This window comes from Pseudomonas sp. S2_F07 (assembly GCF_054668325.1).
Map to the genome: position 1 here is coordinate 1,886,166 of NZ_CP162758.1, position 115,343 is coordinate 2,001,508.

Here is a 115,343-nt window from a genome sequence, read left to right on the forward strand (position 1 = left end):
GGCTTGTCCGTATAGCGCGTAGTCACAAATGGAACTGAAGGCACACTTGCTACAAGCGATTGCCACTGAGCTGTTATTTCTGCATGTTTTTCATTTTTACTATCATCATTTAATAAATTTAAACTAGCGGAAGGATTGCTCATCGGAGTTTTCTGCCGAAAACGTATAGTTGCGCCTGCTGAAATAACAATATTCAGAGTTTTTCTATCGTGATTAACCCCTTTATCCAGACCCGAGTTCATCATCCACACAGGACGCTCAAGACTATAAAACTGATGTATAACCGACAAAACTTCTTGATTGTGCATTTGCTTTACCCACTCAATTAAAAATTTAATTCAGGTAAAACGTTACGCGCAAACACAAACCGTAAGAACTGGTATAAATGACAGTTTTTTAGTCTTTAAAATAATATAAAACCGAAAATTATGAATTTTCTGCATAAGCAGTAATTAATGATTCAGCATTTTTTTCACCAACTCACGTAGTTTTGACCACCCGGCATAGGAGTAAAAAGTCGCCGTGACCTACCCGCGATTGCGCAACCACTGCAAAAAGCCCTTCTTCACCTGCGCCACCGGCAGGTCCTGAGTCAGGGTTTTCGCCTTGTGCAGCCGGTAATCGAGCAAGGTTTTCATTGCATCGTTGATGTCTTGACGGGCATCCAGGCATGGCTTGAGGTAGGACTTTTCGATGCGGTACAGGCCACAGAAGGTCTTGGCGGTAAACCGTGCAGGCACCGAGCTGTCCTCCAGGATCCCGGCCTCGCCTATCACTTCCCCCGGCCCCATGCGCCCGGACTCGAAAGGTACGCCGTGCCGGGTCAGCGTCACCGTCACCACCCCGGACTCGATGATGAACAGGTGATCACTGACCTCCCCCGCCTCCAGGATCGTTTCCCCGGCGCGGAACGATTGCAAGGTCATGTTCTGGCTGAAGGTGTCTTTCTCTTCCTGGCGCAGGGTAGAGAAAATCGGCGAGCTGTCGAGCAATGCCCGGGGTCGCGACAGGTTGCCCGGCGGATTGGGCTCCACGCTCGATAGCAGGTTGACGCCGGACGCCTGCAAGTGCCGGTAGGCCAGGTCGAACAGTTGATTGCGCACCGAACGCTTCTGGTCCATCTGCGCGACAAACCCGCTGATTTCATAGACCACGCCGGTGTTACCGGCAGTTTTCATGCCGACACTCGGCGACGGTGTCTCCAGCAGAAAGCGGCAACCCTGCATGGCCCGTTCCAGGGCTTCGATCACCGTGTTCGGCCGCGCGTGGGGGCTCACTTCCAGCGAAACGGAGATGCCGAACATATCGCTCGGCCGACTGAAATTGATGATCTTGGCCTTGGCGGCCAGGGAGTTGGGTATCACCGCCATGCAACCCTGGGCGGTCTGCAGGCGCGTGGCGCGCCAGTCGATGTCGGTGACCCGGCCTTCCATGCCATCGATGGAGATGTAGTCATCCAGTTGATAGGGCTTGGTGGTGTTCAGGACGATCCCGGAAAACACGTCGCTGAGGGTACTTTGCAAGGCCAGGCCGACGATGATCGCCAACGCACCGGACGTCGCCAGCACGCCCTTGACCGGCAGATCCAGCACATAGGCCAGGGCGGCAATCACCGCGATCAGGAAAATCACCGCACCGAGCAGATCCTGAAGTAATCGCCCGGTATGCCCGACCCGCTGCATCATCACCGCGCCGATCAGCACGGTCAGGGTTCGCGCACCGAACAACCACCAGCCGATCTGCAAGCCGGTGGCCGCCAGATGCAAGGGTACGTTGTCAGGCCAGGGCGGCGGCTCCATCGGGTTCAGGCCTTCGTTGAACAGCAAGAGGCTGAACAACGAGAAAATCACCACCCGCACCAACAGCCGCCAGGCGCTGCCAAAGGCACTGAGCAAGTACCACAACCCAAGATCGATCAGGATCAGCGCCATCGCGCAAATCAGCGGGTGTTCGGTGAGCAATGACAGCATCTAACAACTCCAGCCAGGGCCAATAACGCGAAGATCGCATGGATTGGCGTCAGTGTAGGTGGAATTGATTTGGCTGGTTGAACACGTCTGGCTGGACACCCAAAAAACCTGTGGGAGCGAGCTTGCTCGCGATGGCGGACTGACAGTCACTACATCAGTGCCTGTTCTACCGTCATCGCGAGCAGGCTCGCTCCCACAGGGGAAAGCGTGTTGGCTGGATTACTTGCTGTTTGCCAGCGCGCTGTAACTGGTCATCAGGTTGCGGTAATCCGGAATATGGTTGGAGAACAATGTGCCCAACCCTTCGACATCGTTGCGCCAGTCGCGGTGCAGTTCACAGGCCAGGCCGAACCAGGTCATCAGTTGCGCGCCCTGAGCGGTCATACGGTTCCACGCCGATTCGCGGGTCAGTTCGTTGAAGGTGCCGGACGCGTCGGTGACCACGAACACCTCAAAGCCTTCGGCCAGGGCCGAAAGCGCCGGGAAGGCCACGCACACTTCTGTCACCACACCGGCGATGATCAGTTGCTTCTTGCCGGTGGCCTTGATCGCCTTGACGAAATCTTCGTTGTCCCAGGCGTTGATCTGGCCCGGGCGAGCGATGTATGGCGCGTCCGGAAAAAGGGCCTTGAGTTCGGGCACCAGCGGTCCGTTAGGGCCCGTTTCGAAACTGGTGGTGAGGATGGTCGGCAGCTTGAAGTACTTGGCCAGGTCGGCCAGGGCCAGCACGTTGTTCTTGAATCGATCCGGGTCGATGTCGCGCACCAGTGACAGCAGGCCCGCCTGATGATCAACCATCAGAACCGCGGCGTTGTCCTTGTCCAGACGCTTGTAGGAAGTGGTCATTGCAGTAGTCCTCGCGTGTTATCGATGCCGAGTGGAAATCGGCGTGGGGTCACCGGTCAGCGCTGGGAGTCCAGCGCCTCGTGTTCGTTCGCCACTTGCTGGGCCTTGAGGTAACTCTCGATCAGCAATTGATAATGCGGCATGGCCTGGGCGTAGACAGCGGCCCACTGCTCGGCATCCGGACGGTTCCACGAGCCTTGCAGCTCAGAGAGCGTCGCCATGATGTCGATCGGCACCACCCCGGCCTGGGCCAGGCGGGCAACGGTCAGATCAGTGGCCAGTTTCGAGTGGTTGCCGGAGGCGTCGACCACGGCAAACACCTTGTAGCCTTCATGCACGGCGGCGATGGATGGAAACGCCAGGCACACGCTGGTCAGGGTGCCGGCGATCACCAGGGTTTTCCTGCCGGTGGCTTTGACCGCCGCGTGAAACTCCGGGTTGTCCCAGGCGTTGATTTCACCTTTGCGCGCCACGTATTGCGCATGGGGTGCGGCCTCGTGGATTTCCGGGATCAACGGCCCGTTCGGCCCCTGGGGAACGGAAGCGGTGGTGATCACCGGCATCTTCAGCAGGGTCGCGGCCTTGGCCAGGGCAATGGCATTGGCGCGTAGTTGGGGCACGTCCATGTCCTTGACGATCTGGAACAGTCCGCTCTGGTGATCGATCAACAGCATCGCGCTGTCGTTGGGGTCGATGGTCGGCTTCTGGCCGTTGAAGTTGGCCGCGTAGACAGTGTTCATGTGCGTTTCCTCTTTCTTTTGGGCAACAGCCATCCCTGGCCTGAAAACCGGCCTACTCATCCTGTGTAGAGTCGGGTGTAAAAGCGCTGCGAATTAAGCGTGCATCCGGCCGAACTGGCCGGACTGGAAGTCGGCAAAGGCCTGGTGGATTTCTTGCTCGGTGTTCATCACGAACGGCCCATGACCGACGATCGGCTCGTCGATCGGCTCGCCGCTGAGCAACAGCACCACCGCGTCTTCGCTGGCTTCGAGGGTCATCCGGTCGCCCTTGCGGTCGAACAGCGCCAGTTGCCCCTGGCGCACCGATTCCTGGCCGTTTACCTGAACCGTGCCGCGCAGCACCACCAGTGCGGTGTTGCGCCCTTCGTGCAGGTCAAGGGTGAGCAATTTGCCAGCATTCAAACGAATGTCCCACACGTCGACCGGGGTGAAGGTGCGCGCCGCGCCCTTGTGGCCGTCGAACGCACCGGCGATCAGGCGCAGGCTGCCGGCGTTGTCCTTCAAGGCGATGGCCGGGATGTCACGGTCGAGAATCGTCTGGTAGCCGGGGTCGGCCATTTTGTCCCTGGCCGGCAGGTTGACCCACAGTTGCACCATCTCCAGGGTGCCACCGCTTTTGGCGAAACCTTCGGAGTGAAACTCTTCATGCAGGATCCCCGAGGCCGCGGTCATCCATTGCACATCGCCGGGGCCGATCTTGCCGCCACTGCCGGTGGAGTCCCGGTGCTCCAGTTCGCCCTTGTAAACGATAGTCACGGTTTCGAAGCCACGGTGAGGATGCTGACCAACGCCACGTCGCTCGCTGGTCGGGGTGAATTCAGCGGGGCCGGCGTGATCCAGCAGCAGGAACGGGCTGATGTGTTTGCCCAGGTTGTCGTAGGAAAACAGCGTGCGAACCGGAAAACCGTCGCCCACCCAATGGGTCCGTGGACTGGTGTAGATACCGATGATGTTTTTCATGGTGTCTCCTGATGAGGTGAGTGAAGCCATGGACAAAGCTTAAAACCATGACCTTTGCTGCGCTAGACTGCAAAAATCAGCTTTAGCGTTCTATTTGGAGAACGATGGTGGAAGACCTCAACACCCTCTACTACTTCACCCAGGTGGTGGAGCATCACGGTTTTGCCGCGGCCGGCCGGGCACTGGACATGCCCAAGTCCAAGCTCAGTCGACGTATCGCCGAGCTTGAAGAACGCCTCGGCGTGCGCCTGCTGCACCGCACCAGCCGGCATTGCTCGTTGACGGAAATCGGCCAGGCCTATTACCAGCGCTGCCTGGCCATGCGGGTGGAGGCGGAAAGCGCTGCCGAACTGATCGAGCGCAATCGCTCAGAGCCCCAGGGCCTGGTGCGTGTCAGTTGCCCGACGGCGCTGCTCAATTCCTGGGTCGGGCCGATGCTGACCCGCTATATGCTCAAGTACCCCTTGGTGGAATTGTTCATCGAGAGCACCAATCGCCGCGTCGACCTGATTCACGAAGGCTTCGACATTGCCCTGCGGGTACGCTTTCCGCCGCTGGAGAACACCGACATGGTGATGAAGGTGCTGGGTAACAGCACCCAGAGCGTGGTCGGCAGCCCGGCCTTTTTATCGCACCTGTCGACACCGGCCTCCCCGGCCGACCTCAGCGGCTTGCCGAGCCTGCACTGGGGCGCGGCGCAGCGCGAATATCAGTGGGAACTGTTCGGGGCCGACGGCAGTACCGCGATGATCCGGCATGCCCCGCGCATGGTCACCGATGACCTGTTGGCCTTGCGCCACGCGGCACTCGCCGGGATCGGCATCGTGCACCTGCCCAGTGTGGTGGTGCGCGATGAAATCGCCGCCGGGCAACTGGTGGAACTGGTGCCGGGCTGGGCACCGAAGAGCGGTGTCATCCATGCGATCTTCCCCTCGCGCCGGGGCTTGCTGCCCTCGGTACGCACGTTGATCGATTTTCTCGGGGAGGAGTTCAGTCGTAGTGATATTGCTTAGGGTCGGGGGTAAGGCTTTGGACCGAGTGATGGCTATCGCGAGCAAGCTCGCTCCCACAGGGGATTTGTGGTGCAAATAGATCCAATGTGGGAGCGAGCTTGCTCGCGATGGCGTCGGACCAGACACCATCAACACATCTTCCTGCCCCCAATTCATGACTTGCGGTAAACATTGCTTTGCCGCTCCAGCGGTTTTTCTCACGGATGCAGGCGCGGATACTGCCGCCCATTCCCACTGCAACCCCTGGAGTCATCAATGTCCATTCCCGCCTTCGGCCTGGGTACCTTTCGCTTGCAAGGCCAGGTGGTCATCGATTCGGTGAGCACCGCCCTGGCGCTCGGCTACCGGGTGATCGATACCGCACAAATCTACGAGAACGAAGCTGAAGTCGGCGAGGCTATCGCCGCCAGCGCTATCGCCCGGGAAGAGCTGTTCATCACCAGCAAGATCTGGGTCGCCAACCTGGCCGGTGATCGCCTGATCGACAGCCTGAAAGAAAGCCTGCGCAAACTGCAGACCGACTACCTGGACCTGACCCTGATCCACTGGCCGTCGCCGGACGATCAGGTGCCGGTCGCAGAATTCATGGGCGCCCTGCTCGAGGCCAAACGCCTGGGCCTGACCCGGCAGATCGGTGTGTCCAACTTCACCATCGACCTGATGAAACAGGCAGTCGCGGCCATCGGTGCCGAGCACATCGCCACCCACCAGATCGAACTGCACCCCTACCTGCAAAACCTTGCGGTCGTCGAGTTCGCACGCAGCCAGGGCATCGGCATCACCTCGTACATGACCCTGGCTTACGGTGAAGTCCTCAAGAACCCGCTCATCCAGCAGATCGCCGAACGCCTGCACGCGACTCCGGCGCAGGTCACCCTGGCCTGGGCCATGCAATCGGGTTACGCGGTAATCCCGTCGTCCACGCGCCGGGCCAACCTTGAAAGCAACTTGAAGGCTCGCGAACTGACCTTGAGCGAGGCCGACATGGCCCTGATCGCATCGCTAGATCGCGGCCACCGCTTGACCAGCCCGAAAGGCATCGCACCGAACTGGGATTGAGCCTCAATCCTGCTCCAGACGCCGGTCCAGGCGGGCCATGGCCTGCTGCAACCGGTCGACGGCGTCGTCGATCATTGCCGCGCGGCCGTCGTTGCACGCCTGCTCCAGTTGTTCGCAACACTCGACCAGGGCGTGGGCTCGCACCATCAGCGCTCCACCCTTGATCCGGTGTGCCAGTTCCTGCAAGCCCGGGCGATTGCCGCCGGTGTGCAAGGCGAGCAAATGCACGCGGTCCTCGCGGTTGGATAGCGCCAGGTCGTGCAACAGTTGATCGATCAGCTCACGGTCCGCATCCGCATAGCGTTCCAGCCCGCTCAAGTCAAACTCGCAGACGCCATGGTCGTCGGTAGCCGTTGAGGGTACGCTGGAAAACCGCTGGGCCAGCCACGCCTGCAAATCCACCAGGCGAATGGGCTTGAACAGGCAATCGTCCATGCCCGCCGCCTGGCATCGGGCCTTCTCCTCGGCCTGTGCATTGGCGGTAAAGCCCAGAATCAATGTTGATGACAGCCCCTGCACCCGCTCTTGCTCACGTATCGCACCCGCCAATTCGTAACCACTGAGCCGCGGCATGTTGCAGTCGGTGATGACCAGATCGAACCCTTGCCCGCGCCACTGTTCAAGCCCCTGCGCCCCGTCTTCGGCCAGCACTACGCGATGGCCGAGATAGCTCAGCTGCCGCGAGAGCAACAGGCGATTGGCCGGATAATCGTCGACCACCAGAATCGACAACGGCCGGGTCGTCAGCTGCGCCGAATCCAGGGGCTTGCCCCCCGCGGGTAACGCTTGCAGGACAGGCAGCACCAGGCTGATGTCCACCCGAGTCCCGCGCCCGAGCTCACTGTCGAGTTGCAACCGGCCGCCCATCATTTCGCACAGAGTCCGACTGATCACCAGCCCCAGGCCGGAACCTTGCCGGGCGCTCTGCTGGTTGTTGTCTGCCTGCACGAACGGGCTGAACAGACGTTGCTGGTCGAAAGCGCTGATGCCGATGCCGCTGTCTTCGATGCGTACGCTGACGGCGAGGTGCGCCGGGGCTTGAGGTCGCACTCGCAGCGTCAGGCTTACCTGGCCCTCCCGGGTGAACTTGATCGCGTTGCTCAGCAGGTTGGACAACACCTGTTTGAAGCGCGTGGGGTCGAGCATCACGTCACGGTCACTGTGTTCGTCGAGCTCGACCCGCCACTGCAGACTCTTCTGCACCGCCAGCCCTTCGAAAACCCGGCAGACCGAAGTCACCAGCAACTGCAGATTGACCCGCTCCGGCGCCAGCGACAAATGCCCGGATTCGATCCGGGCAACGTCCAGAATGTCACCGATCAAATCCAGTAATTGTTGCCCGGCGTTGGACGCCACCTCAATGGCGGCGCGGTCGGTCTCCCCTTCATCGGCCCGCTTCAGCGCCAGTTCGAGCATGCCGATCAGCGCGTTCATCGGCGTGCGGATTTCATGGCTCATGGTGGCCAGGAACGTGGTCTTGGCCCGGTTGGCGTCGTCCGCCGCGTCCTTGGCTTCCTGCAATTGCCCGAGCAATTGCTGACGCTGGCGAATCTGCCGACGCTGCCAGACAATCCCCGCCAACGCGAGCAACAGCAAGACACCCGCCACCGCAAATGCCTGCACGATCGCCTGCCGGTGTCGCAGCCAGTAACTCTGCTCGACCATCGCGTCATAGCGCCAGGGCTGGGTCAGCTCGTCAATTTCTTCGGGAGGGATGCTCAACAGCGCCTTGTCCAGGATCGAATGCAGCTCGGTGGCCCCGCGACTGGTCGCCAGGGTGCTTCGTGCAGGGTCGGTGCCCACGGTGCTGGTCACTTGCAGGCGATCGCGATACTGCCGGGAAATCAGGTAACGGGCGCTGATCAAGGAGTTGATGCCGCCCTGGGACTTGCCTTGGTCGACCATTTCCATGGCGTCCGTCGACAGGGGCGCATCCACCAGCTGGATCAACGGGTAATGCTGGCGAAGGTACTCGCCAACAATGTTGCCCTGGGTCAGTGCCAGGGGTCGCCCTGCCATATCATCCAGCGTCCTGGGGCTTTCCGTGTCAACGCGGGTCACCAGCACCGAAGGGCTGCTCAGGAACGCGCGGGTGAACAGCAACTCATCTTCACGCTGGGAACTGAGGCCGATACCGGCCAGCACATCGATTTGCCCGCTCTTGATGGCGGTCATCATCTGGGCCACCGACTTCATGCCCTGGATGTCAAATTGCAAGCCGGTGCGCAAACTGATTTTCGCCAGCACATCGATGCCAATCCCGCGAAACCTGCCTTCGCTGTCGATAAATGAAATGGGCGGGATATTTTCGTTGATCGCGACCTTCACCCGCGGGTGGCGCTCAAGCCAGCGCTGTTCGGCCACGCTCAATTGCAAGGACTGGGTGCCGGGGATAGACACCTCGTTTGCCCCCCAACGGCGCAGGATGTTCATTTGCTCATTGGTGCTGATGGCCGCAAGCGCCTTGTTGACGATGCGCAACAGCGAATCGTTGTCGCGGTCCATCGCAAAGGCAAAACGCCCGGACTCCATGGGCGAGAAGTCCGTCAGTCGCACATTATCCAGATAATTCTTGCTGATCAGGTAATGGGCATTGATCGCATCCCCCAGGTAGACATCGGCCTGACCGTACGCCACGGCGCCCATTGCCGCCAGTGTCGAGGGAAACAACTGGACCTGCGCCCTGGAATAGAACTGTTGCACGCTGTATTCGGGCAGGTAGTGATACAGCATCACCAGCCGCTTGCCGGCCAGTGTCGGGTCGAGCACCGGAGGGAAATCGGTGCGGGTGACCAGCACCGGTTGATCGACCGCATAGGCACTGGACATCTGCAGCTGTGGATCTTCGGCTTCAAACCGATTGGCCGTTCCCAACAGGTCTGCCCGCCCCTCCTTGATCGCCTGCACCGCGTCGGCGCGCGACGGATAACGCCGGACCTCGATGACAACGTTCAACAATTGTTCGAGCAACCCGGCGTAATCGGCGGTCACGCCTTCGAACACCTTGCCCGCCGTGTTGAACTCGAAGGGGGGATAGTCCGGCGCCGAGACGGCCAGCACCAATCGGCCCTTTTGCTGCAGCCAGCGCAACTCGGTTTGCGACAATCTGACGCTCAGGCCCTCGACACTCGAGCGCCCCAACAGGGTCAACGACTGTTGCGCACAGGCCGTCGATGCCCAAAGAAGAAGGCCAATCAACACCCCACCTGCCAGTCGTCGGAGTGCGTTCATTCAGATCAGATGATTGCGCAGGGCGAAATCCCTCAAGTGCACCGACGAGTTCATATTGAGCTTGAGGGTGAGTCGGGTCTTGTAGGTACTGACGGTCTTGTAGCTCAGGTGCATGATCTCGGCGATTTCCAGGTTTTTTGAACCCCGGGCCAGGTACTGCAAAATGGTCAACTCACGATTGGAGAGCTTTTCGATCAACTGCTTTTCGCTGCGTTGCAACTCCCCCATCGACACGGAGCTCGAGGGGATCTGGGCGAAATAGGTGTAGCCGGCCATCACGGAATTCACCGCTGCCTTCAAGTCATCCAGGTCCTTGCTCTTGGAAACATAGGCAACAGCCCCGGCACGCATGCAGCGGTCCTGATAGAACTGGGCCTCCAGTGAAGTGAACACCACCACGCGACATCGCGTGTTTTCGGCCTTGATTCGGTCCATCACCTCAAGCCCCGCCACACCAGGAAGGCCCAGATCAAGCAGCACGACATCCGGCTGATGCTCCCGGACCAACGCCAGGACCTCATCGCCACGGGAGGCTTCATATACTTGCTTGAACCCTTCCCCCTTGAGTACGAGTTTGATCATGGAGCGAACCACCGGATGATCTTCCACAATCAGTGCTGACTTCATGACAACTCCCGTGCAAAACAACACGATCGGGCAAAAAATGCCCTCCAGGCGCCGCAGCGGTTGGGCACAACGCTGCGCATAGACTTTTGCATGGAAGGCTGGAAAGAACTACCTGACAGAAATGACAGTTCCGACGAACGGTAGCCGACGATTGACGACGCTCATCAACTGCGTAATGCACGCCAGGTCAGGCAGGGCGGCCTGGCTGACCTGGACGTTGCCCACGCCTGACGGCAACGACGCCTGCCGTTCATTGAAGATAAACGCGTGATTTACCTGCGGGTTGTCGAGAAAGAAATTCAACAAGTCCAGCCCTTCACTGGCCATCGCTCCATTGATGAGCACCAGGTCCAGAGGTTCGCAACCGTACTCCACCAGAGGAAGGAGCTCTTCGAGACTCTGCACCGGTGCCACGCGAAAGTAGCCGAGCTGATTGAGCAGCCGCTCGATCCGCAGACGGTTGAAGTGCTGCGCATCGGCGATCAGGATGCGCAAGGATTTGTTCGGCATGGTGACCTCCAAAAGGATGTCGGTTTCAAGAGGTCGCAAAGCCTACGGAAGACCTTCCTAGGTTTATGTAGGAATTTTCCTAAATAAGTTCCGGTTAATCTGACTCTGCCAGAGAAACGCAATCGCACCTCCTGACCTTTACTCCGTGGTACTCGGACTCCAGAACGCCTGCACCACCAGGGACGAGGCCGAAATCCGTGCCACCAGCTCATCCAGTTCATCACCATCGACCGAGGTGGTCGCCAGGGTGGCTTCGATTTCAATTTCATCCGTACCGAAGGCATGCACGTCGACATCGCTGGCCGGATAGTTGCAGCGCGCAAGCTCGGCTTCGAGCAAGGCCAGCACGGTTTTCTGCTGCGTACGCCGGGCAATGACATAGACGATGTTGGTGACTTCCGCCGAAATCACATCCAGCGGCTGACGGTTGATGTTGTTGACGATCGGCCGCAGCAGCGTGTTTGCCGCCAGCACGAACAATGTGCCAAGCAGCGCCTCGGCCAGCAGGTCGGCGCCGGCGCAGGCACCGACCGCCGCCGAGGTCCAGAGCGTGGCGGCGGTATTGAGGCCGCGCACATTGCCCTCTTCGCGCATGATCACCCCGGCACCGAGAAAGCCGATGCCGGAAACCACGTAGGCTACGACCCGCACGGCGCCTTCGGCACCGCCTAGCCGGGTGGCCATGTCGACGAAAATTGCCGCGCCCACCGCCACCAGCACATTGGTGCGCAGGCCGGCGGTGCGCTGCCGGTACTGGCGTTCGAAACCGATCAGGCCGCCGAGGATGAAGGCCGCGCCGAGGCTGACCAGGGTGTCGAGCAGGGAGCTCAGGTTGAGGTTGTTAAGTGCTTGCATGATGAATCCCTTGAAAAACACACGATCCCCTGTGGGAGCGAGCTTGCTCGCGATAGCGGTGTATCAGTTGACATGGATATCGACTGACACTCAGTCATCGCGAGCAAGCTCGCTCCCACAGGGGTTGCGTTGACGGGCCAGCCTCGCGGCCTTATTGCCAGCCAAACCGGCGGATGTAGAACCCCTTCACCGCCTGGGTCAGCGCCATGTACGCCAGCAGGATCACCGGCAGGAACACGAAGTACAGCGACGGCAACGCCTGCAATTTGAAGTAATGGGCCAGCGGTCCCATCGGCAGGAAAATCCCCACGGCCATGATCAATCCGGTCATCACCAGCAAGGGCATGGCCGCGCGGCTTTGCAGGAACGGGATCTTCGGCGTGCGGATCATGTGCACGATCAGGGTCTGGGTCAGCAGCCCGACCACGAACCAGCCGGACTGGAACAGGGTCTGGTGATCCGGGGTGTTGGCATCGAACACGTACCACATCAAGGCGAAGGTGGAGATGTCGAAGATCGAACTGATCGGCCCGAAAAACAGCATGAAGCGCCCGACATCCGCCGGTTGCCAGCGCTGCGGCTGCTTGAGCATTTCGTCATCGACGTTATCGAACGGGATGGCGATCTGCGAAATGTCATAGAGCAGGTTCTGCACCAGCAGGTGCATCGGCAGCATCGGCAGGAACGGGATGAACGCACTGGCCACCAGCACCGAGAACACGTTGCCGAAGTTCGAACTGGCGGTCATCTTGATGTACTTGAGCATGTTGGCGAAGGTCCGGCGCCCTTCCAGCACGCCCTCCTCCAGCACCATCAGGCTTTTTTCCAGCAGGATGATGTCGGCCGCTTCCTTGGCGATGTCCACCGCGCTGTCCACCGAAATACCGATGTCGGCGGTGCGCAGGGCCGGGGCGTCATTGATGCCGTCGCCCATGAAACCGACCACATGGCCGTTGCCCTTGAGTAGCCGGACGATGCGCTCCTTGTGGGACGGCGTCAGCCTGGCGAAGACGTTGGTGGTCTCCACCGCCTTCGCCAGCTCGGCATCGCTCATGCGTTCGATGTCGTTGCCCATCAGCAGGCCTTGCTGTTCCAGGCCGACTTCGCGGCAGATCTTCGCCGTCACCAGTTCGTTGTCGCCGGTCAGCACTTTCACCGCCACGCCATGGGCGGCCAGAGCCTTGAGGGCGGGCGCGGTGCTTTCTTTCGGCGGATCGAGAAACGCCACGTAACCGATCAGCGTCAGTGCCTGTTCATCGGCCAGGCTGTAGGTGTCGCGCCTTTCGACCATTGGCCGTGCCGCCACCGCCACCACCCGCAAGCCTTCGGCGTTGAAGGTGGCCGTGACCTGACGGATTCGCGCCAGCAGTTCTTCGGTCAAGGCTTCATCGACTTCGCCATGGCGCACACGCGAGCACACCGCCAGCACCTCTTCCACAGCCCCCTTGCAGATCAGCAAGTGCGGCTGATCGCGCTCGGCGACCACCACCGACATGCGCCGGCGGGTGAAGTCGAACGGGATCTCGTCGACCTTGCGAAACGCCGTGCCGACTTTCAGCTCACGGTGGATCTCGACGTGTTCGAGCACCGCCACATCCAGCAGGTTTTTCAGGCCGGTCTGGTAGTAACTGTTGAGGTAGGCCATTTCCAGCACGTCATCGCAGGCGTTGCCCCAGACGTCGACGTTGTGCGCCAGGAAGATCTTGTCCTGGGTCAGGGTGCCGGTCTTGTCGGTGCACAGCACGTCCATGGCGCCAAAGTTCTGAATGGCGTCGAGGCGTTTGACGATGACTTTCTTGCGCGACAGGAACACCGCGCCCTTGGCCAGGGTCGAGGTGACGATCATCGGCAGCATTTCCGGGGTCAGGCCCACGGCAATCGACAGCGCGAACAGCAGCGCTTCGGTCCAGTCGCCCTTGGTGAAACCGTTGATGAACAACACCAGCGGCGCCATCACGAACATGAAGCGGATCAGCAGCCAGCTGACTTTGTTGACCCCGGTCTGGAACGAAGTCGGCGCCCTGTCAGTGGCGCCGACGCGCTGGGCCAAGGCACCGAAATAGGTGCTGTTGCCCGTGGTGAGTATCACCGCCATGGCCGTGCCGGACACCACGTTGGTGCCCATGAACAGGATGTTGTCCAGGTCCAGCGGATTGCGCGTGTCGCGATCCTGCTGGCGGGAAAATTTTTCCACCGGCATCGATTCACCGGTCATGGCCGCCTGGCTGACGAACAGGTCCTTGGCGCTGAGCACCCGGCAATCGGCGGGAATCATGTCACCGGCCGACAGCACGATCAGGTCGCCCGGCACCAGTTGCCTGATCGGCAATTCGATGCGCTGCGCGCCACGGTCCTCAAGGTCCCGGCGCATCACCGTGGCGGTGTTGCTGACCATGGCCTTGAGGGCATCGGCAGCCTGGTTGGATTTGGTTTCCTGCCAGAAACGCAGCAAGGTCGAGAGCACCACCATGGAGAAAATCACGACGGCGGCTTTCAGGTCTTCGGTCAGCCAGGAGATGACCGCCAGCAAGGTCAGCAGCAGGTTGAACGGATTCTTGTAGCAGTGCCACAGGTGCGTCCACCACGGCAGCGGTTGTTCGTGCTCGACTTCATTGAGGCCGAATTGCTCGCGCAGGACATCGGCTTCGAGTTCGCTCAAGCCGTCGGTGTGACTGCCCAGGGTGTTGAGCAATTGACCGGTGTCGCTACCGGCAGCGGCCACCAGGGTTTGCGCCAGGGTGGGTGGGACTTCACGGCTGACCGTGGTGTCGGTGAAGGTTTCCAGCAACGCCAGGCGACGGAAGTGCCGGGCGATGTGGCGGGTACGCAGGAAACCTGCGAAGAATTCCTTGAGGGTAAGTTTCATGGCTGGAGCCCCTTTGGTCAGCCGGGAAACCGTCGAGCAGGCAAGTCCACGCCGCTGCCGCCGGAACAACCGGCAAAGCAAGGCCTGGCACGCCGGTCACGAATGACAGGCGTGTCGATAGAGCGGCGGCCACGACAAAAAAGTCGAAACCACGCACTGTTCAGCGTCGATGAGAGGGACGTCGGGACACGGCCGGGACTGGCCATGATCGGGATGCCGCTGCTCGCTTGTCGGCGAGACAACGGCACAGGAGACTGCGCGTTATCTTGCCGAGAAAATGCCGGTTACCGAGACCGGCCGACAACTGTCACTCGAACAAGTACCCACTGTGGGTCTCCGTAATGGATGAAAACGCGCGAAGCTTACGCCCCGATGTTTGGGGAGTAAACCCGTTACAAAGTCTTGGCCGGGGGTATCGCGGGGTTCTTCAGGAAGGGTTCAGGATTGAGTGATTTTGGTGATTTCAATGGCCCCATCGCGAGCAAGCTCGCTCCCACAGTAGTCCTGTGAACACAGGTCCATTGTGGGAGCGAGCTTGCTCGCGATGGCGGCCTGTCAGTCGCCGTAGAACTCAGCTGGCCGTCGCCAACAACAAATCCACCACCGCCCGCCCATGCCCGCGATGCTTGCCATGCTCATACAACGAGCCGGCAATTTCATCGGCACGAATCGGCAGGATCGACAGCAAGGTGTCGCTCAACCCATGGCTGGCCTGGCAAAACCCCTGCATGTAGAGGCCGGCCTTGCAGCGTTCATCGGTGATCAGCTTGTAGTTGCGATCGACCTCGAAATCCCCCAGGTACTCTTGCAGCGGTGCCAGCAGCTTGCGGTGCATCTGCCGCTCGTAACCGGTGGCCAGCACCACGGCGTCGTAGTGACGCACCGAGACTTCGCCGGTGGCGTTGTTGCGCAACACCAGTTCAATGCCCCGCTCGTTGGCGGTGGCCTTTTCGATAGTGGTCAGGGTGTGGAACGCATGACGGGCGATGCCCGAGACTTTCTGCCGATAGAAGATGCCGTAGATGCGCTCGATCAGGTCGATGTCCACTACCGAGTAGTTGGTGTTGTGGTACTCGTTGACCAGTCGTTCGCGCTCGCTGTCGGGCTGCTGGAACACCAGGTCGGTGAACTCCGGTGAGAACACTTCATTGACGAAGGGGCTGTCGTCAGCCGGCTTGAGTGCCGAGCCGCGCAGGATCATGTCCACTTGCACCGACGGGAAGCTGTCGTTCAAATCGATGAAGGCCTCTGCCGCGCTTTGCCCGCCACCGATGATCGCGATGCTCATCGGCCGGTTGTCCACGCACGGCTGCCTGGCCATCTGCGCCAGATACTGGGAGTGATGGAACACCCGGCCGTCATCCTTGAGTGCCTTGAACACCTCGGGAATGCGTGGCGTGCCACCGGTGCTGACCACCACCGAACGGGTGGTGCGCACCTGTTGATGCCCGCTCGCATCGCGGGAAATCACCCGCAACGCCTCGACCTGATGGTTGTGCAGCACCGGCTCGATGGTCAGCACTTCTTCGCCGTAGCGGCTTTGCGCGATGAACTGCCCGGCAACCCAGCGCAGGTAGTCGTTGTACTCCATGCGGCACGGATAGAAGGTGCCCAGGTTGATGAAGTCCACCAGGCGCCCGTGGGCCTTGAGGTAATTGACGAACGAGTAAGGGCTGGTCGGATTGCGCAGGGTCACCAGGTCCTTGAGAAAGGAAATCTGCAACTCGCTCTGGGTCACCAGGGTGTTGCCGTGCCAACGGTAGTCGGCCTGCTTGTCGAGGAACAGCACATCCAGGTTGCCCTGGCTCGCCCCGCGCTCTTGCAGCGCGATGGCCAGTGCCAGGTTCGACGGGCCGAAACCGACGCCGATCAGGTCGTGAACGAGGGGCGAAGCAATTGCCTGTGTCATGTCCAGTGTCCTCTGGATGTTCCCCTCAAAGACGGGGCATTGAACCTAAGTGACCTGACCCGCCAAGGGCCGCACAACAGGTCGTCTGTTGAGTAGGAACGAGGACCGTGAAAAAAAATTTAACCGCGCGGGATCACTGGGCGTCCCACTGTCGCATCCGTATACGGCAATGCTTCATGGCGTTGACGATGTGCTTCTCGACCATTGCCCGGGAAATGCCCAGTTGCTCGGCAATCTGCGGATGGGACAGGCCTTCGATCTTGCGCAGCAGGAAACTCTCGCGGCACAACCTCGGCAACTCCGCCAGGGCACTCTGGAGCATTTCCAGGCGCTGGCCATGATCGAGCACGTTTAGCGGCGAAGGGGTGAAATAGCGCTCTTCGTTGTCGAGTACGTCCAGGGGTTCGGCCTGTCGCAGGGTGTTGCGTCGATGGTCGTCGATGACCAGGTTCAGGGCGGTGCGATAAAGGAATGCCCGGGGCTGCTCGATCGGCGTATCACTGGAACGCTCCAGGACCCGCAGATAAGCGTCATGCACCACATCTTCGGCCACCTGACGGTTGCCCAGCCTGGCGTTCAGGAAACACACCAGTTCGCGATAGTAGTTTTCCAACATGACTCCCGTCCGCACGGGGGTGCGGTTTCTGTCCTTGAGCCCTTTCGGCGACTGCTGAATCACACAGTGGCACGATAGTGGCAGTTCGAGTCGCGTAATTTATAGTAATTCTCATATAGATTTAAAGTACTGCTTCGACTTGCCCGATAAATAGTCATGGTCTAGCGGCTGTGCACCGCTCTGAGGGTAGGAGCTGCCGCAGGCTGCGATCTTTAGCGTTTTCAGCTACGTCGAAAATCAAAAGATCGCAGCCTTCGGCAGCTCCTACAGGTGTTACACCTTGTGTCGCCGGTTAAATTTCCCGTCGGGTTCATCGTTTACAGGACAGCTCCCCGTCCCTGTCCGGCCCTGCCGGCAGCGTTCAGCTATCGTCCCGCGGCTGAACGACGGGCCGATTTTCCCAGGCCGGAACCCCGCATGAAACGTCCCCGACAGACCCGACGCGCCCTGCTTGCAGCACTTTGTCTGATCCCCGTGGCTGCCGTCGCCGCCTGGCAGTTCATCCCCCCGGGCCGCGACGGGCTGGTCACCGTCCAGGTCAGCCGCGCCGACATTGAAAGCAGCGTAACGGCACTGGGCACCCTGCAACCGCGGCGCTATGTCGACGTCGGCGCCCAGGCATCCGGGCAGATCCAGAAGATCCATGTGGAAGTCGGCGATGTGGTCAAGGAAGGCCAGTTGCTGGTGGAAATCGACCCCTCCACGCAACAGGCCAAACTCGATGCCGGGCGCTTCTCCGTCGAAAACCTCAAGGCGCAGCTGCAGGAACAGCGGGCGCAACACGACCTGGCCCGGCAGAAATACCAGCGTCAACAGAACCTCGCCGCCGGCGGCGCCACCCGTGAAGAAGACGTGCAGACCGCCCAGGCCGAACTGCGCGCCACCCAGGCACGGGTCGACATGTTCCAGGCGCAGATCCGCCAGGCCGAAGCCAGCCTGCGCAGCGACCAGGCGGAGCTCGGCTACACGCGGATTTATGCGCCAATGGCCGGTACCGTAGTGGCGCTGGATGCCCGGGAAGGCCAGACCCTCAACGCCCAGCAACAAACGCCGCTGATCCTGCGCATCGCCAAGCTGTCGCCGATGACCGTGTGGGCCGAGGTCTCGGAGGCCGACATCGGCCACGTCAAACCCGGCATGCACGCCTGGTTCACCACCCTGAGCGGCGGCGCCCGGCGCTGGACCAGCACCGTGCGGCAAATCCTGCCCGTCCCGCCCAAGCCCCTGGACCAGACCAGCCAGGGCGGCGGCAGCCCCGCCAGCACCAGCAAAAGCGGGAGTGCCCGCGTGGTGCTGTACACCGTGTTGCTGGACGTCGACAACGCCGACAACGCCTTGATGGCGGAAATGACCACCCAGGTATTTTTCGTCGCCAATCAGGCGCAGAACGTACTCACCGCCCCCATCACAGCCCTGCAGGCAGGCTCGCAATCAGACCGGCAGACCGCGCAAGTAGTCGCCAGCAATGGCAGCATCGAACAGCGCAACGTGCGCACCGGCATCAGCGACCGCCTGCGGGTACAGATCCTCGACGGCCTGCAGGAGGGCGATCACCTGCTGATCGGTCCCGTCGACGGGAGTGGCGGCTGAATGCACACGCCCCTGATCGACCTTTCGGACATCCGCAAAGCCTACGGCGGTGGCGACGCGCCTGAAGTTCACGTATTGCGTGGCATCGACCTGTCGATCCATGCCGGGGAGTTCGTGGCGATTGTCGGTGCATCCGGCTCCGGCAAGTCGACGCTGATGAACATCCTCGGCTGCCTCGACCGACCGACCTCGGGCGAATACCGCTTCGCCGGGGAAAACGTCGCGGCCCTGGACAGTGACGAACTGGCCTGGCTGCGGCGTGAAGCCTTTGGTTTTGTGTTCCAGGGCTACCACCTGATTCCGTCCGGTTCAGCCCAGGAAAACGTCGAGATGCCGGCGATCTACGCAGGCTTGCCCGCCGCCGAACGCCACGCCCGAGCCGCCGCCCTGCTCGAGCGCCTCGGCCTGGCTTCGCGCACCGGCAACCGCCCGCACCAGCTCTCCGGCGGGCAGCAGCAACGGGTGTCGATTGCCCGCGCGCTGATGAATGGCGGCCACATCATCCTGGCCGACGAACCCACCGGCGCCCTCGACAGCCACAGCGGCGCCGAAGTCATGGCCCTGCTCGACGAACTGGCGAGCCAGGGCCATGTGGTGATCCTCATCACCCACGACCGGGAAGTGGCGGCCCGGGCCAAACGCATCATCGAAATTCGCGACGGCGAGATCATCAGCGACAGCGCCCGGGACAATCCCGCCGCGCAAAACCCGGCCAACCCCGGCGCCCTGCAAGCCGTCGATTTGCGCAGACGCCTGAGCGAAGGCGCCGAAGCCACCGGCGCCTGGAAAGGCGAATTGGTCGATGCCGTGCACGCGGCGTGGCGAGTGATGTGGATCAACAAGTTCCGCACCGCCCTGACCCTGCTCGGGATCATCATCGGTGTGGCCTCGGTGGTGGTGATGCTGGCCGTGGGCGAAGGCAGCAAGCGCCAGGTGATGGCGCAGATGGGCGCGTTCGGTTCCAACATCATTTATCTCAGCGGCTCGGCGCCCAACCCGCGCACGCCCATGGGCATCGTCACCCTCGATGAGGTCGCCGCGATTGCCAGCCTGCCCCAGGTGATGCGGATCATGCCGGTCAACGGCCAAGAGGCCGGGGTGCGTTTTGGTAACCTCGACCACTTGAGCTACGTCGGCGGCAACGACACCAACTTCCCGGCGATTTTCAACTGGCCGGTGGTCGAAGGCAGCTACTTCACCCACGCCGATGAACAGAACGCCGCGGCGGTCGCGGTGATCGGGCACAAGGTGCGGAGCAAATTGCTCAAGGACGTGACCAACCCGATCGGTCAGTACATCCTCATCGAAAACGTCCCCTTCCAGGTGGTCGGCGTGCTCGCGGAAAAAGGTGCCAGCTCCGGTGACACCGACAGCGACGACCGCATCGCCATCCCCTACTCCGCCGCCAGCGTGCGCCTGTTCGGCACCCACAATCCCGAGTACATCGCCATCGCCGCCGCCGATGCGCGCAAGGTCAAGGAGACCGAAAAAGCCATCGAGCAACTGATGCTGCGCCTGCACGACGGCAAGCACGACTTCGAACTGACCAACAACGCGGCGATGATCCAGGCCGAGGCGCGCACGCAAAACACCCTGTCGATGATGCTTGGTTCGATTGCGGCGATCTCGCTGCTGGTGGGCGGGATCGGCGTGATGAACATCATGCTCATGACCGTGCGCGAACGGACTCGCGAGATCGGTATCCGCATGGCCACCGGTGCCCGCCAGCGCGACATCCTGCGCCAGTTCCTCACCGAAGCGGTGATGCTCTCGGTGGTGGGCGGCCTCACCGGGATTGCCCTGGCGCTGATCGTCGGTGGCGTGCTGATTTTCAGCGAAGTCGCTGTCGCGTTCTCCCTGATAGCGGTGCTGGGCGCCTTCGGCTGCGCCCTGGTCACCGGTGTCGTTTTCGGCTATATGCCGGCCCGCAAGGCTGCCCGACTCGACCCGGTCACGGCCCTTACCAGTGAATGATCGATTGATGAAGCCGCCACTCAGTGTGATAACCCTGTGCCTGTTGCTCAGTGCCTGCGGCACCCCGCCCCAGCGCCCTGACAGCGGCATCCAGCCGCCAGCCGCCTGGCAATCGCCACACACCGCAGGCGCTGTCCATGACAACCAGCAATGGTGGAACCGCTTCGGCAGCCCGCAACTGGGACGCCTGATCGAACAGGCGCGGCTCGGCAGCTACGACCTGGCCGCGGCCATCGCCAGAGTACGCCAGGCCCAGGCCGACACGGTGATTGCCGGCGGCTCGCAACTGCCCGAGCTCAAGGCCGGGGTCAACGCCAATCGCCAGAAACTGCTGCGCGGCAGCGGCTACAGTCAGCTTGATGCCGACAGCGATAACGACGCCGTCGACTATTTCACGGCGAACCTGACTGCCAGCTACGAAATCGATTTCTGGGGGGGCCAGCGTGCCACTCGCGACAGTGCGCAATTCAGTCTGCAAGCCAGCGAGTTCGATCAGGCCACGGTGGAACTGACGTTGCTCAGCGGTGTGGCCAACGGCTACGCGCAAGCCTTGTCGCTGCAGGAGCAGCACCGCATCGCCGAATTGAACCTGGCCAATGCCCAAAGCGTGTTGAAACTGGTGCAGACTCGTTTCGATTCGGGTTCGGCCACGGCCCTGGAACTGGCGCAGCAAAAAAGCCTGGTGGCGGCGCAACAACGCCAGCTGCCGCTGGTGCGGCAACAGGCCGAAGAGGCGCGGATCAGCCTCGCCGCCCTGCTCGGCCGCCCGGTTCAGGCGCTGTCGTTGGGTCAGGAACGCTTCGATCAACTGACCTGGCCGGCGATTGACGCCGGGGTACCCAGCCAGTTGCTCAGTCGCCGCCCGGACATTGCCCGGGCCGAGGCGCAACTGGCCGCCGCCCAGGCCGACGTCACCGTCGCCCGGGCCGCGATGCTGCCGACCGTGACCCTCACCGCCGAAATCGGCTCCGGTGCCGACCGGGCCGACGATATCCTGCGCAGTCCCTTCTACAACCTCACCGCCGGGCTGCTCGCGCCGGTGTTCAACAACGGCCGCCTCGGCGCCCAACGCGACAAGGCCACGGCGCGCCAGGAAGAACTGCTGGAGACCTATCGCGGGGCGATCATCAACGGCTTCGCCGACGTCGAAAAAGCCCTCAACAGCATCCGCGGGCTGGATCAACAGCGCGGGTGGCAGAGTGAAGAACTGAGCCAGGCGCAGACCGCCTTCAACATCGCGCAAAGCCGTTATCAGGCCGGGGCCGAGGACTTGCTGACGGTGCTGGAGACCCAGCGCACGCTGTATGCGGCGCAGGATTTGAATGTGCAACTGCGGTTGTCGCGGATGCAGGCGAGTATTGCGCTATACAAGGCGTTGGGTGGGGGGTGGACAATATGAGAATCAAAAGATCGCAGCCTGCGGCAGCTCCTACAGGTACGCCGCATAAGCTGTAGGAGCTGCCGCAGGCTGCGATCTTTGGCTTTATGCCTTGGCCTTCAAATTGCGCGCATACCACGGTCGCTGCGGCACTTTGCGGAACAGCCCCTTCAGTTTCTTCTCGTCCTCGCCAAAGGTGATGCGCAGCGCCAGCTTCATGGTTTCCGGGTCCATTTCCACTGACTTACCCACCTGCAACCCCGGCGTGGTGCTGCAGCCATGGGTGGTTGGCCCGAGCCAGGGGTCATCGATCTCGACCCAGCGTCCCGGCGCAAACCATTGCACACCGTTAACCAGCAACCGACTGACCTGCCCCGGATGAAAACGCTCGTGGGCGCGGAACCAGTCTTCCAGGCGGTCGTCGATCCAGCCGTGGAAATACCAGAACACCGGGCTCACATGGGAAGAAAACGGGTCGCCGAGAAAATCGTTTTCCGCTGCAAACCAGCGTGCGGAAAAGTCCGAAGGATCCCGGGCGAACGGCACCGGCTGACCGTTCGACGGATCACGGGGCACCGAAGCCCAGCGCATGTGCAGCCAGTCGTGCAGGCCCAGTTCGACCTCCGAGCCGAACTGGCCGAGGGTCAGCGTCGACAGGTAACGCGGGTCGCGGTAGCGGGATTCCCAGACCTGGAAATTGCTGTGGTACGTCTCGCCAGTCTTGATGTCGCTGACCCATTGCGTGTACTCGTCATCGTCCTCGGCCAGCCAGGTCGGCGGCAGCGCAGTGCCGTCGTGGTTGTCGAAGTAACGCGCAAAGCCAGGCCGGTCCCGCGCCAGTTCCGGCTGCGGCAACGGGAAATGCGTCCAGGACGGCAGGTCCTGCATCGACCGCGCCGTGCCGAGCATGTGCCGGTGCATGAAGAAAAAGTCCACGCCCGAACCGTTGCGATCCTTGCGCTCGCCACGGGCATCGCGCTCCTGGTCCCGAGGGCCGGGCTGCCAGCCGAGCCCGCGCAAGGCGCCGCGCTGGTCTTCGGACAGCTTGTGCCACTTGTCCCGGGAGGCATGCCAGAGTTGGTGGAACAGCCGATGCTCCGGTGATACCAGCCAGGCCAGCAGTGCCTTGTTGAGGCCGGCACGCTCGCGGGCTTCAGGGAATACCCGTTTGACGGCAATGAATCGATTGTCCTGGGCCGTCAGCATCAGCGGCCGCTTCAGGTCCAGCACCCGCCCACTGAGGCTGCCGCTGCCGGCGTTGCCGAAACCGGCCCAGACCTCGTCCAGGGTCATCTCGAATTCGTATTCGCAACAGCCACTGGCGCCCAGCAGACGCCAGGCCAGCTGCTTCGGGTTGGCCCCGGACAGATCGCCCAACACTCGGTAACGGGGCTCTTCGCTGGAGCGCAAACGCTCGGCGGTGTCGAGATAACCACTGAAACCGCGACCCTTGTGCCCGATGTCGAGGAACACCTCCAGGCCTTCGAGGGGCAAGCCTTCGATACCGGCGTCACGACCTTCGAAACGAATCTGCCAGACCCCGCGCAAGGTATCCGCCAAGCGTTGGCCGGGGACATCCGCCACATCGAACGAGGCTTCGCCGGGAGTGATGCTCGGGTCCGGCCTGGTCAGTTCGCGATGCCCGTAATACGCCGCAGGCACGGCGGCACCGGTCAGCGCCAGGCCCGCGAGGAACCATCGTCGAGAAATCGTCATTGCCCTACCTGTGTCAGCCATGGAGCAGGCTTTATCCAAGCTAGAACGTTTGTTGCACCGACAAATTTACGGTGCTTTGAAAGATCGCAGCCTTCGGCAGCTCCTACAGGTTTATGCCGATCCAATGTAGGAGCTGCCGCAGGCTGCGATCTTTTGGGATCAACCTAAATTCCATGGCCAGCCACTCGTTCCCCCCAGATAGCAAAGGCCCCTGCGCCTGCACCGGGGCGGCGAATCTGACTGAGACGGCAATGACCAAACCACGTTCGAAAAAGGCTCTTTTCATCGGCCTGCCGCTGGCCCTGGCGATCAGCGCGGGGGCAGGTTTCGCGGCTTGGGACTACGGGTTCAGGGACAACCCCGGCTACCCGGTCAAGGTGATGAAACAGGCCGATCAGTTGCAGGAACGCATCCTCTCGTTCGACAGCCACATCACCGTGCCCATGGACTTCGGCACCGCCGGCAACGAAGTCGACAAGGACGGCGAAGGCCAGTTCGACCTGGTCAAGACCGGGCGCGGGCGTCTGTCCGGGGCGGCGCTGACGATCTTCGGCTGGCCGGAAATCTGGAACGGCCCCAACGCCCCCCATCGCCCTACCGCCGGCTTCGTCGACGAGGCCCGACACGAGCAGGAAACCCGCTACAAGATCATCAGCGCCATGGTGCGCGACTTCCCCAACCAGGTGGCCATCGCCTACACCCCCGACGACTTCCGTCGCCTGCACGGCGAAGGCAAGTTCGCGGTGTTCATCAGCATGCTCAATGCCTACCCGCTGGGCAACGACCTCAACGCCCTGGACAAGTGGGCAGCGCGCGGCATGCGCATGTTCGGCTTCAGCTACGTAGGCAACAACGCCTGGGCCGACTCGTCGCGGCCGCTGCCGTTCTTCAACGATTCGCGGGATGCCCTGGGCGGGCTGTCGGACATCGGCAAGCAAGCGGTGCATCGCCTCAACGACCTGGGCGTGATCATCGATGTGTCGCAGATGTCGACCAAGGCCCTGGAGCAAGTGGCGCAACTGAGCCGCACGCCGATGGTCGCCTCCCACTCGGCGCCGCGTGCCCTGGTGGACATCCCGCGCAACCTCAGCGACCCGGAAATGCAGCTGATCAAGAACAGCGGCGGCGTGGTGCAGATTGTCGGCTTCCCGACCTACATCCGCCCGCTGAGCCAGGCCACCCAGGACAAGCTCAACGCCCTGCGCGCCCGCTTCGACCTGCAACCGCTGCAAGGCCTGGAGATGGCCCTGATGCCCGGCGACCCGGTGATCACCGTCTGGCCCGAGCAGCGCTTCGGCGAGTACGCCAGCCAGCTCTATTCAATCCTCGACGAAGAACCCAAGGCCACCCTCAAGGACTACGGCGATGCGATCGACTACACAGTGAAAAAAATCGGCATCGACCACGTCGGCATCAGTTCCGACTTCAACGACGGCGGCGGCCTCGATGGCTGGAAAGACGTCAGCGAGGCCCGCAACGTGACCGCCGAACTGATCAGCCGCGGCTACAGCGAAGCCGACATCGCCAAGCTTTGGGGCGGCAACTTCCTGCGGGTCTGGGACCAGGTGCAGAAGTCCTCCCAGCCTGTGGTCCAGAACTGATTTTCATCTATTGCCAAAGCGAACCGAATCCATGACCAACCGTCGTTCATTCTTAAAGCAGGCCGGCATCCTCGCGGCCGGCCTTCCCTTGGCCTGCGCTGTGAGCCTGCCGGCACGGGCCGCCAGCTCCGCGCCACTGCCCAAGGACAAATGGGACCAGTTGCGCCAACTCTTCACCCAAGACCCGAATTACCTGCACTTCGCCAACTTCCTGGTGACCTCGCATCCGCTGCCTGTGCGTGAAGCCATCGAGATGCACCGCGCCAACCTCGATCGCAACCCGGGCCTGGCCATGGATTGGCATCGCGGCGAAACCGAACGCCGCGAAGAAGAGGTGCGCGTGTGGGCCGGCCGTTACCTGAAGGCCAAGCCGTCACAGATCGCCCTGACCGGCAGCACCACCGAAGGCCTGGCGATGATCTATGCCGGCATCCACGTGCGCCCGGACCAGGAGATCCTCACCAGCGAACACGAGCACTACGCCGCCAACAGCGTGTTCGAATACCGCACCCGGAAGGACGGCACCCAGGTTCGCAAGATCAAGTTGTTCGAAGACCCGTACAAGGTCTCGACCGCCGAAGTGCTGGCCGCGATTGAACGCAACATCCGCCCCGAAACCCGCGTCCTGGGCATGACCTGGGTGCATTCCGGCAGCGGCGTGAAATTGCCCATCGGCGAGATCGGCAAACTGGTTGAAGAGAAAAACCGTGGCCGCGCCGACAAGGACCGCATCCTCTACGTGATCGATGGCGTCCACGGCTTCGGCGTAGAGAACGTCGATTTCCCGGACATGCACTGCGATTTCTTCATTGCCGGCACCCACAAATGGATGTTCGGCCCACGGGGCACCGGGATCATCTGCGCCCGCTCCGACGAGCTCAAGGACGTGACCCCGACCATCCCGACCTTCTCCGAAGCCACCCAGTTCTCCACGGTGATGACCTACGGCGGCTACCACTCGTTCGAACACCGCTGGGCGCTGACCGAGGCCTTCAAATTGCACCTGGAACTGGGCAAGGCCGAGGTCGCGACGCGCATTCATGCCATCAACAGCTACCTGAAAAAACGCTTGCAGGCACACCCGTCGGTGGAGCTGGTCACGCCACTGTCGCCGGAGTATTCCGCCGGTTTCACCTTCTTCCGCATCAAGAACCGGGACTGCGAAGCAGTTGCCAATTACCTGATGGATCAGCGTGTGGTGTGCGATGCCGTGGACCGTGATGTCGGGCCGATCATTCGTGTGTCACCGGGGCTACTCAATACCCAAGCGCACATCGACCGCCTGATGGAACTGCTGGCCAACCAGGTCTGACTGAGCGAGAGCCATTATGAAAAGCACCCTGAAAAAACTCGGCACCCTGACGCTGTTGGCCGTGCTCGGCAGCGCCTTGCCCGGCCTCGCCCAGGCCTACACCGCGCCCTTGCCCGGCAAGGTCTTCAAGGATTGCCGTAACTGCCCGGAAATGGTGGTGTTGCCCGCCGGCACCTTCACCATGGGCACCCCGGACGACGAAGTCGGCCGCGAACCTGATGAAGGCCCGATGCATGAGGTGACGTTCGACAAATCCTTTGCCATGAGCCGCTACCAGATCACCGCCGGCGAATGGGCCCAATACATGAAGGAAACCGGAATCACCCTGCCCGATGGCGACACCCGCCCCGGTCGGGCATGTACCAATGGCAAACCGAGTTACCCCCAGGACCCACGCCAGCCGGCGGTGTGCATGAACTTCGCCGAGGTCAGTGCCTACGTCGCCTGGCTGTCAATGAAGACCGGCCAGCACTACCACATCGTCAGCGAGGCCCAGCGCGAGTACGCCGCCCGTGCCGGGTCAAAGGGAGCGTTCCCCTTCCCGTTCGACCCCGGCACCGAGTACAGCATCGCCACACACGCCAACACCTACGGCCCCACCGATGGCTACAGCTATTCCTCACCCGTGGGCAGCTATCCGGCGAATGCCTTCGGCCTGTACGACATGCACGGCAATGTCTACGAGTGGATAGCCGATTGCTATCACCCGGACTATGTCGGTGCGCCCACCGATGGCAGCGCCTGGACCGAACCGAACTGCGACACCCTGCGCATCCGTGGCAACGACTGGGGCGAGGCGCCTGTGTTTTCCCGCTCGGGCAACCGCAATGACATCGACCCGCAAACCCGTGGCGACTGGATCGGTTTCCGTGTAGTACGCACGCTCTAATCCCTCCCCCAACCCTTGTGGGAGCGGCGGTGCGGCGATCCGACTCGCTCGCGAAGGCGTCGTGTCAGTCAACATCAAGTTTTCTGATCCACCGCTTTCGCGAGCAAGCTCGCTCCCACAGGTTTTGCATCGTCCACCCTTTAAATTAAGCCCTCCATCAGACGTTCTACTGGGTATCTGCCTCAAGACCCAAGGAACCCTCTGCTCATGACCCAGCCAACGCGCGGTGCAATTCATGAATTGTTCACCCTCCTCAAACCGTTCCGGCTCGTCGTCAGTCTGTCGATCCTCCTGGGCATGGTGGGTGGCCTGAGCGTGACGGTGTTGCTGGCCACCATCAACAACGCGCTGCATTCGACCGAAGGCCTGACCCAAGGCGTGGTCGCGCTGTTCGGCGGCCTGTGCCTGCTGGCCCTGGGCAGCTCGATCTGTTCGGACATCGGCACCAACTACGTCGGCCAGCACATCATTGCCCGGCTGCGCAAAGAACTTGGGGAAAAGGTGCTTTCAGCGCCCATCGAGCAGATCGAGCGCTACCGCAGCCACCGCTTGATCCCGGTGCTGACCCACGACGTCGACACCATCAGCGATTTCGCCTTCGCCTTCGCGCCGCTGGCGATTTCCCTGACCGTGACCCTTGGCTGCATGGGTTACCTGGCGATGCTGTCGTGGCCGATGTTCCTGATGATGGTGCTGGCGATTGCCATCGGCACCGGCATCCAGTTCTTCGCCCAGGGCAAGGGCATCCAGGGTTTCATGGCCGCCCGCGACGCCGAGGACGATCTGCAAAAGCACTACAACGCCATTGCCGGCGGCGCCAAGGAGTTGCGCATCCACCGCCCGCGCCGTCAGCGCATGTTCGTCAAGGGCATCCAGGGCACCGCCGATTTCATCTGTAACACCCAGGTGCGTTCGATCAACACCTTCGTGATCGCCAAGACCCTGGGCTCGATGCTGTTCTTCGTGGTGATCGGCCTGGCACTGGCCCTGCAATCGTTCTGGCCCAGCGCCGACAAGGCAGTGATGAGCGGCTTCGTGCTGGTGCTGCTGTACATGAAAGGCCCGATCGAGCATCTGGTCAGCACCTTGCCGATCGTCAGCCGGGCACGCATTGCCTTTCGCCGCATTGCCGAACTGTCGAGCCAGTTTTCCTCCCCCGAACCGCACCTGCTGCTCAACGACAAAGGCACCCCGCCGACCGTGGTCAACCGCCTGCAACTGGACCACGTCAGCTACGCCTTCCCCGCCGCACCGGGCAGTGACGCGTTTCGCCTGGGCCCGGTGAACCTGACCATCGAGCAAGGCGAGATCATTTTCATCGTCGGTGAAAACGGCTGCGGCAAGACCACCCTGATCAAGTTGCTGCTGGGCCTCTACGCGCCGCAACAGGGTTCGATCCTGCTCAACGGCCAAGGCATCGACGCGCACAATCGCGACGACTACCGCCAATTGTTCACCACGATCTTTGCCGATTACTACCTGTTCGATGACGTGGTCCAGGGCGACCAGCACATCCCCGAAGATGCCAACCAATACCTGCAACGGCTGGAGATCGCGCACAAGGTCAGCGTCAGGGACGGCAGCTTCACCACCACCGACCTGTCCACCGGCCAGCGCAAGCGCCTGGCGCTGGTCAATGCCTGGCTGGAAGAACGCCCGGTGCTGGTGTTCGACGAATGGGCCGCCGACCAGGACCCGACCTTCCGCCGCATCTTCTACACCGAGCTGCTGCCGGACCTCAAACGCCTGGGCAAGACCATCATCGTGATCTCCCACGACGACCGCTATTTCGACATGGCCGATCAACTGGTGCGCATGGAATCGGGGCGGGTCGTCACCGAGCGCGCAACCGCCTGAGTGCCGTTGCCGCACGCAAATCATTGTTTTTTAGAGTTTGTTTTCCGGTTTAGGCAACGTGGTCCGTCTAATAATAATTATCATTAACTAAAAAACTGCACACACCCTTCTGGAGCGATTCGAGCAATGCAAAGCCTTACTCTGTCCCGCGCACCCTTGGCGTTAGCCATCGAACGGCAAAAGAAATTCCGAACGGTCGTGCCGGGCGCGCTGCTGACCCTGTTGTTGTTGGGGACGTCCCAGGTCGAGGCAGCCCCGGTGAACGTCAATGTACCGGCTCAGTCGCTGGCCAGCGCATTGCGCCAACTGGGCCAGCAGACCAACCTGCAGATTCTCTACAGCCAGGACATGGTCAACGGCATCAAGTCCACGGCGGTGTCCGGCAACATGGAACCGGAACAGGCACTGAAAACCTTGCTGCTGGGGAGCGGCATCAATTTTCAGTTGAATGGCAACACCGTATCGCTGGTGCCATCGGCCGGTGACTCCAGTGCACTGCAACTGGGTGCGACGTCCATCACCGGCGTGGCGCTGGGGCCGACCACCGAAGGCTCGCACTCCTACACCAGCGATGAAGTGACCATCGGCAAAGGCAACATCAAGCTCAAGGACATCCCGCAGTCGGTGTCCGTCGTCACGCGCCAGCGCATGGACGACCAGAACCTCAATAGCCTGCAGGACGCCATGCGCCAGGTCACCGGCGTGACCATCAAGACCTACAACTCCGGCTCCAGCCTCAACGACGTCTATATGCGGGGCTTCCTCGTCGACCAGGTGCAGGTCGACGGAGTCTCGCAGCCCACCGGCCAGGGCGACATGGCCACCAGCTTCGACCTGGCGATGTACGACCGCATCGAAGTGCTGCGCGGCCCGTCGGGCCTGTACCAGGGCGCGGGCGAACCCGGCGGTACGATCAACGTGGTGCGCAAGCGCGCCCTGAGCAAATTCGCCCTCGGTGGCGAACTGGCCGCCGGCTCCTACGATCGCTACCGTTCTTCGGTGGACGTCACCGGCCCGTTGAACGAACAGGGCACCGTGCGCGGTCGTTTCATCACCGCCTACGAGAACAACCAGTCCTTCGTCGACTACGCGCAGAACGAACGCCCGATGGTCTACGGTCGCCTGGAATTCGACCTCGACCCGGCCACCACCCTGTCGGTCGGTGGCGCTTACCAGAAGAACAACTCTACCCCGGCCTTCGGCCTGCCGGCCTACGCCGACGGCTCATTGCTCGACGTGCCGCGCTCGACCTTCGTCGATGCCAAGTGGAACACCCTCAACGAAAAAGTCTGGGAGTCCTTCGCCGAACTCGACCACGAACTGGACAACGGCGGTCAGTTCAAGACCACCCTGACCTACCGCGACGCCGAAACCCCGGAGCGTAACTTCACCTGGGCCGACGGCGCGGTCGACCCGGCCACCGGTGACAGCTGGGCCGTCGCCTACGACTACTACACCCACATCAAGACCGTCGGCGTCGACAGCTTCGTCACCACGCCGTTCGAGTTCGCCGATCGCCGCCACGAGTTCACCGTGGGCGCCGAATACCAGCACCTGGACAAGGACTTCACCTACGGCGGCGGCGAGTACTTCCCGATCAACGTGTTCAATCCGGACAGCATCGACATTCCCCGCAACGACTATGCCCACGTCAACGGCAACTGGTCCAAGTCCGATCAGTACGGCGTCTACACCCGCGCCAAGATCAACGTCACCGACTGGCTCGATGTCATCGGCGGCAGCCGCGTCACCTGGTACGAAAGCGATGCGAAGAACGCCAACGCCTTCTTCAACAACTTCGGCGAAGCCCACACCAGCATCAACCGCAAGGTCGTGCCGTACGGCGCCATCATCGGCAAGATCACCCCTGAACTGTCGACCTACTTCAGCTACACCGGCGTGTTCAAACCGCAGAGCGAAATCGGCACAAACGGCGAGCCGGTCGGCCCGCGCGAAGGCAAGCAGTACGAAATCGGCCTCAAGCGCGAGTTCTACGACGGTCGCCTGAACGCCAGCATCGCCGCCTTTCGCATCTACGATGAAAACCGCGCCGAATACGACAACAACTCCGGTGCCTACATGACCGAAGGCAAGGCCCGCAGCCAGGGCTGGGAAACCGAGTTGAGCGGCAACCTGACCGACAACTGGAGCATCGTCACCGGTTACGCCTTCACCTCCACCAAGTTCCTGGACGGCGATCAGGCCAACAAAGGCAAGACCTTCAGCACCATCACACCCAAGCACAACTACAACCTGTGGACCAAGTACGAGTTCACCGACGGTGCGCTCAAGGACTTCAGCGTCGCCGGCGGCGTGCGTGTGGTCAGCGACACCTACTACCAGCGTGACGTGAAGTTCAAACAAGGCGGCTATGCCGTGACCTCGGCCCAGGTCGGCTACAAGTTCAACGAACACCTGTCGTCGACACTGACCGCCAACAACCTGTTCGACCGCAAGTACTACGACCGCGTCGATGCCTCCTGGGGCACCAACTTCTACGGCGACCCGCGCACCCTGACCCTGAGCTTGCGCGCGCAGTATTGATTGCCGGCAGCGTCAACAGCCACACCCCACCGGGCCGCTTGCGGCCCGGTGCTGATTCGCTGACGAACCGCAAAGGTAATGCGTGTTTGTTGCGCCGGCTTCAGGAGTCGACCTTGCGCTCGTGCGCGGCGGTCCTGAGTTGCTCGGTATCGACGCGGACAAACGTGGAGTCCCCGACAGCGGTCAGGACATCCCCGGCGAAGATCTCGCAGATGACCCGGCTTTTGCGCCCGACCTCCCCCTCGACTCTGGCACGCAGTGTCAGGGGAACACCCATCGGGGTGGGCTTGATGTACTTGATGCCCAGGTTACCGGTGACGCAAGTGATGTGGGGCAAGCTGCCCACCTCGCGTTGCTCTGCCCGGTAGTGATAAGCCATCGCCGCCCAGTTGGAGTGGCAATCGACCAGCATCGCGATCAAACCGCCGTAAACCAGCCCCGGCCAACCGCAGTACTTTTCATCCGGCATATGCTGCGCCATGACATGCACCCCGTCTTCATGCCAGAAGCTCTTGATGTGCAGCCCGTGCGGGTTCTGGCTGCCGCAGCCATAACAAACGCCTTCAGGCGCGGCGATGTCTTGAAGCGAAGTGTCCTGCGTGGTCATAGCGTGTTCATCCTTATTACCGGGTGGTTGAAAGCGGACCGGGTCACCCCGGCCCGCAGCGCCTGATCAATATTGGCAGAAGCGAATCCGGTTGCCGAACGGATCGTAGACTTGCAGCTCTTTGCCCCAGCCCTGCTGGACAATATCAGGGCGTCCATACCCGTAGCGCTTGCCCTGCAACTCGTCCCTGAGCAGTTCGATGTTTTGCATGGGCACGAACACCGTCGAGCCCGGGCTGGCATCACCGTGATGCTCGGAAAGGTGCAGTTGCAGGCCGTCGCGACTGATGCCCAGGTACAGCGGCAGATCAGCCTCGAAACGATGCTCGAACTCGACGCTGAACCCGAGGAAATCCAGATAGAACTCGCGCGCCTTGGCTTCGTCGAAACTGCGCAGAATTGGAATGGGTTTGTCGAAAGTCACAGCAGGCGTGGACGGCGTACTTGCCTGGGAAAGCATCGCCGACGCGGTGTTCCAGTCCTTGTAGCCCAGTTGTTGCGCGACCAGTTCCAGCGCGGTGGAATGGGTCACCGCCTGATTGCGCTCCTCCAGCGAGGCGCGCAACTGTTTGGCCATTTGCTTGGCTTGCTCGATTGAAAACATGACTGCTCCTGTAGCCGAGATGCCTTGGTGCTCGCATTGCCAAACCTCGACCGTCAAGAGAGGCGACAGGGTTCGTACAAGAAGGAGATGCTTTCACCTTTCCCAACGGGAGCGAGCGGCGGGCAGCATCGGGCCGAGGCCGATCATACATAGCCACTGCCGAGTTATGAAGTGGGCTTCACATGTGTCGCATAATCATCCTGGATCGGCTGGAACCCGCAGCGCAGGTAAAAGGCAGCGCCCTCGGGGGTGTCCGTGGACAGTCGCACACTGCGAAAATGCCCGGACGCCAAATCCAGAAGCTGCTGCACCAGCGCTTTACCCACGTTCTGGCCCCTTGATGCACGGGCGACGTACACCCGCCGTAATCTCCCTACGCCGGGTTCGGAAAATGGATCGGATGAAAGACCTCCAACGGCTATCAGCCGCCCGTTGTAAAACACCCCCAACAGGCACTCACCCTGCTCATCGAATCGATTGGCGCCGCTTTCCCATTCCGCAATCAATCGGGTGAGGAACCTGAAGCCTTCTGCAACGGCCTGCGCTTCCAGCTCGCGGATTTGCGGTGCGAGCCCAGAGATTTTACATATCACCCATTCGTCCATTGACATTGCGTTTTGACTCGATGAGGGCTCGCATAATGACCTCCAGAGCCGCTGCCGTCATTGGCAATGATGAATGTGGGTTAGCCGACCATTGCGTCGCGTCAGATCGTAAGGGCTGTACTTCCGAGGGCCAACCGCAAACTCTCGTAGGATTCTTCCTGCCGACTCCGAGGATTCCAACGCTCTCTGACAAGGCATGACAGCAGGTTAAAAACCACTCGATAGCGCCTGTTTAAGCGGCCTACAGGTTACTTCGTGAAAGCCACAACGCCTTGCGTCGTTGCCTACAGGTACGCCAGAATCCGCCGGCTTGTGCGCCTTGGGGGTCGTCGGTAACTTGAGCCCGTCACTGATTGTCAGTGATCGGGTTTAGTAGCCCGTGGTTACTCAAGGCGCATAGCCCATCAAACAGTCAGGTATCCCATCCCTGCACTTTATGGTGGCTGTGTGCAGGGCGCCCTCGGGCGCGCCGGCTCCTTGGGTCCCCGGTCTACTAACCTGCGCACAGCTACCACCCTTCTTATTAGTAGAGAAGCGGTGGTAGCTCATACTTACAGGACCCAAATCATGTTCAAAGTTACTCCGAATCCGCCGGACTCCGAGCCGGGCGCCAACATCATGGCCACCCCGCGCACACCCAGCACCATGTTCATCGTCAACCCCGAACTCAGTACCGAAACCCTGCTGGTGCATGCCTGCGAATCGCTGGCGTCGGCCAATGTCATGGTCAATGATCTGGTGGATCATCTGGAGGGGACAAGCCGCAATGCGCTGCTGGGGATTGCGCAGGTGATCATGCTGGGGGAACTGGCGGTGAATCGGGCGCTGGATCGGCTTGATCCGCCCTGACCACAATTTCCAGATCACCGATGGCCTGTGGGAGCGAGCTTGCTCGCGATGGCGGCGGCAAATTCAACATTGATGTGTTAGATACACCGCTATCGCGAGCAAGCTCGCTCCCACAGGGATTGCATTTAACTGATCGGCATCCGTACTCCCCTCACAGTGAATCAGGCCAGGCTCTCGCTGATCTGCGCCGCCAGTTGCGCCAGCATCCCCGGCACTTCCTGGACCATCTCGCCCATGCGCGCAAAGTCGTGGGTCATGCCGGACTTTACCTCCAGCACCAAAGGTTGCCCCGCCGTGCGCAGTTTCTCGGCCCAGGCCAGGCCTTCATCGAGCAACGGATCGTACTCGGCCAGCCACAGCGCCGTCGGTGTCAGCCGTTGCAGGTGCTCAGCGTGCAGCGGCGAAAAACGCCAGTCGACACGGTCGGCCTCACTGCGTTGGTATTGCTGGTAGAACCACTCCAGCGTGGTGGCCTCCAGCAGGTAGCCTTCGGCGAACCGCGTAAGAGACGGGCGCTTTTTTACCGCGTCGATCACCGGGTACAGCAACACTTGCAGGCGCGGCACCAGCGGCCAGCCCAATGGGTCCCGGGCAATGGCGATACACAGCGACGCCACCAGGCTGCCGCCAACGCTGTCCCCCGCCAGCGCAATGCGCCTCGCGTCCAGCCCCAACGCCTTGGCTCCGGTGATGGCCAGCCAACGGGTGATGTCTTCGGCATCGTTGTAAGCGGTGGGAAAACGGTGTTCCGGCGCCAGGCGATAGTCCGCCGACAACACGACAAACTCCCCCGCCAGCGCCAGGCGCCGGCACAGGGTGTCGTGGGAATCGAGGCTGCCCACCACGTAGCCGCCGCCATGGAAGTACAACAACACCGGGCGCGACTCACTACCCGGTTGTGGTTTGGCGTACAGCCGCGCGTTGAGCAAATGCCCGTCCCGCGCCGCTATGCTGACCGCCGTCACCGTCAACGTGCCCGTCGGGGCCGCATCGAGCAATTGCGAAGTCTGTTCGAACTGCTGCCGCGCTTCTCCGGGGCTCAGCTCATGCATGGGTTGGCTTTTGCCGCTGAGGCGGCCGAACTCGGCCAGCTCTAGAAATCCCTCGATGTCCGGGTGCAGTGCCATGGGCGGTAGTCTCCAAAAATAAAAAGCTCGCCCAATAAACGAACCGTGAGGACCGTTCATTAGGGCGAGCCTGTTTTTGTCGCGGGCAAGCCCTAGAACTGCGGTACCACCTCCCGACTCAGCGCCGCCACCACGGTGTCCAGGCACTCATCCTGCTGCAGGATATCAAAGTGACCGGCCGTTACCCTTTGCACCTTGCGCAGCCGTGGTTGCTGACGTTCCAGGGTCGCGCGTTCGGCCGTCGGATTGCCATCGGCCCACCAGCAATGCAGTTCGGCCTGCGTAATCGGCAGGGTTTCGACCTGCCGCGACAACGCCTTCAAGCGCGTGCTGACCATGAACGTCTGGGCCAGTTCGTCTGCGCCAAGCAGCGCATAACCGCTGGCCTGATCGCTTTCGCTGTCGATCACCGCGCGAATGATCCGCGCCACGGCGTCGTGGTCCCCCGCTCTCTCGACACTCAGTGCCCGGGCGATCACCTCGCCATCCATGCCCAAGGTTGCACCGAGGAACTCGGCCAGATCCGTGCGCCACTCATCCGGGCTGGCGACGGTATTGGCCTGGGTCGGTACAAAGCTGTCCACCAGACCGATGAACGCCACACGCTGGTCCTGTTGTTCGAACAGGTCACTCACCATCAACGCCAGCGCCCCGCCCAGCGACCAGCCCAGCACGTGGTACGGGCCCCGGGGTTGCCGGGCGCGGATCGCCTCGACGTAGTCGGCGGCCATCTGCGATAGCGAGGTGTCGTGCCACTGCCGGTCCAGCAGCATCCGGCATTGCACGCCGTACACCGTGCGCTCGCCCTCCAGGCGCCGGGCCAGTGGCTCGTAGTCGAACACCGTGCCGAAACCGGCGTGCAGGCAGAACAGCGGCGGCTGATCGCCTACCACCTGGTTGAGCAGCAACAGCGGTTGCGGACGCTGTCGCAGCGGCTGTTCATCGACACCGGACAACCCGGCAATCGTCGGCTTGGCCATCATGTCCCGTAGCTTGAGCTGGAAGCCAGGCTCATTCAGGGCGCGGACTTTCGAGATCACCTTGAGGGTGCGCAGCGAATCGCCGCCCAGTTCGAAGAAGTTGTCGGTGATGCCGACCTTCTCGATGCCCAGCACCTGCTGCCAGATGTCCGCCAGCGCCCATTCCAGCGGCGTGCGTGGCGCCACGTAGTCGCGACCGCTGAAGGCCGGGTCCGGCAAGGCCTTGCGGTCGAGCTTGCCGTTGGGGGTCAGCGGGAAGCGCGGCAGCACCACGACCTGCGTCGGCACCATGTAGTCGGGCAGGCTCTCGCGCAATGCCGCCTGGCAACGCGGGCCGAGGCCATCGTCTTGCGCCGCCACCACATAACCCACCAATTGCGGCCCCTGGCTGTTGTCCCGCACCACCACCAGCGCATCGTTGACCCCGGCCTGCTCGCGCAATCGGGCTTCGATTTCGCCCAGTTCGATGCGGAAGCCGCGCACCTTGACCTGATGGTCGATGCGCCCGACGTAATCGAACACGCCATCCTCGCGACGGCGCACCAGGTCGCCGGTGCGGTACAGGCGCCCGCCCTCGGTGCTGAACGGGTCGGCGACGAAGCGCTCGGCAGACTGCCACGGGTGACGATGGTAGCCGCGCGCGACGCCCCGTCCGCCGATGTATAGTTCGCCGACCATGCCCACCGGCAGCGGGTTGAGGTCCATGTCCAGCACGTGCAGGCTGCGGGCGCCGACGCGTTGGCCAATCGGCGCATACATCGCCTGGCAGTGGCCGTCGGCGGCGATTTTCCACAGCAGCGGCGTGACCACGGTCTCCGTCGGGCCGTAGCCGTTGACCAGGAATTGCGGCCTGAGTGTGTGCTTGACCCGTTCAAATGTGGCGTCCGGCACCGCATCGCCACCGAAGCAATAGATGCGCACCGGCGGTGGATCGCCACCCTGCAATTCGGCATGTTCGGCCAGTTGCAGCAGGTACGCCGGCGGGAAGCAGGCGACGCTGATGCGTTGGCGGTGCAGCACCGCCAGGGTCTGTTCGGCGGTCCACAAGGTGTTGTCGCGGATCACCAGGGTCGAGCCGCTGATCAGCGCGGTGATCCAGCGTTCATGGGCACCGTCGAAGGCGAACGACATGAAATGCAGTTCGCGATTGTCCGGGTCCATCTCGTACAGCTCGGCGATGGCTTGCACGTGCATGCTCAGCGGCCCGTGGGCCACAGCGACACTTTTCGGCTTGCCGGTGGAGCCCGAGGTGTAGATCAGGTAGGCCAGTTGCTCGGCATGCACCGCGCGTTGCGGTGCCGGCACCTCGACGTCGAGGTTCAGGCGATCCACGGCGACCATTGCCGTGCCCGGATTGAGTTGCGCGCTATCACGCAGCCGCTCCTGGGTCAGCAACAGGCGCATGTCGCTGTCGGCCATCATGTAGCGCAGGCGTTCCTGCGGGTATTGCGGGTCCAGCGGCACATAAGCGGCGCCGCACTTCATCACCGCCAGCAGCGACACCACCAGCTCCAGCGAGCGCTCCATGAACACGCCGATCACGTCTTCGGCCTGCACGCCTTGTTCCAGCAGATACACCGCCAGGGCATCGGAGCGACGGTCCAGTTCGGCGTAGCTCAAGTGCTCGGCGTCGCGCTCGGCATAACTGAGCACCAGCGCCGTGTGCTCCGGTTGCAGTCGCGCACGCTGGCGGATCAGTTCGTGCACCGGCGTCTCGTCCCCCTCGGCCACCACCGGCAGTTCGCCGTCCAGCACCCGGCCTTCGTCCAGGGTCAGCAGGCCCAGTTCACCGACCGCGCGCCCGGCGTCGTCGCACAGGCGCTGCATCAGGCTTTCCATGTGGCTGCGCAGGACTTCGACGGTGGCCAGGTCGAACTGATCGCGCTGGTGCATGTACTCGATGCGCAGCCCTTCGTCGAGGCTGACCATCAGGTCCATGGCGAAGCTGGTCAGGCCGAAATCGGAGACGTCGTCGAAGCGCAGGGCATCGCCGTTCCACTCGCGCAGGGTGCGGTCCACCGGCTGGTTTTCGAACACGATGATGCTGTCGAACAACGACTGCCCACCCTGCCCGGCCCAGCGCTGGATATCGCTGAGCGGGGTTTGCTGGTAGTCGCGGATGTCGAGGTTGTAGGCCTGGAGTTCGCGCAGCCAGTCGCCGACGCGGGCTTCGGTCGGCACCGTGTTGACCACCGGCAAGGTGTTGATGAACAGCCCGAGCATGTTCTCCGAGCCGTTGAGGGTTTCCGGGCGGCCGGACACGGTGGCGCCGAAGGTCACCGTGCGCTGGCCGGTGTAGCGCTGCAACAGCAGCAGCCACGCGGCTTGCACCAGGGTGTTGAGGGTCACTTGCTGTTGCTGGGCAAAGGCCTGAAAACGTGCGGTCTGCCCGGCGCTCAGGTGCGTATAGATCGCGTGGTAACCGGCTTGCGGCGCTTTGACCGGCAAGGCGCGGGCCAGGTGGGTGGCGCCTTCGAGATTACTGAGTTTGTCTTTCCAGAACGCTTCGCTGGCCTCGGCGACTTGCTGGCCGAGCCAGTCGATGTAGTCGCGATAGGCCGCCACCGGCTCGTGCTCCTCACCGCTGTAATGACGCAGCACTTCACCGATCAGGCGCGACACGCTCCAGCCATCCATGAGGATGTGGTGGTAGGTCCAGATCAGGCGATAGCGGTCGTCTTCCAGACGCACCAGCAACAGGCGCAACAACGGCGCACGGTTCAGCGAGAAGCCGCGTTCGCGTTCCTCAAGCGCCAGTTGGCGCACACGCCCGGGCTGATTGTCCAGCCCGCGCCAGTCCAATTCAGTGAGCAATGACGGCGCGTCACGCCGCACCACTTGCAGCGGTTCCTTGTCGCCTTCCCAGAGGAATGCGGTACGTAGAATCCCGTGACGCCGGGCGGCATCGGCCCATGCTGCATGGAAGCGCGCGCCATCAACCCCGCGCACGCCCACTTCGATCTGGTTGACGTACAGCCCCGAGTCGCCGTCCTGCACCGAGTGGAACAGCATGCCCTGCTGCATCGGCGACAGCGGATAGACGTCCTCGACTTCGTCCGCCGTCAGTTCCAGCGCCTGATATTGCGCTTCACTCAGTTCGACTTTTGCTGCCGGTGCAACCTGCGTCGGCACGGCCTGATTCGCCGTGAGCGGTTGAGCGACCATGGCCAGTTCGGCGATGGTCGGATGGCTGAACACGTCCTTGGGGGAAATGCTCAACCCGGCCTTGCGTGCGCGGCTGACGGCCTGGATCGAGACGATGGAATCGCCGCCCAGTTCGAAGAAGTTGTCCTGCATACCGATCTGCGGTACTTCGAACAACGCCTGCCACACTGTTTGCAGCGTTGTTTCCACGGCATTGCGCGGCGCGATGTATTCACGCACTTGCTGGTCCGGCTGCGGCAATGCGCGGCGATCCAGCTTGCCGTTGGGTGTTACCGGCAACTGATCGAGCAGCAGCACGTGGCTCGGCTGCATGTGTTCGGGCAGCGCGTTGCGCAGGTGTTGCTTGAGTGGATCGACAGCGGCATCACCCACGACGTAAGCCACCAGTTGTTTGGATTTGCCGACGTCGAGGGCGATCACCACCGCTTCGCGCACCGATGGATGCTCCAGCAGGCAGGCTTCGATTTCCCCCAGCTCAATGCGCAAGCCACGGATCTTCACTTGATGGTCGATGCGCCCGACGTATTCGATCACGCCGCCTTCGCGATAACGCGCCAGGTCGCCGGTGCGGTACAGGCGCTCGCCCTGCTCACCGAACGGGCTGGCGACAAAGCGCTCGGCGGTCAGGTCGGGACGGTTGTGGTAACCACGGGCCAGGCCGATACCGCCCAGGTACAGCTCACCCACGCAACCCTGGACTTGCGGTTGCAGGCTGTCGTCGAGGATGTAGGTCACCAGGTTGGCGATCGGATAACCGATCGGCACGCTGAAGCCGCCGTCATCGACACAGGTCCAGTGGGTCACGTCGATGGCCGCTTCGGTCGGGCCGTAGAGGTTGTACAGGCCGACGTTGGGCAGCACGCGGAACAGGTTGTGCTGCAAGTCCGCCGACAAGGCTTCGCCGCTGCACAGGATCTGCCGCAGGCTGGCGCAACGCTCGAAGCCTTCGCCCTGGACAAACGCCTGCAACATCGACGGCACGAAATGCAGGGTGCTGACCTGGTACTGCTCGATCAGGTCGACCAGTTGCGCCGGATCGCGATGGGCGCCCGGTTCGGCCATGGCCAGGCGTGCACCGGTCATCAATGGCCAGAAGAACTCCCAGACCGATACGTCAAAACTGAACGGGGTTTTCTGCAATACGGTGTCGCGCCCATCCAGTGGGTACGCGCCCTGCATCCACGCCAGGCGGTTGTACAAGGCATCGTGACGGTTGGCCGCGCCCTTGGGTTTGCCCGTGGAGCCGGAGGTGTAGATCATGTAGGCCAGCGATTGCAGCTCGACCACGCAGGGCAGGTTTTCGTCGCTCAGGCCGTCCAGCAAACCGGCCATGTCATCGAGACAAATCGCCGTGGTGGCGGGCGGAATCGGCAACTGCTGCAGCAGATGCCGCTGGGTCAACAGCAGGTGTACGCCGCTGTCGTTGAACATGTGTTCCAGGCGTTCGCGCGGGTAGTCCGGGTCCAGCGGCACGTAGGCGCCACCGGCCTTCATGATCGCCAGCAGGCCGATCACCAGTTCCAGCGAACGCTCGGCGGCAATGCCCACCAACACTTCGGCGCCAACGCCCTGGCTGCGCAGGTAGTGCGCCAGCCGGTTGGCCTGTTGGTTGAGTTCGCGATAGCTGAGGGTCTGGCCGGCAAACACCAGGGCCGGGGCCTCGGGGGTTTGCAGTACCTGGGCTTCGAAGCACTGGTAGACCGGGCGCACATCCGGCCAGGCCTGCGCGGTGCGGTTGAAACCTTCGACCTGCTGCGCCGTTTGTGCGGCATCGAGCAGGCTCAGGCGCCCCAAGGGCTGCTGCGGCGTACTCACCATGGCATCGAGCAACGCCAGCAGACGTGCGCTCAAGCCTTCGATGGCTTCGGCGCTGAACAGTGCCGTGTCGTAGTTGAAACGCAAATCCAGGCATTTACCCAGCTCGGCGGCGATGGTCAGGGGGAAGCTGGTCTGGTCGTGGTTACTGATACCGGAGAACTTCAACGTGCTGGCGTTACCCTCTTCCAGCGCTTGCGCCACCGGGTAGTTTTCGAACACCAGCAGCGTGTCGAACAACGCTTCGCCAGAGTGCCCGGCCCAACGCTGCACATCCGCCAGCGGCGTGTATTCGACCTCGCGCAACCTGAGGTTGAGCGCCTGGACTTCATCGATCCATTGGCTGACCGTGCGTTCGGGGTGCGGCGTGGCGATCACCGGCAAGGTGTTGATGAACAGACCGATCTGCTGCTCGATCCCCTGCAACTCACTCGGACGCCCCGACACCGTGGCGCCGAACGCCACGGTCTGCTGCCCGGTGTAGCGCTGCAACAGCAACAGCCACGCCGCTTGCAGCAGGGTGTTGGGCGTGACGCGAGCCTGACGGGCAAAGCTGCTCAGGCGCTCGGTGGCCGCGCGGTCCAGGCTCAGGTGCAGGGTGCGATGAGCACCGCCCTGCGCCGCAACCGGCCCCGGCAAGGCACCGGCCAGTCGCGTCGGCTCGGTGAACGACTGCAACTGCTCCAGCCAGAACGCTTCGCACGCAGCCCGATCACGGCTGCCCAGCCAGGTCATGTAATCGCGATAACGACCGACGCTTGGCGCGGGCATGATCCCGCAATACCGCTGGAGCACTTCGCCGAACAACTGCGAAGTGCTCCAGCCGTCCAGCAGGATGTGGTGGTGGGTGAAGATCAGGTGATGAATATCGCTGGCAGTCTGCACCAGGGTCAGGCGCAGCAACGGCGCCAACGTCAGGTCGAAACCGCGCAAACGGTCGACCTCGGCCAGGCGATCCAGCGCTTCGGTCACCGTGGTTTGATCGCGCCAATCGAGCACAGTCAGCGGCAGCGTGGCGTCGGCCAGGATCACTTGCAGCGGCCGCGAGCCGTTGCTTTCGCTGAAGAACGCGGCGCGCAGCACTTCATGGCGCTGCAGTGTCTGTTGCCAGGCATCGCCGAACGCCTCGACGTCGAGGCCCTGCACATCCACGCGCATCTGCGGCACGTAGGCCCCGGCATCCGGGGCGAACAGGCTGTGGAACAACATGCCTTGCTGCATCGGCGACAGCGGCAGGATGTCTTCGATCCGGCTGGCCGCCAGCGACAAGGCATCCAGTTGCGCCTGATCGACGCGCACCAGCGGCACGTCGCTCGGGGTCAACCCGCCGGTACCGCTCAGGCAATGTTCGATCAGCTGTTGCAGTTCCAAGGCGTAGGCATCGGCCAGACTCTGCACGGTCTGTGGTTTGAACACTTCACCGCTGAAGGTCCAGCTCAGGCGCAGTTGCCCGGCGTAGACCTGACCGTTGATGCTCAGGCCCCGGTCCAGTTCGGCCGATGCGCCCTGCTCGGCGCCACCGCTTTCCCGGGCCGGGCGCCATGGTGCCTGTTGGTCGAAGCTGGCGTCGAACTGGCCCATGTAGTTGAAGGTAACCTGTGGCGAAGGCAGATCCTCAAGGCCGGCGTCGGCCAGATAGCGCAGGATGCCGAAGCCGATGCCTTTGTCGGGCACGGCGCGCAGTTGTTCCTTGACCGCTTTGATGCTGCCGGCCAGATCAGTGGCCGGGGTGAGTTTCACCGGGAAAATCGAGGTAAACCAGCCCAGGGTGCGGGTCAGGTCGATGTCGTCGAACAGGTCTTCACGACCGTGACCTTCCAGCTTCACCAGGGTCGAAGTTTGACCGGTCCATTGACCCAGCACCCGCGCCAGCGCCGTCAGCAACAGGTCGTTGACCTGGGTGCGGTAAGCCGCCGGGGCGTCCTGCAGCAGTTGGCGGGTCAAGGTGCTGTCGAGCACGGTTTCCACGCTGACGGCATGCAGGCTGGCCAGGCTGCCTAGGGGGTTGTCGGCGGGCAGTTCAACTTGCACGTCGTGGAACTGGTCTTGCCAGTAACTGGCCTGGCTGGCCAACCCGGCACTTTGCGCATGGGATTGCAGGCGCGCGGCCCAGGCCTGATAGGCGCTGGTTTTCGTGGGCAGACGCACGGGTTGAGCTTGCTGCGCTTGTTGATACGCGGTTTGCAAATCTTCCAGCAGCAATCGCCAGGACACGCCGTCCACCGCCAGGTGATGCACCACCAGCAACAGGCGCTGCCCCGCCGCGCCCATGTCCACCAGCAAGGCGCGCAACAGCGGGCCGTCCTGCAGGTTCAGGCTGGCTTGCGCGGCGTTGCACAGTTCCAACAACTCATCGGCATCGGCTGCCTGGCGCTGCCATAGCACCTCGGCGCTGTTCCACTGCTCGGCCTGGGCCTGTTGCCAGGTGCCGTCGACATTACGCAAACGCAGGCGCAATGCATCGTGATGCTCTACCAGTGCGGCCAAAGCCTGTTGCAGGCTGACGCTGTCCAGAGGCTCGCGCAGTTCCAGCAGCAGCGACTGGTTCCAGTGATGACGGGCCTCGATGTCCTGCTCGAAGAACCAATGCTGGATCGGCGTCAGCAGCACCTCGCCATGCACCGGCCCCTGATCGATGAGCAACCCGGCGCTGCGTACCGCGACCTTCGCCAGGCTCTGCACGGTCTGGTGCTGGAACAGGTCCCGGGGGGTGATGCGAATCCCGGCCTGACGCGCGCGGCTGACCACCTGGATCGAGATGATCGAGTCGCCGCCCAGTTCGAAGAAGTTGTCGTCGATGCCTACGCGCTCGAGTTTGAGCACGTCTTGCCAAATTGCTGCCAATGCAGCCTGCATCTCGTCCAGCGGTGCCGTGTAGGCCTGTTGCGCCAGCGCGGCGTCGGGCTTGGGTAGCGCGTTGCGATCAAGCTTGCCGTTGCTGGTCAGCGGCCACTGATCGAGTTTGATCAGGTGCGCCGGCACCATGTAATCCGGCAAGCCGGCCTGCAAATGTTCGCGCAGGGACTGGCGCAAATCGCTGTCGTCGCCGATCGTGGTGAACCACGCCACCAGTTGCGGGCTGCCATTGACCTCGGGCGCCAGCACCAGCGCCTGTTCGATGGCCGGATGGCTTTGCAGGCGATCCTGGATTTCCCCCAGTTCGATGCGGAAGCCACGGATCTTCACTTGGTGGTCGATACGCCCGGCGTACTCGATGCTGCCATCGGCGCAGTACCGCGCCAGATCGCCGGTGCGGTACAGGCGCGCGCCCGATTCGGTGGCGAACAGATCCGGGACAAACCGCGTGGCGGTCAGGTCGGCACGCTGGTGATAGCCGCGAGCAAGGCCGGCACCGCCGACGTACAACTCTCCGACGCAACCCTTGGCCACCGGGTTCAGGCGCGGGTCGAGCACGTACCAGCGCAGATCGCCGATCGGCTCGCCCAGCGGCGAGTTGTTGGCGCCATCGAGGTCGGCGCGGGACAGCGGCCGGTAGCTCACGTGCACCGTGGTTTCGGTGATGCCGTACATATTGATCAGCAACGGCTGCCGGTCGTCGAAGGCGTCGTACCACGGACGCAGGCTGGCCACGTCCAGCGCCTCGCCGCCGAACACCACATACCGCAGGGCCATGGCTTGTGAATTGGCGCAGGCGAACGGCAGCAACTGCCGGAATGCCGAAGGCGTCTGGTTGAGCACGGTGACGCGCTCGTCACGCAGTAAGCGGGCGAAGTCCTCCGGGGAGCGGCTGACCGCATGGGGCACCACCACCAGCTTGCCGCCGTAGAACAGCGCGCCAAATATTTCCCACACGGAAAAGTCGAACGCATAGGAGTGGAACAGGCTCCACACATCCTGCCCATTGAAACCGAACCATTGTTCCGTGGCGCTGAACAGCCGCGTCAGATTGCTGTGGGGCAACAGCGTGCCCTTCGGTTTGCCGGTGGAACCGGAGGTGTAGATGACGTAGGCCAGGTTTTCTGGAGCAGTCAGGTTCGGCAGGTTGTCGGCACTGGCCTCGGACAGCCAGTCGCTGGCGTGATCGAGGCAGATCACTTCAATGTCTTCGTTCAATGGCAGGCGCGGCATCAGCGCCGAATCGGTCAGCAACAGGCGCGTGCCGCTGTCGGCGAGCAGGTAGGCCAGGCGATCCTGCGGGTACTCCGGGTCCAGCGGCACGTAGGCGCCACCGGCCTTGAGGATCGCCAGCAGGCTGACGATCATCTCCAGCGAACGCTCCAGGGCGATGCCCACCAACACGTCCGGGCCGACGCCGCGCTCGCGCAGGCGATGGGCGATGCGGTTGGCGCGGCGGTTCAGTTCGGCGTATGTGAGGGTGACGCCGTCGCAGGTCACGGCGATGTTGTTCGGGTGCGCGGCGGCCTGGGCTTCGATCAGTTGATGGGCGCACAACAGGTTCGCCTGATCGCCGTTCAACACCGAACTGCGATTCCAGTCGAGCAAGGTGGCCTGCTGCTCGGCGGCGTCGAGCATTCGCAGGTCCGCCAGGGCAACCGTGCTGTCAGTGCAAATCGCCTGCAACAGGTTCAGCCAGTGCCGGCCGAGACGCTCGATGGTCGAGGCGTCGAACAGTTCGGTGGCGTAGACGAACGACGCGTGGATACCCTCGTCGCCCTCGACGGTGTCGAGCATCAGGTCGAACTTGGTGGTCTCTTCATCCCAGATCAGCGGTTCGACCCTCAGCCCCGGTAGAACCCAGCGTTGCGGGCCACCACTGTCGCGCTGGTGGTTGAACATCACCTGGAACAGCGGCGTATGGCTCAAGCTGCGCTCCACCCCCAGGCCATCGACCAATTGCTCGAACGGCAGGTCCTGATGGGCCTGGGCGCCGAGGGCCGCAGCCTTGATCTCCGCCAGCAATTGCCCAAACGGCTGGTCGGCCCGTGGCTGGCTGCGCAGTACCTGGGTGTTGACGAAGAAGCCCAGCAGGTTTTCCACGTCCTGGCGGGTGCGGTTGGCAATCGGCACGCCGACACGGATGTCCTGCTCGCCGTTGTAGCGATGCAACAACGTCTGCAATGCCGCCATCAGCACCATGAACAAGGTGCAGCCTTCGCGGCGCGCAAGATCCCGCAACTGCTCAGTCAATGCGGCAGAAACTTCCAGTTCGACGCTCGCACCCTGCTGGTTCGGGATCGCCGGGCGACGACGGTCGGTCGGCAGGTTCAGTGGCGGATGTTCACGGCCCAACTGCCCACGCCAGTAATCGAGCTGGCGCTCGGCCTCGCCGGCCTCCAGCCACAGGCGCTGCCAGCGGGCGAAGTCGGCGTACTGGATGCCCAACTCCGGCAGCTGCGCAGGCTGCCCGGCACTCAGTTGCACATAAAGTTGGGTGAACTCCTGCAACAGGATCGGCAGCGAGCCGCCGTCGGTGACGATGTGGTGGAAGGTCAGCACCAGCACATGTTGCTGCGCATCGAGGCGGATCAAGCGGCAGCGCATCAACGGGCCGTGCTGCAGGTCGAACGGCTGCTCGGCATTGAGGGCGATCTGCCGTTGCAGTTCGACCTCGTCGCCAGCGCTGACTTCAACCAGCGGCGCATCCATCCGTGGGTGAATCTTTTGCAGCACTTGCTGATCATCGAAGACGAAGGTGGTGCGCAGCACTTCGTGACGCTGTACCAGCGCGCTCAGGGTCTGTGCCAGCGCCTCAGGGTTGAGCTCGCCGCTCAGGCGGAAGGCACCGGTCAGGTTGTAGGCCGTGGCCTGGGGCTGCATCTGCCAGAGGAACCACAAGCGCTGCTGCGCGTAGGACGCCGGCAACATGTCGACGCCGCGGTCCCGTGGCGGGATCGGCAACAGTTCCAGGGTCAGCCCCTGGGCGTGCATCTTCTGTTGCAACGCACGCCGGGCGTCCGCGCTCAAGCCGCAGAAACGCTGGGCCAGGGTCATCATTCTGTCCGGTGCAGCACTCATCGCGCGTGTTCCTCATCCACTTCGTCGAACAACGCTTCAAGGGCGTCTACATCGTTTTCTTTATGTTCACTGTGCTCACGGAACTGCTCGATCTGCGTCGCCAGTCGTTCCAGGGTGTCACCGTCGAAAAACAGCTTGAGCGGGATCGCCAGGTTCAGCTCTTCTTGAATCCGCGCACGAATGCGCGTGGCCAGCAGCGAGTGCCCGCCGAGCTCGAAGAAGTTGTCGTGCACGCCGACGCGCTCGACGTGCAACGCTTCGGCCCAGATCGCCGCCAGGGTTATTTCGAGGTCGTTGCGCGGCGCGACGAAGACGCTGCGGCGCACATCGAGATCGAGCAAGGCCTGGCGATTGAGTTTGCCGTTGGGCATCAGCGGGAAACGCTCCAGCACCTGCAAGCGCGCCGGTTGCAGGTGCCCGGGCAGCACTTCGGCCAGATGGCTGCGCAATTCGTTGAGGCGAATGTCGGCGGTGTCGGCCGGGGACACCACGAAGCCCAGCAGTTGCGGGCCGGTCGGGGTTTCCCGGGCAATCACGGCGGCGTCTTCGATGCCCGGCGCGTTGCGCATGGCCGACTCGATTTCCCCCAGTTCTATGCGGAAGCCGCGGATTTTCACTTGGTGATCGGCTCGGCCCAGATACTCCAGCACGCCATCGGCGCGATAGCGCACCAGGTCGCCGGTGCGATACAGGCGCTGGCCCGCCGCCTTCGTGAACAGGTCGGGGACAAAACGCTCGGCCGTCAGCGTGGCCCGTTGCAGATAACCCCGGGCAATGCCGGCCCCGCCGACATACAACTCGCCTTCGACGCCCACGGCCACCGGTTGCAGGTCCGGGCCGAGCACGTGGATGCGCATGCCGGCAATCGGCTGGCCGATGGGGATGCTGTCATTGTCCTGGTCAAGGGGCAGTTCCCAGGCCGAACACCACACGGTACCTTCGGTCGGGCCGTATTCGTTGACCAGCGCCACCCCCGGCAATGCCTCGCGATGTCGCTGCACCAGTGCGTTGCCGCAGGTTTCGCCGGCGACGATCACACAGGCCAGCGCCTGACGGTCGAGGTGCTCGAGAATTTGCGCGTGGTAGGACGGCAGGGTCAGGTAGTGGGAAATCTCTTCGCGCTGGATCAACTCGGCCAATTGCGCCGGATCCTTGTAGCTGTCTTCGTCCGGCAGGCACAGGGTCGCACCCTGCCCCAACGCCCAGAAAACCCCGGCCACCGAGCTGTCGAAGGAGAACGACGAGAGCATCAGGAATGCCCGCAGCGGCTGGCGGTAGAAAGCGTTGCGCGCCAGGGTCGAGGCCACGGCGTTGGCATGGCTGATCATCACGCCCTTGGGTTTGCCGGTGGAACCGGAGGTGTAGATGACGTAGGCCAGGTTGGCGCTGTCGCCCTGTGGCTCAGGCCGGGTTGACGCAACGGACCAGACTTCGGCCCCCGGCATCAGGGAGATTGTCCGCTCGCTGCGCAACGCTTCGGGCAATGGCTGGCAGGCCAGCACCTGGCGCGCGCCGGTATCGGCGAGCATGAACGCCAGCCGCTCGATCGGGTAGTTCGGGTCCAGCGGCAAGTACGCAGCGCCGGCCTTGAGCGTGCCCAACAGGGCGATGACCATTTCCAGCGAACGTTGGCCGTAGACCGCCACGATCTGGTCCGGCGCCACGCCTTGGGTGCGCAGGGTATTGGCCACCTGGTTGGAGCGCGTATCCAGCTCGGCATAGCTCAGGCGCTCACCGTTGACGCTCACCGCAATGCGCTGCGGATGCAGGCGCGCCTGTTCGCTGAACAGTTCTTGCAGGAAGCGGCACGGCAATGCCTGTTCGGTGGCGTTCGGGTTGAAGCCTTCGATCAGGCGGCTCAGTTGTGCGCCGTTGACCAGGCTTGCCTGAGCCAGGGTCAGCTCGGGCGATGCCAGCAATTGGTGGCTGAACTCGACAAACTGCTCCAGCCATTCGACCAGCATCGATTCGGGCAGCGCACCGTCAAGACACGACAACTGCAATTGATCGCCCTGCACACGCAGGCGCAGGACTTCAGGGTTACCGTCATCCACCTCGATAGCGCTCTCAATGGCAGCCTGATAGACGAAGCCGTAACGCAGCGGCGCGGAACCTTCGACGCTCAGTTCGAATTCATTGAGGCAATCGAGCCACGACAGCGACTGTTCGACGCTGGCGGCAAACGCCACCAGCGCTTGCGCCAGGGTCTGCTGGCTGCGGTGCTCGAAGGCCACCGGCAAGCGCCGGGCGAAGCGCCCGAGGGTGGCGATGGTTTGTTCGTTGCGACCCTCCACCTGCCAGCCCATCAGCAGCTTTTCCTGTTGGCCGATGCGCGCAACGAAGGCGGTCCACAGCAACAGTGCCAATTGCTCTGCCTCAACGCCCGTTTCGACAGCGGCTCGTTGCACGCCAGCCAACCATGGGCCGTCAATCAACGTTGCCTGATGACGAACCAGGGTGACTTCAACGGCTTTTTCGAACGGCAAGCGATGGGCCACGGCGACCTGCTGCTGCAGGTTGCGCCAGAACGCCGCGCCCTGGTGACCGATGTCTTCCTCGCGCAGTTCTTCCTGCCATGCGCTGTAGTCCAGGTATTGCAGCGCGTCCTCGTCGTCGCCCAGGGTTTCACCGCGCAACAGGCTGCCAAGCTCACTCGCCAGCACCCGCAGCGATGCCTCGTCGAAGCTGCATGCCGGGGCCAGCAGAGTGATGAACAGCTGCCCTGCTCCGTCTTCAACCTGCGCCACCACCAGCGCCTGCTTCGAATCTTCAACCATGACTTCACGGCTGCGGCTCAAGGCCTCGGCCACCGAAGGCTGGTTGCGCAGAACTGTGAGCGGCAAGCCAGCGCACAGGCTTTGCACCGGCCACTTCATGCCCGGCAGGCGGCGGTACAGCGTGCGCAGGATTTCATGGCGCTGGCCGAGAGTTTCCAGCGCCCCGCGCAACGCTTGGGCGTCCACTGGCCTGGTGACCGGCAGCGTCAAGGTGGCGAACAGCGGCCGTGCGCCCAGCTCCTGAGCCCGCAAATAAAAGGCCTGCTGGGCCGAAGCCTGGAATACGTCTACCGAAGGTTCGAGGGCGGTGGTGTTCATGTCGGGTGTCCTTATTCCTGATCCAGGTCGGCGCTTTTCTGCGCGATGGCCATGGCCGTGAGGATTTTTCTGTAGCCGGTGAATTCGTTGCGCGCATGTACGCTGAGGATGTTGTCGAGCAGCACCACGTCGCCCTTCTCCCAGGCGAACTCGACCATCACCTCGCGGTAGATGCCTTGCAGGTGGCGAATCACATCGTCGGGAATCGGCGAGCCGTCGCCGAAGAAGGTGTTTTGCGGCAGGTCCTGCGGGCCGAATTCACGCAGCAGGTTGTCGCGGATGCTGTCCGGCAGTGTCAGTGCGTTGAAGAAGGTGCCGTGGTTGAACCAGATGCGCTCGCCGCTCAGTGGATGGCGCACGATGGCCGGGCCGTTCTGCCGGGTGCGCAGGCGGTTGCCCGGTTTCCACTCGGCCTGGATGCCGATTTTCGCGCAGTAGGCCTCGACTTCGCCGCGATCCTCGCTCTGGAACACGGTTTGCCATGGCAGGCCCATGCCATCGCCGTAGTTGCGCACGTACATGATGCGTTTACGGGCAAATTCTTCGCGCACCGCCGGGTCGATCCGCGCGAGGATCCGGCGGGTATCGCCAAAGGGGGTTTCACCGCCGGTGGTCGACGGCGTGTCGCAGTAGAAATACAGGTGACGCGGGAACACCGGCGAGTACGAGTGTTCGTTGTGCGGGAAGATTTTTTCCGGCGCCGGGTAGTCGGTGGAGCTGTAGATCTTGAACTGGCCGCTGATCTGGGTCCGTGGCGAAGCGCGGAACAGGTACTCCAGGGCACCGCCGGAAATCCCGTCGACGCAGCGGTTGAACTCGCCGATATCGGCCACCTGGAAGCCACGGAACAGGATCACCGCGTGTTCCAGCAGCTTGCTTTCGATCAGCGCGCGATTCTGGGTCGCCCATTCCACCAGGCTCACGCCGGACACGGCCGGACGGCACACCAGCGGCATGCTCAGGCCTTCGAACAGCGGCGCAAAACTCACCAGCCGCGTCGGATCGGTGGACAGGCTTTTACGGGCACCACGGCCCATCCTGGGCATGGACTTGGTCGTTGAAACGGTCATAAACCCCTCCAGAAAATGTTGACGGCGGCGCTCAAGGGCGCCGCCGACTGAATCAGTCCGCCGCTGTTTTCGCTGCCGCTGCGCCGCGGTTCGCCGAGCGACGCTTGATCGCCATGGCGCCGCCGAGCAAGGCCTTGCGTTGCTCGTTCAAGCGCGCATCGGCACGGCGTTGCACGTCGGTCGCCAGGTCCAGCAACTCACCGACCTGCACTCCGTCAGCGCGTATCAGCGCTTCGAGTACCGCCCGGATCTGCTCGAACAAGGACTCCAGCGTGCTCGGCAGGTACTGGCCCACCGGCGTTTCGAAACTCAGGTGAATGTGTTCGGCATCGTTGTAGAACGCGGCGACCATGCCGATCTCGGCGGCCTGGCGCCCGGACGGGAAGTCCTCGATCTGCAGGCCTTCCATCGACGGCAGGCGAGCAACGCCTTCCTGGTAGATCAGCTTGATGTCGAACAGCGGCGAACGGCCGGCCCGGCGCGGCAGGCGCATGGCTTCCACCAGGCGCTCGAACGGCAAGTCCTGATGGTCCGAAGCCTCCAGCACCGCCCGACGACAGGCCTCCAGCAACTGCGCCGCCGACTGCTCGGCATCGACCTCCACTTGCAGTACTAATTGGTTAACGAAGAAGCCGACCATTTCTTCAAGCTCGGCTTGATTTCGGTTGGCGATATCGGTGCCGATGCGCACCCGACCGACCTCGGTACGCTGGCGCAGGACCAGGGTGAAACCGGCCAGCAGCAGCATGAACAGCGACAGATCGCGCTGTTGGGCAAAGTCGCGCAGCTGCTGGCTGAGTTCGCCGCTGAAGGTGAAATGGGCGCTGGCACCTTCTTGTGTCCTGCGCCGGTCGCCATCGGCAGGCAACTCCAGCACCGCCTGGGGCTCGGCAAGGCGCTGCTGCCAGTAGTCGAGTTGGCGCTGCAACTCGCCGCCCTGCTCCAGCCACTGGCGCTGCCATTTGGCGAAGTCGGCGTACTGCACGCTGTGCGCTGGCAGTTGCGGGGTCTGGCCACGGTTGAGGGTTGGATAGAGCGTGACGAATTCATTGATCAGCACGCGGAACGACCAGTCATCGGCGACGATGTGATGCACCGTCAGCAACAGCACATGCTCGTCATCCGCGACCCGCAGCACCCGCACCCGCAGCAACGGACCGTGGCGCAGGTCGAATGGCCGGGAGACTTCCTCGCGGGCCAGTTGCTGCGCTTCGACGTCCGGCGCCGGCCGATGCCGCAGGTCGCTGTCGACAAAACTCAACGGCAGTTGCGCATGCACCCGTTGCCAGGTCTGGCCGTCTTCTTCATAGAACGTGGTGCGCAACACGCCGTGACGCTGCACCAGGGTTTCGAAGGTCTGGCGCAGGGCGTCAAGGTTCAACTCGCCCCGCAGGCGCAAGGCACCGGGCATGTTGTACATCGAACTGTCCGGCTCCAGGTTCCAGAGGAACCACAGGCGCTGCTGGGCAAAGGACAACGGCCGGCGTTCGCCGCTGGTGTCCGCCACCAGCGCCGGGCGTTCACAGCTGTGTTGCAGCGCCTGCACCTGAGCGGCGAAGCCCTCGAGGCGCGGATGCTCGAACAGGCTGCGCAAGCTCACCGACAAGCCCAGGCGCTGGCGGATCTGCGAGACGATCTGCGTCGCCAGCAACGAGTGCCCGCCCAGTTCGAAGAAGCTGTTTTCCCGGTCGACACGACTGACCTGCAACACCTGCCGCCAGATCTGTGCCAGTTCGATTTCCAGCTCGCCTTGCGGCGCACTACCGACTTCGGCCTCCCAGACCTGCGGGGCCGGCAACGCGGCGCGATCGAGTTTGCCGTTGCGGTTGAGCGGCAATGCAGCCAGCAACACCAGTTGCGCCGGCAGCATGTAGTCCGGCAGGCGCTCGCCCAAGGCGCGGCGTACGGTGTCGGTGAGCTGACGCGCATCCGCCGCCAGCAGCCCGGCATCGGCCGGCACCACGTAGCCGATCAATTGCTTGCCGCCGACGCCTTCATGCACCAACACCGCGGCTTCGCTGATCATCGGCAGGCCTTGCAGATGCGCTTCCAGCTCACCCAGTTCGACCCGGAAACCACGGATTTTCACCTGATGATCGATGCGCCCCAGGTACTCCAGCGCACCATCCTCGCGATAGCGCGCCAGGTCGCCGCTGCGATACAGCCGCGCCCCCGGCGTGGTGGAAAACGGATCGGCAATGAAACGTTCGGCGCTCAAGCCCGGTCGCTGGTGATAGCGCTGGGCAAGGCCGTCGTCGCCGCCGATGCACAATTCGCCGACGCAACCGGTCGGCAGCAGGTGGCCTTCGCTGTCCAGCACATACAGTGCGCGACCCGGCAGGGCCTTGCCGATGGGCACGCCAATCAGATTGCGGGTATCGACCAGCGTGCACTCATGGGTGCTGGACACCACCGTGGCTTCGGTCGGCCCGTAGGTGTTGAGCAGGCGCACATCGCCCAAACCGGCGGCGTGCCACAGCTTCAGGCCTTCCAGCGACATGGCTTCGCCGCCGACGTGGACCTGGCGCAAGCGCCCCTTGTCCCGCTGCGGTTGCGCGGCCCACTCCTGAGCCAGCAGAAACCAGTACGCCGCCGGCAAATCCGCCAGGGTCACGCCCTGTTCGATGATCTGGCGGTAGAGGGTGTCGGTGTCCCACAACTCATCGCCGCGCATCACCAGCGCCGCGCCCACGCACAATGACGGGTAGCACTGCTCGACAAAGCCATCGAAGCTGAACGTGGCGAATTGCAGCACGCGGTCTTGCGCGGTGAGTTGTGAATAGTCCGCCGCGATCACGCAAAACTCGCGCAGCGCGGCATGGGCCAGGCACACGCCTTTCGGCCGTCCGGTGGAGCCGGAGGTGTAGATCAGATAGGCGAGGTCTTCGGCGCTGGCGAGGTTGACCGGGTTGTCGGTGCAATACCCGGCGGCTGCGCCCGGCTCCAGCGCCAGGCGCGGCAACCCTTGCGGCAGTGCTACATCGGCCAGCAGACCCGGTTGCGCCAGCAGCAGGTCCATGCCGCTGTCTTCGATCATGTAGGCCAGGCGCTCGGCCGGGTAATCCGGGTCCAGCGGCACATAACCGGCGCCGGACTTGAGGATCGCCATCAGGCTGACGATCATCTGCGCATTGCGCCGCACCGACAGCCCCACCCGCTGCCCCGGCGCCACACCCTGGGCGCGCAGGCGATGGGCGAGCTGGTTGGCCTGGGCATTGAGTTGGGCGTAGGTCAGGCGTTCGTCACCGAGCATCACCGCCAGCGCATCGGGGGTGCGGGCCGCTTGTTGCTCGAAGCGCTGATGGGCCAGCAACGGACTGTCCAGTTGTGGCACCGGTGGACGCGAGCCGCGTATTACCCGGGCTTGGACCTGAGCATCCAGCAGGCTGACGGCACCGAGCGCCTGTTGTGGCTGGGCAACAAATTGCGCCAGCACATGCAGCAGGCTGGCGCCCAACTGGCTGATCTGCGCAGCACTGAACCGGGAGCGGTCGAAACTGAAATCCAGTCGCAACGTGGCGCCGACTTCGATGCCGAGGGTCAGTGGGTAGCTGGTGATTTCGTGATTGTGCAGCGCGCCGAAGGTCAGGCCCGCCGGCGCTCCTTGCTTGAGGGCTGCGGCCACCGGGAAGTTCTCGAACACCAGCAGGCTGTCGAACAGCGCCCCCTGTTGCCCGGCCCAGCCCTGAATATCGTACAGCGGCACGTGTTCGAACTCGCGCAGGCTCAGGTTCAGGGCTTGCAGGTCGTTGAGCCACTGGGCCACCGACTGCCCGGCCTGGGGCGCGGCGATGATCGGCAGGGTGTTGATGAACAGCCCCAACTGCTGCTCGATGCCCGGCAACGGCGCGGAGCGTCCGGCAATCGTCGCGCCGAAGGCCACACAGGACTGGCCGGTGTAGCGCTGCAACAGCAGGCCCCAGGCACCTTGCAGCAAGGTGTTGAGGGTGATTTTCTGCTGGCGGGCGAAATCGCTCAGGTGCTGTAGCGTGGCGCTTTCAAGGGTCAATTGATGTTCGTCCATGCCGCGCCCTTCGGCGGGCGCCGGCAAGGCTTGCGCCAGCAGCGTCGGTGTTTCCAGCGGCGTCAGCGCCTGTTTCCAGAACTGTTCGGCGGCCAGCAGCGGCTGCTGTTGAATCCAGCGCAGGTAGTCGCGGTATTGCCCCAACGGCCTGGCCAACGTCTGGCCGGCATAGTGCTGGATCACTTCGCCAAGCAACTGAGCGTTGCTCCAGCCGTCCATGAGGATGTGATGGCTGGTGTATATCAGGTGCCAGTCTTCACTGCCCCGACGTACCAGCAGCAGGCGGAACAACGGCGCGGCGCCGAGTTCGAAGCCACGGCTGCGCTCCTCGGCGGCCAGTGCATCGAGGTCGATGTCGGCCGCTTCGACCACTTGCAGTTGCAGGTCGATCTGGCGATGAATCACCTGATGCGCGCACTCGAGCCCCAACCAGTGGAAGCTGCTGCGCAGGATGTCGTGGCGATTGATCGCCGCCTGCCAGGCCCGGCCGAACGCCACGATTTCAAGGCCCTGAATATCCAGGCGCAGTTGATTGATGTAGGCCTCGGCCTGGGGTTCGTACAGGGTGTGGAACAGCATGCCCTGCTGCATCGGCGTCAGCGGGTAAACATCCTCGATGGCCGGCGCCGCAACAGGCAAGGCATCGAGTTGTGCCTGGGTGATGCGCGCCAGCGGGAAGTCCGATGGCGTGACCTGGCCTGCCGTTGTCGCGCAGCAATGCTCGATCAGCGTCTTGAGTTCTTCGGTGTAGGCATCGGCCAGTCGTTGCACGGTGGAATCGGCAAACAGGTCACGGCTGAAGCCCCATTGCAGCGAGAGCTGCCCGCCATAGACCTGGCCTTCCACGGTCAGCCAGTTGGCCAGCGGCGCATCGTCGCCCTGGGCCTGGCCGCCGCTTTCCGGGGCCGGGACGAACAGCGCGGCGTTGTCGAACTGACGGTCGAACTGCCCCAAGTAGTTGAAGGTGATCCGTGGCGCCGGCAAGTCTTGCAGGGCCTGACGCTGCACCGGTTCGCCGAGGTAGCGCAGCAAGCCGTAGCCCAGGCCTTTGCCGGGAATGGCGCGCAGTTGCTCCTTGATCGACTTGATCGAACTTTCTACTTCGGCCTCGGGTTGCAGGCGCACTGGAAACAGGCTGGTGAACCAGCCGACGGTGCGGCTCAGGTCGAGGTCGGCGGACAGGTCTTCGCGGCCGTGGCCTTCCAGCTGGATCAGCGTCGAGCCCTGCCCGCTCCAGCGACGGATGACCCGCGCCAGCGCCGTGAGCAACAGATCATTGACCTGGGTGCGATAGGCCGCCGGGGCTTGTTGCAGCAGACGTTGGGTTAACTCGGCGTCAAGTTTCGATTCGATCTTGTGTCCGTGGCGCTGCTGCATGCTGCCCCGGGGGTTGTCACACGGCAGGTCCCGGGCATCGGCCATTTGCGCCTGCCAGTACGGCAACTGCTCACTGAGTGTTTGGGCGTGCTGTTGCAGGTGCGCGGCCCAGGTTTGGTAGGCGCTGGTTTTCTCGGGCAGCGCCACTTGCCGGTAAGCCTGTTGCAGGTCTTCGAGCAACACCCGCCACGACACCCCGTCCACGACCAGGTGATGAACCACCAGCAGCAGGCGCTGGCTGCCGTCGTCGAGACTGACCAGCAAGGCACGCAGCAGCGGCCCGTCGGCCAGATCAAGGCTGCGTTGCGCTTCATCGCACAGGGCGGTCATGGCTTCGGCCGAAGACGCCCGACGCGGCCACAATCCAGCTGACTCGACTGGCGCTGCATGGCGCTGCTGCCAGCCTTCGTCACCGGCAATGAAGCGCAGGCGCAAGGCGTCGTGGTGGTTGATGACGGTAACCAACGCCTGTTCCAACACTTGCGGATTCAGCGCTTCCCGGGGCGTCAGCAGCAGCGACTGATTCCAGTGCCGGCGCTGGGCGATGGCCTGTTCGAAGAAGTAATGCTGCGCCGGGGTCAGGATCACTTCGCCACTGACCGGGCCTTGATCGATGTTGCTGCGGCTGTCGAACGTCGCGACCAATGCCAGGCTGCGCACGGTCTGGTACTGGAACAGGTCCCGCGGGCTGAGGCGAATGCCAGCCTGGCGGGCGCGGCTGACCACCTGGATGGAAATGATCGAGTCGCCGCCAAGTTCGAAGAAGTTGTCTTCGAGGCCCACGGGTTCTGCGCCCAATACGTCCTGCCAGATCTGCGCCAGCGCGATCTGCATCGCATCCAGCGGCGCAACGAATGCCTGTTGCGGCACGGCGTCGGGTGGCGGCAAGGCCTTGCGGTCGAGCTTGCCATTGGCGGTCACCGGCAAGGCATGCAGCGGCATCAGGTAGGTGGGCACCATGTATTCCGGCAGGCTGCCGAGCAGCCAGGCCTTGAGGGTTTGCGGCCACTGCGGGTCGGTGTCGGTATTTTCCAGCACCAGATACGCCACCAGCTGCTTGCCGCCCTGCACCAGCACCACGGCCTCGCGCACCAGCGCATGCTGCATCAGGCGAGTCTCGATTTCCCCCAGCTCGATGCGCAGGCCGCGCAATTTGACTTGATGGTCGAGGCGTCCGAGGTATTCGATCACACCGTCGGCGCGCTGGCGCACGCGGTCGCCGGTGCGGTACAAGCGCGCGCCATCATCGAAGGGGCACGGCACGAAACGCTCGGCGCTGAGCGCCGGACGCCGGTGATAGCTGCGCGCCAGCCCGGCGCCGCCGAGGTACAACTCCCCCGCCACGCCGGCCGGAACCGGGAGCAATTGCGCATCCAGCACATGGGTGCGCAGGTTGGCGATGGGCCGGCCGATGGGCACGCTGTCGGCGCCTTCGTCGATGCAGGTCCAGTGGGTGACGTCGATGGCCGCCTCGGTCGGGCCGTACAGGTTGTACAACCCGGCGCCCGGCAGCTTTTTGAACACCTGCAATTGCGCATCCAGCGGCAAGGCCTCACCGCTGCAGACGATGCGCTTGAGGCCGGTGCAAGCCTCGACGCCCGGTTCGTGGATGAACGCCTGAAGCATTGATGGCACAAAGTGCAGTGTACTGATGCCCTGGTCTTCGATCAGGCGGATCAACTGCGCCGGTTCGCGATGTGCCCCCGGCGGCGCCACCACCAGCCGCGCACCGGTCATCAGCGGCCAGAAGAACTCCCACACCGACACGTCGAAACTGAACGGGGTTTTCTGCAACACCGAGTCGCTGCCATCCAGCCCGTAAGCCTGTTGCATCCAGCACAAGCGGTTGACCAGAGCTCCGTGACTGTTGCCGGCGCCTTTGGGCTTGCCGGTGGAACCGGAGGTGTAGATCACGTAGGCCAGGTTCAACGGATGCACGTCGACCTGCGGACAGGTTTCGCTGTATCCGTCGAGCCAGTTGTGCTCCTGATCCAGGGCGATGACCTTGACGCCCTCGGTGGGCAGTACGTCGACCAAGCTGCTTTGGCTGAGCAGCAAGCCAATCGCACTGTCTTCGATCATGTAGGCCAGGCGCTCGGCCGGGTACTCCGGGTCCAGCGGTACGTAGGCACCACCGGCCTTGTGAATCGCCAGCAGGCCGATGACCATTTCCAGCGAACGCTCGACGCAGATCCCCACCAGCACATCCGGGCCGACGCCCTGCTCGCGCAAGCAGTGCGCCAGTTGATTGCTGCGAGCGTCGAGTTGCCCGTAGCTGAGCTGACGCTCGCCAAACACCAGCGCCGGCGCGTCGGGGGTGCGTCGGGCCTGGGCCTGAATGAACTGGTGCAGGCACTGCTCGACCGGATAGGTCTCGGCGGTGCGGTTCCAGTCCTGCACCAGCACTTGCTGCTCATCCGCGGTCAGCATCGGCAACTCGCCGACTCTTTGCGTCGAGTCGTCGACAATCGCCTGCAACAGGCGCGTCCAGTGCCCGGCCATGCGCGCAATGGTATCGGCCTCGAACAGGTCGCTGGCGTAGGTCAGCGCGGCGTGCAGCTTGCCGCCCTTCTCCCAGGTGTCGAGGGTCAGGTCGAACTGGGTGGTGCGGCTTTGCCAGTCAATGCTGCCCAGCTCCAGACCGGACGCGGTGCTGACCGAGGCCATGTCGGCCACGTGCGGCTGGTGGTTGTACATCACCTGGAACAGCGGCGTGTGGCTGAGGCTGCGTTCCAGTTTCAGCGCCTCGACCAGACGCTCGAATGGCAGGTCCTGATGGGCCTGGGCGCCGAGGGCGGTTTCCTTGATGGCGCGCAGCAGGTCATCGACCCGGGTCTGGCCGTCCAGTTGCGTGCGCAGCACCTGGGTGTTGACGAAGAAGCCGATCAGGCCTTCGATTTCCGCGCGGTTGCGGTTGGCGATGGGCACGCCGACGCGGATGTCGGTTTGCCCGGTGTAGCGATGGAGCAAAGCGTTGAAGGCGCCGAGCAACAGCATGAACAGGGTGATGTTGTGCTTCTGTGCGGTGCTGCGCAGGCGCTCCGCCAGTTGTGCCTCGACCGCGAATTCGTAGCGGGTGCCGCGATAGCTCGGCATCGCCGGGCGCGAATGGTTTAGGGGCAACTCCAGCACCGGGTGTTCGTCACCCAACTGCGCCTGCCAATACGCCAGTTGCCGCGCCTGCTCGCCCGCCTCCAGCCAGCGGCGCTGCCATAGGGCGTAGTCGCTGTACTGGATCGGCAACGCTGCCAACTGCGGTTGCGCGCCCGCATCGAAGGCGTCGTAGCAGCGGATGAATTCGTCGATCAGCACGTTCATCGACCAGCCGTCAGAGACGATGTGGTGCAGGGTCAGCAACAGCACGTGCTGTTGTTCGGCGAGCTTGAGCAAGGTCACCCGCAGCAGCGGACCGGTCGACAGATCGAACGGCAGTACCGATTGCTGCTCGGCGGTTTCAGCCACGGCACGTTCGCGCTCATTGGCAGGTAATTCGCTGAAATCCACCTGCTCGATGACCAGCGGCGCAGCGGCCGGCACTTGCAGCAAGCTGTCATCGGCCTGACGGGCGAACACCGTGCGCAGGGTTTCATGCCGCGCCACCAGGCTGGCGAACGCCTGCTCCAGCGCCGGCAGGTTCAGGCGACCGGTTAACCGCACCGCGCCCGGCAGGTTGTAGGCGCCGCTGTGGGGATCCAGTTGCCAGAGAAACCACATGCGTTGCTGGGCGTACGACAGTGCCTGGCGATCCTCGGCCTCGATGCCGGCGGGAATCGGGAAACGGGCGAAATCCACGCCCTCCTTGTGCAAGGCCGCAAGGAACATCTGACGCTTTTCCAGGGGCAACCCGATAAACCGGCGAGCAAGTTTCAAGGAGTCTTCAGCATTCATCTATCGGCATCCGCATCAGTAGGCAGCAGGCGCAAAGGCGCGTCGTGCCTATAAAACGAATGCAGGCGGGAAAAATTAGCGGATCAGGCGGAAGGTGAAACGCGCAATACAGAACAATGAAAAACCTGTGGGAGCGAGCTTGCTCGCGATGGCGGAGTGTCAGTCACATGAATGCTGAATGTGCCGCCGTCATCGCGGCAGGCCCGCTCCCACAGGGATCGGGTGAAATTTGAGAGTGGTGTTAACCCACGGCAGCCATGGAAAGCCGCCGATGATGCACCTCAAGCTGATCCTTGATCACCCGCAGGACCTTGGCTTCCTGCTCATGGATGAAGAAGTGCCCGCCAGCCAGCATGTCCACCGAAAAACTGCCACGGGTTTCCTGGCTCCAGCCGATCAACTGTTCGGCGCTGGCGCGATCGCTCTTGCCACCGAGAACATGCACCGGGCACTTGAGCAAGGGGCGTTGAATTGGCGCGAAACGCCCACAGAGCAGGAAGTCCGCACGCAGCACCGGCAGGGTCAGGCTCATCAACTCTTCGTTGGCCAGGATCTCTTCGCTGGTGCCGTTGAGGGTGCGCAGTTGCTCGATCAGTTCGGCGTCGGTCTTGGGCTGGGCGAAGCCCCGGTCGTAGTCGGCGCGCAGGGTCGGTGCGGCGGTGCCCGAGGCGAACAGCGCTACCGGCTCCGGGCAGCCCAGCGAGCGAAACGCATGGGCCATCTCGCAGGCCAGCAACGCGCCCATGCTGTGGCCGAACAATGCGTATGGCGCCTTGAGCGTGGTTTTTTGTTCCTGGGCCAATTGCAGCGCCAGGCGGCGCATGTCGGTGTGCAAGGGCTCGCCGTACCGCGCGCCACGCCCCGGCAGTTCCACCGGTTGCAGCGTGAGCCACTGCGGCAGTTTGCGCCGCCAACGGCTATAGACCATGGCACTCGCGCCCGAATAGGGCAGGCACAGCAATGTCAGCGGGGTCACCGGGCTTTCCTCGAAAGTTGTCTGTTTGGAGAACGGACGAGGAGCCCAAAGAATTAGCCATACGAATAACCCATAGGTAAATCTTCATTTCAGATGGCGATAACTCGGAATCGCCGAACCGAGCACCACCGCCCCCGCCGCAATCGCCAGCCAGAACCCGCTGCGCGCACCGAAGGCGTCCACCAGCCAGCCGGAACCGGCGGCGCCGATCGCCACGCCGATGCTCAGGCCGGTCACCAGCCAGGTCAGGCCTTCGGTGAGTTTGGCCGGCGGCACGATCTGCTCCACCAGGGCCATGGCGACAATCAGCGTCGGGGCGAAAAACAGGCCGGCGACAAACACCGCCAGGGACAAGCCGAAAATGTTCGTCGCCAGCAGCAACGGCAAGGTGGTCACCGCCGTCGCTACCCCGCCGTACAGAAACAGGCGCGCCAGCGGCACTTTCGAGCGCAATGCGCCGAACGCCAACCCGGCCAGGCACGAGCCGATGGCATACACCGACAGCACGATGCTCGCCGCCGCCGGTTGACCCTGCTGCTGGGCGAAGGCGACGCTGACCACGTCGACCACGCCGACGATGGTGCCCATGGCCACCATCAACAGCATCAGCAACTGAATGTCGCGAGAGCGGATGATCGAGCCCTGATGATGTTCTTCATGGGGATGCACCGGCGGCTCCGTGCTGCGCTGCAAGACGAACGCGGTGACGCCGATGGCCAGCGCCAGCAAGGCCGCCAGCGGACCGGCCTCGGGAAATGCCACCACACACAACCCCACCGACAGCGGCGGCCCGACGATGAAGCAGACTTCGTCCAGCACCGACTCCAGGGCGTAGGCGGTCTGCAACTCGGGGCGGCCGCGATACACCTCGGTCCAGCGCGCACGGACCATCGCCGACATGCTCGGCATGCAACCGGCCAGCGCGGCGAAGAAAAACAGCGTCCAGTGCGGCGCCTGCAATCGCGTGCACAGCAACAGCAGCAACAGTGCCCCACCGCCCAGCAACGCCGCCACCGGCAGAATCCGCCCCTGGCCATAGCGATCCACCAGCCGCGAAACCTGCGGCGCACAAAAGGCCGTGGCCAGGGCGAACGTAGCCGCCACCGCGCCGGCCATTGCGTAGCCACCCTGCACCTGCGAAAGCATGGTGATCAGGCCGATGCCGGTCATGGAAATCGGCATGCGCGCGATCATTGCGGCCAGCACGAAGGCGCCACTGCCAGGGGCTTTGAACAACTCGCGATAGGGGTTGGCCATGGGACGGGTCTCATCAGGGGACTGCACGTTGCCATAACGGCTGATTGCGGGGGAAGCAGCAATTTGTTGGTTGAATGTGAAGGCCCCATCGCGAGCAAGCTCGCTCCCACAATGGCCGGCGTACACCAGTCAACTGTGGGAGCGAGCTTGCTCGCGATGGGGTCAGAACAGACAACTCACACCCTTCGCCAAATGAACTCTCGGCCACCCAAACCAGTCAGCTATTTAGGCCCCCGGTTCCCGGAGTTTCGCGACAATGGTTGATCCCCCCGAACGCCAACGCCCCATCGACGCCCACGGCATCATCGGCGACATGCGCAGCGCGGCGCTGGTCAACGACAAGGGCAGCGTGGATTTTTTCTGCTGGCCGGAGTTCGACAGCCCGTCGATCTTCTGTTCGCTGCTGGACACCCCCGAAGCCGGAATTTTCCAGTTGGCGCCGGACTTGCCCGACGCCCGCCGCGAACAAATCTACCTGCCCGACACCAATGTGTTGCTGACCCGCTGGCTCAGTGATCGCGCCGTGGTCGAAGTCACCGACCTGCTACCGGTCGGTGACACCGAGGATGACCTGCCGCTGCTGATGCGGCGGATCCGTGTGGTCAGCGGCCGCGCCACCTTCCACATGCGCTGCGCCGTGCGCCATGACTACGCCCGCGCCCACACTCGCGCACGCCAGAACAAACAGGATGTGGTGTTTGAAGCTGCCGACCAACCGACTCTGCGGCTCGCTTCGGATCAGGCATTACGCATCGACGCCAACGTGGCGATCGCCGATTTCACCCTCGAACAAGACCAGACCGGTCAATTCCTGCTAGGCGCCCTCGACGATCCGCGCTTCAAGGAAGGTGCCGCGCAACTGTGCCTGGAGCGCACCCTGAAGTTCTGGCGCGACTGGATCGGCCAGTCCAACTACCGCGGCCGCTGGCGCGAAATGGTCAACCGCTCGGCCCTGGCGATGAAGCTGCTGACCTCGCGCAAACACGGCGCCATTCTCGCCGCCGCCACCTTCGGCCTGCCGGAAAGCCCGGGTGGCACACGTAACTGGGACTATCGCTTCACCTGGATCCGCGACGCCTCGTTCACCGTCTATGCGTTCATGCGCCTGGGCTTCGTCGAAGAGGCCAACGCCTATATGCGCTGGTTGCGCGGTCGGGTCAGCGACTGCCAGGGCAAGCCGATGAAACTCAATATCCTGTACGCCATCGACGGTCGCCAGGAGCTGCCGGAGATCGAGCTGGCGCACCTGTCTGGGCATGGTGGCGCACAACCGGTGCGCATCGGCAATCAGGCTTACGAACAAGTCCAGCTCGATATCTTTGGCGAGCTGATGGACGCAATTTACCTGGTCAACAAATACGGCGAAGCCATCTCCCATGAAGGCTGGAAACACACGGTGGAGGTGGTCGATCAGGTCTGTGAAACCTGGGAGCAGAAGGATGTCGGCATCTGGGAGATGCGCGGCGCGCAATATCATTTCCTGCATTCACGGCTGATGTGCTGGGTCGCCCTGGACCGCGCCATCCGCCTTGCTTCAAAACGCTCGCTGCCGGCCCCCTTCGCGCGTTGGGACCAGACCCGCCAGGCGATCTACGCCGACATCTGGGAGAACTTCTGGAATCAAGAGCGCGGGCATTTCGTCCAGCACATCGGCGGCACCGGCCTGGACGGTTCGATGCTGCTGATGCCGCTGGTGCGTTTCGTCAGCGCCCGCGACCCGCGCTGGCTGGCGACCCTGGAAGCCATCGAAAAGAGCCTGGTGCGCGACGGCATGGTCTACCGCTACCGCAACGACGACAGCCAGATCGACGGCCTGCCCGGCAGCGAAGGCGCCTTCGCCGCGTGCTCGTTCTGGTACGTCGAATGCCTGGCCCGCGCCGGCCAGCTCGACAAGGCCCACCTGGAGTTCGAACAACTGCTCAGGTACGCCAACCCGCTGGGGCTGTATGCCGAAGAATTCGACAGCCATGGGCGGCACATGGGCAACACACCGCAGGCATTGACCCATCTGGCGCTGATCAGTGCGGCGTGCTTTCTGGATAGGAGGTTGAGTGGGGAGAAGGTTGTTTGGCAGCCTTAACACTACAAATCTTGTGCAATCCGAGTCCTACGTTTCTTAAACAAAACAGCTTGCAAAAACCCGCAAATACCCTGTTGCAAGCTGTTACATCCCCACCTAACATCCTTGCTCTACGGGTACAGCGGAGCTGTCCAGAACCACCCGAATTCAAGGAACCAGAATGACCCAACGCATCCAACGCAGCATCGACTCCCCGCTCCGAACCGGTTTGAACCGCGAAGAGCTCTGGGAGGCCGGTGACAAGGGCCTGATCAAATGCTGGGAAGTCGGCCGCCAACGCGCCGCCCGCTTCCCCGACCTCGCCCGACAGTGCCTCGCCGGCGAGCTGCCGGTACTGGGCTGGAAAGGTGGCGTCAGCCGCAGCCTGAAGAAACTCGAAAAATATGGCTCCCTTAAATACCTCGCACAGTGGCAAGGGTTGCGTGGGGAAGATCTGGATGTTGATTTGAGCGAAGAGCGGGCGCTGACTTGCTCGCGAACCGGGATGGTGGTGACGTTTACGCCAGATCGGGCGAAGTATTTCAATCAGCTGGCGGAAGCTGAAGCCTGACGTGAACCGGACACCGGATCTACTGCAACACTAACCGAAAACCGCTCCCGATAAGCCTGTGGCGTCACGCCCATGGCCCGCAGGAAGCTGCGGCGCAGGGTTTCTTCGCTGCCGAAGCCGCATTGCACCGCCACCCGTTTGATCGGCACGCCGGTATCGCTGAGCAAACGCCGCGCGGTTTCGACGCGGATCAGTTCGATGGCCCGGGCCGGGGTCTGGCCGGTGTCGGCGCGGTAGTGGCGCACGAAGCTGCGTTCGCTCATGCCGGCCTGCAAGGCCAGGGTCGGGATGCCCAGGTCGTGGGTCAGGTTTTCGCTGATCCAGGCGTGAAGTTCGTCGAAACGGTTGCCTTCCTGTTGCAGTGACAGGGTCACGCTGAATTGCGACTGGCCACCCGGACGCTTGAGAAACACCACCAGTTGCCGGGCGACTTCCAGGGCCATGGTGCGCCCCAGATCTTGTTCGACCATGGCCAACGCCAGGTCGATGCCGGCGGTCACCCCGGCCGAGGTCCAGACCGGGCCGTCGTTAATGAAGATCGGGTTGGGCTCGACGTGCAGTTGCGGGTGCTGCTGCGCCAATTGCTCGCAACGGGTCCAGTGGGTGACCACGCGCCGGCCGTCGAGCCAGCCGCTGGCCGCCAGCAGGAACGCACCGGTGCACACCGAGGCAACCCGCCGGCAGCCATGGGCATGTTCGCGCACCCAGGCGACCAACGGCGCATCTACGGCCGCTGCGTAGACACCCCAGCCACCGGCGATGATCAGGGTATCGGTGCCCTCTTCCGGTAATGGTTCGGCCAACAGCGCCAACCCCGCCGACGACATCACCGCCCCGCCGCCGCTGACAATCACTGTCGGTGCATAGGGTGGTGGCAGGCCTTGCTGGCGGGCAATGTCGTTGGCCGAAGCGAAGACCTGCAACGGCCCGGTGACGTCGAGCAATTGCACGTTGGCGAAAGCGAGCACATGGATGGTTTTCGACATTTGGCGTAATTCGTGGGGATATTGGCGTATACGCCAAAGCCTACGAGCCTAAAGTCAAACCGTCCACCCACTTCACGAGAAAAACACCATGACGTTGCAGATCGGTTTTCTGTTGTTTCCTCAGGTGCAGCAACTGGACCTGACCGGCCCTTACGACGTACTGGCCTCGCTGCCGGATGTGAAAGTGCATCTGATCTGGAAAGACCTGATGCCGGTCACCGCCAGCACCGGCCTGCTGTTGAAACCGACCACCACTTTCGACGATTGCCCGGCACTGGACGTGATCTGCGTGCCCGGTGGCAGCGGCGTCGGCCCCTTGATGGAAGATGACCAGACCCTGGACTTTCTCAAGGCCCAGGCCGCCAACGCCCGGTACGTCACGTCGGTGTGCACCGGCTCGCTGGTGCTGGGCGCGGCGGGATTGCTCAAGGGCAAACGCGCCACCACTCACTGGGCGTATCACGAACTGCTCAAGCCACTGGGTGCAATTGCGGTGCAAGACCGGGTAGTTCGCGACGGCAATCTGCTGACCGGTGGTGGCATCACCGCCGGTATCGACTTCGCCCTGACCCTGGCCGCCGAGCTGTTCGACCAGGCCACCGCCGAGCTGGTGCAATTGCAACTGGAATACGCCCCAGCCCCGCCATTTACCGCGGGCAGCCCGGAGACGGCCCCGGCCAGCGTGCTGGAGGAGGCTCGCCAGCGGGCTGCCGGCTCGTTGAAACTGCGGGCGCAGATCACCGAGCGCGCGGCGGCGAAACTCGACCGACAGTGAAAAAATGGCGGCGGGAACCCGGTGCCTGCCGCCACGATGTTTTCACGCACCCACAAAAAAACCCGCCGAAGCGGGTTTTTCCAAGACCATGACGACTCCTTGTCGTAGCGTTCCTTGCATATGGTCGATCATCCATGATCCTGAGCACATCCTGTGCTTCAGTGGGTAAGGCCAGATTACGCTTCGGATCCAATTTGTAACAGACGATATCACTACCATCGCGTGTAAGACATTCGCTATAAACCACCTTCCGAAAACCCCTGGACGCCTCAGGTTTCGAGCCAGCTTCAGCCACTCAGTTGTTCGTGGGACTTGGCATTGTCGATCAAAAACTGCTCGATATTGTTCATTTGCTCTTCCCAACCGCGACTGTCCATGCGGAAAGCCTTTTCGCGACGGGCCTGGGGAACGTGATCGAAACCGGACTCGGAGACCTTGAGCAACGTGCCTTCGTCCATGTCTTCGAGTTCGAATTTCACCAGGGTGGTGGGTTCCTGGGAGTAATCGACTTCAGGGTTCACGGCATACGGGTGCCAGCGAAACGAAAACAGTCGCTCCGGCTCGACCCGCTCTACCAGTACATTCCAGCGCAAATGCTCATAACCGGGATAGGTAATCTGCCCCTGGGTCCACTCGCCTGCCACAAAGCGCTTGCCCTCCAGCGCCACGCCAAACCACTGTCCGAACATTTCGGCATTGGCCAGCACACGCCAGACCTGCGAACGCTTGGCCTTGAGCAGGACTTTCCTTTCGATGCGATCAGATGCTGGGTTCATAAGTCACCTCCTGTACTTGAACAGTAGGTCAGTAAGACCACAAGACCAACTTTAAAGTTGTACCAATGGGAATATGCAATCAACCACGCCTGAGATATTCGGTCGCATTTGCGCGGATAAGTTCTGGGGCAATCGCAAAGTCAGAGGGCGAAACGGCTAACGTTCCGTCTCGAAACAGCATCGAAAAGGATAGCGACATGAACAACCTGCGCGGCAGTTGCCTGTGTCTCTCGGCGCTACACTGCACCTCTCTTTCGGTCACAACGAGCACTCCAGCATGAACCCACGCTTACTCTTGGCACTGACGCCCCTGTTGTTCACCTCCATGGCGTTCGCCGTGGACTGCGAAAACGCCAGCGACCAGGCGACGATGAACCAGTGCGAGGCGCAACAGCATGCGGCCGCCGACAAGGAATTGAATGCGCTGTACCAGCAGATCACTTCGCGGCTCAAGAGCAACCCGGACGGCAAGAAGCAGTTGGTGGGCGCGCAGCGGGCGTGGGTGGCGTTCCGCGATGCCGAGTGCAGGTTCTCGGCGTCCGGGGTGGAAGGCGGGAGTGTGTATCCGCTGATCTACGGCAACTGCACCACGGAGCTGACCAAGGCACGGGTTCAGACGTTCAAGCAGTACTTGAAGTGTCAGGAGGGGGATTTGAGTTGTCCGGTGCCGGGGGTTTGATTTTTGCTGTTTTTGCGGTGTTTTTGAGGGCCTCTTCGCGGGCAAGCCCGCTCCCACAGGGTTCAGGGGTGTTCACACGATAGTGATCACACTGCATATCCACTGTGGGAGCGGGCTTGCCCGCGAAGGCGTCAGTTCAGGCGCCGCAATTACCGGACAAAAATCTGCGCCGTGGTAATCGCCATGTCCCCGCCCGGCAGCTTGATGCTGCCCGTTTGCTTGAGGCTGTCGGCATCAAAGATCGCCACGTCGTTGAAGGTTCCCGCCAGGTAGATCTTGCTGCCGTCCTTGTTGAAGGAAATGCAGTAGTACGAGTGATCGAGCGTGGCGGACTGGAGCATCTTCTTCTGTTTGATGTCGTACTTGGCCAGGCGGTTGAGCACGCCGAACATCAGGTTCGGGTCCTTGGGCGAGCGCATGCCGCTGAAGTAGATTTCGGTCAAGGGCCCGAAGTCGGTGGTTTCGGTCTTGCCGGTCTTCAGGTCGACACTGAACAGGCCGTACAGGTATTCGGCGGTGGCCGGGTCCTGTTTCTTGTCCTTGAACTTCGCCGCGGTGTACAGCAGCGAGAAGTCATGCCGGTACGTCTGCTGGTTCCACACGTAGAGCACGTCCGGCGCGCTGTAATTCGGGCGCTTCCAGTGGCGGCTGGGGATCAGCACGTCGAACTTGCCGGTCTGTACATTGACCTTGTAGACGTCCGCCCCGGCCACGTACAGCGTGCCGTCGTCACCGCTCTGCATGATGGTCAGCTGGCGCGGCGCCGGGAAACTGCGCACAGGCTTGGCGTCCATGCCGGCGTCGGTCTTGTACACGTCGAGCCGCGGCTGCTGCACTTCGTAGCGATCGTTCATCATCAGCGTCGGGTTGGCGACGGTGTACAGCTCCTTGCCGTCGTGGCTGAGGGTGAAGGCGAACATCGAGCGCGCTTTTTCCCCCGGCTTCTGGGCGATGCTGGCGTGGAACACCTGCTTGCAGTTGTCCAGTTCGACACCGTAGACGTCCGCATAGTGATTGTTCAGCACGTAGGCGGTCTTGCGGTCCGGCGACAATTGCACGGTGCCGGGGCCGAAGGCATCGGGCATCTTGCAGGTCTTGAACAGGGTGTCGGTGGCCAGGTCGATCACGTGCAGGTTGTTCGGGTAGTTGGTGGTCAACATGTACTCGTGACCATCTTGCAGTGCGGTGTTTTCATCGGCCAGAACACTGACCGAACAGCTGCTCAGAACGGCGAACGCGGCCAGGCCGCAGGCTTTGATATTACGCATGCTGGAATCCTTCTTCTGTGATCACTTGTCTTTGGGGAAGACAGTGCCGAGGTTGCGCCAGTTTTCGTTGGACGCCTGGGCATCCTTGTTCCAGTCCGGGTAGGTGCTCATCATGTCGGGCACCTGGGCCGGCCACCAGCAGGGGTCGGAGCAACCGTAGAGGTCGGCTTCCATCGGCTGGCACAGCGACGACACGCCGCCAAACGCATCGATTTCCCAGCCCGGATCGGTGGTTGAGGCACAGCCCGCCACGGAGCTCATGGCCACCACTTCTTCAATGCGGTTCTCGTCCGCGGCCTGATCCAGCTTCAACGCTTTGTTATTGATTGCCTTGAGATGTTTCATATCAGTGAGCCTTGCGCGGAGTGATGTAACTGCTGATGAACGCAGGGTTATTGGCCATGATCCGGGTGTAGACCTCGATGCCGAAGTCGACCCAGTCACGCATCAGTTCGCAGTAGTGATAGGTCGGGTGGGTCGGATCGCCGTAGCGGGCGTAGCTCTCGTGGTAGCAGCCGCCGGAACACAGGTTGCGGATCTGGCAGTCCTCGCAGCCGGTGTTGGTGCGGTCCAGGCGCTGGGACAGGAAGTCGTTCAACTCCACCTGCTTCACACCGCTGTGGACGTTGCCGAAGGTCGGCAGGCTCGAACCGGTAAAGCGGTGGCACAGGTTCAGCTCGCCTTTGTGATCCACCGCCAGCATCTTCAGGCCCGCGCCGCACGGCAGGGCTTTCTTGTGGCCTTCGTGGATGTCGGTGATGAGCTGGTGCAGGTTGGAGAAACCGATGTTGCGGTGCTCCAGCGCCGCTTCCAGATAGCGTCGACCGAGGGCCTTCATGTTGGCGAACACCTGCACCAGTTCATCGCTGGTGAGGTTGAAGCTGCTGATGTCGCCGGAGGTCACCGGGGCAAAGCCGACTTCGGCAAAACCCAGTTCGTTGAACAGGTGATCCCAGATGGTTTCAACATCGGTCACGCCGGTGGTCAGGGTTACGCGAGCACCAACCGGACGGCTGTTGTAGCGCGACAGCAGCATCTCGGCCTTGCGCCGCACCACGTCGTACGTGCCCTGCCCGCCCACGGTGATGCGGTTGCGGTCGTGCACGGTTTTTGGCCCGTCGATGCTCACTGACAAACCAAAGCGGTGGGCGTTGAGGTAGTCCACGGTTTCTTCGGTGAGCAGCGTGGCGTTGGTGGTCATGACGAACTCGACGAACTTGCCCGCCTCGCGGAAACGCTTCTCACAGTAGTCGACCATGTACTCGATCAGCTTGCGGTTGCTCAGCGGTTCGCCGCCGAAGAACACCACGGTGAAACGCTCTTCGTCCGGGGACTCGCGCAGCAGCATTTCCACCGAGGCGATCGCCGTTTCGACGTCCATCTTCTTGCCCGCCGACGGCTTGTCGAGGTCTTCCTTGTAGCAGTAGGTGCAGCTCAGGTTGCAGCCGGTGTTGACGTTGAGCACCACGGTATTGATCGCCGTGCGCTCGACGCGCTTGGTGGCGATGTCCGGAGTCAGCGGCGAACCGTCGCTGACCAGTTCCAGGGCCATCAGCTCGCGCAGGGTCTCGGTGATTTCCTCGCCGCTGAAACGCGCGGCCAGGCGCTGGATCAGGTCGTCCGAGGAACAACCGGGCCCACGCAAGGTGTCGATGATGGTGCCCGTCAGTTCATCGCTGGCGAACAGCGAACTGCTGGGGATGTGAAACAGCATGCGGTCGGCATCGACCTGCACTTCGTGCAGGTTGCGTTCGACCAGATTCAATATGGCGCCCATAACCAACCTCCTGTGCAGGCCCCGCTTGGCGGGGCTTGCGGTCATTCCAAAAAGTGTCTGTAGCCTTGAAGCTGTGTTAAGCCAAGGACAGCCAACTCATGGAATCGGTGGATTGTTCCAGCGTTGCACGGTGACGATCATGTGGCCTTCGCCGGTCAGGGATTGCCCTGCGTCGTCGACGGCGGCGATCACCTTAAGGTTGCCGGCATTGTTGGTGGACATCTTGCGCGCCGGGTTCGGCCCGGCATCGCCCGGGGTGAACACGCCGGTGTCGGCCTGCATGGTGCCGGCAAACTTGACGTCTTCGTCTTCCTTGGCGCGGTCGTCGAAGGCTTCGACCTTCCACTGCGCCGGGAACACGCCGATGCGATATGGCTTGCCGTCGGAGCCCTTGCCCCAGGCTTCGGCGTCAAAACGGCCCTGGACTTTCGGCGTCGAACCACCGCCCTCGCCGATCCGTGCCACCGAGAATTCCGGCACCACCTTGACCGAGGCGATCTTGCTGTACACCGACAGGCTCGGGCCTTTCAGCGTGCCGACACTGACCGCGCGCACGCCCGGCTGGGCATTGGCCGTCGCCTTGAGCTTGACCTTGATCCGCTCGGGGCTTTGCTCGACCACTTCGAGCACTTCCACGCCTTTGCCGAAGTCCGGCTTGCCGGTCAGGCCGCTGCCGATCAGGGTGACTTCGGTTTCGCTGCCGGCCTTCACATAGCCCGGCTGCACCGCCAGCAACCGCTGGGAGCCCTGTTTGGCGGCGACGAAGTCCAGACCGCGCTCATCGTGCTCGGCCTCGAACATCCGGCCCTGCATCGCATTGCCTTGGGCGGCGAACACCTGGCGCATGATCACGCCGTCGATCGTCACGTTGCCGCGCCATTCATAGCCGGTGTAGAGAATCGCGCTGCCGTCGCCATTGAACGGCGTGCCGTCGGCGTATTGGCCTTTGACGCTGACCTTGAAAGTGTCGCTGCCATCGGCGGTCACGCTCATCACACCGGCCAGTTCGCCCTTGCCGGGCAAGTGCCCGCTGAAGCTCCAGTCGCCCACCAGCGCCTCGCTTTTCGGCGCCACGCCCTGCCATTTTTTCCAGGCCGGGTTATCCAGCGGATAACGCTTGGCCAGCAACGGCACCATTTCTTTACGGGCCAGATCGAACCAGTCGCGGTCACGGGACAGCGCCTGGTACTCCAGTGACGGCCATTGGCCGAGGTGGAAGTTCACCAAGCGCTCCCACTCCTGGGCCGGACGCCGTTGCAGGGCGACCCGCGCACCGGAGTGGCAGCGGCCGCACATCTGGCTGGTTTGGTCGTCGAAGTGTTCGACGGTGTTGAGTCGCCGCTCCAGCGCATAGCGCACGCCGTCGGTTTCGCTCGGCGCAAGGCCCTGGGTATCGGCCAGGTATTTGACCAGCGTCCGGCGGTCTTCATCGCTGATCTGCAAACCGTGCATGGTCTGCATCCGGGCGATGCTCATCAACCAGCCTTCCGGCGTTTTGCGCTGGTGGCTGATACGGCTCAGGGCGTTATCGGCTTCGGGGGTGTGACAGCCCTGACAGGTTTCCTTGAGGATGGTCTGGGCGTCGCGGGCTGCCAGGCTATGAGGCGAATGCAGCGCTACACAAGCGGCTACGGCCAGCAGGCTGGCGCTCATGCCTGATCGGAGTTTTCTCTTCATCAACGTCGAACCTCGCACGGTGCGTTCTTATTGTTGTGGCTTATCGTTTTTATGGTTTCTGCCGTCGGCGGTGAACCGCTGACGGAGGCAAGAGAAACGTCTGCGATGAGCAATACACGGAGCGTGCCAGCTTATGAATATTTCCTTGAATCAATGACTTGCCGATAAAATCCGGTGTTTTGCCAATCGTGTCGTCTGCGTTCCACGTTCAATTTCGCGACAACTGTTTCAACCTGAGACAAGCATAGGATCAAGATCAAAGGATCGCAGCCTGCGGCAGCTCCTACAGGTGAACGTTGCTCCTTCTGTAGGAGCTGCCGCAGGCTGCGATCTTTTGAACTTCACCATGCGTCACCGGCGTCTCACTGCGTCGCAATTTGCGACGCATGCTCCCCCTTTTCAACTTGGGTCCATAACCCGCAAGCCCCGCTAAACCGGCTCTTGCCTCCCAATAAACATAACTGGCACAACCGTTGCGAATGACCTCGCCACACGAACAAGACGAGGTTTCATCATGTCGCTCCCAAACCTGCTTCCCGCCACTTCGGCATTCATCCAGCGTGCCCCGAGCATGCTCATCGGCGGTGACTGGGTCGAGGCCGCCGATGGCCAGACCATGCCCCTGCACAACCCGGCCACCGGTGAGGTGTTGTGCGTGGTGCCACGGGCAACGCCGGAAGATATCGACCGTGCGGTCCTCGCCGCCCGCCAGGCGTTCGACGATTCGGCCTGGACCCGCACCCGCCCCCGGGAGCGGCAGAATCTGTTATGGAAACTCGCCGACCTGATGCAGCGCGACGCCGAGCTGCTGGCGCAACTGGAATGCCTGAACAACGGTAAAAGCGCGGCGGTGGCCCAGGTGATGGACGTGCAACTGGCCATCGACTTCCTGCGCTACATGGCCGGTTGGGCGACTAAGATCGAAGGTTCTACGGTTGACGTGTCGGCACCGCTGATGCCCAACGACCAGTTCCACAGTTTTATCCGACGCGAAGCGGTGGGTGTGGTCGGCGCCATCGTCGCCTGGAACTTCCCGCTGTTGCTGGCCTGCTGGAAACTCGGTCCGGCCCTGGCCACCGGTTGTACCGTGGTGCTCAAGCCCGCCGACGAAACCCCGCTGACCGCGCTGAAACTCGCCGAGCTGGTGCTGGAGGCCGGTTATCCCGAAGGCGTGTTCAACGTGGTCACCGGTACCGGCATCACCGCAGGTTCGGCCCTGACCCACAACCCGCTGGTGGACAAGCTGACCTTCACCGGCTCCACCGCCGTGGGCAAGCAGATCGGCAAGATCGCCATGGATTCCATGACCCGGGTCACCCTGGAGCTGGGCGGCAAATCGCCGACCATCGTCATGGCCGACGCCGACCTGAAAACCGCCGCGGCCGGGGCCGCCAGCGCGATCTTCTTCAACCAGGGCCAGGTCTGCTGCGCAGGTTCCAGGCTGTATGTGCAGCGCAAGCATTTCGACAATGTGGTGGCGGACATCGCTGGCATCGCCAACGCCATGAAACTCGGCAACGGCCTGGACCCGAGCGTCGACATGGGGCCGTTGATCTCGGCGCGCCAGCAGGAGCGCGTCTACGGCTACATCGAAAAGGGCCGGGAAAGCGGCGCGACCATCGCCTGCGGTGGTGAGCAGTTCGGCCCGGGGTTCTTCGTCAAGCCGACGGTGATTGTCGACGTCGATCAGAAGCACTCACTGGTGCAGGAAGAAATCTTCGGGCCGGTGCTGGTGGCCATCCCGTTCGATGACGAGGCCGATGCCCTGCGCATGGCCAACGACAGTCCGTATGGATTGGGCGCGAGCATCTGGTCCAACGACCTGGCGGCGGTGCACCGGATGATTCCACGGATCAAGTCCGGGTCGGTGTGGGTCAACTGCCACAGCGCCCTGGACCCGGCGCTGCCGTTCGGCGGCTACAAGATGTCCGGGGTCGGGCGTGAGATGGGGTATGCGGCGATCGAGCATTACACCGAGTTGAAGTCGGTGTTGATCAAACTGTGAAACAGTTTTTGTAGGAGCTGGCGAAGCCTGCGATCTTTTGATCCTCGGTACGTTTGAGGCAGCCAAAAGATCGCAGGCTTCGCCAGCTCCTACGGTTTGAATCCCTGCCCCATCAACCAACTCCTGACCATCCTTCCCTGTTCAGCCGTCAACCCGGCCAACACCTGCTCAGCCGATTCACTGCGCAACCGCCGCACCAACGCCGCCACCTCAACCCCATGCACATGCCAGATGCCCAACGGCTGATCCGCGGTGATCACCACCTCGACCTCATCGACCAGCCCATCACGCAACACCGGCGCCCGCTCAATCCTCAACCCATTGAAATCCGCCTCGGCATGGGCCACCTCGGCGTCCGGCCAGTTCCGTCGCGCCTGCCAGAACGGCTGATCCGGCCAGCGCTGCTCATCGGCATAAAAATCCCGGCCGATCCGGGCAAACCGCAAAAACAACTGTTCCACCCGCTGCTGGTGAAAACGCTGGGCCAGAGCCGCCCGTTCGGGTTTGCACAGCAGCGTGTTGATCACCGCCGGTGCCTGCAACGCCGAAGACAGGGACTGAAAGATCCCGTTGCCCGACAACGGGTCCACCGCCATGGCCGCATCGCCGACCCGGATCCAGTTTTCGCCACACACCTGCGGGCTCAGAATCGCTGTGCTGCTGCGAGCGTGCAGCTGTAGATCAGCTTCCGTTTCGCCGGCAAAAAATGCCGTGGCAAGCTTCGAACCCTGGCGCCGCTGCTGGCAGTATTCGAGCAACATGGCCTTACCCGGCAACCCGGCGCTGGCCACGTCCACCGTCCATTGCCAGTAACACTGGCCGTCGGCGCGCCGCGCCATCCATGCCCAGCCGTCCTTTAGGCTTTCCACGGCGCTGGCGGTGCTGCCCGGCGAGCCCTGCCAGCGATTGAGCAGGCTGACCGTCTCGGGCCCACGCATGCCCTTGCCGATAGCGGGGGCCTGACGTCCTCGGGCTTCCACGAGAAACGGCGCGAGCAACGGTTCGCGGCCGTCGATTTCGATTCGATGACCATTGGCCGATGACTGAACCGTCAGCACCCGGCCTTCGATCAGCTCGACCCCCGCCAGGTGCAAATCCTCACGCAGGCCTCGATCAAAAACCGGACGGTCGAGCAAGTATTCGATGTTCTGCGCGTGGTGTTGGCCATTCCAGCTCACCTGGCGTTGAGAAGGCAGCGTCGCCTGCGCCAACGCCTGATGCAGGCCCGCGCCGCGCAAAGCCTCCAGCACCCGCACGGACACGCCTTCGAGCGCCGCAAACCGGCGCCATTCGCTGATCAGCGTGACGCCATGGCCCAGTCGCCGGAGTCCCAGCGCGACAGCGGCGCCGGCTGGCCCGGCGCCCAGAATGACGATGTCGGTCATGGTCCGAAACGCCGTTCAGGGCCACGGTAGCGGGCATGGTCGCGCAACCACTCGATGACTTGCGCGTTGCTGGCGTCAGGCTGTTCGGCGAGGAACCCGGCGATGTGCCCGCTCAAGGCGGCACAACCGAGGCTCGCCCCGGACTGCCCCGGGTAGGTGCCATGCACACAGGCGGCGAAATCCGCCTGGGCGCTGTTGAGCCACGACCATTCCTGCTCGGCGCACCGCGCATCGCCGGTCACCCGCACCACCTGCGGATAGTTTGCCGGAAACACGCCTTCGCCCTGGGCCGGGCTCGACGCACACAGCAACACGCCCCGCGCCACCGCCGCCGCGCAGGCCGCGCGCAACAGGCTGCGATCCTGGCGCAGGCCAAGGCTCAGATTGATCAGTCGCACGTCCTGCGTCAGCAGCCAGTCAATCGCCGTGGCGATCTGCAAGGCGCTGGTGACACCGCGCTGGTCGAACACCTGCGCCACGCAAAACAGTGCCGAGGGTGCTCGCCGGCCGATCGCCTCGATCACCGCGCTGCCATGCCCCAGCGGATCTTCGCGCAAGTCGCCCTCGGCCAGGCCGTCTTCAAGCAATGAAAAGCGCCGGCCGGCGATCACTTGCACCCGTTGTGCCGCCGAGTGGCCGCTGTCCACCACGCCAATGCGCAACTCAGGTTTCATGCAGCACCGTTTTCGAGGTCAGCACGCCGTCGAGCAATTCGAAGCGCAGATCGGCATCGGCCAGGGTTGAGGGGCGATGGCTGATCAGGATGCGCGTACGCCCGGCAAACAAGCGGTCGATGGCGTCGATGACTTCGCGCTCGGTGGCCTCATCCACCGCGGACGTGGCTTCATCGAGCACCAGGATCAAAGGGTCTTGCAACAGCGCCCGGGCAATCGCGATGCGTTGCTTCTGCCCACCGGACAACTGCTGGCCCCGCTCGCCCAAGGGGCTGTCGAGACCTTCGGGCAAGGACTCGATAAGGCTGTCGAGTTGCGCCAGTCGCGCTACGTCGGCAATCGCCTCGCGGCTGGCATCCGGCACCGCGTAGGCCAGGTTGTCGGCGAGGCTGCCGCGAAACAACACGATGTCCTGGCTGACGATGGCGATGCGCCGACGCAACTGGAACAGGTCCAGTTCGCGCAGATCGACGTCGCCCAGCAGTACCCGGCCCGATTGCGGATCGTGATGACGTTGCAGCAGATCGATCAGGGTGGATTTACCCACGCCCGAGCCGCCGCTGAGGGCCACTTTCAAACCGTAGGGAATCCGCGCTTCGATGCCACGCAGGGTCAATTGGCGGCCGGGATGGGCGAAGTGCACGCTGTCGAACCACAGATCGCCGCCAGTGGGCATCGCCCGTGGCATGGCGGGTGTCAGCACGGTCGGTTGTTCGCCGCGCAACTCCATGACCCGGCCGAGGCTGACGGTCATCCGCTGGATCGCGACGTAAAGCCCGAGCAGACTCTGCACCGGCCCCACGGCCATGCCCAGGTAGGTGGAAAACGCAATCAGGGCGCCGAGTTGCCAGGTGCCCTGCACCACCCAGTAACCGCCGATCAAGAATGCGCAGGCCCGGGACAGCGAGGTCAGGGTACCGGGCACGGCCTGGGTGAAAAACTCGGTGACTTGCAGGCGCAGCAACTGACTCATGTAGCCTTGCCCCAGCGTCTCGAGGCGCCGTGCTTCGCGTTGCTGTTGACCGGCGGACTGGATGAACTTCATCACCGGCAGGGTCTCGACCATGAACGACGACATGTCCGCCGAACGCTCGCGCAACTGCCGTACATCGCGCTCGACCTTGCGCCGCATCCAGCGCAGCCAAAGGACATCAAGGGGAATCAGCACCAGGGCCAGCAGCGAGAGTTTCCAGGACAAGGTCAGCAGCATCGCCACGGCCACCACCAGGCCGATCACGCTGGACACGGCCGAGAACAGCGAGTCCACGGCAAAGCGCTGGATTTCCGCGACGTCACCATCAAGGCGCGACATCAGGTCACCAATGCGCCGCTGGCCGTAAAAGCTCGGCGACAGGGTTTGCAAGTGTCGGTACAGGTCATCGCGCAGGGCAAATAGCATGCGCCCGGACAGGCGCGTGTGCAGGTAGCGGTTGATGCCCGAAAGCGCCGTGCCCAACAAGCCGGCAACGATCATCAGCCCGGCGATCAACACCAGCATCGGGAAGTTGCGCGCCAACAGCCCATCGTCGATCAGCAATTTGGTCAGCCACGGTTGCACCAGCACCAGCGCCGAGGCGCAGACCGACAAACCCAACAGCCCGGCAATCGCCAGGCGATGGGGTCGCACAAAGCTGTACAGCCAGCGCAGTGACGCTTGCAGCGCCTCGGGGTTCTGGCTGTCGATCAGCCGAACGATCAGGCGCTGCATCACGAACGCAACTGTTTGAGCTTGCGATACAGGGTCGCGCGGCTGATGCCCAGGGCGTCGGCGGCGGCCGAGACGTTGCCTTGGTGCGTGTCCAGGGACTGACGAATCAGCTCCAGTTCGTTTTCCCGGATGCTGCCGGCCTGGGGCCGTTCGCTGGCGGTCAACTCGTCGAGCATGCTGTCGGGCAAGTGGTCGAGGGTCAGCACGGTGTCACCCGGTTCGCGCATGGCCAGCGCGGTGCGCAGGACCATCTCCAGTTGGCGGATGTTGCCCGGCCAGTGATAGCCGCTGAGCAAGCGATCGAGATCATCGTGCAGGACCACGGCGGGTGCGCCCAGTGTCGTCAGCATGCGAGTGACCAGCGCGCCGAAATCCTCGCGTTCGCGCAGGGCCGGGAGCATCACGCTGATGCCGTTGACCCGGTAGAACAGGTCCTCGCGAAAGTGTTTTTCTTCCACCAGACGCTTGAGGTCGCGGTGGGTGGCGCAGATCAGCGCGACGTCGATGTCCTGCTCTTCGCCAGCGCCCAGGGGCGCGACCTTGCGATCCTGCAACACCCGCAACAACCGGGCCTGCAAGGCCAATGGCATGTCGCCGATTTCATCGAGGAACAAGGTGCCGCCATGGGCCTGCTGCAAGCGCCCGACCATGCCGCCCCGGCGTGAACCGGTGAACGCGCCTTCGCGGTAGCCGAACAGTTCCGACTCGATCAGGCCTTCGGGAATGGCCGCGCAGTTCACCGCCACGAAAGGTTTGTCGCAGCGCGCTCCGGCCATGTGCAGGGCGCGGGCAATGACCTCTTTACCGGTGCCGGTTTCGCCCAGCAACAAGACCGGCAACTCATTGGCCAGACCTTGACGGGCCATGCGCAAGGCACGGGCGTAGCGGGTATTGCTGCCGGCCAGCGCCTCCAGATCCGGTGGCGCCTTGGGTGTTTTCGCCGCGGTGCGCGGCGGGCTGCTGACGTTGATCGAGCGTTGCGGCGCGCGCAGGGTCTTGTAGAAGAACTCACCCTTGGCGGTTTGCAGACTGCCGGCCCCGCCCTGATGCAGACGCGCCAATAACTGCAGGCCATCGACGCCGAGAAACTCCTCGCAGCGCCGACCGATCAGGGCCGAGCGCTCGGCGTGAAGCAACTGGCAGGCCTGGGCGCTGACCGCGAGGATCTGCCCGCCGAGGCTCACGGCCAGCAGGCCTTGCCACGGGGATTCCAGGTATTGCCTGCGGCTGTGGAAAGCGAGGACGATTTCGTCCGGATAGCTTGAGTTGAAGATGCGGCTTTCGATCTGGCTGACCGCCATGGCCAGCAGTGCAGTGCTGTCGTGGGCTCGGCCGAGCGGGCCTTCGCGGGTCAGGTCGAGGACGCCAAGAATGTCGCCCTGGGGGCAATGGATCGGCACCGAAGTGCAGGAAAAATCACTGAGGCGATCCAGATAATGCTCACCGCAATCGATCAGGGTCGGCCGGGCTTCGACCAGTGCCGTGCCCAGGGCGTTGGTGCCGCGCACCGCTTCGCTCCAGCAGGCGCCGAGGGTGATGTCCTGCAGGCCACTGCCCTTGAGACGGTCGGCACGGCCTTCGACGGCGAGGATGGTGGCGTCGGAGTTGGCGAGGATGATCAGCCCTTCCTTGCCCTGACGCTCGGCCAGGTAATCGATGGCCGGCAGCGCGGCGTCGATCAACAGGCGATTGCTGGCCAGCAGCACGTCGAGGCTGGCACTCGATTCCAGCGCCAGCTCATGCTTGGCATTGAAATGCACGCCATGGCTCAGGCTGCGCCGCCACGAGGCATCGATTTCCGCACGCAGGACGCCATCCGGCACTTCGCCTTCCAGGTGCAGCTTTTCCCGGGCCAGCCGGGCTTCGCGATGCAGTTTGGGGGAGTTTGTTTTTATTGGCGTCATCAAGCGCTCCGGGTCATCCACCCTGCGCCTTCATGCGTCGGCGCCCTGGAGCAATCTTTACGTTAACGTCAGGGCTATGGCAAGTGCCGTAGGGCGCTTATGGACCGCGTTATCGTTCATCGCGAGCAAGCTCGCTCCCACAGTTGACCGAGGTGAACCGCATATTTGCGTTCAACACCGACCAGTGTGGGAGCGAGCTTGCTCGCGATAGCAATCTTCCAGACGCTGTCAAACTCAGAGCTGCCAAACCTCAGGCCCGACAAAAAACGCCTTGGCATTATCCTCCAGACTCTCCAGGTGATACCCGCCCTCCTGCACGATCAGGCACGGCAACCCCAGGCTGCGAATTCGCTCACCGAGCACGCCGAACCCTTCGCGGGTCACCGCCACCTTGCTCTGCGGGTCCAGTTCGAAAATATCGAAGCCCAGGGACAGCACCAGTACCTCGGCGCCAAAGTCCGTCACCGCCTTCAGCGCCACCTCCAATTGCCCGAGAAAATCCGCCTCGCTGGCGCCATGGGCCATCGGCAGGTTGAGGTTGAAACCCTCGCCCGCCCCGACACCACGCTCATCGGCAAAACCTGCGACGCCCGGATAGAAGTTGGTCGGATCGCCATGCACCGAGACGTAGAGCACGTCTTCGCGATCGTAGAAAATCTCCTGAATCCCCTGGCCGTGGTGCATGTCGGTATCCAGCACCGCTACCCGCGAGAACCCGGCACGCAAGACCTGCGCCGCCACCGCCGCGTTGTTCACATAACAGAAACCACCCGCTGCTTCGGCCCGGGCGTGATGACCCGGTGGACGGCACAGGGCATAGGCTGCCGGCTCGCCATCGAGCAATGCCCGGGCGCCGGCGATGGCGCTTTGCGCCGACCAGTAGGCCGAACGCCAGGTCTGCTCGCCCACCGGGCAGCTGCCATCGGCCAGATAGCACGCGGCTTGCGCGAGAATCCCGCGCAGGGCATTGGGCTCGCGGACAAAGATGTTCGACATCACTTCGTCGCCCCAATCCTCGGGAATCTCTTTCCAGCGCTGATGGGCCTCCTGCAAGAACCTCAGGTACGGTGCGCCGTGCAGCGCCAGCAGCGGATCGAACCCGGCATCGACCGGTTGCTCGACCTTGAAACCCAATGCATGAGACGCCTGCACCAGGCGCTGCGCACGCTCCGGCACTTCCTGCGGCGTACGCATCTGGCCACGGGAGTAGTAACTGCGAGGATGGTGGAGCAATTGTTCGGGGTGGAAAAAACTGCGCATGGAGTGATTACCTGTCAGTTAACGAAAATCTTGAAACCGGACACGCACTACTGTGGGAGCGGGCCTGCGTTCAGTCGATTTTTTCGGCGCGTGCCAACACCGCGTTGAGCAGCACATCTGTGCCCTGGCGCACATCCTCGGGCAGCACATCTTCGGCTTCGTTGTGGCTCAGGCCGCCCACGCACGGGATGAACACCATGGCCGTCGGGCAGTACCGCGCCAGGTGGATCGCGTCATGTCCGGCGCCGCTGACGATCGATTGCTGAGCGTAGCCCAAGGCGTCCACGGCCTGTTGCACCGCCGCCACGCAGTCCGCGTCGAACGGTGTCGCCGGACTGATCCAGTGCGGGGTGATCGCCAGTGTCAAGCCGCGAGCGTCGGCTATCGTCTGCAGCCGCGCACGGACTTGTTGCTCCATGGCCTCGATGGTTTCATCACGGTGATGACGCAGGTCGACGGTGAAGTTCACCAGACCCGGAATGGTGTTGCGCGACGATTTGTTGATGCTCAACTCACCGACCGTGGTCAGGCCTTCGGGGGCGAAGTCCGCCGCCAGGCTTTCGATGGCCTGGATCATCTGCGCCACACCGTACAGGGCATCCTTGCGCAGGGGCATCGGCGTGGTGCCGGCGTGGGCCGCCATGCCTTCGACCCGTACGTCGAGCCAGCGAATCGCCTGGCCGCCGCTGACCACGCCGATGCTCTTGGCGTTGTCTTCGAGGATCGGCCCTTGTTCGATGTGGGCTTCAAAGTACGCATCCACCGCGCCGCCCAGCGGGCGCTCGCCGGCATAACCGGTGCGTTGCAGCGCCTCGGCGACGCTGATGCCATCGATGTCGCGCACCGCCAGCGCGGCATCCAGCGCCATGATGCCGGTGAACACCGCCGAGCCGAACATCGCCGGGGTGAAGCGCGCGCCTTCTTCGTTGGTCCACACCGCCACCTCCAGCGGCTTGCGGGTCTGGATGCCCAGATCGTTCAGGCAACGCACCACTTCCAGGCCGGCGAGCACGCCGTACACGCCATCGAACCGCCCGCCTTCGGGCTGGGTGTCGAGGTGGCTGCCCATCATCACCGGTGCTGCGTCAGGGTCGGTGCCGACGCGGCGGGCGAACAGGTTGCCGATGGCATCCACGCTCAGGGTCATGCCGACTTCGCGGCACCAGTGGGCAAAGAGTTCGCGGCCGGCCTTGTCCTCGTCGCTCAAGGCCAGGCGGCAGCTGCCGCCACGGGTGGTGGCGCCGATTTCGGCCATCGCCATCAGACTCGCCCAGAGGCGTTCACCATTGATCTTCAACATGTGTTTCTCCAGGAAATTCAGCTCAGGCCTTGGCCAGTTCCATACGTTCAGCACTGGCATGGCGACGGGCAAGGGACAGCACACACAGCAGCGAAGTCGCGGCAATCAGGCTGTAGAACACCGCCATCGGCCACCACTGGCCGGCGAATCTGTGCGCCAGCATCGTGCCGATCAGCGGCGTCAGGCCACCGGCCAGCGCGCCGCAAATCTGGTACGCCAGGGAAATCGCGGTGTAGCGCACACGGGTCTCGAACATACCGCTGACGTAACCGGCAATCACCGCGTAGAACGACGCCATGCACACCACCGCCAACGCAATGCCGAGGATGATCAGCGGCGCCTGGGCCGAACTGACCAGCACGAACATCGGGTACGGCGAGGCCATGGCCAGCAGCGAGACCAGGCACAGGAAGCGGGTCGCGCCAATCTTCTCGGCGACCCAGGCCGCCAGCGGTTGAATGCAGAACTGGATGATCGCGACGACGAACAGGCACTCCAGGATCAATGAGCGCGGCAGCTCGAGTTGCTGGGTGGTGTAGGCGATCATGAAGGTGTTGGTGAAATACACCCCGGCGATCCCCAGGGTGTTGGCGCCGATGCATAGCAGCAATGGACGCCACGCTGTGCGCAGCACTTCCATGACCGGCGCCTGCTCCTTGCGCTGGCTTTTGCCGGCCTGCTCGCGGCTGGCAAGAAACTCCGGCGATTCATTGACCCCCAGGCGAATCGCCAGGCCCACCAGCAGTAACAGCGAACTGGCGAGGAACGGCAAGCGCCAGCCCCAGCTCATCAGGTCCTCTTCCGGTAACCGGGTGACGGCGCTGAAGGCCAGCAGCGACAGGATCAAACCCGCCGGGCTGCCCAGTTGCGCAAACGAGGCGAAGAAATTGCGCCGGCCTTTCGGCGCATGCTCGCCGGCCATCAACACCGCACCGCCCCACTCGCCACCCACGGCGATGCCCTGGACGATACGCAGCACAATCAGCAGCACCGGCGCAGCGGCGCCGATTTGCCCGTAGGTCGGCAGCAAACCGATGCACACCGTGACCACGCCCATCATCAACAAGGTGATGATCAGCGACTTCTTGCGGCCGATGCGGTCACCGATATGACCGAAGACAATCCCGCCCAACGGCCGCGCAAAGAAACCCACGGCAAAGGTGCCGAAAGCGGCCATGGTGCTGAACAGTTTGTCGTCGGAGGGGAAGAACAGCGCGCCGAACACCAGCGCGGCGGCGGTGGCATAGATGTAAAAGTCGTACCACTCGATCATGGTGCCAATGAAGGCAGCGGCTGCCGCACGGCGCGGCTGGGACGAAGCGGGAGGCTTCATGGGGGGACTCCTTTGGTTATTTTTCTGGCAGGAGAGAAACGGCAAATCCTCGGCGCTCTGGCGGCGCCGGTCTGGGGATGATTTTTCGTTTCGGGACCATGATTAGTCAATTTTCTATTTATTATTCGAAGTATTACTACAACTTATAATCTAAGGTGGCAGCCAAATGCGGCGTGCAACGCCCAGGCGTAGGCGTTCAGCAGAAAGTAAACGATGTCACCAGCATCCAGGATGTGCGAACCAAACCATGAGTCTGGTGCCACAACCTGCACCTGCGTGAGATTTCGGCACCCATGCAGCAAGCCGCCCTGGCTGAAAAAAAAGGGAGGGCATCCAATGCCCTCCCCCTCCGTCGTCCACACGCTCCCTGCGACAGTCCTTGCCAGGACCTCAAGAGGCCAGAATGAAGTCTGTGGCCGAGATGGTGTTTGGATCCCCCACACCTACCAGGGTGATGTTGCCAGCCGCGAAGCTGAGCATCGTATCCGCACCGAGATCAACGATGTTGAAACTGCTGCCAAAGGTCGCTGCCGTGATGTTGAGCGCGGCGATATTGAGCAGATCCTGGCCTCCCGCCGCGTCGGTATCGAAGCCGAGGATCCGGTCATTGCCGAAGCCCGCGGCGAACACGAAGATATCGTCGCCACTGGCGGCATTCATCGTGTCGTTGCCCGCACCGCCCGCAACACTATCGTTGCCGGCACCACCATCGAGGTTGTCGTTGCCCAGGCCGCCCAACAATGTGTCGTTGCCGCCGGCGCCGTTGAGGGTGTCATTGCCCACCCCACCGGTCATGACGTTGTTCGACGCGTTGCCGGTGCCGACGAAGTTGCCGACTCCGGTGAAGAGCAGGTGCTCGGCATTGGCGCCCAGTGTGTAACTGGCCAGCGAGGTCTGTACGGAGTCCTCACCGCTGCCCGCCAACTCGACAACCGCGTCCGCGGCTGAATCGACGCGGTAGGTATCGTTGCCGATGCCGCCTTCCATCCGGTCAGCCCCCGCATCGCCACTGAGGACGTCATTGCCCAGGCCACCCAGCAAGGTGTCGTTGCCGCCAGCGCCGTTGAGGGTGTCATTACCCACCCCTCCGGTCATGGTGTTGTTCGACGCGTTGCCGGTGCCGACGAAATTGCCAACGCCGGTGGAGAGCAGGTGCTCGACATTGGCGCCCAGGGTGTAGCTGGTCAGCGTCGTCTGTACGGAGTCGGCACCTTCACCCGCCACCTCGACCACCAGGTCCCCGGCGGAATCGACGCGGAAGGTATCGTTGCCGGTTCCACCGACCATCCGGTCATTACCCGTGCCGCCCGTGAGGACGTCGTTGCCGGCGCCACCCAGCAAGGTGTCGTTGCCGCCAGCGCCGTTGAGGCTGTCATTACCCGCCCCACCGGTGATGACGTTGTTCAACGCGTTGCCGGTACCGGTGAAGTTGCCGGTTCCGGTGAAGAGCAGATGCTCGACATTGGCGCCCAGCGTGTAACTGGCCAGCGTGGTCTGTACCGAGTCGGCCCCCTCACCCGCCGTCTCGACCACCAGGTCCCCGGCGGAATCGACGCGGTAGGTGTCGTTGCCGGCTCCACCGGCCATCCGGTCATTACCCGCACCGCCAGTGAGGACGTCATTGCCCAGGCCACCCAGCAAGGTGTCGTTGCCGGCTCCGCCGTTGAGGGTGTCATTACCCACCCCACCGGTGATGACGTTGTTCAACGCGTTGCCGGTGCCGACAAAGTTGCCGACTCCGAGGTAGAGCAGATGCTCGACATTGGCGCCCAGTGTGTAACTGGCCAGCGTGGTCTGTACGGAATCCTGCCCCTCACCCGTCAACTCGAGCACCACGTCCCCGATTGAATCGACGCGGTAGGTATCGTTGCCGGTTCCGCCCAGCATCTGGTCATTACCCGCACCGCCATTGAGGAAGTCGTTGCCCGCGTCACCATTGAGGATATCGTTGCCGCCCAAGGCATTCAGGATATCGTTGCCATCACCTCCGCTGGCCACGTCGTCGCCTGCCGTACCGTTCCATATATCGGCACCGGCGGTACCGACAAACACATCACTGACCACTGTCGTTGCGGCAGAAGTCACGCGCTCAAGCGTGCCCAGGTCATCGGCGTAACTCGCGACGACACGCAGTTGCTGACCAACCTGCGCCTGGTCGGGCGTGAAGGTCGTGCCGGTCGCACCGGCGATGTCGGCAAAGATCGCACCGCTCCCCACCTGCCACTGATGGCTGATCACCGAGGTCGTGGTCCCGTTGGCGTCGGTGAACGCATCCGTTGCGGTCAAGGCCGAGCCTTCCGCCGGAGTCGTATCGCTGATCAGCACCGTTCCGACCGGCAGGACATTGACGGTGCCGGTGCCGGCAGGTGTGATCGGTGCGGTCGGCGCCGAGAACACCTCCTCCAGCACGCCATTGGCGTCCTTGTAGACCGCCCTGACGCGCAGCGCCAGCCCGGCTGCCACGACGAGTTCCGGTATGGCCGGCACGGCACCAATGAGGGTCGCCGGTGGTGGCACCCTGAGTTCCGAGCCCACCGTGACAGTCGTGCCCTCTGCGCGCGCGACCTCTCCGGCGGCAAAGAACGTGATGTCTTCGAAGACGCCCGAGCCCGGGCGCGCCTCGAACTGCCAGAAGAAACTGATGGGCCCGGCGATCGCGCCTCCGGTCGCGCTATTGTCAGCATCCGTGATGTCTGCCGCCGAGACCGTCAGCACCTGGCCGACGGCGGGCGTGGGATCGTCGATCCTCAGCGAACCGACGGGCGCCGAATTCAAACCGCCGAGCACGACCGCTTGATCGGAGAACTGCAACCGCTCGATATTGCTGAGGGTGTCGGTCCCATCCCTGCCAGCGACATTGTCGGTGACCGTCACGGTGCCGTTGACGTTGTTGACCACGGTGTAATCCGCCAGATTGCCGGAGAACAACGCCGTGTCGAAGTCGGGACCGGCCGCCGTCAGGATTTCACGGACGATCTGGAGCTGGCCAGGGTTATAGGTGCCGTTCATCATGAGCGGAACCAGCGGTGTCAAGCTGTCGAAGCTGGCGATTTCCGGCCCGGTGCCATCGATGTTCTGCCGCACACTGATGCGCACGTTGAGCCACTTGTCGCCGTCAATGAGGTCATCGCCGCCACGGCCCGCGATGACGTCGCTGCCGTCGCCACCCAGGATGATGTTGCCCCCGTCGAACTTATCGTCGGCTGTACCGGCGATGCCATCCGCGCCGTTGCCGGCGCTGCCAACGAGGTCCCGCAGACCGCTGATGAGGTCGAAGTTGGTGAGCACGCTGCCCTTGGCGCCGGCGATGGCGAGCAAATCGGCAGTGGAGTCATCGCCGCCGAGGAAATCGGCGTGGGACGATCCTGACATTCCTTCCACCAGGTCCAACCGGGCAAGGATCGACGCGGTGGAGCCAGGCACTGCCGGTTGATCGAAGAAGCGCAGCCCGGAGTTCAGGTCCATGGTCACGCCGACCTGATCGTCCTTGTAGGTCGCCCAGTCATAACCCGAGAACCCGATGAAACGGTCCGCCTCGCTGGGGCTGCCGACCATGATGTCATCACCGCCCTCTCCGTCGAAGTTGTCCGGTCCGCCATCGCCCAGGAAGACGTCGTTGCCATTGATCGGATCGTTTCCGAATGGGTCGAAGTTATCGCCGGCAACGCCATCGGCGGATCCACCCTGGATCCAGTCATCGCCTTCGCCACCGCGCGCGAACTCGTTGGCCTTGCTGCCAAGGATAAAGTCGTTGCCCAGGCCGCCGCTGCTGTCGGCCGCGTCTTCGCCGGTAACGATGAAGTCCTGGCCAGCCTGGCCAAGGATCAGGTTGAGGCCATTGCCACCCTGGATGACGTCGTTGCCGTCTTCGCCGTGGATGACGTCGTCGCCGCCCATGTCCGTGATGATGTCGTCACCGGTACCGCCAAAGAGCTGGTCGTTGCCGTAGCCGCCATCGATCCGATCGTTACCGGCATCGCCATAGACCGTGTCGTCGTCCGAGTCGCCGGCAATGAGGATGTCGTTGCCGGGCGTACCGCCCAATACGACCGTATCGGCACCGGTGTAGTGCAGGTAGTTGGTATCCGGCCCCGCCGTGGCGGGGTTGTCGCGGATCACCAGTGGCGTGAGGAAGTCAGTGCGTGGTGAGCCAATCGGGTGGTCCGACGGGCCAAACGGATCGGCATTGGCCGGCAGATCGTCGAGGGTGCCGACAATACCGTCGGGACCGGCAATCACACTCGGGTTGTACTGGTTCGCCTGATTGACCTCCAGAGTGTAGGCCGGCGTCAGGAAAACCCTGGCCGAGAGGTGTGTTGCGTCGGTATTGGCCATCACCAGATTGGCGAACGTGTTGTTCTCAAGTTCCGCGCCAAAGTCCATCGAGGCGGTGCGTTCCAGATAATAGAAGCGGTCGCCGTCCTGGAGTTTCTCCATCTGGTTCTCGAAGACGAAGTTGAAGGTCGAGCCGAGCATGCCGCCAAAAGGCATCTTCTCCTCGGCCAGCCCGCCAACCCAGAAGTCGACATCATCCAGACCGGTGATGGTCACATCGTCTGCCGTGTGCAGTACGCCGTCCGCACCAGCGTTGCTGGCCCAGGCACCCGTGCTGTTGAGGAAGTCGACACGATCGGCGGGTGCGGTCGCGCCGCCGAACACCAGGTCCGCAGCCGCGGCGCGCTTGTCCGCCAGCGTGGTGGCGCCGGTGATGGTCGCGTGCGTGCCGTAGGCGGCGATAAAGTTGACCAGCGATTCCGGATGCTTCATGTGCTGCACGAAATCCGCCCAACTGGTGTAGGGCTTGAGCTCTGCGTCACCGGTGGGCCCATAGAACTCCCGCCGCGCCGCGTTCAGGGACGGAATGCCGGTATCGCGACCGCGCGCCAGGTTGATGGCGGGCAGATCGAGTGGCAGTCCCAGCAGGTTGTTACGCAGGGCTTCGGTGACGAACTCGTCGATCTCATTGCCCACCTGGCGGGTCACGCCGCGCACGATGGCACCGGCCGCCTCCTCCGGAGTGGCGCCGCTGCTTGCGAACTCGAGCGGGTTGAGGAAGGCCTGGATCAGCCCGATATCGCTCGACGCGAAGTTCGGATCCAGCCGGTCGACCTGCTCCAGCAGCATCGAGTGCCCGAAGCGATAGACGGTGTGTGCGAACTCGGCAACGATGCTCGGATCGATCGCGGTGTCGTACACCTGGCCCGGGGCGAAGAACGGATCGACCATCGGCTGGATGGTGCGCGCGAACTCTTCGAACACCAGGTGCTGGTACTGCATCTCGGTGCCGAACTTCGCGGTCTGGAACAGGCGCTCGCCGTTCCAGTCAAGGGTCGAGGTGTCGGCGGGTACGGCAGTGACAGGCGTCAGCAGCCACTCGTTCAGGAACGACACATCGCCACTTGCCGCTGTCGCCAGGACCACCGCCATGGTGTGATCGACCAGGCGGTTGTGCTCATGGTGGAAGATCGAATGGACGGTGGTCAGGCCGATGTTCTCGTTGACCCGGCCGTCGCCGGCAATGTAGTGCGCGTCCAGCAGTTCGTTGTCGTAGAAGCCCGCCGCAGGTGTACCGCCAACGACATTGTCCGCATCGGGCAGGAGTGCCGCGCCGGTCTGGTCGTCCACCGGCACCGCGGTGTGCGCGATGTCGTTGAGGAAGGCATGGCCGGTGCGCGCGGCGTTGACCAGGCTGATGGGCGCGGCCGGATTGCCTTCAACCAGCACATCATCGGCCGTGCCGGCAATGCCGTCCGCGCCCTTCATTACCACCTGCGGAAAACCGTTCGGACCCTTGATGAAATTGCCGTAGGCGTCAGTCGCCAGCAATGGCACGTTGTCGAAATCGGCATCGGTGAGATTGATGCCGAGCAGATCATGGGCTTGCGCCTTGACCACCTTCCAGGTGGCCATGCCACCGATCCCGACGTCGTCGGCCGTACCGAACACGCCATCGGCGCCCAGATCACGATTTTCGATCAACTTGCCGGTGGCCACCGGATCGCCCGTTGCGTTGAGCTCATAGGCACGCAGGAACACCTGGTGCGAAGGATGCGAGCTGTACGTCTGGTTCTGGTCGACAAACGGCGAGGTGGTGTTGGTGTTCTCGTGGATGTCATCGGCCGTGCCCAGGATGCCGTCGGGGCCGGGCTGATTGGTCGCGCGCGTCAGCACCATGAAGTTGGTCGGGCTACCGGGCACGAACAGCGGGTCATCCGGCTGCAGCGGAACGAACACAGTGCCCGACCCACCCTTGGTGACGAGGTCCAGGCCATGATCGAAGAACTGGCCGAAGAACGTCATCCATTGGTTGAAGGGTGCGGTCAGGCCCGCGTCGGGACTCACGTTCGGGTCGAAGAAAGTCTGGAACGTCGTGCCGTCAGTACGGGTTCCGGTCACCACCTGCGCACCGGCCTTGAGGACATCGTCAGCAGTGCCGAGGACACCATCAAGACCCGGATCGAAGGTGGCCGCGACCGCCGCCGGGTTGTTGGCGGTCTGGTCGACGATCAGGTTGCTGATGGTGCGCGGCTGCGAGTCGATTACCAGGCCGCTGGTCTGGGTGTAGCTGGTGCCGGCATCGGCCGGGCGGAAGTCCGGTGTGGTCAGGCGCGGGAATACGTTATCGGCGGCACCGAACTCGGGATGGAGCAGGTTGTTTTCCGTCCCTTCGACGGTACGCAATCCGAACGGCATCCGGATATTGGGGAGCAACGAGTTCAGGTTCTCACCGGCCGCGTGGTGTTCCGCCAGCTTGATCTGGTCAAGGATGAACGCCAGGTCGGCTTGCGTGTAGCGCACACCGTTGCTGGGAGCCGTGGTCTGTGGATCGATCAGCGAAGGCGCCGCTGCAGGGGCCGGCGCCCCGGCCACTACGGCCGTGGTCGGTGCCGAGAATACCTGCTCGGTCACGCCATGATCGTCCGCATAGATGCCTTTGACGCGAATTGCCAGGCCGGCAAGATCCGACGTCACCGTGAACGTGGGCGCGTCCGCCCTCACAAATCCGATACCGATGCGGCCTGGCCCGAGGATGATGTCCTCGAAGACGCCCGAGCCCGGTGCGGCTTCAAACTGCCATACGTAACTGATGGAATTGTGGATCGCCCCGCCTGCGTTGTCGCCATCGGTGAGGCCTGCCGCCGACACGGTCAGTATCTGGCCAACGGTCGGTGCAGTGTTATCCACCGTCAGCGCCCCCACCGGCTCAGCGTTGAGCCCGGGCACGAGGACCATGGACTGATCGGAGAACTGCAGCCGTTCGATGTGGGTGAGACGGTCGGTTTCTTCCTTGCCGACATTGTCGGTCACGGTAACGATGTCGTCGGTGAAATCGAGCGCAGTGCCGTTATCGTTGACGGTGACTGAGTAGTTCGCCAGCGGGCCCATGAAATTGACGGTGTCGAAGCCGCCCACGCCTGGCAGGATCTCACGCACGGCGACGAGCTGGCCGGGATTGTAGGTGCCGTTCAGCATGAGCGGGATCATCGGCGTCATGCTGTCGAAGCTGGCGATCTCCGGCCCGGAGCCATCCACGTTCTGACGCACGCTGATGCGCACGTTGAGCCAACTGTCGCCGTCGATGAGGTCGCTGCCGCCACGGCCTTCGATGATGTCGCTGCCATCGCCGCCGAGGATGATGTTACCCGCGCCGAACTGATCGTCGGCCGTCCCCCCGATACCGTCGGCACCGAAACCGGCGCTGCCAACGAAAGCCCGCAGGCCGCTGACGAGATCGAAGTTGGTGAGGATGCTGCCCCCGGCCGTGACGTTGGCGATGATGGCCGCGTTTTGTTCATCGCCGCGCAGGAAGTCGGCGAAGGCCGACCCCGACAGGCCCTCCACTTCCGCGAACCGGTCATAGACCGAATCGGGCGATTGCGCCACTGCGCCCACGATATTGCCAGCGGCATCGGGCACCGCGTGATACGGACTGAAGAAGGGAACGACCATGTCGACGGTCACGCCGTACTTGTCGTTCTTGTAGGTGGTCCAGTCGAACCCGGACATGCCGTCCATCTTGTCCTGTGCGTCGCTGGCGACGAAGGTGTCGTCGCCGCCTTCACCAATCATTTCATCGAATCCACCGGTGCCAATGAAGATGTCGTTGCCGGGCACGTCGTCGGACAATGTTGGGCTCGCGTTATCGCCGGGCGCACCGTCCTGGGTGCCGCCCTCGATCCAGTCATCGCCTTCGTTGCCGGTCGGCGCGAGGTTGACCTTGGAGCCGAGGATGAAATCGTCGCCCGCGCCGGCGAACGTCAGGGTGATGTCTTCGGTGGTGATGATGAAATCCTTGCCCGCGCCGCCGTGGACCAGGTTGTTGCCGGCGAGGGTCGAGTTACCGACCTGGATGACGTCGTTGCCGTCCTCGCCGTGGATGACGTCGTCGCCGCCCATGTCCGTGATGATGTCGTCACCGGCGCCGCCAAAGAGGTTGTCGTTACCGTAGCCGCCGTCGATCCGGTCGTTGCCGGCATCGCCATAGACAGTGTCGTCGTCCGAGTCGCCGGCAATGAGGATGTCGTCGCCAGCCGTACCTCCCAGCACGACCGTATCGCCGCCGGTGTAGTGCAGGTAGTTGGTATCCGGGCCCACTGTGTCGGGGTTGTCGCGAATCACCAGCGGCGTGATACGGTCAATCCGTGGTGAACCAATCGGGTGCTCCGACGGGCCAAAGGGGTCGGCGTTGGCTGGCAGATCGTCAACCGTGCCGACGATGCCGTCCGGGCCGGCCACCACGCTCGGGTTGAACTGGTGCGTCGGGTCGACCTCCAGGGTGAAGGCCGGCGTCTGGAATATGTTGGCCGGCAGGTGTACTGCGTCGCTGTTGAGCATCACCAGGTTGGCGAACGAATTGTTCTCAAGCTCAGTGCCGAAGTTGAGTCCTGCGGTGCGGGTCAGGTAGTAGAGACGGTCGCCATTCTGCAGGTTTTCCAACTGGGTTTCGAAGACGAAGTTGAAGCTCGAACCCAGCAGGCCGCCAAAGGGCATCTTCTCTTCGGCCAGGCCGCCGATCCAGAAGTCGATGGCGTCCAGGCCGGTGATGGTCACGTCGTCGGCGGTGTGCAGAATACCGTCCGCACCGGCGTTGCTGGCCCAGGCGCCGCTACTGTTGAGGAAGTCCAGGCGATCAGCCGGCGCCGTGGCGCTGCCAAGCACGAGATCCGCGGCCGCGGCGCGCTTGTCCGCCAGCGTCGTAGCACTCGTGATGGTTGAATGGGTGCCGTAGGCGGCGATGAAATTGATCAGCGATTCCGGATGCTTCATGTGCTGCACGAAATCGGCCCAGCTCGTGTAGGGGGTCAACTGGCTGTCGCCGGTCATGTGGTAGAACTCGCGCCGCGCCGCGTTCAGCGACGGGATGCCGGTGTCTCGGCCGCGCGCCAGGTTGAGTGCGGCAAGGTCGAGCGGCAGGCCGACCAGATTGTTGCGCACAGCATCAGTGACAAACTCGTCGATCTCGTTGCCGACTTGCCGCGTGACGCCGCGCACGATGGCGCCTGCCGCCTCCTCAGGGGTGGGGCCGCTGGCAGCAAACGCGAGCGGGTTGAGGAAGGCCGCGATCAGGCCGGTCTGTTGATTGCCCGGGTCAACCGGATTGCCGTCGCCAACGACATTGAAGTTGGGGTCGAAACGATCGACCGTCTCCAGCAGCATCGAGTGGCCGAAGCGAAAGACCGTGTGCGCGAACTCGGCGACGATCGCCGGATTGACCGTGGTGTCGTTGCCCATGGGCGCCAGGAAGACGTCCACTTGCGGCTGGATGGTGCGCGCGAACTCCTCGAACACCAGGTGTTGGTACTGCATCTCGGTGCCGAACTTGGCCGCCTGGAACAACCGCTCGCCGTTCCAGTGCAGGGCCGCGATGTCGGCCGGCGTCGCTGGCAGCGCTGTCAGTTGGGCGTCGGGCATCAGCCACTTGTTCAGGAAATCGAGGTCGGCGGAGGCCAGCACCGTATCCTTGGTCTGCTCAACCAGCCGGTTGTGTTCGCTGTGGAAGATGGAATGCACCGTGGTCAGGCCGATGTTCTCGTTGACGCGGCCATCGCCGGCGATGTAGTGCTTGTCGAGCAGCTCGTTGTCGTAGGTGCCGGGTGCTTGCGGGCCGCCAATGACGGTGTCCGCGTCAGCCACCAGCCCCCCGGTCGGATCGGCGCTGTGGGCGATGTCGATCAGGAACTGGTGGCCGGTGCGCACGGCGTTCGTCAGGCTGATTGGCGCGGCCCGATTACCCTCGACGAGCACATCATCGGCCGTACCGGCAATGCCATCCGCGCCCATCATCACGACTTGGGGAAGGCCGTTAGGCCCCTTGATGAAGTTGCCGTAAGCATCGGTTGCCAGCAGCGGAACGTTGAACACATCGGCATCGGTCAAGTTGATGCCGAGCAGATCTCGGGCCTGAGCCTTGACGATTGCCCAGGTGGCCATGCCGCCGATTTCGACGTCATCAGCGGTGCCGAAATGCCCATCGACACCCAGGTCGCGATTGGTGATCAGCTTGCCAGTGGCCACCGGATCGCCAGCGGCGTTGAGCTCATAGGCACGCAGGAACACCTGGTGCGAGGGATGCGAGCTGTAGGTCTGGTTCTGGTCGACAAAGGGAGAAGTGGTGTTGCTCTGCTCGTGGATGTCATCGGCGGTGCCCAGGATGCCGTCGGGGCCAGGCAAATTGGTGGCGCGCGTCAGCACCATGAAGTTGGTCGGGCTGCCCGGCACGAAGAGCGGATCGTCGGGCTGCAGCGCAATGAAGACGGTGCCGCTGCCACCCTTGGTGACAAGGTCCAGTCCATGGTCGAAGAACTGGCCAAAGAAAGTCATCCACTGGTTGAACGGCACAGTCAGGCCTGCGTCCGGTGTGATATTGGGAATCTGGAAAACGGCAACGTCGTCGGCGGTACCGAACAGGCCATCCAGGCCGGGGCTGGTGACCAACTGTGAATCCGGATTGGCCGCTGCGGCCGCGACCGCCGCCGGATTGTTGGCGGTCTGGTCCACGATCAGGTTGCTGATGGTGCGCGGCTGCGAGTCGAAGACGGCACCGCTGGTCTGCAGGTAGGAGGTCGGTGTGGTTCCGCCTGGATCGGTGGGGCCGAAGAAGCCGGCCGGCTGGACCTGCGCGGTATTGAACACCGGCGTCGTCATGCGCGGAAAGAAATTGTCGGCGGCACCGAACTGGGGATTGGCCAGGTTGTTGTCGATGCCGGAGACGGTGCGCAGACCGAAGGGGACTTCTACGTTCTGCAGCAAGTCAGCCAGACTCGCGCCAGACGCATTCCGTTCAGCGATGAAAATTTGTTCGAGAATGAACTCAAGATCGGACTTGATGAAGCTGGCCATGGCTGTTTCCTCGATGCTTAACCAATCAGGAAACCACACGCATAAAACACGGCTGCAAACGCGTGGTTGAGTGCTGAACCCCATAAATGAAAATCGAAACTTGAACGACGGGACCTGGTACAACGGCCGCACCGAGCCCCTACTGAATTGCGTGCAATCAGCAGAGCTCGACTGAGGATCAATTCCCCATGACAACCGTATTTACAGGCTGGTATTGCGCCTCAAGGAGGCGACGGCCCATGAACCCAGGTTGAATAGAAGGTGCAACTTACTCGCGGCCCCGTCACGTATCGGGGCTCTATGCATCTGTACATGATGCTCTCTCAGGCATAGGGGGCTTGTCACAGATGCCACACATCCAGAGAACAGAGGCATTGGCCGGAATATGCTCGCGAAGATCGCCATATTCCGGGACTTCCTGAGGGGTGATGGCACGGTTCTGCGTCCATGCGGCTTCGTCAACAAGCCTTTTATCCATGAGAAAACTGGCATCGACTACGAATTGACTAGTATGTATTGGAGACTGGCTCCGCACGCTGGGTAGCGGAGCCAGGAAACCATTGGAACCACAGGTTTGGTTCTGATTGAGTGGAGCACCCGCACTGTTGGACTGGAGCGTTTTCTCAACAGAGAATTCAAGTGAAGCGAGTTTGACTTGAATGCCAGGGTGCGAATGGCCGACCACACTATTGGTAATAACCGCCAGCTGTTGTTGCCGGAAATAGCGATTATCCAGATGGATCGAGAATCTTTTTAAACTATTCATCGCGCCTCCCGCCTTCAACCTCAAATGCCAGCTTTACACTCCATTGAAAATGAGTATTGAGGGGCTACCCGGATGTGTACAGAGACAAAAGCCCAATCAAATTCTGAGACCTTGGTCGCAGAATCGGATCAGACCTTGGTCGGATCAGAGGCAGGCCAAACGTCCAGTGACGGAGGCCCGGGAGGACAGAGCGCCCGTGCGAAATTGCACCATTTGAGCCGCTCGACCCAGTTCGTAATCTGCGCCGCAATCATTCTGGGCTTGACCATGACGTTCGTTGGAAAGCTCGTAAGCCAGAGTATCGAAGATGCAACGATTCAAACGGCGGCAGAGACGGGCGCGCGTTATATGCAGAACTTTCTCGAACCTTTCGTCCAGGGACTGACCACTGTCAAAGAACTCCCCGATGCAACCATTCAGACCATTGATCACCTGCTGTCCAGCACCTCGTTGAGTACACATGTGGTCTCGGTGAAGATCTGGCTTCCAGACGGCACGATTGTCTACAGCACCGACAAGTCCACGGTGCGGAAAACCTTTCCGACAGAGGAGATCTCACTGGCGCTGACAGGCAAGATCTATACACAACTGGACAATGATTTTGAGGGAGATAATGAGGATGCTTTTGAGCGCAGCCTGAATATTCCGCTTTATGAAATTTTTGCTCCACTGCGCGAAGCCGGTACTGGAAAGATTGTTGCGGTTGGTGAGTTCTACGAAACCGCGGAAGCGTTACAGCGCGAAATCAATAATCTTCGCAAGAAAGTATGGGCGATTGTTGGTGCCGCAACGACGGCCATGCTTTTGTTGTTATTTTTTATCGTTCGGCGTGATGACAAGATAATAAAACAACATGAAACAGCACTTGAATGGCGAATGGATGAGCAAGCCAGGTTGCACTCGAACAATGCCGCCCTTCAGCACAAAGTCACTACAGCCAATCACGAATTCTCCAGAATCAATGAACTCACTCTTCGTCGGATCGGGGCCGATCTTCATGATGGTCCTGCCCAGCTGTTGTCACTTATTCTCCTTCGCCTTGAAGAACTCGAAAATTCACAAGGCGCCTCGGATGAGGAAGTTCTCGAAATGATCAGGCGTGCCGGCGAGGATGCTTTAAACGAAGTGCGGGAAATATCACTCGACCTGGCACTTCCGGAAGTCACTGACCTGACCCTGCACGATGCGCTGGTATTGCTTGCCGAGCGGCACGAAGAGCGAACCGAGACGCGAGTCGAACTGGAGCTTGATGCTCTTCCAGACGATGTACCGATAGCGCATAAAATTTGTATTTACCGCTTCGCCCAGGAAGCGTTGAACAATGCCTATATTCACGCCGGAGGAAAGGGCCAAAAACTCAGCGCCTCTCACTGCGAAGGGCTACTGGAAGTACAAGTCGAGGATGCGGGAGTGGGAATTCCAACCGAAAAACCGAGTGTGCCTGGTCGAGGTAGAACTCATCTGGGCCTTGTCGGCATGCGCTATCGCGTCGAATCCCTCGGCGGAGTATTCATCATTGAATCGGCGCCCCATGCCGGAACCAAAGCCAGGGCGCAGTTCAAAATCTGATCATCCGAGCCAGAATGATCATTGCACCCAAGTAACCGCAAGCGCTTATCGCCCGTTACTTGTCTTACCACTGTCATTCAAGTCGCGGCGTTGAAGAGCACCACATAAGCCAGGTATATGGTCACTCTCCCAATGCCGTCTCACTGCTGCGACTGCCTGTGTCCGGTTACGAACGCGCAGCTTGTACATGACATTCGTCATGTAGTGCTTGATGGTCTTCTCGCAGAGCTCGAGCTTGATCGCAACCTCGCGGTTAGTCAGGCCCTTCGATACCTCCCGGATAACCTGTTCTTCGCGATGGGTCAGCTCGACCTTTTGCCTGTCAGCCGCGTGCTTTCCGAAATTGCTCAACAGCTTGCTGGCAAGCTTGGGTGTAATGAACGTTTCACCACCGGCAACATTTCTGATGGCTTGTACCAGCTCACGACCGCTTATGCCTTTCAACGCATATCCCTGCGCGCCCGCTTCGAGGGCGCAATAGGCATCCTCGATGGACTCGGACACTGTCAGCATCAAAATTTTAACTGCCGGCGAAGAAGCTGAGATCGCTCGCACGGCAGCAAAGCTATCGCCCGGCATATTTACATCCATCAGCAATACATCCGGAGCAAAACGAGCGGCAATTTCCAGGGCATCATCGGCAGACGCCCCCTGCTCGACCACCTGAAAGTCAGCGACTTTCTTCAGCGCCATTGTGACCCCATCCCTTAACAGCGGGTGATCATCAACGATGCCAATCTTGATCATGGAACTCATAAGAAGCTCCTCTTAAACGGCGATGGCGCTGCAAGGGGGGTCGTGCGTTTCATTTTTCACCCCTCGCGGCATGCCGAACCTGGCAAGACCCGCGGTCTCCATGATGTCCGGGACGTTACGGGTACCCAAGGGGGGTGCAACTAATGAGCCACTACCGCAGGGCGAAGAAAAAGCCCAGGTTAATTAATAAGCTGTTTCTGAATGCTTCGGACGAGAGAAAGGCTAAACGGGGAATATTCCTCAAATCAGGTGGTAAGCCCCCGGTTGGGTGGGTGTAATGCCCCATTTATGGAGAGAGTGGAGACTCTATTTCAACGGCCGCTATTAGTAGGGATTACTTGCCCTGAGACGACGTGGACTTAACGAGTCGGGACAGGCAGCGGCGGGCAAAAGGGAACCCTCAGCGGCCCGGTGTCGCTTGGGACTCTTCAAAATGATGCCGTAACAATGGCATCTCTCAATAATAGCCAACGTAGACAGGTTCTCGCCGATAACCCCCCTCCTGGCCAGCGCTATAAGTAGCAAGCTATTTGTTGATGAAAGTCTGAAGTATTCTTTTGAACTTTCAGATTCTTTCAGTGCGCGGCCTGTGCCTAACATCGACTCCACAGCGAACCAGCCTCTTGGCAGCGTGGCGCCGTCGAAGTGCATTTGCAGTAGGCCTTGGGATTTTTGAGGATCACCGATGAAGCTGGAAATTTTCCGCACGCTGTGGGGTTACACCGCCAGCAAGGCCCAGGCGCTCGAGGAGTTGCTGCAAGCGGGCTTTGACGGGATGGAGGCACGCCTGCCACTGGACGCCCGTGAACGGGCCGAGTTTGGCGCCTTTCTCCAGGCCAATCGCCTGGGCTATATCAGCACGGTCTTCACCGCGTACGACGTGCTGCCGGACCAGTCGGCAACCCCTGCCGTCCACCTCAATGATCTCGATCAAAAACTCGCCTGGGCCGCTGAACTCGGCCCGCGCTTCGTCAATGTGCTGGCGGGCAACGATCGCTGGTCCTTGCCACAACAAGTGGAGTTTTTTGGCCAGGCGCTGGATCTGGCGCGCAAGCACGGCCAGGTCTGCAGTTTCGAAACCCACCGCTCGCGGTCGCTGTTCAACCCCTGGGTGACCCTGGAGTTGATCCGGCAATTGCCCGAGCTGTTGTTCACCAGCGACATCAGCCATTGGGTGGTCACCTGCGAGCGCCTGTTGAATGACCCGGCCGATGACCTGAGCGCTTTCATCGAGCGGGTTCACCATATCCAGGCCCGGGTCGGTTATGACCAGGGACCGCAGGTTCCGCACCCGGCGGCTCCCGAATATGCAAGGGAACTGGCCTTCCATCAGCAGCACTGGGAAAGCATCTGGCGCTCGCAGCAAGCCCGCGGTTACCAGGTCAGCACCCTGACCCCGGAGTTCGGCGCCGACGGCTACCTGCATCACCTGCCCTTCACCAATGTCCCGGTCGCCGACCTGTGGTCATTGAATGTGTGGATGGGCCAGACCGAGCGTGAACACTTCGACCGTTTCAGCCATTCAAGCCATCCTTAGGGAGCCGATGCGACATGCCTGACAACAAAAACAACAGCGCAAGCACTGACACTCACAAAGCCAACTTCAATAGCATCCCGGTGGTCAACATCGCCGGCCTGTTCAGCGTTGAACTGGAACACCGCCTGGCCGTCGCCGAACAATTGGGGCGCGCCGCCAGCGAGGTCGGGTTCCTCTACATCACCGATCACGGTATCGACCCGCAACTGATCGCCAACCTGCGCAAGGCGGCCAAGGACTTTTTCGACCAGCCCCTGGACGCCAAGATGCGCCACTACATCGGCACCTCGCAAACCCACAAGGGCTTTGTACCCGAAGGCGAAGAGGTCTATTCCAAGGGCAAGCCAGACCACAAGGAAGCCTTCGATGTCGGCTTCGAAGTCCCGGCCGATGACCCGCTGGTGCTGGCCAATACCCCATTGCTGGGGCCCAACGACTGGCCACGACTGCAAGGTTTCAAGGCCTCGGTGCAGGCCTACTATGAAGCCATCTTCGCCCTGGGCCGGCGACTGTTCGGTGGCTTCGCCCTGACCCTGGGCCTGGAAGAAAACTATTTCGACAGCCTGGTGACCCGTCCACCGTCCAAGCTGCGCCTGATCCACTACCCCTTCGACGGTGCAGCCCATGACGCACCGGGTCTTGGCGCCCATACTGACTACGAGTGTTTCACCATCCTTTTGGCCGACAAACCGGGCCTTGAGGTGATGAACAATCTTGGCCAATGGATCGATGCCCCACCGATTGCCGATGCCTTTGTCGTCAACATCGGCGACATGCTGGAAGTGATGACGGCAGGCGCTTTCGTTGCCACCGCGCACCGGGTACGCAGCGTGAAGGAGGAGCGTTATTCCTTTCCGCTGTTTTATGCCTGCGACTATCACACCCAGATCAGACCGCTGCCCGGGTTCGCCCAGGCAGGCAACGACTACGAAGAAATCACCATCGGCGAACACATGTATGGCCAGGCGCTGCAGACCTATCAATATCTGCGCCAGAGGGTGGCCAACGGGGACGTTCAACTGCCAGGCAAGGCACGAAAGCCCGCCAGTTTCGGACATTTGAAAAATCAGGCCCAACCGTCCTGATTGAAGTTTTCAGCTAATCCCCTACCTACGCCGGAGTCAGCACATCATGAAAAACAACAAGAAAAACCTTTTGAGCCTGGCTGTATTGGCAGCCGGTATGTTCGGTGCCTCGGTGAGCATGGCCGCGGCAGATACGTTCAAGGTCGGCATGGAGATCACCTACCCGCCCTTCGAGTCCTATGACAAGGACAAAAACGTGGTGGGCTCCGACCCCGAACTGGCAACGTCACTGGCCAAGCACATGAACGCCAAGGTGGAGTTCGTCGACACCAAGTTCCCGAGCCTGATCCTGGGCCTGAACTCCGGCAAGTACGACGCGATCATTTCCGGCATGTACATCACACCGGAGCGCCAGACCCAGGCCCAGACCATCGCCTATGCCAACACCGGTGCCGCGGTCATGGTGCCCAAGGGCAGCGAGATCAATGCGAAGAAGCCTGAAGACCTGTGCGGCCTGAAACTGGGACTGGAACAGGGCACCACCTGGGTGAAGGAATTCAAGAAGCTCTCTGACGAATACTGCGTGCCGAACAACAAAGGCGCGATCACCGTCAGCGAGTACCCTTCGGCACCCGAAGTGACCCAGGCCCTGCTGTCTAAAAACATCCAGGCCCAGGTTGAAATCGCCGGCGCGGCAAAAATGATCGCGGAAAAGACCAACGGCCGGGTAGTGATCACCACCGAGCATCCGATTTATCAACAAACCCTGGGCATCTTCGTCAAGAAAGGTAACGACGAAACCTTCCAGGCCGTGCAAAAGGCCTTCGAGGAGAGCAAAAAGAGCGGTGAATACGCGGCAATTCTCCAGAAATATGGCCTGGAAGAACCGACTGCCAACTAAGAACCTGTCCTTGTAGTCTGGTCATCTGCCTCCCCTGCTCCGGGGCGGCAGATCGAGGTGCCCCATGCAATTCGATTGGTCGTATTTCTTATCCCTGTTCTCCCTGCCGGACTTCTGGAAGGCCTGCGTCACAGTGGTCCAGCTCAGTGCCCTGGCCTGGTTCATCGGCATGCTGCTGGGTTTTGTCCTGGCCACGGCCAAGCTGTCCCAGTCGCCCTTGCTGCGCATTCCCGCCGCGGTCTACATCTGGTTCTTCCGCAGCATTCCATTGCTGGTGCTGGTGGTCTTCGTCTACAACCTGCCGCAATTGTTTCCCGGCAGCGGACCGATTCTGTCCAACCCCTTCTACGCAGGGTTGCTGGCCCTGGTGGTCACTGAAGCGGCGTACATGGCGGAAATCCATCGTGGTGGCCTGATCTCCGTGGCCAAGGGCCAGAAGGAAGCCGGGCGCGCGCTGGGTGTCGGCCTGCTCGGCATGCAACGCCTGATCGTGATCCCTCAGGCTTTCCGCATTTCGCTGCCCACGCTGATCAATGAATACATCACAGTGGTCAAGCTGACCTCGCTGGTCTCGGTCATCTCCCTGACCGAAATCCTCACGGTCGGCCAACGCCTCTATGCCACCAACTTCCTGGTCATGGAAACCCTGGCGGCGGTAGGCGTGTATTACGTGTTGATCGTCACCGTGTTCGGTTATTTCCTGCAGCGCCTGGAGCGCTACCTGGACCTGAACTTCCGCAAGCCGCACACGCTCGACGCGGCCACCATCGCCAGGTTCAAGGCCAGCGCCGAAGCCTTGCCCGACACTGCGCGCAAAGCCGCCGGCAACAACGCGACGCCCATCCTGCAACTGAAGAACATCCAGAAGAGCTATGGCACCCACCAGGTGCTGATGGGTATCGACCTGAATGTCGAATACGGCCAGGTGGTCTCGATCATCGGGCCATCCGGCTCCGGCAAGACATCGCTGATCCGCACCGTCAACGGCCTGGAAAGCATCGATACCGGCGACATCCTGCTGTTCGGCGAAAAATTCATCGAAGCGTCGGACAAACCCAACAGCACCCGCCTGCGCAAAGGCGTGCGGCACATCGGCATGGTGTTCCAGAACTTCAACCTGTTCCCGCACCGCACCATTCTCGACAACGTCACCCTGGCACCGCGTTACCACGGTCAGCCGGGCGAGCTGAGTGAACATCGTGCCTATGCGCTACTGGACAAGGTCGGCCTGCTGGCCCATGCCCACAAGTACCCGCACCAGCTCTCCGGCGGGCAGCAACAGCGCGTGGCGATCGCTCGAGCCCTGGCGATGGAACCGCAAATCATGCTGTTCGACGAGCCGACCTCAGCCCTCGACCCGGAACTGGTCAACGACGTGCTGAACGTGATCCGCGACCTGGCCAAAGAAGGCATGACCATGCTGATCGTGACCCACGAAATGGACTTTGCCATGTCGATATCCGACCGGGTCGTGTTCATGGAGAACGGTAATATCCAACTGGATGCCGCACCGCAAACCATACGATGCGAAGCCGAAGGAGAACGCGTGCGACGCTTCATGGGCATCAGTACCCGATCGCCGAACCTGTCCGCAACGCTGGATCATGCATGAACAGGCAACCGCTTTCTTCGAACTTCCTTCTTTCAGGAAAACGTACATGAATCTGGGAATAGCAGGACGCTGGGCACTGGTATGCGCCGCCAGCAAAGGTTTGGGAAAAGCCTGTGCACAGGCTCTCGTCAACGAAGGCGTGAACGTGGTGATCACCGCACGGGGCGAACAGGCGCTGAATGAAACAGCCCGTCAGCTCAGGGCGATAAACCCTGAAGTGACGGTCATCGCCGTCGCTGGAGACATTTCGACGCCCGAGGGTCGGGCGGCAGCGCTCAAGGCCCACGGGCATTTCGATATCCTGATCAACAATGCCGGGGGCCCTCCCCCCGGGGATTTCCGCGAATGGAATCGCGACATCTGGCTCAAGGCGCTGGATGCCAACATGCTGACGCCTATCGAGTTGATCAAGGCAACGGTCGACGGTATGGCGGCACGTGGATTTGGTCGAATCATCAACATCACCTCGAGTGCCGTGAAGTCCCCTATCGAAAGCCTGGGCCTGTCCAATGGTGCGCGCAGTGGCCTGACTGGGTTTGTCGCAGGGCTTGCCCGGCAAGAAAACATTGCCAGTCGCAATGTGACGATCAACAACCTGCAACCAGGCTCGTTCGACACCGATCGACTGCGTGACAACCTGGTCGCGGCGGCCCAGGAGTCGGGGCAGGACAGTGAGGTGTTCCTTGACCAATGCCGTAGCGAAATTCCCGCCAAACGCTTCGGTTCAGCCGAGGAGTTCGGTGCCCTCTGTGCCTTCGTCTGCAGCAGCCAGGCGGGCTACCTGACCGGACAGAACCTGTTGATTGATGGTGGGGCTGTTCGCTCTAGCCAATAATGGGCAAGAGCTATGTGGGTGTACCCGGGCGATCAGGCTTGAGTTCGCGGCCTCGCCCGGGTGAGCTTTGCTGATCAGGGCTTGCGCGCAATGATCACCTGACTTTTCGCCACCACCGCATCCAGCGCCTGCTTGATCTGTGCGCCCCGTGGCGAAGCCAGGATCGCCTGCCAGGTATCCGCCCAGTGGTTGAGCAACGGATGGTCCGGGTTGCTGAAATCGACCTTGGCTTCCCAGAACAACAGCATCCACATCGACCAGTAGAACCCGTACTGGCTGTGGCTGATCACTTCCAGGCCGGCATCGCTGACCATGGCCTTGAACTGCGCTTCGCTGATAATGCGGATGTGGTTGGGCTTCTGGAAATACTCGGCCGCCGCGATATCTTTCTGCAGGTCTTCGGAGCTGGGGTGCGGGACGCTCAGCAGATACAGCGCGCCCGGTTTACCGACGCGCACCAGCTCAGCGAGGAACTGCGCCGGATCGTCCACGTGCTCGATGACTTCGGTGGACACCACCCGCGTGGCGGTCCCATCGGCAATCGGCAGCGGGTTGCAGTCGGTGACGTGGCATTCGACGTCGCGGGCCGGTGTATCGCTAAGGCGCAGGCGGGTCGCTTCGACCTTGGCCGCGTCGATATCGGCGATGATGATCTTCGCCCCGCGCATCCCGCAGAAATGCACGTTGCCGCCGTCGCCGCAGCCAACATCGAGCAGCGTGTCCTCGGGGGTCACCGGGAAACCGGTGAACAGTTCGCCAGTCTGCTGATTGAACCAGCCGCTGAGCATCGCGTCGTGCAGGCCGAGCATGTAGGGATCGACCTTCTCCGCCACTGGCGCCGCGGGCGGTGCCTCTGGCTGCACAGGCGCGGGCGTGCCCGCCGTGAGTTTCTTCAAAAGGCTCAGCATGAGGTGGCTCCAGAGGATGGGACGGCTGTTCGGGAGGTGCCCAGGCGTTTGACCAGCGAGGCGCCGCGGTTGCGCATGGGCATTTCAATGAAGCGATAGTTGAGTTCGCTCAGCAGCACGATCAGGCTGCCAGCCATCAGCAACATCAGAATCGGATGGCCAGCCGGACTGGGCAGCCCGGCAGCCTGTAACCGGAAAATGAACTCACGAACCAGCAAGTAGGCCGGGATATGGATCAGGTAAATCCCGTAGGAGCGACTGCCGACCCAGGTCATCAGGTTCTTGAACATTCCCTTGGGCATCAGGTAATCACGGTTGTAGGACGCGATCCACACCAGCAGCGCACACAACAGCGCAATCACACCGATCCGGTAATGGGTAAAGGTGAAACGGTCCGTTGCCATGAAACCGAGCACCAGTGCAACGCCGAGCAATGCCGACAAGCCGGCCCAGGGGCGACGCAGGAAAGTCGGCTCCCAGCGCCGGTATGAAGGCTGCACGCTCCACATCGCCAACAGCACGCCAAGGGCCAGCGCGTCGGTGCGCACCACCATCAGGATCGGCGTGCGCAGGGTCAACAACTGCACCGCCACCAGCGCCAGCAATGCCCACACCAGGTGCTTGCGAAACAGCACGATCATCAGTGGAAACAGCAGGTAGAACTGCTCTTCCAGCGACAGGCTCCAGTAAACGAAACTGGTGCCGTACTCGTAGCGATAAAAACTGTCGGCAAAGCGGAAGTTGGCGTATTGGGCGATGCCGGCCAGCGTCGCCTGAATGTTCGCGTGCAGGGTACCGAACGCGCCGGAGCGGTTGAGGAAAAGGCATGCCAGCAACATCAGCGCCAGCCACAGCCAGGCCGACGGCAGCAATCGAAAGGCCCGGCGCAACCAGAAATTGCGCGTCTGTTGCCAATACTCTTGACCCGTGGTGCAACGGCGCAAGGCCGGGATCAGGCTGCGGGCAATGACGAAGCCCGAGATCGCAAAAAACAGATCCACGCCCCACCACGGCTGGCTGTACAACGTGATGGCCTGGAACAACGGCACAGCCGCCGCGAACAGGCTGTCCTGCAGGTGATGAAACAGAACGCCAAGCACCGCTATGCCGCGCAGCAACTCGACGTCCATGATCCGTTTTTCGTTGCTCATGCGCCCTCCTGGACATGGGGTTTGCGGGCAATGATCACCTGGCTCTTGGGCATGAACCGGTCCAGCATCTGCTTGATCGCCAACCCGTCGGGCTGGGCCAGCAAGTCCTGCCAGGTTTTCGCCCAGCTCTCCATCAGCGGCGGATAAGGCGCCTGAATCCGGTCGCGAACCGCGCCACCCAGTTCACGCCCGGCAGCCCGCTCGCTGGCCCAGAAAAAAATCATGCCCATGACCCAGAAAAACCCGGTGGCTTGACGATGCTCGATGACCAGGCCCGCGTCTTCCACCAGCGCGGCGAATCGCTCGGGGCTGAAAATCTGCACGTGATTGGGCGATTGAAAATAGCTGGCAGGGGCAATGCCTTTCTGCAGATGCTCGCCCACCGGGGACGGTACGCTCAGCAGGTACAGTGCACCGGGGCGACCCATGCGCACGAGTTCGGCCATGAAGGGTTCTGGCTGGTCGATGTGTTCGAGCACTTCCATGCACACGACTTTGCTCGCGCAACCATCGGCCAGAGGCAGCGGCAGGCTGTTGCTGACCAGACCGAGATTCGCTTTATCCGACTGCGCGTCCACTTGCCGCGCCAGGTCGCGGACCTTGTCGTGCTCACTGTCGGTGAAGATCACCGACGCGCCTTGACGCACCGCAAACAAGGTCGCAACCCCTTCGCCACAACCGACATCCAGCAAAGTGTCGCCGGCGGTAATGGCAAAGCCTTTGAGCAATTCGCCGCTGTCGCCCGAAAACCAGCCGTCATGCATTGCATCGTGCAAGCCCACGTCTCTTGGCGACACACGGGATTGCTCGACCGGCGACGGCGCGGGCCGTGGCTCGGGTTTCGTCTCTGCAAAGAAACGTCTGACCCATGCGCGAATCATGCCTCAGGGGTTTCCACGGCACGGCTCTCGAACAGGCGCTCAAAAAATACGCCAAGCCGTTGCCCGGCAGTGGCCTGACTGCAGAACTTACTGAGGCTGGCCACTGCGTGCGCGGACATCTGTGCATAACGCCCGGGATCACCCTTGGCCACGTCATAGCTTGATTGGTAAGCCCTGCACAACGACGCCCAATTGGTGACGTAGCGCAAGGTGCGAAACGCCCTGCGCGGGTCATGAGGCCAGGCCGTCAGCTCATCGGTGGAGTCAATCAGGAATGCATTATCGGCATCCAGATAATCGAGCATCGCCGTGGTCCGTGGCGCCACCGCCGGTTTGCCACAGGACATGAACTCCATCAGCGGAAGACATTGGCCTTCGCCATAGGACGTGTTGACCACGTAACTCGTGGCTTGCACCAGCTGCTCATAGTCCGCGTCAGCCAGATAGCCGTAAATCAGCACGACCCGGCAGCGGTAAGACTGGTTTTTGTATAAGTGGTGAAGGATATCGGTCAGCGCTTCTTCGGCATCGTGGTGCGTCAGTTTGAGCACCAGCGTTGCGTCGTCCACCTCGCGAAACGTCACGCAAAAGGCACTGAGCATGTCTTCCCAATTCTTGCGCCCGTCACTTGGGTTGAACACCGAGGTGTAAATCACGCCGTCGAGGACCAACTCGTGCTCACTCGGCGGGGCCTTGAAATCAATACCCGCACCTTGGCGAGTGGCCACGGGGCCGAAGGCTCGCAAGTCGAGTTCGCGGCTGTCTGCCAGTAACCCCTTGAGCGTCAAACGCACTTGACTGGCCAAGGGCTGACGTTGCAAGTGGGCGCCGCGCTCGGAAAAACGGTCCCATACCGGGGCCGGTACCGCGATGACCGGATAGTCGTCGCCCATCGCCTCGCGCACCGCATTCACGGTGTAGCTGGAATGGGTAATCGCCGCACCCGCTGCCCGCAACACCGTGCGCCAGTCATTGAGCGGGTCACCGGCAAAGGGTTCGTTGGGGATGGTGCTGAATTCCCACGCGAACACCGGCAGCGTCGGGCAGGCGAAATTGACCGGCGTGCGATGAGGCGGTGAGAACGACAGGAACACGCACGCTTCACCACGGGACAAACAGTCCATGTACAACACATCGACTTCGGTCCGCGGGTCGCTGACTTCTACCACTCGCCCCAGCCGCTCCAGCACGGGTCGGTACTCCTTGAGCACGAAGTAATAGCTGTACTCCGAGCGGCCAAGGTTCTGGGCAATGGTGTGCTGGTTGGTTTCCGAATGAATGATGATCAGCATGAGGCGGTATCCGTCACGGTTGCTGTCGGCAAAGCCTGTGGCGCCAGCCCGAAAAAATCCGCCATGCGTTTCTGCACCGGAGCGAAAGCGCAGTAATCGTGCATGCGCTCGACGGCGGCGAGGGACATGCGCTGATACTCCAGCGGTTGCTCCTTGGCCAGGCGGTAGCTGTTTTCGTAAGCGGTTTTCAGCGAACCCCAATCCGGCCGGTAACGCAGGGTGCGGTAGATGATGCGAGAGTCCTGCGGCCAGATGGTCAGCTCCTCGCTGGACTTGACCACAAACGCCACACGTTCATCGATGTAGTCCTCCATGGCCGTGTGATCCGGGGCAATCACCGGTTTACCACTGGCCATGAACTCCATCAGCGGCAGGCACAGCCCTTCGCAGCGCGAGGCATTGACGTAGTAACTGGCGGCCTCGTACAACCGGGCATATTGCGGGTCGTCCAGGTAGCCGTGCATGACCACCACCCGACAGGCGAACGGAGAAAGCTGCGCGAGCAACGTCATCAGTTCGTCGTGGTAGGACGACAGATCGCTTTGGGTAACTTTCAGCACCAGTGTCGCATCAGGCGTTTCGCGGAACGCCCAGCAGAATGCAGTGATCAGTTGATGCCAATTCTTGCGACCGTCACGCGGGTTGAACACGGTGACATACACCACACCGTCAACCTGTGTTTCGACCAGGGCTGTGGTATCCGGCCACTGTCGCGGTTCTGGCTCGGGTACTGCCATCGTCTGTGGGCCGGCGATGGCCGGCAACCAGCCAGCGAGACGCTCATGGGCGGCTTGCGACAACAAGTCGCGTATCCCTTCCCAGTACCACTGGCTTAGAAAATGCGTGCGATGCACCGGGATCGGCAGCGATTTACCTTTGTCCAGGCGCCACATATGCAGGTAATGGCGGGCAATCACCAAGCGGCGCTTGAGTGTCAGCGGCGGTGGCTTCAATGCCTCCAGTTCAGCCTCGAGCGCCGCCAGTTCCTCGGCGGTCGGCACGACGGGAATCAGTGCATCGGCGCTCAGCCCGAGTGTGCGCGTATCGAAGATGCAACCCTTGATGTCCAGGGTCGAGCCGGCGCAGATCGGGACGCTGGTGTGGCGACTACGAATGTCGGCGAAGTTTTCCCACAACGGCGTCGGCAACACCAGTACCGGGAAGTCTTCGCCCATGGCCCGACGAATCGCCCGGGCGGTATGGCTGGAGAGCGTGATCACCCGGCCCTGCCGCGCCAGCATTTGCGTCCAGTCCTGGCGCGGGTCGTTATCCCATTGTTCATCGGGAATCGAATCAAACTCCCAGGCCACCACGCAAATCGTCGGGCACTCAAGGTCGTTCGGGGTTTTCTGCGGCGGCGTAAACGACAGGAACAGACTGTCTTCGCCAGCGGCCAATAATTGTTTGTAGAGCGGATCGACCTCGGCGGTGGAGGACACCACATGCACTCGCCCCAGGCTTTCGAGCACAGGGCGATAGGCCTTGAGCACGAAGTAGTAACTGTATTCGGGACGACCGAGGCTCTGGCTGATGGAGCTGTCGTTGACGTCGGAGTAAAGAATGAAATTCATGGCATCCCACGGTGAGGCCGCCATCCCGGCAGCCTCACGCTATGACGGGGAGGATACGGTTCGAGTCAGTGTTTACTGGCGCTCGCCCATCGTCTTGCTGCCCGTCTTCGTTCTTGTTTTAGTGGTCAGTTTCTCGCAGTTTCGAAGCGACGCTGCCGAACCCCGGATAATCGTGACGAGGGGCATTCTAACCACATCCGTTGAGGATTCGTGAACCGCCCGACGAGAATAAATCAGGCTACGCTGACGAGAACTGGCCAGTCACTATTGGACTTGTTGAAATTGCCGAGCAAATGGCACAGATTGGATACCAAACAACTACAACAAAACATTTCGTCCGTCTTCATGAGTAATCCTGTTGGTTCGTGAGACCCTTCCATTAAGCCTTTAGGAAATGGATGAAATGTATGACCCGGGGGTCGCTGTTGAGAAAACGTCTATTTGTCACGGGTCTGACTGGATTTGTAGGACAACACATCCAATCGCGTTTGCAGGCTGAGAATTCGGAATGGAAGCTGCTGCCTGTTCCTTGCCGCTACGATCTCTCTGCGCCGGACAGCCTTGAAGGCTTGTGGCCGGAAATGCCCGATGCGGTGATCCACCTGGCCGGCCAGACGTTCGTCCCGCAGGCCTTTCGTGATCCGGCGCGCACGCTGAACATCAATCTGCTGGGCACCCTGAACCTGCTGCAAGCTCTCAAGGCGCGCGGCTTCAACGGCACGTTTCTGTACGTCAGCTCCGGCGATGTCTATGGCCAGGTCGCTGAAGAGCATCTGCCCATCACTGAATTGCAACCACCCTGCCCGCGCAATCCCTATGCCGTGAGCAAACTGTCGGCAGAGTTCCTGAGTTTGCAGTGGGGCCTGAGCGAAGACTGGCCCGTACTGGTCGCCCGCCCGTTCAACCACATCGGCACAGGGCAGAAAGACAGCTTCGTCATTGCCAGCGCCGCACGTCAGATCTGCCGGATCAAGCAAGGCCTGCAAGGGCCCCAACTGGAGGTCGGGGACATCGACGTCACGCGCGATTTCCTTGATGTCGGGGACGTGGTCTCGGCTTACCTGGCCTTGCTGGAAAAAGGTACGCCGGGGCAGGTCTACAACATTTGCTCGGGGCGCGAGCAGAGCATTCGCCGCCTGATCGAACAGCTGGCAGATCTTGCCCAAGTCGACCTGCAACTGGTCCAGGACCCTGCGCGACTTCGCCGCGCGGATCAGCGCCGCGTGTGCGGCAGCCCTGCCAGGCTGGTCGAAACCACTGGATGGAAATCTGAAATCACAACACAACAATCCCTGCGGGCGATCCTGTCCGACTGGGAGACGCGAGTACGACAAGTATGACTAAAAGTGCATTGATCACAGGCATCACCGGCCAGGATGGCGCGTATCTGGCCAAGCTGCTGCTCGACAAGGGTTACAAGGTCCACGGCCTGGTCGCGCGCCGCAGCAGCGACTCGCGCTGGCGCTTGCGCGAGATGGGGGTCGAGGCGGACATCGTCTACCTGGATGGCGACATGGCCGATGCCTGTTCTGTGCAGCGCGCGGTGATCAAGTCGGCGCCGGACGAGGTCTACAACCTCGCCGCGCAAAGCTTTGTCGCTGCCTCCTGGGATCAACCGGTGACCACCGGCATCGTCGACGGCCTGGGTGTTACCCACTTGCTCGAAGCGATTCGTCAGTTCAGCCCGCACACGCGTTTCTACCAGGCGTCCACCAGCGAAATGTTCGGTCTGATCCAGGCCGAGCAGCAGGACGAGAACACGCCGTTCTATCCACGCAGCCCTTATGGCGTGGCCAAGTTGTACGGCCACTGGATCACCGTGAACTACCGCGAAAGTTTCAACCTGCATGCCAGCAGCGGCATTCTGTTCAACCATGAGTCTCCGCTGCGCGGCATCGAGTTCGTGACGCGCAAAGTCACCGACGCCGCCGCCCGCATCAAGCAGGGCAAGCAGCAGGAACTGCGCCTGGGCAACATCGACGCCAAGCGCGATTGGGGCTTTGCCGGGGACTACGTCGAAGCCATGTGGCTGATGCTGCAACAGGACAAACCCGACGACTTCGTGGTGGCCACCGGCGTGACCACCACGGTGCGCGAGATGTGCCGGATCGCCTTCGATCACGTAGGCCTGAACTACCGCGACTTCGTGAAGATCGACCCGGCGTTCTTCCGCCCGGCCGAAGTCGAAGTGCTGCTCGGCAACCCGGCCAAGGCCCAGCGTGTGCTGGGCTGGAAACCAAAAACCGACCTGGATACCTTGATCCGCATGATGATGGATGCGGACATGAAACGCGTCGCCAAGGAGTAGGCCATGCTGATTCCCGTGATTCTCTCCGGCGGTGCCGGGACAAGGTTGTGGCCGGTGTCGCGTGAAGGCCATCCCAAACCGTTCATGGCCTTGCCTGACGGCCAATCGCTTCTGGGCAAGACCTATCGGCGTGCCGCGGACCTGCTCGACGGCTGGGGCGATATCGTCACGGTGACCAACCGCGAATACTACTTCCAGAGCAAGGATCACTTTCGGGACGCGCACCTGGGCCGTCATCGCGGGCACTTCCTGCTGGAGCCGACGGGGCGCAACACGGCGCCGGCCATCGCTGCCGCCGCCCTCTCCCTCCAGGCCCTGCATGGCGACGAGGCGATCATGCTGGTCATGCCCGCCGACCATCTGATCGTCAATGTCGATGCGCTCAAGGAGGCGGTCGAGCATGCCATGACATTGGCCGGGAGCGGTCACCTGGTGACCTTCGGTGTGGTGCCGACCGCTCCGGAAACCGGTTTTGGCTACATTGAAGCCGGCACACCGCTGGACGACAAAGGCGCTGCCGGCGTGCGGCGTTTCGTCGAAAAACCGGACCTGCAAACCGCGACTCATTACCTGGAAAGCGGCAATTTCCTGTGGAACTCCGGGATGTTCTGCTTCTCGGTTGCCAGCGTACTGGCCGAACTGCAAATCCATGCTCCCGATTTGCTGGAGCAGGCGCAGACCTGCATGGCCGCCAGCGCCGCAGTGGAAAACGCGGGGAGCCTGCAGCAGGAACTGTCGCCGGCCCTGTTCGGCGAAATCATGGACATTTCCATCGACTATGCGTTGATGGAGCGCTCCGACAAGGTGGTCGTCGTGCCCGCCCGTTTCGACTGGAGCGACATCGGCTCCTGGGGTGCGGTGGCCGCACTGGTACCGGCGGATGCACAAAACAACCGCACCGTCGGCGAGTCGGTTTTCATCGACAGCCACAACAACTTCGTCCAGAGCGACAACCGTCTGGTCGCGACCGTGGGCGTGGATAACCTGATTATCGTCGACACCGCCGACGCCGTGCTGGTGGCCCACGCCGACCGCGCCCAGGATGTGCGCCGGGTGGCCGGGCAACTCAAGGACAAAGAGCACGAAGCCTATCGCCTGCACCGTACGGTCAGCCGGCCTTGGGGCACCTACACCGTCCTGGAGGAAGGCCCGCGCTTCAAGATCAAACGCATCGTGGTCAAGCCCGGTGCCAAGTTGTCGTTGCAGATGCACCACCATCGCAATGAACACTGGGTGGTGGTCGAAGGCATGGCCAAGGTCACCAACAATGGCACCGGCACTCATCTGGTGGCCAAGAACGAATCGACCTTCATTGC

General features: G+C 62.2%; 69 protein-coding genes (2 of these 69 cut by a window edge). 25 read left to right on the top strand and 44 right to left on the bottom strand.

The features are described from left to right. The 5 genes from AB4O40_RS08480 to AB4O40_RS08500 all read right to left on the bottom strand — a co-directional run. A protein-coding gene (locus AB4O40_RS08480; RefSeq protein WP_460055012.1) for a putative mucin/carbohydrate-binding domain-containing protein crosses the window boundary here: on the bottom strand, window positions 1-308 show its 5' end (the start). The gene continues 2,296 nt to the left of window position 1, outside the view; 308 of the gene's 2,604 nt are visible here — the first part of the coding sequence; the start codon lies at window positions 306-308; its stop codon lies off the left edge, out of view. 219 nt (window positions 309-527) lie between these two features. Next, on the bottom strand, window positions 528-1,970 hold the full coding sequence (locus AB4O40_RS08485) for a mechanosensitive ion channel domain-containing protein (RefSeq protein WP_460055009.1): 1,443 nt from the start codon (window positions 1,968-1,970) through the stop codon (window positions 528-530). Window positions 1,971-2,189: 219 nt separating this feature from the next. Next, window positions 2,190-2,816, bottom strand: coding sequence for an isochorismate family cysteine hydrolase YcaC (ycaC, locus tag AB4O40_RS08490; protein ID WP_056722594.1), 627 nt, complete (start codon window positions 2,814-2,816; stop codon window positions 2,190-2,192). Between the two features lie 56 nt (window positions 2,817-2,872). Continuing rightward, window positions 2,873-3,556 carry an isochorismatase family protein gene (locus AB4O40_RS08495; protein WP_056722596.1) on the bottom strand — a complete coding sequence of 228 codons (684 nt, stop codon included), beginning with the start codon at window positions 3,554-3,556 and terminating at the stop codon, window positions 2,873-2,875. A gap of 93 nt (window positions 3,557-3,649) precedes the next feature. Next, window positions 3,650-4,516, bottom strand: a complete 867-nt coding sequence (locus tag AB4O40_RS08500) for a pirin family protein (protein WP_460055005.1) — start codon at window positions 4,514-4,516, stop codon at window positions 3,650-3,652. 104 nt (window positions 4,517-4,620) lie between these two features. Between AB4O40_RS08500 and AB4O40_RS08505 the strand changes: the two genes are divergently transcribed. Both AB4O40_RS08505 and dkgB read left to right on the top strand, forming a co-directional pair. Then, window positions 4,621-5,529 carry a LysR family transcriptional regulator gene (locus AB4O40_RS08505; protein WP_414917592.1) on the top strand — a complete coding sequence of 303 codons (909 nt, stop codon included), beginning with the start codon at window positions 4,621-4,623 and terminating at the stop codon, window positions 5,527-5,529. A gap of 255 nt (window positions 5,530-5,784) precedes the next feature. Continuing rightward, window positions 5,785-6,588: a 2,5-didehydrogluconate reductase DkgB gene (gene dkgB, locus AB4O40_RS08510; RefSeq protein ID WP_460055002.1), complete on the top strand. Its 804-nt coding sequence runs from the start codon at window positions 5,785-5,787 to the stop codon at window positions 6,586-6,588. A gap of 3 nt (window positions 6,589-6,591) precedes the next feature. Here dkgB and AB4O40_RS08515 read toward each other — a convergent pair whose 3' ends face one another. The 7 genes from AB4O40_RS08515 to AB4O40_RS08545 all read right to left on the bottom strand — a co-directional run bounded on the left by AB4O40_RS08515 (window position 6,592) and on the right by AB4O40_RS08545 (window position 17,202). After that, on the bottom strand, window positions 6,592-9,819 hold the full coding sequence (locus AB4O40_RS08515; RefSeq protein ID WP_460054999.1) for a transporter substrate-binding domain-containing protein: 3,228 nt from the start codon (window positions 9,817-9,819) through the stop codon (window positions 6,592-6,594). Further along, window positions 9,820-10,446, bottom strand: coding sequence for a response regulator transcription factor (locus AB4O40_RS08520; protein WP_056722608.1), 627 nt, complete (start codon window positions 10,444-10,446; stop codon window positions 9,820-9,822). Between the two features lie 108 nt (window positions 10,447-10,554). Further along, the gene (locus tag AB4O40_RS08525; protein WP_414912817.1) at window positions 10,555-10,956 is read right to left on the bottom strand and encodes an ANTAR domain-containing protein; all 402 of its coding nucleotides are present in this window, start codon (window positions 10,954-10,956) and stop codon (window positions 10,555-10,557) included. Between the two features lie 138 nt (window positions 10,957-11,094). Beyond that, window positions 11,095-11,811 (bottom strand): MgtC/SapB family protein, encoded by a 717-nt coding sequence (locus tag AB4O40_RS08530; RefSeq protein WP_223541384.1) that lies wholly within the window; start codon window positions 11,809-11,811, stop codon window positions 11,095-11,097. Window positions 11,812-11,962: 151 nt separating this feature from the next. Next, window positions 11,963-14,677 (bottom strand): magnesium-translocating P-type ATPase, encoded by a 2,715-nt coding sequence (gene mgtA, locus AB4O40_RS08535; protein WP_460054995.1) that lies wholly within the window; start codon window positions 14,675-14,677, stop codon window positions 11,963-11,965. A gap of 571 nt (window positions 14,678-15,248) precedes the next feature. Then, window positions 15,249-16,586: a lysine N(6)-hydroxylase/L-ornithine N(5)-oxygenase family protein gene (locus AB4O40_RS08540; RefSeq protein WP_056722617.1), complete on the bottom strand. Its 1,338-nt coding sequence runs from the start codon at window positions 16,584-16,586 to the stop codon at window positions 15,249-15,251. 133 nt (window positions 16,587-16,719) lie between these two features. After that, window positions 16,720-17,202, bottom strand: coding sequence for a sigma-70 family RNA polymerase sigma factor (locus tag AB4O40_RS08545; RefSeq protein ID WP_056722619.1), 483 nt, complete (start codon window positions 17,200-17,202; stop codon window positions 16,720-16,722). Window positions 17,203-17,619: 417 nt separating this feature from the next. Here AB4O40_RS08545 and AB4O40_RS08550 point away from each other — a divergent pair, with 417 nt between their 5' ends. From AB4O40_RS08550 to AB4O40_RS08560, 3 genes are read left to right on the top strand one after another with little or no spacing between them, the layout of a single operon-like run. Then, window positions 17,620-18,792 (top strand): efflux RND transporter periplasmic adaptor subunit, encoded by a 1,173-nt coding sequence (locus AB4O40_RS08550; protein WP_460054989.1) that lies wholly within the window; start codon window positions 17,620-17,622, stop codon window positions 18,790-18,792. Then, complete coding sequence (locus tag AB4O40_RS08555) at window positions 18,793-20,766, top strand: MacB family efflux pump subunit (protein WP_460054986.1); 1,974 nt, start codon at window positions 18,793-18,795, stop codon at window positions 20,764-20,766. A 7-nt stretch (window positions 20,767-20,773) separates the two neighbouring features. After that, window positions 20,774-22,165, top strand: coding sequence for an efflux transporter outer membrane subunit (locus tag AB4O40_RS08560; RefSeq protein ID WP_409079177.1), 1,392 nt, complete (start codon window positions 20,774-20,776; stop codon window positions 22,163-22,165). Window positions 22,166-22,249: 84 nt separating this feature from the next. Here the strand turns inward: AB4O40_RS08560 and pvdP are convergent, their stop codons facing one another. After that, window positions 22,250-23,860: a pyoverdine maturation tyrosinase PvdP gene (gene pvdP, locus AB4O40_RS08565; RefSeq protein ID WP_056722629.1), complete on the bottom strand. Its 1,611-nt coding sequence runs from the start codon at window positions 23,858-23,860 to the stop codon at window positions 22,250-22,252. 251 nt (window positions 23,861-24,111) lie between these two features. Between pvdP and pvdM the strand changes: the two genes are divergently transcribed. The 5 genes from pvdM to AB4O40_RS08590 all read left to right on the top strand — a co-directional run bounded on the left by pvdM (window position 24,112) and on the right by AB4O40_RS08590 (window position 32,063). Then, complete coding sequence (gene pvdM, locus AB4O40_RS08570) at window positions 24,112-25,461, top strand: pyoverdine-tailoring dipeptidase-like protein PvdM (protein WP_056722631.1); 1,350 nt, start codon at window positions 24,112-24,114, stop codon at window positions 25,459-25,461. Between the two features lie 31 nt (window positions 25,462-25,492). Then, window positions 25,493-26,773 carry a pyoverdine-tailoring periplasmic protein PvdN gene (gene pvdN, locus AB4O40_RS08575; protein ID WP_056722632.1) on the top strand — a complete coding sequence of 427 codons (1,281 nt, stop codon included), beginning with the start codon at window positions 25,493-25,495 and terminating at the stop codon, window positions 26,771-26,773. Window positions 26,774-26,789: 16 nt separating this feature from the next. Then, complete coding sequence (gene pvdO, locus AB4O40_RS08580) at window positions 26,790-27,662, top strand: dihydropyoverdine dehydrogenase (RefSeq protein ID WP_409079179.1); 873 nt, start codon at window positions 26,790-26,792, stop codon at window positions 27,660-27,662. A gap of 207 nt (window positions 27,663-27,869) precedes the next feature. Next, window positions 27,870-29,519: a cyclic peptide export ABC transporter gene (locus AB4O40_RS08585; RefSeq protein WP_409079180.1), complete on the top strand. Its 1,650-nt coding sequence runs from the start codon at window positions 27,870-27,872 to the stop codon at window positions 29,517-29,519. Between the two features lie 126 nt (window positions 29,520-29,645). Then, window positions 29,646-32,063, top strand: a complete 2,418-nt coding sequence (locus AB4O40_RS08590; RefSeq protein WP_409079181.1) for a TonB-dependent siderophore receptor — start codon at window positions 29,646-29,648, stop codon at window positions 32,061-32,063. A 100-nt stretch (window positions 32,064-32,163) separates the two neighbouring features. Here AB4O40_RS08590 and AB4O40_RS08595 read toward each other — a convergent pair whose 3' ends face one another. From AB4O40_RS08595 to AB4O40_RS08605, 3 genes are all read right to left on the bottom strand, one after another. Beyond that, on the bottom strand, window positions 32,164-32,670 hold the full coding sequence (locus tag AB4O40_RS08595; protein ID WP_223542303.1) for a PaaI family thioesterase: 507 nt from the start codon (window positions 32,668-32,670) through the stop codon (window positions 32,164-32,166). Between the two features lie 66 nt (window positions 32,671-32,736). Beyond that, window positions 32,737-33,273, bottom strand: coding sequence for a glyoxalase superfamily protein (locus tag AB4O40_RS08600; RefSeq protein ID WP_008049764.1), 537 nt, complete (start codon window positions 33,271-33,273; stop codon window positions 32,737-32,739). A gap of 164 nt (window positions 33,274-33,437) precedes the next feature. After that, window positions 33,438-33,884, bottom strand: a complete 447-nt coding sequence (locus tag AB4O40_RS08605; protein ID WP_056722641.1) for a GNAT family N-acetyltransferase — start codon at window positions 33,882-33,884, stop codon at window positions 33,438-33,440. A 561-nt stretch (window positions 33,885-34,445) separates the two neighbouring features. Here AB4O40_RS08605 and AB4O40_RS08610 point away from each other — a divergent pair. Continuing rightward, window positions 34,446-34,727 (top strand): DUF6124 family protein, encoded by a 282-nt coding sequence (locus tag AB4O40_RS08610; protein ID WP_460054977.1) that lies wholly within the window; start codon window positions 34,446-34,448, stop codon window positions 34,725-34,727. Window positions 34,728-34,888: 161 nt separating this feature from the next. Here the strand turns inward: AB4O40_RS08610 and AB4O40_RS08615 are convergent, their stop codons facing one another. The 7 genes from AB4O40_RS08615 to AB4O40_RS08645 all read right to left on the bottom strand — a co-directional run bounded on the left by AB4O40_RS08615 (window position 34,889) and on the right by AB4O40_RS08645 (window position 63,438). Next, window positions 34,889-35,854 carry an alpha/beta hydrolase gene (locus AB4O40_RS08615; RefSeq protein ID WP_460054975.1) on the bottom strand — a complete coding sequence of 322 codons (966 nt, stop codon included), beginning with the start codon at window positions 35,852-35,854 and terminating at the stop codon, window positions 34,889-34,891. Between the two features lie 92 nt (window positions 35,855-35,946). Further along, window positions 35,947-47,751 (bottom strand): amino acid adenylation domain-containing protein, encoded by an 11,805-nt coding sequence (locus AB4O40_RS08620; RefSeq protein ID WP_460160144.1) that lies wholly within the window; start codon window positions 47,749-47,751, stop codon window positions 35,947-35,949. Beyond that, window positions 47,748-50,846: a non-ribosomal peptide synthetase gene (locus tag AB4O40_RS08625; protein WP_460054971.1), complete on the bottom strand. Its 3,099-nt coding sequence runs from the start codon at window positions 50,844-50,846 to the stop codon at window positions 47,748-47,750. The genes AB4O40_RS08620 and AB4O40_RS08625 overlap by 4 nt, the downstream gene beginning before the upstream one ends. Window positions 50,847-50,857: 11 nt before the next feature. After that, complete coding sequence (locus AB4O40_RS08630; RefSeq protein ID WP_460054965.1) at window positions 50,858-51,916, bottom strand: TauD/TfdA family dioxygenase; 1,059 nt, start codon at window positions 51,914-51,916, stop codon at window positions 50,858-50,860. Between the two features lie 52 nt (window positions 51,917-51,968). Then, entirely contained in the window at window positions 51,969-61,205 is a 9,237-nt protein-coding gene (locus tag AB4O40_RS08635) for an amino acid adenylation domain-containing protein (protein WP_460054962.1), read from the bottom strand. 241 nt (window positions 61,206-61,446) lie between these two features. After that, complete coding sequence (locus tag AB4O40_RS08640; protein ID WP_409079188.1) at window positions 61,447-62,181, bottom strand: thioesterase II family protein; 735 nt, start codon at window positions 62,179-62,181, stop codon at window positions 61,447-61,449. A gap of 84 nt (window positions 62,182-62,265) precedes the next feature. After that, on the bottom strand, window positions 62,266-63,438 hold the full coding sequence (locus AB4O40_RS08645) for an MFS transporter (RefSeq protein ID WP_414912842.1): 1,173 nt from the start codon (window positions 63,436-63,438) through the stop codon (window positions 62,266-62,268). A gap of 256 nt (window positions 63,439-63,694) precedes the next feature. Between AB4O40_RS08645 and AB4O40_RS08650 the strand changes: the two genes are divergently transcribed. Beyond that, a complete protein-coding gene (locus AB4O40_RS08650) occupies window positions 63,695-65,518 on the top strand; it encodes a glycoside hydrolase family 15 protein (protein WP_409079190.1) in 1,824 nt (607 codons plus the stop codon). Window positions 65,519-65,678: 160 nt separating this feature from the next. Beyond that, the gene (locus AB4O40_RS08655; RefSeq protein ID WP_223541888.1) at window positions 65,679-66,068 is read left to right on the top strand and encodes a hypothetical protein; all 390 of its coding nucleotides are present in this window, start codon (window positions 65,679-65,681) and stop codon (window positions 66,066-66,068) included. Here the strand turns inward: AB4O40_RS08655 and AB4O40_RS08660 are convergent. Beyond that, window positions 66,044-67,054, bottom strand: coding sequence for a GlxA family transcriptional regulator (locus AB4O40_RS08660; protein WP_460154695.1), 1,011 nt, complete (start codon window positions 67,052-67,054; stop codon window positions 66,044-66,046). The two genes, AB4O40_RS08655 and AB4O40_RS08660, sit on opposite strands and share 25 nt — an antisense overlap. Before the next feature lie 88 nt (window positions 67,055-67,142). Between AB4O40_RS08660 and inhA the strand changes: the two genes are divergently transcribed. After that, the gene (gene inhA, locus AB4O40_RS08665; protein ID WP_056722670.1) at window positions 67,143-67,829 is read left to right on the top strand and encodes an isonitrile hydratase; all 687 of its coding nucleotides are present in this window, start codon (window positions 67,143-67,145) and stop codon (window positions 67,827-67,829) included. A gap of 287 nt (window positions 67,830-68,116) precedes the next feature. On the opposite strand, the gene AB4O40_RS08670 is transcribed toward inhA, so the two are convergent. Then, on the bottom strand, window positions 68,117-68,605 hold the full coding sequence (locus AB4O40_RS08670; RefSeq protein WP_409079192.1) for an SRPBCC family protein: 489 nt from the start codon (window positions 68,603-68,605) through the stop codon (window positions 68,117-68,119). A 277-nt stretch (window positions 68,606-68,882) separates the two neighbouring features. On the opposite strand from AB4O40_RS08670, the gene AB4O40_RS08675 reads away from it, so the two are divergent. After that, window positions 68,883-69,284 carry a lysozyme inhibitor LprI family protein gene (locus AB4O40_RS08675; protein ID WP_460054954.1) on the top strand — a complete coding sequence of 134 codons (402 nt, stop codon included), beginning with the start codon at window positions 68,883-68,885 and terminating at the stop codon, window positions 69,282-69,284. Window positions 69,285-69,433: 149 nt separating this feature from the next. Here the strand turns inward: AB4O40_RS08675 and peaD are convergent, their stop codons facing one another. From peaD to peaA, 4 genes are all read right to left on the bottom strand, one after another. Beyond that, on the bottom strand, window positions 69,434-70,552 hold the full coding sequence (gene peaD, locus AB4O40_RS08680) for a quinohemoprotein amine dehydrogenase subunit beta (RefSeq protein WP_223541891.1): 1,119 nt from the start codon (window positions 70,550-70,552) through the stop codon (window positions 69,434-69,436). Window positions 70,553-70,573: 21 nt separating this feature from the next. Further along, the gene (qhpC, locus tag AB4O40_RS08685) at window positions 70,574-70,897 is read right to left on the bottom strand and encodes a quinohemoprotein amine dehydrogenase subunit gamma (RefSeq protein WP_007971075.1); all 324 of its coding nucleotides are present in this window, start codon (window positions 70,895-70,897) and stop codon (window positions 70,574-70,576) included. A gap of 1 nt (window position 70,898) precedes the next feature. After that, on the bottom strand, window positions 70,899-72,329 hold the full coding sequence (peaB, locus tag AB4O40_RS08690) for a quinohemoprotein amine dehydrogenase maturation protein (RefSeq protein ID WP_056722678.1): 1,431 nt from the start codon (window positions 72,327-72,329) through the stop codon (window positions 70,899-70,901). A 96-nt stretch (window positions 72,330-72,425) separates the two neighbouring features. Next, window positions 72,426-74,006 (bottom strand): quinohemoprotein amine dehydrogenase subunit alpha, encoded by a 1,581-nt coding sequence (gene peaA, locus AB4O40_RS08695; RefSeq protein WP_223541893.1) that lies wholly within the window; start codon window positions 74,004-74,006, stop codon window positions 72,426-72,428. Between the two features lie 514 nt (window positions 74,007-74,520). Between peaA and AB4O40_RS08700 the strand changes: the two genes are divergently transcribed. Then, entirely contained in the window at window positions 74,521-76,011 is a 1,491-nt protein-coding gene (locus AB4O40_RS08700; RefSeq protein WP_460160145.1) for an aldehyde dehydrogenase family protein, read from the top strand. Between the two features lie 89 nt (window positions 76,012-76,100). Here AB4O40_RS08700 and qhpG read toward each other — a convergent pair whose 3' ends face one another. The 9 genes from qhpG to AB4O40_RS08745 all read right to left on the bottom strand — a co-directional run bounded on the left by qhpG (window position 76,101) and on the right by AB4O40_RS08745 (window position 97,681). After that, complete coding sequence (gene qhpG, locus AB4O40_RS08705; RefSeq protein WP_460054947.1) at window positions 76,101-77,396, bottom strand: flavin-dependent monooxygenase QhpG; 1,296 nt, start codon at window positions 77,394-77,396, stop codon at window positions 76,101-76,103. Next, window positions 77,393-78,070: a subtilisin-like serine protease QhpE gene (gene qhpE / locus AB4O40_RS08710; RefSeq protein ID WP_409079197.1), complete on the bottom strand. Its 678-nt coding sequence runs from the start codon at window positions 78,068-78,070 to the stop codon at window positions 77,393-77,395. The genes qhpG and qhpE overlap by 4 nt, the downstream gene beginning before the upstream one ends. Continuing rightward, entirely contained in the window at window positions 78,060-79,778 is a 1,719-nt protein-coding gene (locus AB4O40_RS08715; RefSeq protein WP_056722688.1) for an ABC transporter ATP-binding protein, read from the bottom strand. Before AB4O40_RS08715 ends, qhpE begins: the two co-directional genes overlap by 11 nt. Further along, window positions 79,778-81,682, bottom strand: coding sequence for a sigma-54-dependent Fis family transcriptional regulator (locus AB4O40_RS08720; RefSeq protein ID WP_056722689.1), 1,905 nt, complete (start codon window positions 81,680-81,682; stop codon window positions 79,778-79,780). Before AB4O40_RS08720 ends, AB4O40_RS08715 begins: the two co-directional genes overlap by 1 nt. A 234-nt stretch (window positions 81,683-81,916) precedes the next feature. After that, window positions 81,917-82,942 carry a histone deacetylase family protein gene (locus AB4O40_RS08725; protein WP_460054943.1) on the bottom strand — a complete coding sequence of 342 codons (1,026 nt, stop codon included), beginning with the start codon at window positions 82,940-82,942 and terminating at the stop codon, window positions 81,917-81,919. A gap of 70 nt (window positions 82,943-83,012) precedes the next feature. Then, window positions 83,013-84,242 carry a Zn-dependent hydrolase gene (locus tag AB4O40_RS08730; protein ID WP_460054941.1) on the bottom strand — a complete coding sequence of 410 codons (1,230 nt, stop codon included), beginning with the start codon at window positions 84,240-84,242 and terminating at the stop codon, window positions 83,013-83,015. Window positions 84,243-84,264: 22 nt separating this feature from the next. Beyond that, window positions 84,265-85,575 (bottom strand): MFS transporter, encoded by a 1,311-nt coding sequence (locus AB4O40_RS08735; RefSeq protein ID WP_056722695.1) that lies wholly within the window; start codon window positions 85,573-85,575, stop codon window positions 84,265-84,267. 390 nt (window positions 85,576-85,965) lie between these two features. Further along, window positions 85,966-96,915 (bottom strand): peroxidase family protein, encoded by a 10,950-nt coding sequence (locus AB4O40_RS08740; RefSeq protein WP_460160146.1) that lies wholly within the window; start codon window positions 96,913-96,915, stop codon window positions 85,966-85,968. Window positions 96,916-97,213: 298 nt separating this feature from the next. Beyond that, a complete protein-coding gene (locus tag AB4O40_RS08745) occupies window positions 97,214-97,681 on the bottom strand; it encodes a hypothetical protein (protein WP_460054938.1) in 468 nt (155 codons plus the stop codon). A 72-nt stretch (window positions 97,682-97,753) separates the two neighbouring features. Between AB4O40_RS08745 and AB4O40_RS08750 the strand changes: the two genes are divergently transcribed. Next, window positions 97,754-99,250 (top strand): sensor histidine kinase, encoded by a 1,497-nt coding sequence (locus AB4O40_RS08750; protein WP_460054936.1) that lies wholly within the window; start codon window positions 97,754-97,756, stop codon window positions 99,248-99,250. Between the two features lie 45 nt (window positions 99,251-99,295). Here the strand turns inward: AB4O40_RS08750 and AB4O40_RS08755 are convergent, their stop codons facing one another. Next, window positions 99,296-100,006: a response regulator gene (locus AB4O40_RS08755; protein WP_460054933.1), complete on the bottom strand. Its 711-nt coding sequence runs from the start codon at window positions 100,004-100,006 to the stop codon at window positions 99,296-99,298. 685 nt (window positions 100,007-100,691) lie between these two features. Between AB4O40_RS08755 and AB4O40_RS08760 the strand changes: the two genes are divergently transcribed. The 5 genes from AB4O40_RS08760 (at window position 100,692) to AB4O40_RS08780 (ending at window position 105,916) form a co-directional block, all read left to right on the top strand. Then, on the top strand, window positions 100,692-101,543 hold the full coding sequence (locus AB4O40_RS08760; RefSeq protein WP_056722702.1) for a sugar phosphate isomerase/epimerase family protein: 852 nt from the start codon (window positions 100,692-100,694) through the stop codon (window positions 101,541-101,543). A 14-nt stretch (window positions 101,544-101,557) separates the two neighbouring features. Then, a complete protein-coding gene (locus AB4O40_RS08765; RefSeq protein WP_056722704.1) occupies window positions 101,558-102,628 on the top strand; it encodes an isopenicillin N synthase family dioxygenase in 1,071 nt (356 codons plus the stop codon). Window positions 102,629-102,674: 46 nt separating this feature from the next. Beyond that, on the top strand, window positions 102,675-103,469 hold the full coding sequence (locus AB4O40_RS08770) for an ABC transporter substrate-binding protein (RefSeq protein WP_409079202.1): 795 nt from the start codon (window positions 102,675-102,677) through the stop codon (window positions 103,467-103,469). Window positions 103,470-103,533: 64 nt separating this feature from the next. After that, a complete protein-coding gene (locus AB4O40_RS08775; protein ID WP_056722708.1) occupies window positions 103,534-105,081 on the top strand; it encodes an amino acid ABC transporter permease/ATP-binding protein in 1,548 nt (515 codons plus the stop codon). Between the two features lie 46 nt (window positions 105,082-105,127). Beyond that, the gene (locus AB4O40_RS08780; protein ID WP_223542050.1) at window positions 105,128-105,916 is read left to right on the top strand and encodes an SDR family oxidoreductase; all 789 of its coding nucleotides are present in this window, start codon (window positions 105,128-105,130) and stop codon (window positions 105,914-105,916) included. 74 nt (window positions 105,917-105,990) lie between these two features. On the opposite strand, the gene AB4O40_RS08785 is transcribed toward AB4O40_RS08780, so the two are convergent. The 5 genes from AB4O40_RS08785 to AB4O40_RS08805 are packed head-to-tail and all read right to left on the bottom strand — an operon-like array spanning window position 105,991 to window position 111,719. Beyond that, on the bottom strand, window positions 105,991-106,824 hold the full coding sequence (locus tag AB4O40_RS08785) for a class I SAM-dependent methyltransferase (protein WP_056722712.1): 834 nt from the start codon (window positions 106,822-106,824) through the stop codon (window positions 105,991-105,993). Next, complete coding sequence (locus AB4O40_RS08790) at window positions 106,818-107,975, bottom strand: acyltransferase family protein (RefSeq protein ID WP_409079204.1); 1,158 nt, start codon at window positions 107,973-107,975, stop codon at window positions 106,818-106,820. Before AB4O40_RS08790 ends, AB4O40_RS08785 begins: the two co-directional genes overlap by 7 nt. Beyond that, a complete protein-coding gene (locus AB4O40_RS08795) occupies window positions 107,972-108,856 on the bottom strand; it encodes a class I SAM-dependent methyltransferase (protein WP_409079205.1) in 885 nt (294 codons plus the stop codon). The genes AB4O40_RS08790 and AB4O40_RS08795 overlap by 4 nt, the downstream gene beginning before the upstream one ends. After that, on the bottom strand, window positions 108,853-110,148 hold the full coding sequence (locus AB4O40_RS08800) for a glycosyltransferase (RefSeq protein ID WP_409079206.1): 1,296 nt from the start codon (window positions 110,146-110,148) through the stop codon (window positions 108,853-108,855). Before AB4O40_RS08800 ends, AB4O40_RS08795 begins: the two co-directional genes overlap by 4 nt. Next, entirely contained in the window at window positions 110,142-111,719 is a 1,578-nt protein-coding gene (locus tag AB4O40_RS08805; RefSeq protein ID WP_409079207.1) for a glycosyltransferase, read from the bottom strand. Before AB4O40_RS08805 ends, AB4O40_RS08800 begins: the two co-directional genes overlap by 7 nt. A 425-nt stretch (window positions 111,720-112,144) precedes the next feature. On the opposite strand from AB4O40_RS08805, the gene AB4O40_RS08810 reads away from it, so the two are divergent. The 3 genes in view from AB4O40_RS08810 to AB4O40_RS08820 are tightly spaced (at most 3 nt apart) and all read left to right on the top strand, a layout consistent with a single transcriptional unit that may run on beyond the window. Beyond that, the gene (locus tag AB4O40_RS08810) at window positions 112,145-113,059 is read left to right on the top strand and encodes a GDP-mannose 4,6-dehydratase (protein ID WP_460058145.1); all 915 of its coding nucleotides are present in this window, start codon (window positions 112,145-112,147) and stop codon (window positions 113,057-113,059) included. Further along, complete coding sequence (gene gmd, locus AB4O40_RS08815; RefSeq protein ID WP_056722724.1) at window positions 113,056-114,027, top strand: GDP-mannose 4,6-dehydratase; 972 nt, start codon at window positions 113,056-113,058, stop codon at window positions 114,025-114,027. Before AB4O40_RS08810 ends, gmd begins: the two co-directional genes overlap by 4 nt. Before the next feature lie 3 nt (window positions 114,028-114,030). Continuing rightward, a protein-coding gene (locus AB4O40_RS08820) for a mannose-1-phosphate guanylyltransferase/mannose-6-phosphate isomerase (RefSeq protein WP_460160147.1) crosses the window boundary here: on the top strand, window positions 114,031-115,343 show its 5' portion. 130 nt of this gene lie beyond the right edge of the window; only the first 1,313 of its 1,443 coding nucleotides appear in the window; its start codon is at window positions 114,031-114,033; its stop codon lies beyond the right edge, outside the window.

What these genes read in the sequence shown, in the direction of transcription:
- AB4O40_RS08485 (WP_460055009.1), bottom strand. Translation starts at nt 1,970, where the DNA reads ATGCTGTCATTGCTCACCGAACACCCGCTGATTTGCGCGATGGCGCTG.
- ycaC (WP_056722594.1), bottom strand. Translation starts at nt 2,816, where the DNA reads ATGACCACTTCCTACAAGCGTCTGGACAAGGACAACGCCGCGGTTCTG.
- AB4O40_RS08495 (WP_056722596.1), bottom strand. Translation starts at nt 3,556, where the DNA reads ATGAACACTGTCTACGCGGCCAACTTCAACGGCCAGAAGCCGACCATC.
- AB4O40_RS08500 (WP_460055005.1), bottom strand. Translation starts at nt 4,516, where the DNA reads ATGAAAAACATCATCGGTATCTACACCAGTCCACGGACCCATTGGGTG.
- AB4O40_RS08505 (WP_414917592.1), top strand. Translation starts at nt 4,621, where the DNA reads ATGGTGGAAGACCTCAACACCCTCTACTACTTCACCCAGGTGGTGGAG.
- dkgB (WP_460055002.1), top strand. Translation starts at nt 5,785, where the DNA reads ATGTCCATTCCCGCCTTCGGCCTGGGTACCTTTCGCTTGCAAGGCCAG.
- AB4O40_RS08515 (WP_460054999.1), bottom strand. Translation starts at nt 9,819, where the DNA reads ATGAACGCACTCCGACGACTGGCAGGTGGGGTGTTGATTGGCCTTCTT.
- AB4O40_RS08520 (WP_056722608.1), bottom strand. Translation starts at nt 10,446, where the DNA reads ATGAAGTCAGCACTGATTGTGGAAGATCATCCGGTGGTTCGCTCCATG.
- AB4O40_RS08525 (WP_414912817.1), bottom strand. Translation starts at nt 10,956, where the DNA reads ATGCCGAACAAATCCTTGCGCATCCTGATCGCCGATGCGCAGCACTTC.
- AB4O40_RS08530 (WP_223541384.1), bottom strand. Translation starts at nt 11,811, where the DNA reads ATGCAAGCACTTAACAACCTCAACCTGAGCTCCCTGCTCGACACCCTG.
- mgtA (WP_460054995.1), bottom strand. Translation starts at nt 14,677, where the DNA reads ATGAAACTTACCCTCAAGGAATTCTTCGCAGGTTTCCTGCGTACCCGC.
- AB4O40_RS08540 (WP_056722617.1), bottom strand. Translation starts at nt 16,586, where the DNA reads ATGACACAGGCAATTGCTTCGCCCCTCGTTCACGACCTGATCGGCGTC.
- AB4O40_RS08545 (WP_056722619.1), bottom strand. Translation starts at nt 17,202, where the DNA reads ATGTTGGAAAACTACTATCGCGAACTGGTGTGTTTCCTGAACGCCAGG.
- AB4O40_RS08550 (WP_460054989.1), top strand. Translation starts at nt 17,620, where the DNA reads ATGAAACGTCCCCGACAGACCCGACGCGCCCTGCTTGCAGCACTTTGT.
- AB4O40_RS08555 (WP_460054986.1), top strand. Translation starts at nt 18,793, where the DNA reads ATGCACACGCCCCTGATCGACCTTTCGGACATCCGCAAAGCCTACGGC.
- AB4O40_RS08560 (WP_409079177.1), top strand. Translation starts at nt 20,774, where the DNA reads ATGAAGCCGCCACTCAGTGTGATAACCCTGTGCCTGTTGCTCAGTGCC.
- pvdP (WP_056722629.1), bottom strand. Translation starts at nt 23,860, where the DNA reads ATGACGATTTCTCGACGATGGTTCCTCGCGGGCCTGGCGCTGACCGGT.
- pvdM (WP_056722631.1), top strand. Translation starts at nt 24,112, where the DNA reads ATGACCAAACCACGTTCGAAAAAGGCTCTTTTCATCGGCCTGCCGCTG.
- pvdN (WP_056722632.1), top strand. Translation starts at nt 25,493, where the DNA reads ATGACCAACCGTCGTTCATTCTTAAAGCAGGCCGGCATCCTCGCGGCC.
- pvdO (WP_409079179.1), top strand. Translation starts at nt 26,790, where the DNA reads ATGAAAAGCACCCTGAAAAAACTCGGCACCCTGACGCTGTTGGCCGTG.
- AB4O40_RS08585 (WP_409079180.1), top strand. Translation starts at nt 27,870, where the DNA reads ATGACCCAGCCAACGCGCGGTGCAATTCATGAATTGTTCACCCTCCTC.
- AB4O40_RS08590 (WP_409079181.1), top strand. Translation starts at nt 29,646, where the DNA reads ATGCAAAGCCTTACTCTGTCCCGCGCACCCTTGGCGTTAGCCATCGAA.
- AB4O40_RS08595 (WP_223542303.1), bottom strand. Translation starts at nt 32,670, where the DNA reads ATGACCACGCAGGACACTTCGCTTCAAGACATCGCCGCGCCTGAAGGC.
- AB4O40_RS08600 (WP_008049764.1), bottom strand. Translation starts at nt 33,273, where the DNA reads ATGTTTTCAATCGAGCAAGCCAAGCAAATGGCCAAACAGTTGCGCGCC.
- AB4O40_RS08605 (WP_056722641.1), bottom strand. Translation starts at nt 33,884, where the DNA reads ATGTCAATGGACGAATGGGTGATATGTAAAATCTCTGGGCTCGCACCG.
- AB4O40_RS08610 (WP_460054977.1), top strand. Translation starts at nt 34,446, where the DNA reads ATGTTCAAAGTTACTCCGAATCCGCCGGACTCCGAGCCGGGCGCCAAC.
- AB4O40_RS08615 (WP_460054975.1), bottom strand. Translation starts at nt 35,854, where the DNA reads ATGGCACTGCACCCGGACATCGAGGGATTTCTAGAGCTGGCCGAGTTC.
- AB4O40_RS08620 (WP_460160144.1), bottom strand. Translation starts at nt 47,751, where the DNA reads ATGAGTGCTGCACCGGACAGAATGATGACCCTGGCCCAGCGTTTCTGC.
- AB4O40_RS08625 (WP_460054971.1), bottom strand. Translation starts at nt 50,846, where the DNA reads ATGAACACCACCGCCCTCGAACCTTCGGTAGACGTATTCCAGGCTTCG.
- AB4O40_RS08630 (WP_460054965.1), bottom strand. Translation starts at nt 51,916, where the DNA reads ATGACCGTTTCAACGACCAAGTCCATGCCCAGGATGGGCCGTGGTGCC.
- AB4O40_RS08635 (WP_460054962.1), bottom strand. Translation starts at nt 61,205, where the DNA reads ATGAATGCTGAAGACTCCTTGAAACTTGCTCGCCGGTTTATCGGGTTG.
- AB4O40_RS08645 (WP_414912842.1), bottom strand. Translation starts at nt 63,438, where the DNA reads ATGGCCAACCCCTATCGCGAGTTGTTCAAAGCCCCTGGCAGTGGCGCC.
- AB4O40_RS08650 (WP_409079190.1), top strand. Translation starts at nt 63,695, where the DNA reads ATGGTTGATCCCCCCGAACGCCAACGCCCCATCGACGCCCACGGCATC.
- AB4O40_RS08655 (WP_223541888.1), top strand. Translation starts at nt 65,679, where the DNA reads ATGACCCAACGCATCCAACGCAGCATCGACTCCCCGCTCCGAACCGGT.
- AB4O40_RS08660 (WP_460154695.1), bottom strand. Translation starts at nt 67,054, where the DNA reads ATGTCGAAAACCATCCATGTGCTCGCTTTCGCCAACGTGCAATTGCTC.
- inhA (WP_056722670.1), top strand. Translation starts at nt 67,143, where the DNA reads ATGACGTTGCAGATCGGTTTTCTGTTGTTTCCTCAGGTGCAGCAACTG.
- AB4O40_RS08670 (WP_409079192.1), bottom strand. Translation starts at nt 68,605, where the DNA reads ATGAACCCAGCATCTGATCGCATCGAAAGGAAAGTCCTGCTCAAGGCC.
- AB4O40_RS08675 (WP_460054954.1), top strand. Translation starts at nt 68,883, where the DNA reads ATGAACCCACGCTTACTCTTGGCACTGACGCCCCTGTTGTTCACCTCC.
- peaD (WP_223541891.1), bottom strand. Translation starts at nt 70,552, where the DNA reads ATGCGTAATATCAAAGCCTGCGGCCTGGCCGCGTTCGCCGTTCTGAGC.
- qhpC (WP_007971075.1), bottom strand. Translation starts at nt 70,897, where the DNA reads ATGAAACATCTCAAGGCAATCAATAACAAAGCGTTGAAGCTGGATCAG.
- peaB (WP_056722678.1), bottom strand. Translation starts at nt 72,329, where the DNA reads ATGGGCGCCATATTGAATCTGGTCGAACGCAACCTGCACGAAGTGCAG.
- peaA (WP_223541893.1), bottom strand. Translation starts at nt 74,006, where the DNA reads ATGAAGAGAAAACTCCGATCAGGCATGAGCGCCAGCCTGCTGGCCGTA.
- AB4O40_RS08700 (WP_460160145.1), top strand. Translation starts at nt 74,521, where the DNA reads ATGTCGCTCCCAAACCTGCTTCCCGCCACTTCGGCATTCATCCAGCGT.
- qhpG (WP_460054947.1), bottom strand. Translation starts at nt 77,396, where the DNA reads ATGACCGACATCGTCATTCTGGGCGCCGGGCCAGCCGGCGCCGCTGTC.
- qhpE (WP_409079197.1), bottom strand. Translation starts at nt 78,070, where the DNA reads ATGAAACCTGAGTTGCGCATTGGCGTGGTGGACAGCGGCCACTCGGCG.
- AB4O40_RS08715 (WP_056722688.1), bottom strand. Translation starts at nt 79,778, where the DNA reads ATGCAGCGCCTGATCGTTCGGCTGATCGACAGCCAGAACCCCGAGGCG.
- AB4O40_RS08720 (WP_056722689.1), bottom strand. Translation starts at nt 81,682, where the DNA reads ATGACGCCAATAAAAACAAACTCCCCCAAACTGCATCGCGAAGCCCGG.
- AB4O40_RS08725 (WP_460054943.1), bottom strand. Translation starts at nt 82,942, where the DNA reads ATGCGCAGTTTTTTCCACCCCGAACAATTGCTCCACCATCCTCGCAGT.
- AB4O40_RS08730 (WP_460054941.1), bottom strand. Translation starts at nt 84,242, where the DNA reads ATGTTGAAGATCAATGGTGAACGCCTCTGGGCGAGTCTGATGGCGATG.
- AB4O40_RS08735 (WP_056722695.1), bottom strand. Translation starts at nt 85,575, where the DNA reads ATGAAGCCTCCCGCTTCGTCCCAGCCGCGCCGTGCGGCAGCCGCTGCC.
- AB4O40_RS08740 (WP_460160146.1), bottom strand. Translation starts at nt 96,915, where the DNA reads ATGGCCAGCTTCATCAAGTCCGATCTTGAGTTCATTCTCGAACAAATT.
- AB4O40_RS08745 (WP_460054938.1), bottom strand. Translation starts at nt 97,681, where the DNA reads ATGAATAGTTTAAAAAGATTCTCGATCCATCTGGATAATCGCTATTTC.
- AB4O40_RS08750 (WP_460054936.1), top strand. Translation starts at nt 97,754, where the DNA reads ATGTGTACAGAGACAAAAGCCCAATCAAATTCTGAGACCTTGGTCGCA.
- AB4O40_RS08755 (WP_460054933.1), bottom strand. Translation starts at nt 100,006, where the DNA reads ATGAGTTCCATGATCAAGATTGGCATCGTTGATGATCACCCGCTGTTA.
- AB4O40_RS08760 (WP_056722702.1), top strand. Translation starts at nt 100,692, where the DNA reads ATGAAGCTGGAAATTTTCCGCACGCTGTGGGGTTACACCGCCAGCAAG.
- AB4O40_RS08765 (WP_056722704.1), top strand. Translation starts at nt 101,558, where the DNA reads ATGCCTGACAACAAAAACAACAGCGCAAGCACTGACACTCACAAAGCC.
- AB4O40_RS08770 (WP_409079202.1), top strand. Translation starts at nt 102,675, where the DNA reads ATGAAAAACAACAAGAAAAACCTTTTGAGCCTGGCTGTATTGGCAGCC.
- AB4O40_RS08775 (WP_056722708.1), top strand. Translation starts at nt 103,534, where the DNA reads ATGCAATTCGATTGGTCGTATTTCTTATCCCTGTTCTCCCTGCCGGAC.
- AB4O40_RS08780 (WP_223542050.1), top strand. Translation starts at nt 105,128, where the DNA reads ATGAATCTGGGAATAGCAGGACGCTGGGCACTGGTATGCGCCGCCAGC.
- AB4O40_RS08785 (WP_056722712.1), bottom strand. Translation starts at nt 106,824, where the DNA reads ATGCTGAGCCTTTTGAAGAAACTCACGGCGGGCACGCCCGCGCCTGTG.
- AB4O40_RS08790 (WP_409079204.1), bottom strand. Translation starts at nt 107,975, where the DNA reads ATGAGCAACGAAAAACGGATCATGGACGTCGAGTTGCTGCGCGGCATA.
- AB4O40_RS08795 (WP_409079205.1), bottom strand. Translation starts at nt 108,856, where the DNA reads ATGATTCGCGCATGGGTCAGACGTTTCTTTGCAGAGACGAAACCCGAG.
- AB4O40_RS08800 (WP_409079206.1), bottom strand. Translation starts at nt 110,148, where the DNA reads ATGCTGATCATCATTCATTCGGAAACCAACCAGCACACCATTGCCCAG.
- AB4O40_RS08805 (WP_409079207.1), bottom strand. Translation starts at nt 111,719, where the DNA reads ATGAATTTCATTCTTTACTCCGACGTCAACGACAGCTCCATCAGCCAG.
- gmd (WP_056722724.1), top strand. Translation starts at nt 113,056, where the DNA reads ATGACTAAAAGTGCATTGATCACAGGCATCACCGGCCAGGATGGCGCG.